This window comes from Kitasatospora sp. NPDC053308 (genome assembly GCF_055585785.1).
The window spans coordinates 1-83,938 of the sequence record NZ_JBVJJY010000011.1 but is presented as its reverse complement, the minus strand read 5'-3'; the positions used below and the strand labels follow the sequence as shown (position 1 = coordinate 83,938).

Here is an 83,938-nt window from a genome sequence, read left to right as displayed (position 1 = left end):
CCCCTTCTCTCCATGCGCCAAACCCCACCCCCCTCCCCACCCCCCCCCAGCGCAACACCCCCCCCCCCCCGCCCCCCCCCTTCCCCCCCCCCCCCCCGCGCCGCGTACCCGGCACCGGTCGACCGTGGGCGCGGCTCGACCGGGAATCCGCCGGGCCCGGCCGGTCACACCGGCAGGAGGCGGGTGATGAGTTCGCCGAGGCGGCGGGCGTTGCGGCAGGGATGCATCTCGACGACGGCCGCGTAGGCGTGGGCGGCGGAGTCGCCGGTGGGCCAGAGGGCGGGCTGCTCGGGGTTGAGCCAGATGACCCGGCGGGCGCGGGCGGCGATCCGGCGCAGGGCGTCGAGGTTGGGGTCGCGGTGGTTGGTGCGGGCGTCGCCGAGGATCAGCACGCAGGCGCGCGGGCCGACGGCGTCCAGGTGGTGCTCGGCGAAGTCGCCGAGCGCGGAGCCGTAGTCGCTGTTGCCGTGGTAGCCCGTCACCTCGGCCTGGCTGAGGATCCGGGCGGCCAGCCGGGCCGGGTCGTCGCCGTTGCGGAGCAGGCCGGTGACCTCGGCGGTGCGGTTGACGAAGGCGAACACCCGGACCTTGCCGAACTGTTCGCTCATCGCCTGGACCAGCAGCATGGTGAAGTCGGCGAAGCCCGCGACCGAGCCGGAGACGTCGCAGAGCAGCACCAGTTCCGGCCGGGCCGGGCGGCGCAGCCGGTGGGCGGGGCGCAGCGGCACGCCGCCGGTGGTGAGCGAGCGGCGCAGGGTGCGGCGCAGGTCGATGTGGCCGCGGGCGGCGCGGCGGCGTCGGGCGGCCAGGCGGGTGGCCAGCTTGCGGGCCAAGGGGTGGACGGTGCGGCGCAGTTCGGCGAGCTCGTCGCGGCCGGCGTAGAGGAAGTCGATCCGGTCGGCGCTGGGGGCGACGGCGCGTTCGGCGATCCGCTCGGGGCCGCGCAGCTCGGCGACCCGGCGGCGGGCCTCGGTGGTGACCAGAGCGCGGAAGCCGCGGATCCGGCGGCGGACCTCGTCGGCGAGGACCAGGTCGGAGAGGTCGGCCTGGCCCGCGCCCGGTCGGTCGCGCAGCGCGGCCAGGATCCGGGCGAGCAGCGTCTCGGGGTTGAGCCGGCCGAGCGCCTGCCGGGCGGACCAGCCGTCCGAACCGGGGTTGCCGGGGGCGCCGGACGTGCCCGGCGCGCCGTACCGGCCGAAGGCCTCCACGACCTCACCGGCGAGCCGGGCCTGGGCGGCGCGGTCGTCGGCCGCGAGGGCGGCGGCGAGGCGTGCGCGCAGGTCGTCGCGGAGCGGGTCGGGGCGGCCGTAGCGCGGTGGCTCGGGGTCGTCGGGGACGGCCGGCGGATCGGCGCGGACGGCCTCGGGGGTGCCGACGCCGAGCGGGAAGAACAGGTCGAAGGTGGCGTCGAAGACCGCCCGTTGGCCCTCGGAGCGGAGCAGGGCCGCGGCCAGGCCGGCCCGCATCCGCTCGCGGTCGGTGAAGCCGAGCACGTCCAGGACGGCGGCCGCGTCGACGGTCTCGGCGGGGCCGATCCGCAGGCCGTGGCCGCGCAGTGCGCGGACCAGGCCGGTGAGGCGGGCGGCGGGGTCGGTGGTGCGGGGGTTGCCGGCGGCGGGCTCGTTCGGCTGCGGTTCGGCGGTCATGCGGGGGTGAGCTTCTGGGCGGCCCTCCGGATGTCGTCCTGGTGCTTGAGGATGACCCCGAGGGTGTCCCGGACGGCCGCCTCGTCGAGGGTGTCCGCGCCGAGGGCGAGCAGGGTGCGCGCCCAGTCGATGGTCTCCGCGACGGACGGCGCCTTGCGCAGCTCCATCGCGCGCAGGGCACCGACGATCCGGACCAGCGACTCGGCCAGGGTGTCGTCCAGCCCCGGCACCTTGAGGCGGACGATCCGGCGCTCCAGCGCGGCGTCCGGGTAGTCGAGGTGGAGGAACAGGCAGCGTCGGCGCAGCGCCTCCGAGAGCTCCCGGGTGGCGTTGGAGGTGAGCAGGACGAACGGGCGGCGGCTCGCGGTGATGGTGCCGAGCTCGGGGACGGTCACCTGGAAGTCGCTGAGCACCTCCAGCAGCAGGGCCTCCACCTCGACGTCGGCCTTGTCCATCTCGTCGATGAGCAGCACCGTGGGCTCCTCGCCGCGGATGGCGGTCAGCAGCGGGCGGGTGAGCAGGAACTCCTCGCCGAAGATGTCGCCGCGGGCCTCCTCCCAGCCCTCGTCGCGGCCGGCGGTGATCCGCAGCAACTGCTTGGCGTGGTTCCACTCGTACAGCGCGCGGGCCTCGTCGATGCCCTCGTAGCACTGCAGCCGCACCAGCCGGGCCCGCCCGACGGCGGCCACGGCCTTGGCGAGCTCGGTCTTGCCTACCCCGGCGGGGCCTTCGACCAGCAGCGGCTTGCCGAGGCGGTCGGCGAGGAAGACGGTGGTGGCGACGGCGGTGGAGGCGAGGTAGCCGGTGGCGGCGAGCTGTTCGGCGGCGTCCGTCACGGAGGTGAAGAAGCCCGTGCCCTTCGTCCCGTTGTCACTGTCGTTGCCGTTCATGCGCCCAGCTCCGTTCCGGCTCGCCGTCTCCGTGCGGCGCCACCCTACCGGCCGGTCACTTCGGTGTCTCCGGCGTGCTCGCGCCGGGGCGCGGGGGCGCCGGGGGTGTGGGGTGCCGGGGTGTGGGGCACGGGTGCCGGGGCGGGGGCGTCGAGGTGCCGGCGCACCGGGCACGGAGGAGCGGCGTACGGCCCGGGGCCGTACGCCGCGGTGGTGCGTCGGTGCGCGGGGTCAGTTGACGAACAGGACCGGGCTGCCGGCCACGGAGGTGTCGGTGACCGGGCCGTAGGTGGCGCTGAAGTAGCCGGTGGTGAAGCACAGGCCCGGGCCGGACACCAGGCTGAACGGCTGCGCCGAGAAGCCGATGGTGTTGCCGGTGTTCGAGGTGGTGCCGTTGATCCCGGTGGCGTTCTGGTAGTTGCAGCTGACGCTGCCCAGGATGGTGCTGAGCACGACGGTGGTGCCCATCGGGCCGGCCGCGCCGGGGGTGAGCTTGACCGGGTTGCCGGGGGCGTCGCTGACCGTGTTGGTGTACGGCAGGTTGGTGACGGTGATGCTCTTGACGCCCGTGACGCCGAGGACGTTGGAGGTGCAGGAGCCGAAGGTCTGGGTGTTGAGCTGCTCGACGGCGCTGCCCGGGGCGGCCGGGTTGGCGGTCACGGTCGCCGAGAAGGAGGAGGCGGCGCACTTGATGCCGCTCGTCCCGGTGGCGCTGTTGTAGAAGGTCGCAAAGCTGCCGGAGGCCAGGTTGGCGGTCAGCACGTCGCCGACGGCGACGGCCGGGCCGGACGGGCTGCCGGTGGTGAGGACGGCGCTGGCGGCCTCGGCGGGTGCCACGGCCGCGCCGGTGAGCGCGAGTGCGCTGAGGGCGGCGGTGGCGAGGGTGCGGCGAATGCGCATGAGGGTACCTCTCTCCGTCCCGGGGACGGGTGGGGGGATCCCGGCGTGCGGGTGTGGTGGTGTGCACGACGGGGGAGGTGCATGGCGTACCGGGGGCTCCGGCGGGGCCTTGGTGCGGACGGGCCCGGCGCCACGGGCCCGCTCGTGCGTGCGGCGGTTCGGCGGTACGGCGGACTCCGCAGGTCCTTCGAGGGGGCTTTCGACGGACTTTCGAGGGACCTTCGAAGCGACACAGCGACACAGCGGCATGGCCCGGCGGCACGGCGCCGGCCCGGCGCGGACGTTCGGTGCTGTGGGGGTGGACGTCGGCGGCTGCCACCGCCGCGGGCCTGCGCCCGCCGTGGTCCCGTGGCCCCGTGGTCCGGGAGGTTCGTCCGGACCGTGGGAGCCCCTGGAGGTCGACCGGTGGGGGCCTGCTCGCCCACCGGTTGGAAACCTGTCAGTGTTGTAAACCCGGTGTTACGTCAATGTCAATACAGGACACAGGAGTTGGTGATGGATCGGAACTACCTCCGGAGTGCCGACGTGGTCCTGCTGCCGGGAGCGCGGGCCGGCCGCGACCCCGCCAGGTCGATCAAGCCCGGCCCGCGCCGGCAGCCCGCCGGGGTGGTCGCCGCGACCCAGCGCGAGCGGCTGCTGGACGGGCTGGTCCGGACCGTCGCCGAACGCGGCTACCAGCACGCCACGGTGAGCGACATCTGCCGCGCGGCGGGTGTGACCAGGCCGGTCTTCTACGAGCTGTTCAGCGGCAAGGAGGACGCCTTCCTGGCCGCCCACCGGTACGGCACCGGTGTGGTGCTCCGGCGGATGGCGGCAGCCTTCGCGGCCGAGTCCGACTGGTGCCACGGAATCCGGCGCTCGCTCGGTGCGATGCTCCAACTGCTGGCCGGTACACCGGCGTTCGCCACCATGGCGGTGATCGAGATCGAGGCGGTCGGCCCGGAAGGACGGCGTGAGCGGGAGCAACTCCTCACCAGGTTCCGGGCGTTCTTCGCCGACGTTCCCCAACTGCCTTGCGGGGTAGGGGTGGAGGAGATGGTGGACGCCGTGGTGGGCGGCGTCTACAGCGCGCTCTACCGCCGGATAGCCTCCGGTCGGACGGATCGACTGCCGGATCTGCTCCCGGTGTTGAGCATGTTCTGCCTGGCGCCCTTCCTCGGCCCGGTGGAGGCCGCGGAGCGGCTCGGGTTCGGGACCGGTGAAGATCCTTCGTGCACCCGTATTGACCCGGCCAATACCGGGCAGTAGCTTCCCAGTTACCCACCGCGTACCGATCGGATCCGCCCCGCTGCCGAGGGGCGGACGGCCCGGTCGGGCCGCGGAACGCTGTCCGCGCCAGGGCAACGTGCCAGTGCCTGCACACCCCATCCACCCACAGGGAGCACACATGGCCATGTCCGAGGACGCCGCCGCCGCGGCCGAGACCCCGCAGCCGGTCGGGCCGAGAAGAGGCCGGGTACGGCTGAAGCGCACCGCCCTGATGGCCGTGCCCGCCATCGCGGCCGGGGGCGTCCTGATGGCGCTCACCGCGCAGGGCGTGCTCGCCGCCCAGTTCTCCATCTCCGGAATGCCGTTCACCATCACCGCCGACAAGCTCGACGGCCAGGGCTTCGCGCAGTTCGGCGCGCTGGACTCGATGATCCCGGACAGCCCCAACGCGGGCTCCACCGGCGGCCAGGTACTGGTCGCGGTGTCGGCGATCAAGACCGCGCAGATCACCAACCTGTGCCAGAGCGTCGACCTCGGCGGCATCAACCTGGTGATCCACGCGGGCGACGGCGGCACCCCCGTCTCCGCCAGCAACCTCACCACCGACTCCGATCTGCTCTCCGGCGACGCGGAGTTCACCAACATCGAGATCGGCGGCGACGCCAGCACCTTCACCAAGGCCGGCCCGGTCGGCAAGGGCAACCCGGGCGTCTTCGGCCAGCAGGCCGACACCGTCCAGATCAACCAGCTGAAGCAGCACAACTACGCGAGCACCGCCGTCGGGTTCAAACTGCCCAACCTGCGGCTGAGCTTCAGCTCCCAGGGCTGCTGACCGTGACGGAGTCCGTACCGGAGCCGACCGGGACCGGCCAGGGCGCCGAGCTTGGAGTCGGGGCACGGGCCGAGGCTGGGGTCGGGCCACGGGCCGAGGGGGTGGCGGCCGAGGGGACGGCCGCCGCGCCCGGCACCGCGGCCCCGGCCGCCGCCGAACCGGCCGCCGCCGCCTCAGCCGCCACCACGGCCGGAGCCGCCGCCGTACCCACCACGGGCCCGGCGAGGCGCGACTGGCGGGGCGGGCGACCGTTCTGGGGCGGGCTGCTGGTGCTGCTCGGCGGCGCCGAGATCCTGTTCACCCTGCGGGCCCCGCTGCCCGTCGTCCTGCACATCGGGATGCAGGGGCTGGCCGGATACCTGGTCCCGGCGGTGATGGTCCTGTGCGGCCTGCTGATCCTGTTCAACCCGGCGCAGCGGCTGTTCTACTCCCTCCTCGCCGTGCTGGCCTCGCTGGCCACCTGGGTCACCTCCAACCTGGGCGGCTTCCTGATCGGGATGCTGCTCGGCGTGGTGGGCTCCTGCCTCACCTTCGGCTGGCTGCCCGACCAGCCGCTGCGCCGCGGCAGGCAGCGCCGGCTGGACCGCCGAGAGGAACGCCGGGCGGCCAAGACCGCCTCGGCCTGAACGCGGGTGCCCCGCGCCCAGGTGATGGGAGAGCACCGGGACGCGGGGCACCTTCCCGCGGGTCGCCTTCCCGCGGGTCGCCTTCCTGTGGGTCGCCGCGGTGGCGGCCGTGGCCCTGGCCGCCGCGGTGACGACCGTGGCAGCGGGGGCAGCGGTGGCCGCCCTGGCAGCGGAGGCCACGGGTCGAGCGGCCGCGGGATCAGATCGTCGAGGCGTCGATCACGAAGCGGAAGCGGACGTCGCCCTCCAGGACGCGCCGGTAGGCCTCGTTGATCCGGTCGGCCCGGATGAGCTCGATCTCGGCGGTGATCCCGTGCTCGCCGCAGAAGTCCAGCATCTCCTGGGTGGCCGGCAGTCCGCCGATCATCGAGCCGGCCAGCGAGCGGCGTCCGAGGAGCAGGGCGTGGGCGTTGACCGAGACCGGCTTCTCCGGCGCGCCGACCTGCACCAGCGTGCCGTCGGTGCGCAGCAGGCCCAGGTAGGCGCTCAGGTCCAGACCGGCGGAGACGGTGTTGACGATCAGGTCGAAGCTGCCCGCCAGCTCGGTGAACGTCGCCGGGTCGGCAGTGGCCCGGAAGTGGTCGGCGCCGAGCTTCAGCCCGTCCTCGCGCTTGCGCAGCGACTGGCTCAGCACCGTGACCTCCGCGCCCATCGCGTGGGCGAACTTCACGCCCATGTGGCCGAGCCCGCCGAGGCCCACGATCGCCACCTTCTTGCCCGGGCCGGCGCCCCAGTGCGCGAGCGGCGAGTACAGCGTGATGCCCGCGCACAGCAGCGGCGCGGCGGCGTCCAGCGGCAGGTTGTCGGGGATGCGCAGCGCGTACGCCTCGTCCACCACCAGCTCCGCCGAGTAGCCGCCGTACGTCGGCAGGCCGTCCTTGCCCGTGCTGTTGTAGGTGAAGACGACGCCGCCCTCGCCGGTGCAGTACTGCTGGAGGCCGGCGCGGCAGTTGTCGCACGTGCGGCAGGAGTCGACGAAGCAGCCGACGCCGACCCGGTCGCCGACCTTCCAGCGGGTCACGCCGGGGCCGACCTCACTGACCACGCCGGCGATCTCATGGCCCGGGACCATCGGGAAGATCCCGGTGCCCCAGTCCTCGCCGACCTGGTGGAGGTCGGAGTGGCAGATGCCGGAGTAGCGGATGTCGATCAGGATGTCGTGCTCGCCCACGGCCCGGCGGACGACGGTGGTCTTCGCCAGCGGGGCGTCGGGCCGCTGCGCCGCGTAGGCGGCGACGGTGCGGGTGGTGCTTGCGGGGGTGGTCGCGGTGGTGGTCGTCGTCGCCGTGCTGTCGTGCGTGTCGTTCGTCATGTCCTCAAGGCTGCGGCGGCCCGACCGGGCCAGCCAGGCCAAAGGTCTTCGTACGAACCCCCTGCGTAGGCGTGGGGGACGTACGCGCGCCGGGCGTACCACCACCGTGCGTACCACCGGGGAAGGTACGCACGGCAGTGTCACCCTCGGCCGCGGCAGAGCTCTCGGTCGCCCGCATACTGCAGACATGGACCAGCGCACCGAACTCAGCGAGTTCCTCCGATCCCGCCGCGCCCGGCTGCGGCCCGAGGACGTGGGCCTGCGGGACACCACCACCCGGCGTCGGGTGCCCGGGCTGCGCCGCGAGGAGCTGGCCCAGCTCGCCGGAGTGAGCACCGCCTACTACACCCGGCTCGAACAGGGCCACGGCGAGAACGTCTCCGCCGCCGTGCTCGACGCCATCGCCCGGGTGCTGCGGCTCAGCGCCGCCGAGCGCGAGCACCTCGGCCGGCTCACCAAGCCCGCCCGCCGCCGCTCCGGCCGGGCCGCCGCCCGCGTGCAGCGGGTGCGGCCCGAACTGCAGCAGCTGCTGGACGCCATGGAGGGCGTGCCCGCGTACGTGCTCGGGCGGCGCCTCGACATCATCGCCTGGAACCGGCTCGGCACCACCCTGCTCGGCGACTTCGACGCGATGCAGCCCGAGCAGCGCAACATGGCCTGGCAGGTCTTCCTGGACCCGGCCGCGCGCGAGCTCTACCAGGACTGGGAGGGCAAGGCCAACGACCTGGTCGGCATGCTGCGGCTGGACGCCGGACGCGACCCGGACGACCCCCGGCTGGCCTCGCTGATCGGCGAACTCTCCGTCAAGAGCGAGGACTTCCGCCGACTGTGGGCCACCCACAACATCCAGGACAAGGGCCACGGCACCAAGCACCTGCACCACGCGGTGGTCGGCGACCTCAGTCTGCAGTACGAGACCCTGCGCCCGGCCGGGGACGCCGACCAGGTGCTGGTCACCTACCACGCCGAGCCGGGCTCGCCCTCGGCCGAGTCGCTGCGTCTGCTGGCGAGTTGGGCGGCCACCGAGCGCCAGGAGGGCACGGTCGGGCGGAGCGCCGAGCGGACGTCCGGCGCCGAGGAGGCCGAGCAGGCCCGGTAGCGGCCCATCCGCCGGCACGGCACGGCACTCGGCACGGCACGGCACTCGGCACGGGGTCGATGGTCCCGGGTCCGCCCGGGGCGATCGGCCCTTCTCGCCCTCGGTGGCGGGCAGTTGACTGGACGGGACATGGACCACAGCAGCAGCCACCCCGCCGAGGGCACCGCCGCCCCCGCTACCGCCACCACCACCGCCGAGTACGACCGGCTGATCGCCCGCCACCACGCGATGCGCCTGCGCCGCACCCTCCTCGCCCCGCCCTCCTCGGCCGGCGACCCCGGGTGCCGCGACCACGGCGACCACGGCGGCCACGGCCGCTCCGGTGGCTACGACGGTGCCGCCGACCAGCGGCTGATCCGGCGCGACCTCGACCTGGACGCCCCGCTCGCCGAGCTGATCGACCACCTCTACGCCGTCATGTTCCGGCGACGCCCGTACCTGCGCCCGCTGTTCCCCGCCTCGATGGAGTTCCAGCGGGCCCACCTGGAACGGATCGTCCGCCACCTCGTCGACCACCTCCACCACCCCGCCGAGCTGGAGCAGACTTTCCGTCAACTCGGGCGTGACCACCGGAAACTGGGCGTACGGCCGGTCCACTATGAGGCCTTCGAGGAAGCCCTGTGCGCGGTCCTGCGGCAGCGGGCCGGCCGGGACTGGACCGGTGAACTGGAAGCCGCCTGGGTGCGGATGCTGCGCTTCGCCGTCGGCGCCATGGTCGCCGGCGCCGACTCCGCGCTCACCGAACCGCCGTACTGGCACGCCGTGGTGACCGGCCACGAACGCCGCCGCCCCGACCTCGCGGTGCTGCGGGTGCGCACCGGCGAACCGTACCCCTACCGCGCCGGACAGTACGGCACCGTCGAGCACCCCGCGCTGCCGCACACCTGGCGGCAGTACTCGATGGGCTGCGCCCCGCGCGCCGACAACGCCGTGGAGTTCCACGTCCGGCGCACCGGCCCCGGCGGTGTCAGCGCCGCGCTGGTCGACCACACCGGCGTCGGCGACCGGCTGCGCCTCGGCCCGCCGCGCGGCAGCCTGCTGCCCGAGGGCGACGCCCGCGACCTGCTGCTGGTCGCGGGCGGCACCGGCCTCGCCCCGATGAAGGCGATCGTCGAACAGCAGGCCGCCCACCGGCCGCCCGGCCGCCGGGTCCACCTGTTCGTCGGCGCCCGGGACCGCGCAGACCTCTACGACTGGCAGGCGCTCGCCGAACTCGGCCTGCGCAAGTCCTGGTTGAGCATCACCCCGGTGACCTCCGGCCGCCTCGCCGACGCCGTCGCGTCGGCGGGCGACTGGCGCGAGCACCTGGCCTGCGTCAGCGGGCCGGTGGGCATGGTCGCCTCCGTCCGGCGCCGACTCGTGGCGGCCGGGCTGCCCCCGGCCCGGCTGCGCCACGACCAGGCGCTGCCACGCTAGCCGTCAGCCGTCAGCCGTCAGCTGTCGGTCGTCAGCCGTCGCCCGCTCGTCCGCTGGCGCGCTGCGGGCGCCGAGGCGGACCCGAGTCCGAGTCCGAGCCCGGGTCAGGGTCAGGGCGAGGGCGGTAGTCACGGCCAGGGCCCCGGCACGGCGTCCCGGGGGAGTGACCGGCCACCGAGCGGCCCGACCCTACCGGCCGGTATCGTCGTGGGCCGGAACGGGTGGTCACCTGCCACACCGGCAGGCGGAGCGAAGGATCGGTGCGGCGGCGATGGAGTTTCGGGAAGACATCCTGGGTGCCCCCTACGAGGCGACGGAGCTGGAGCTCCGGCCGGACGCCGAGGGGCCGGTGTGCGCGACCCTGGTGCGGCGGCCGGTGCCCGGGGCGCAGCGGGCGGTCCTGTACATCCACGGGTACAACGACTACTTCTTCCAGACCAACCTCGCCGACCACTACACCGCGCTGGGGTTCTCCTTCTACGCGCTCGACCTGCGCAAGTACGGCCGTTCGCTGCGCCCGCACCAGTCGCCGAACTTCGTCCGGAGCCTCGCCGAGTACGACGAGGAGATCGACGAGGCCGTGCGCGTTATCCGGGAGGTGGACGGGCACCGGCAGCTGCTGCTGAACGGGCACTCCACCGGGGGTCTGGTGGCCGCGCTGTGGGCCGGGCGCCGGGCGGGGCGCGGGCTGGTGGACGGGCTGTTCCTCAACTCGCCGTTCCTGTCGATGCCGACCTCGCCGGCCGTGCGGGCCGTCGGCGGGCCGGCCGTGACGGCGATCGGGCGGCTGGCCCCGACACGCGTGCTGCCCTCCTCGCTGAACCCGCACTACACGCACAGCCTGCACAAGGACCACAAGGGCGAGTGGGACTTCGACCTCACGCTCAAGCCCGCCGAGGGCTTCCCGCTGTTCGCGGGCTGGCTGTCGGCGATCCACCAGGGGCACCGGCGGCTGCGGCACGGCCTGGGCATCGACGTGCCGGTGCTGCTGATGGCCTCCACCCGGTCCATCGCCACCACCACGTGGCAGGCCGCGCTGCACCACGCCGACGCCGTGCTGCGCGCCGACGACATCGCCGCGCAGGGGCCGAAGCTGGGCAGGCACGTCACGATCGTGCGGATCGAGGGCGGCATGCACGACCTGGTGCTGTCCGGTGAGGCGGCCCGGGCCCAGGTGTTCACCGAGCTGGACCGCTGGCTGACCGCCCACCTGGGCGTGGAGCCCGCCGGAGAGCGCGCGTGACCTCCGCGCAGGACGGCCGGGACGCGTACGACGAGCAGGACGGCCGGGACGCGTGCCACGAGCACGGCGGCCCGGACGCGTACGACGAGCACGACGACCCCGTCCCGGTCGGGCGGCGGACCGACCTCGGCTTCGCCAAGCTGATGCCCGACATCGACCGGGACGGCGGCTGGCTGCTCACCCTGGACGGCACCCCGCAGTCGTACGTCGACCTCGCCGATCCGACCCATCTGGAGTTCGAGTACACCCGGCGGCTCGGCCACCTCGCCGACGCGCTCGCCCCCGCCGGGCAGCCGCTGGACGTGCTGCACCTGGGCGGCGGCGCGCTGACCCTGCCGCGCTACCTGGCCGCCACCCGGCCCGGTTCGCGGCAGCGGGTGGTGGAGGTGGACGGGCCGCTGCTGGCGCTGGTCGAGGAGCACCTGCCCTGGCGCTGCCCCGGCGCGGACGTGTCCGCGACGGTCGGCGACGCCCGGGCGGCGCTGGCGGAGGTCCCGGCGGGCTCGCAGGACCTGGTGATCGCGGACGTGTTCCGCGGGTCCCGTACCCCGGCGCACCTCACGTCGGTGGAGTTCCTGCGGCTGGCCGCCGCCGCGCTGCGCGAGGGCGGCTGCTACGCGGCGAACCTGGCGGACGGCCCGCCGCTTGCCTTCGCCAGGGCCCAGGCGGCGACGGTGCGGGCGGTGTTCCCGTACGTCTGCCTGGTGGCGGAGGCCTCGGTGCTGCGCGGCCGCAGGTACGGCAACGTGCTGCTGGCCGGCTCGACGGCGCCGCTGCCGGAGGCGGAGTTGGCCCGGCTGTTCGCGGGCGACATCTTCCCGGCCCGGCTGGTGGCGGGGGAGTACCTGGCCGCCCTGGTGGGCCGGACCGCTCCGGTGGCGGACGCCGATGCCACCGACTCCCCGCCCCCGCCGGACGGCGCCTTCAGCGTCGGCTGAGCGGCCGACGGCCGGCGCGTCCGCCGCACCGGACGTCGGTCCGGCCGACCTCCGGTGCGGCCCTCCCGACGGTGCGGCCGTCCCGACGGTGCGGCCGTCCCGACGGTGCGGCCGTCCCGACGGTGCGTCGGTAGGCCCGAACGGCGCGTCGGCGGATCGGGCGGTACGGCCCGGGTGTGAGAATCGGCGGGTCCCTGACCGAGCGCCGTACCGGTGCGCGGCATGTCGAAGGAGCGAGCGATGACTGGCGGCGCGGAGCGGCCCGAGCTGGAGGCGGTGCCGGAGACGGCGCTGTGGACGCTGTGGCACCGGGCCCTGGAGGCCCGGCGGCCGGACACCGTGCTCCACGACCCCGAGGCCGTCGAACTGGTGGAGCGGATCGACTTCCCGTTCGCCCGGCGCTTCGGCAGCAGCGCCCTCCAGGCCCAGCTCCAGGCCCTGCGCGTGGCCTGCTTCGACCGCGAGGTCGCGGACTTCCTCGCCCGGGAGCCGCGCGGCACCGTGGTCTGCCTGGGCGACGGCCTGGAGACCCAGTACTGGCGGGTCGACAACGGGCGGGCCCAGTGGCTGAGCGTGGACCTGCCGGAGATGGTGGCGCTGCGCGAGAAGCTGCTGCCGCCGGGCCCGCGCCAGCGCTACCTCGCCGCCGACGCCACCGGACTCGGATGGGCAGAAGAGGTGGACCGCGACCGCCCGGTGCTGGTCACTGCCCAGGGGCTGTTGATGTACCTGCCGCCGGCGCGGGTGAAGTCCCTGATCGCGGGCTGCGCGGAGCGCTTCCCGGGAGGCTCGCTGGTGCTGGACGCCGTGCCGCGCTGGTTCAGCCGTCTCACGGTGAGCGGGAGGATGCGTGCCCACGACTACCGGGTGCCCCCGATGCCGTGGGCGATGGACGCGGACGAGCGGGACAAGCTCCGCACCGCGAGCCCGGTGGTGACGGCGGTCCGGGAGGTCACCCCGACCGGTGGACGCGGCCTCCTCGGCTCCCTGCTGCCCTTCGCACTGGCCGTGCCGCCCCTGGCCGCCCGCCACCCCTCCGTCACCGTCCTGGACTTCGCCGACCGGCCGTAGCCGGCGTAGCCGCCGGGCGCGGCCACGGCCGCGACGGCCCTTCAGCAGGGGCCGTCATGACGGACGGTGCGGCGTGTCGGCCCGGCGGCGTCAGGCGGGTGGGCCGGGGAGGGCCTACCCGGCGGCGACCCGGACGACGCCGGTCACCGTGCCCTGGAACACCACCCCGCCCGGAGCGATGGTGCCGGCCATCTGCAGGGTGTCGTAGAGGGCGCCGATGCCCAGCCGGTGGGTACGGACGATCGCGCCGGTCCCGGGGTCGATCTCGGCGTAGTCGTACGGGTCGAGCAGGGTGGTGGCGCCGGTGCCGGGGAGGAGCGGCTCGCGCAGCACGGTGTGGATCAGCCCGTCGGCGGTGGAGAGGAAGGGCACCGCGGAGGAGCGTGCCCGGATGTCCCACGCGAGGTCGCAGCCCGAGCCGTCGGGGCGGACGTCCACCCGGGAGAGCCCGCCTCGGAAGCCGCCGGCATTCGCCGGGACGCTCGGTCCGGCGTCCGCGGGCAGCTTCGGGTACGGGTAGCCGTACGTTCCGGCGATGAACACGGCGTTGCCCGCGCCGATCGGCGCGTTCTCGCTGCCGCTGCCGCCGGCCTTGAGCACGGGGACGGAGCAGACGCGCTCGCCGCTGTCGGCCCGGTAGACCAGCAGGTCCGCGGTGGGCGCGGCGTTGTCGACGATGGCGAGGTAGTCGGTGCCGGTGCGCGGGCCGAAGAACACCGGGGTCGAGCCGGTGCCCCAGCTGAGCTGGCCGGGCTTGCGGCCCGGGCCCCGGTCGTAGGCCTGGCGCCACACGGTGCGCGGGGTGCCGTCGGGGTCGGCGGTGAGGAGGTAGAGGGCATGGGTGGTGGCCACCGCGGTGCCGCCGGGCGCGGTGGAGATCGAGTTGGCGATCTTCTCGCCCGGCGGGAGGGCGAGGCTGCGGACCGTCCCGGTCCGGTCGTCGGCCGTGCCCACCACGCCGCCGGCGGTGGCGAACCACACCCGGCCCTGCCAGTCCGGGGAGATGCCGACCGAGCCGTCGCCGTCGGGTATGGCCGCGGCGAGCGGGAGCGAGCTGTCGACGGACAGCTGCCAGTCGCCCGCGGCCGTACGCCGGTGGGCGATCCGCAGCAGGGTGCGGGTGCCGTCGATGACGACCAGCCGGTCGTGGTGGTCCAGGTAGGCGTAGACGCCGCCGAGCAAGGTTCCCTTGGTGAGCGGGAGTTCGGCGAGGGAGTCGCCGGTCGCGGGATCGAGCAGGTGGACCGTCGGGACCTGGCCGAAGATCGTGGTGCAGAGCGTGACGAGGTAGCCGTCCGAGCCGGCCAGGATGGTGGGGCAGGCGGAGGCCAGCGCGGTGCGGTGCGAGGTGAGTTCGCCGGGGCCGGGGCCGGGCAGCGCCGTGGCGTCGGAGGAGCCGGTGTCGCCATGCATGGTGGCCGTGCCGTCCGGGCCCGCGTACGGATTGTGCGGCGGCAGCGGACCGTACGCGGGCGCGGCTCCGGCCCCGGGCGCGGTCGAGGCCTGGGCGGGGGCGGCGAGGGCCAGCAGGGCGGCTGCTGAGAGGGCGGCGGCGCGCAGGAGCGGTGTGAGGCGCATGGAGGTGTCCCGTGGTCGGAGGGAGGGCGGACAGCGGTGCGCACCGCCCGCCCCCGCGACCGGGGAGGGAGTCGGGAACCCGGCAACGGCCGGGCGGGCCACCGCACTTACCGGATGCGGTGACAGATCGCGGAGCACGCACGGGCCAGGTCGACGTCGAGTCGACGGCTCAGGTGGGCGTGGCGATCCATGGGCGCCATGGTGCGGTGTTGACGCTCCGTCTCGCAACGGCGTCTCACATCACGGGCGGGAGCGGGCGGGCCGGCGTGGACGGGGCCGACGGTTTCGGTGCGGTGCGGTGCGGTGCGGTGCGGTGCGGTGCGGCCGACGCCGAGCTCGCCGAGGACGTGGCCCACGGCCGTCGCACCCGGTGGGACGTCGCGGCGTCCGCCGGACGGTGCCCGTCACACGCGGTGGGCGGTGATCAGCCAGGCGGCGGACGGGTACCGCACGCCGAACGCCGTGGCCCCGGGTCGGGATCCGGCGGGGACGGCGGCCGGGAGACCGGCGACGGCGCCGCGCCGTTCGACGCCGTCGCCGGTCTCCCGGCCTCCGACCCGCCGACCGGGCCGGAAGGCCGGTTCCGTCCGAGGTCAGGGGCACTTTGCCGAATCTTGAAGAAATGCCGCCCGGCCTGGAACCATGGTGTCCGGTCGCACGTCGTACCCACCGGTGATGGCCGGGGGGACAGGCCGCCCGGCACGTTACGCTGCCTCGGAGGGGGCGCGGCGTCGTGCCGCCATCGGACAACCGCCGGGACGGGCGTGCGCCTCCACGGGAGCGCGGCCGGTCCCGACCTGCCACGGAGGTACTGGCCTTGCACATCGACGCCTGGATCGAGGGCATTCCACCGACCGCGGTGTACGCCGTGGTCGGTCTGATCATCGGGATCGAGTCGCTGGGCATCCCGCTGCCCGGCGAGATCGCCCTGGTCACGGCGGCCCTGATGTCGGTCAAGGGCGTGGTGAGCCCCTGGGGCGTGGCGGGCGTCGCGATCGCCGGTGCGATCATCGGCGACTCGATCGGCTACTCGATCGGCCGCAAGGGGGGCAAGCCGCTCTTCGAGAAGCTGGGACGCAAGTTCCCCAAGCACTTCGGCCCCTCGCACCTGGCCACCGCGGAGCGCTCGTTCCAGAAGTGGGGCATGTGGGCGGTCTTCTTCGGCCGCTTCATCGCGCTGCTGCGCATCTTCGCCGGTCCGCTGGCGGGCGCGCTGAAGATGCCGTACTGGAAGTTCCTGATCGCCAACGTGCTGGGCGGTGTGGTCTGGGCCGGCGGCACGACGCTGCTGGTCTACAAGGTGGGCAAGAGCATCGAACCGTGGCTGGCGCGGTTCTCCTGGGCCGGCCTGGCCGCGGCGCTCGTGATCGGCGGCCTGTCGGCCTGGATCATGAAGCGCCGGGCCGCGAAGACGCACGCCAGGATCGAGGCGGAGGAGGCGGCCGCGGCGGCCGCGGCCAGGGCGGGCGTCGCGGAGTGACGGAACGCGGGTGACGGCCGGGTGGTCGGCGGTCGTCCCGGAGCCATCGGGCCCTCGGAGTAGCATCGGCGGAGTACCTGCCGATCTTGCACTCTGGAGGGCCCGATGACGTTGCAGCCGACCTGGGACGCCGTGGACGCGTACTTCTCCGAGCAGCTCGTCGGACACGATCCGGTGCTGGAGGGCGCGGAGGCCGCCGCCGACGCGGCCGGGCTGCCCAAGATCGCGGTGGCCCCCAACCAGGGCAAGCTGCTGCACCTGCTGGCGCTGACCCAGGGCGCGAAGCGGATCCTGGAGGTCGGCACGCTCGGCGGCTACAGCGCGATCTGGCTGGCCCGGGCGCTGCCCCCGGACGGCACCCTGATCACCCTGGAGATCGACCCCCGGCACGCCGAGGTCGCCCGGGCCAACCTGGCCGCCGCAGGCCTGGAGAAGGTCGCCGAGGTGCGGGTGGGCCGGGGCGCGGACATCCTGTCCGAGCTGGTGGAGCAGGGCGTGGAGCCCTTCGACCTGGTGTTCATCGACGCGGACAAGCCGAGCAACCCCGAGTACTTCCGCCGCGCGCTCCAGCTGACCCGGCCGGGCTCGCTGATCATCGTCGACAACGTGGTGCGCGGCGGCGCCGTCGCGGACGCGGACAGCACCGACCCGGCGGTGGTGGGAACCCGGGCCCTGCACGAGCTGATCTCGGCCGAGCCGAAGGTCACCGCGACCTCGGTGCAGACGGTCGGCAGCAAGGGCTACGACGGCTTCACGCTGGCCCGCGTCCAGGGCTGAGCCTCCGTTGCGCGTCGCGTGCGGCGCGCACGGACGAACGCGTGCGGCGAGTACGGAAAGAAGGAGCGGAGAGAACGTGCGGATCGGACTGCTGGGCACCGGACCCTGGGCGGAGCGGGTGCACGCGCCCGTCCTGGCGGAGCACCCCGGGCTGGAGTTCACCGGCGTCTGGGGCCGCCGCCCGGAGGCCGCCGAGGCGCTGGGCGCGGCGCACGGCGTGCCCGGGTACGCGGACCTCGACCGGCTGCTGGCCGACGTGGACGCGGTCTCCATCGCGCTGCCGCCGTCCGTGCAGCCCGGCCTCGCCGTACGGGCCGCCGAGGCCGGCTGCCACCTGCTGCTGGACAAGCCGGTCGCGCTGACCGTGCCGGACGCCCGGGCGGTGGCGGAGGCGGTGCGCGCGCACAAGCTCGCCTCGGTGGTGTTCTTCACGGTGCGGTTCGGCGGCCCGCAGATCCCGTGGATCGAGGAGCAGGCGGCGAAGGGCGGCTGGTTCACCGGCCGTTCCGACTGGCTCGGCTCGGTGTTCGCGCCGGGCAGCGCCAGCCCGTACGCGGCCTCGCCGTGGCGCGAGGAGAAGGGCTCGCTCTGGGACGTCGGCCCGCACGCGGTGTCCCTGCTGCTGCCGGTGCTGGGCGACGTGACGCAGGTGACGGCGGTGTCCGGCCCGCTGGACACCGTGCACCTGGTGCTGCGGCACGCCGGCGGCGCGTCCAGCACGCTCGCGCTCAGCCTGACCGCGCCGGTCGCGGCCGGCGGGACGGGCATGGAGCTGCGCGGCGAGCACGGGGTGGCCCGGCTGCCGGAGCGCGGCGAGGGACCGCTCGCCGCGCTGCACCGGGCACTGGACGCGCTGCGGTCCGCAGCCGAGACCGGCGAGCCGCACCCGTGCGGGGCGGACTTCGGGCTCCGGGTGGTCGAGATCCTGGCCGGGGCCGAGCGCTCGCTCGCCGTCGGCGGGCCGGTGGACGTCTGAGGCCTCCGGGGGTCGGTCTCTGGGGTTCTGAGGTCTCCGACGTCTCCGAGGATTCGAGGGGCTGACGGGCCGGGCTCGGGACGGCGGGCGGGGCATCTCGGGTGCCCCGCCCGTCGTCAGCCGTTTCAGATGCCGAACGGCGCCGCGTAGCGGACCGTGCCGGCCGGCAACGGGTGCCCGGCGTCCAGGGCGAGGGCCATCAGCGCCTCGTCCGGGACCTCGACGGAGAGGCCGATGCCGTACGCGGAGGCCCGGGTGAAGCCGAACCGGGGGTAGTACTCCGGGTGTCCCAGGACGACGACGTGGCGCTCGCCGAGTTCCGTCGCCGCGGCCAGGGCGGCGCGGACGGCCGCGGAGCCGGCGCCGGTGCGCTGGTACTCGGGGAGCACGGCGCACGGGGCGAGGCACAGAGCGGGGACGTCGCCGATGTGGCAGCGGGTCAGCAGGGCGTGGCCGACGGGCCGGTCGTGCGCGTCGGTAGCGACGAGGGACAGTCCGTCGATCCAGGCGGGGTCGACGCGCAGCGCGTCGACCAGGTCGGCCTCGGCCGGTGACCCGAAGGCGGCGGTGTTGACGGTGCGGACGGTCGGGACGTCGGCGCCGGTCTCGGCGCGGGTGGTCCAGGTGCGCATGGTGGATGAGGATCCGTTCCACGAGAAGTACGGGCCCCGCGAGCTCACGCTCCCGGCGGGGCGGGACAGGAGGAGGTCAGGCCGCGGCCCGGGACGTGAGGGAGACCCGGACGCTGCGCTCGGCGGCCGTGCGCGCGGTCATCAACCTCACCTCCCTCTGCTTCTCTGCTCCTGAACGGCACGTACTCCGATGGAGTGTACCGGAGCCGAACGGGCAGGGGTGGGTTTGTACCGTCGCCCGCGCCCCGCCCCCGGCTCAGCCGGGCGGCAGGGGCGGCCGGGAGGTACTCGGGCGGCGGTCGGTGGGGCGGGCCGGCGGGATGACGGGGGCGCGGAAGTCGCGCGGACCGGTCCACAGCGCGGGGACGGCGTCGCTGCGGCGGGCCAGTTCGTACGCCACGGCCTCGTAGTTGACCCGCCAGCCGTGGAAGTGCGCCCAGGCGTCCTCGACCGGGCGTTCGCGCGGGAAACCGGCCGCCGTGACCATCGCGACGGCGCCCAGGTACTCGGCGTAGGTCAGCCGGATCGGGACGTCCGGGTCCGGGTCCGGGTCGAAGGGGATGCGCAGCGAGCGGGCGATGTCGCGCATCGCGGTGAACCCGGCGCGCAGGACCAGCCGGGCCTCGGCCGGGGCCGTGCGCGGGCACAGGGCCAGGTGCAGCGCCGCGGCGTCCATCACGGCGATCAGTCCGACCACCCAGCTGCGGTTGGGCTGCGGGGAGCGGAACGACAGCAGCACGGGGTAGTTGGAGTGGCTCTCCCCGATGTCGGCGGCCAGGCGCTCCCAGTCCCGGTAGAGCTGCGGGAGGGCGGTCTCGGTGTCGACCAGGGACTGCCGGGCCAGTAGCTCGGGCCCCCAGGCGGGCTCGCCGGCCCGGGACTGCAGCAGCGTCACCTCGGTCTCGCGGCGCTGGTAGGCGGCGTAGAGGGTCGGCAGGTAGGAGATCTGCAGGGCGATCACCAGCGGGCCGCTGGCGGCCGCCATGAAGTCGATCGCGGACAGCTGCAGCCGCTCGCCGCTCGCGAAACCCAGGGTGAACAGGCTGGAGCCGGCCTCGCGGATCGCGGTCGTCCAGCTGAACTCCGACGTACCGTGCAACAGCAGCGTGTACGCGAGGAGCATCCCGCTGAGCCACACCGTGAGCATGCCCAGCAGCACCAGCGGTGCCAGCCAGGTGAGCGCCCGGTCCTGCGCGCGGTAGGTGCCGACCGGCGCGGCGGAGAGCCGCAGCACCGTCCGCAGTACCACCCAGAGCCGGTTCACCAGGGACGAGTAGAGCCCGCGCGGGACGACCAGCGTGCGCAGGATGCTGCCGACGACCAGCAGGAGCAGCAGCGCACCGAGCACGGTGTGGATCAACCTCATGGCGCCATTCTGACGGTCGGTCGGGGCTGCGGCGGCCAGACGACGGCGAGGGAGCAGCCGGGGGATGGCGAGGGGGCGGCCCGGGGGCGGGCCGGGGAGGGTCCCGTCGAGGGTGGCGGCCCCGGGTATGACCATGATCACACCCGGCCCGGGGCGGTCATCCGGCCGTCAGCAGGGCGGCGACCGCCTCCGGCGCCTCGTGCATGGCGTCGTGGCCGGTCGGGAGTACGTGGACCTGCCACGCCGGGTCGGCCTCCAGCCGGGTGCGCAGTCCGGAGAAGGGCGTTCGGTCCTCCCAGCCCGAGCAGTAGACGAACTCCCGCCGGGGGACGCGGTCCACCGCGCCGGTGAGCCTGACGGTCTGCAGGAACGAGGCGAGCGGATGCGGCCGGCGTCGCGGATCGCGGTCGCCCGGGGGCCGGACGGCGTACCCCGTGGCCGCGGCGCCGTCGGCGAACACGCTCCGGAAGTGGTCGTTCGTCGCCGACCAGCAGGACTCGCCGTCGCGCGGGACGTACGCGTCCAGGTGCACCAGTCGTGCGATGCGGCCACCCGCGCGGTCGGCCGCCGCGGCGATCACCATGCCCGCGTAACTGTGTCCGACGAGCGTCGCGCCCGTCAGGCGGTGGCGGTCGAGGAGCCGGAGCACGTCCTCGGCGTGCGTGTCCAGGTTGGCGGCCGCGACCGTCGCCTCGTCGTCCTCGGGCCGCAGGCCGGTCAGGGTCAGGGCGTGAACGGTGTGGCCGGCCCGCTCCAGCAGCGGAACCACCGCCTCGAACGCCCACGCGCCCTTCCAGGCCCCGGGGACGAGGATGAACGTCGTCATGGTCTCCTCCTTCTGACTCCCGCCATGCGGCTCGGCACGAAGGAAGTCTCACCGGGTCACGGAGCGGCGTGCCACCGATAGGCTGCCAACCGATGCCCGTACACCGCCAACCCCGTCGGTCCGCCGACGCCGCGTCCTACGTGTGGCCGTCCGGCGGGCGCCACCTCCGGCTCTCGGGCGAGGAGAGCGCCGCGCAGTCGCACCCCCGCGGACACCTGGTCTACGCGGCCGCCGGTGTCCTGACGGTCCGGACCGAGCGCGGCACGTCGATCGTGCCCGCCAACCGCGTCGCCTGGACCCCGGCCGAGTCCACGCACCGCCACCGCGCCCACGGCGACACCGACATGCGGATCGTCTTCCTGCCGCCCTCACTCGCCGGGCTGCTCCCCGGCCGTCCGGCCGTGTTCCAGGCCTCCGGGCTCGCCCGCGAGGCCCTGCTCGCGCTGACCGGCCCGCGCCACTACGAGGACCCCGCGTCCGGCTACAGCCGCTCCCAGCGCTCCCGTCTCCTGCGCGTCCTCGTCGACGAACTCCACGAAGCACCCGAACAGCCCCTGCACCTGCCGGAGCCGCGCGACGACCGCCTTCGGGCCGTCGGGCGGATCCTGCACGAGGCACCGGCGGAGAACGCCACCCTGGCCGAACTCGGCCGCACCGTCGGAGCCGGCGCCCGCACCCTCAGCCGACTGTTCCGCGACGAACTCGGCATGACCTTCTACGAGTGGCGCACGCAGCTGCGCATCCACCACGCTCTCGTCCTGCTGGCCGGCGGCCACGACACCACCCGGACCGCCCACGCCTGCGGCTGGGCCAATCCCAGCGGCTTCATCGCGGCGTTCACCAGCGTCATCGGAACGACCCCGGGGCGCTACCGGACAGGCCATCAGGCCACCACCCGCCCGTAGCCGGGAGGCGCGCGGAGCCGTGGCCGGTGAACAGCGGGGCCCGGCGCCGGGCGAAGGCCCGACCGACGGACGGGGTGCACCGAGTGCAGAGCGGGCCGTCACCGGCTCACGGCACGGCATCCTCGGCGGCCTGAAATCGGCCGCCGGAGGGTGTCCTCGGCGCCCTGGGATCGGCCGCCGGAGGATGTCCGGCTCCCCTCTCCGCCGACGCCCGGCGGTCCTCCGTCGCGGCGGGAGCACCGCCGCCGGCGAGTCCGGCGTGCTCTGACCTGCCGTCCTACCGGGCCGCGTGATCGACATCACGCGGCCGGAGTGAAACCCTGTCCCGCCTCCGGTCGGTCTCTCGACGGAGACGACCAGCACGACGAGCACACGGGGGAAGCGCCATGGGGGATGACGGGGCGAAAGCCGGCGGGCCGGAGTTCAAGATCCGGCCGGGCGACCTGAAGGCGGCCGCGCCGACGTTCGAGAACCAGAGCAAGGCGCTGAAGGAAGCGCTGGAGACGCTGAAGAAGAGTCTCGGCGAGGCCGGGAGCCCGTGGGGCGGCGACAAGCAGGGCAACGAGTTCGCCCAGGCCTACAACGGCCCGCACGACAAGGTGCTCTCCGCACTCGACGTCCTGGTGAAGGGGCTCGCCAGCATCGGCGAGGGGCTGAACGCCCACGCCGACAACCACACCGGCGCCGACGGCCACGTGCAGAAGGACATGACGACGTGACCGGCGGCCCTGTTGTGACGGGAGCGACGGGGGCGACGCGTGGGTGAGTCCACGGCGGCGAAGGCCGTCCAGAAACTCACCGGGATGTGGTGGCCGGACGCCGACGCGGACAAGCTCCGCAAGGCCGCGGACGCGTGGGACGCGATGGCCACCGCCGTCGACAACGTCACCGCGCCCACCAGCAAGGCCGCGGCCGCGATCGTCGCGAACAACCACGGCCCGGCGATCGAGGCCTTCGGCAGGTTCTGGGGGCAGTACTACGGCGGCCCGGGCAAGGGGTGGCTGCCGGACATCGCCGCGGCCTGCCGCAACCTCGCCAAGGCGCTGCGGGACTTCGCGGCCGAGGTGGACAAGGCGGTCAAGAAGCTGGAGGAGGAGGCGGCGATCGTCGGCGCGACCCTGGTCGCCGGCACCGCCCTCGCCATCTTCACCGCGGGGATCTCCGAGGGCGTCGCCGTCACGGCCGCCGCCGGCATCGTGGCGACCGCCGCCGGTCTCGGTGTCGCGGTCTCGGAGACCATCGCGCTGATCGCCGCCACCGTCCTCACCGGCGTCGTCTTCGGCGCGGTGGAGGCGATCGTCGTCGACGTCGCCGTCGCCCAGCCCATCCGGGTCGAGTTCTTCGACGACGGCGGTTACAGCCTCAAGGAGGCCGTCGACGCCGAGAAGGCCGGCGGCCTCATGGGAGGTGCCGCCGGCGGCTTCGGCGCGGGCGCCCGGGTCGTCGCGACGGCGGCCAGGAGTTCGGAGAGCGCCTCCGTCGCCCTCGCCGGGCTGGCGAAGATCGCGGGCGCCGCCGACAGCCTCCCCGGTCGCATGGTCACCGGCGCGGGCCTCACCTACGGCTACGACGCCGCCTTCCAGACCGGCCCGGTCATGCCGCTGGATCTCATCGTCGGCGCCGTCGGCGGCGCGGCCGCACCGGGAAGCAAGACACCGAAGCGTCGCCCGGGCTTCACCGGCGCTGAAGCGAATGGCTGGGAGGGGCCGAAGGGTTCCCCTCCTGAGCCATGGATTTCAGACTCTGGCTCCCGCTACGCATCCCCGCCGGAGAACGCGCCGGACAGGCGAGCCGTAGAACGCTACGAGGACTACCGCACCAGGACAGACGACGTGATCGAGGTCGCCAAGGAAACCGGTGTCGATCCCCGAATCGTTCAGGTAGCCAAGGAAAATCTCATGATCAACCGCCATGACGTACAGGTGGGGCCGGGCGAGGGCAATGTTCTGAAGGACGTCCACTTCTCGCCGGTTGCAGAGATTTCCACTCCGTGGAACGCCGCTGTGAACGGATTCATCAAGCCCGGAAGCATTCCCGCCCTCCGGGGAACGATTGCCCATGAATACGTCGAGGCAAAACTCTTCGAAGCCGGTCTCCCTTATCTCTCCAGTCATCCAGCCGCTTGGGACGGCGATAAACCGGTTCCCCACCCTGAGCACTTCGGTGCGCACAGCCTCGCACCGAAAAGTTTTCACCCGGGGGATATATCCGCAGACGGATCGCTCGCCCACTGGGAGATCTTCGGCCTTGAGGTGCCCACGACCCCAGTTGCCGCCGACCTCTCGAACCTTGATATTGTGGTCGATGCCATCAAATCCCAACTTCGCGCGAGAGGATATGACCTGAAGTGAGCGAGAGTGCGGTGCAATCGATGGTCGAGCGCCTTAAGGGTATCGACTGGGCGGATTACAAGTCAGCCCACGACAACTCCTTCTCCCGTGCGGCACTCATGGAGGAGTACCTCCGTCGGGCCGCACTATGGCTCGACGCGTACGGGGACACCGACGAGTGGCCGTTCTTCGATCTCGCGGCGATCGTGGCACCGGGCATCCGGGCCGATCAGGCGCTGGTCGCAGCCATCGAAGAGTTCGTGGAGGACGCTTCCAACTCGTGGTACGCCGTCGAAGCCTCGACGGCGGCCGTCCAGTGGGCTTCGCTGCGCGACGCTCCCGGTCTGAGCCTCAGCCCGTTGCCGGACCCCTTCGAGCCCCTGCTTCGCCTCTTCGAACGCGGCGGCGCGGCCTTTTCCTTCGCCAACGGCTTCATCGACTTTGGCGTCCTGATGGTCAAGCGCGGCAACTGGCGCTCGCACCTTTCCCCGGATCCAGTTGTCGAGCTCGACGACAATGCCCTCGATGCCCTCGACGGGCGGAGGTGGGCCGAATTCCGGGCCCTGGCCGCCCGCGTCAACTCCTCGACCGACAAGAGCTGACCGACACGCGTGATCGAAGCGAGCTTCGACGCCGCGCAGTCGATGGTCGATCGCCTCAAAGCCGCCAACCGGAAGTCGCCCGGCGAGTCCTACGAGAAGGCTTACTGCCGCGCCGCACTGATGGAGGAGTACCTCCGCCGGGCCGCACTCTGGCTCGACGTCTACGGAGACACCCAGATGGTGGTCGACGGATGAGTACCCCGCCCGGGGCTGCGATGGCGGAACGCCTCGCCGGCATCACGTGGACCACCATGGAAGGCCGCAACGCGCATGCGGTCTCCATGTCCTGGTTGATGAGGGAGTACCTTCGCCGGGCCGCGCTCTGGGCCGAGGTGCTGGGCGGCCCGACGGGATGGCCCGTCTTCGACATCGCCGGGGCGCTCGCTCCGGAGGTTCGGGTGGCTCCGGAGGTGGCCGAGCGGCTTGAGGGGTTCCTCGCGGCGGACGTCGGTGGGATCTCGACCGAAGGCGCCTGTCGTGCGGCCGTGGGGTAGGCCGCCGTGCGGGACACTCCGGGTGTGCGACTTCCGGACCTGCCGGATCCGTTCGAGCCGCTGATCCTGCTGTACGAGCGGGGTGGGGAGGTCATCGCCGACGAGAGCCGGGCCTTCACCTTCGCCGGTCGGCGCGTACGGATCAAGCCGTGGCGCGAGCACCTGTCCGCCGAACCCGTCGTCACCCTCGATGCCGGGACGCTGGACGCCGTGGACGCCTTGGACGCTGCGGAGGTCCGGCGGTAGTCCGAGCCGCGCCGATGCCCTGCGAACGAGAACCCCCGAGCCGTTCGGCTCGGGGGTTCGTGGCGTTCGGGCGGCCATTGACAGCCGGCGCCCGGCGCCCGATGCTAAGCAAGCGCTTAGTCATGGTTCACGCCGTCCCTCAGGAGCCGCCCGATGCCCGAGACTCCCGTTGACCCGCCCGGCCTGGACCTGGCCCGGCTCCGCTCCCATCTGGAGCGCGAGCTGCCCGGGGCCGTCCGGGGCCCCTTGCGCGCGGACCTCATCGAGGGGGGCCGGTCGAACCTGACCTACCTGCTCTCGGACGGGGTCTCCCGCTGGGTGCTGCGACGGCCGCCGCTCGGGCACGTGCTGGCGACCGCGCACGACATGGGTCGGGAGTACCGGGTGATGTCGGCCCTGCGCGGCACCGGGGTACCCGTGCCCCGGATGCTGCTGATCGACCCCGGCGAAGACGTCCTCGGTGCGCCCTGGTACCTCATGGAGTATGTCGCGGGCACCGCGCACCGGGACGCCGACGCCCTGGCCGTCATCGGCGAGGAGCGGGTGGCCGCGCTCGGGCGGCAACTGGTGGACACGCTCGCCGCCCTGCACCGGATCGACCCGGCCCAGGTGGGGCTCGCGGACTTCGGCCGCCCCGAGGGCTACCTGGAGCGCCAGCTGCGCCGCTGGTCCCAGCAGCTCGCCGCCTCGCGCAGCCGTGAGCTGCCGGAGCTGGAGCGGCTGCACGCCGTGCTCGCCGAGCGGCTGCCCCTCTCGCCCGCGCCCGCGCTCGTGCACGGCGACTACCGGCTGGACAACGTGCTGGTCGACGAGAAGGACCGCATCACCGCCGTCCTCGACTGGGAGATGTCCACCCTCGGTGATCCGCTCACCGATGTCGGCCTGCTGGTGATGTACACCGAGCTCGCCGGCGTCGGCGGCGGCATCATCCCGTCCGCCATGACCGCCCCCGGCTTCCCCCGGCCCGACGAGATCGTCTCCCGGTACGCCGAGGAGACCGGGCGGGAGGCCGCCGACCTGGAGTGGTACGTGGCGTTCGCGTCCTTCAAGCTCGCCGCCGTCGCGGAGGGCATCTACTTCCGCTTCCAGCAGGGCCGCACCCTCGGCGCGGGCTTCGAGCGCGCGGGCGAGATGGCCCCGATCCTCGCCCGGCACGGCCTGAGCACCCTCAAGGCCTGAGCACCCTCAAGACCTGCGCCTCAGGGCCTGAGCACCCTCAAGGAGAACTGACCGATGGACTTCGCGTACGACGCCCGGACCAACGCGCTCCGCGAGCAGCTGCTCGCCTTCATGGACGAGCACGTCCACCCCGCCGAGGCCGTCCTCGCGGCCCAGCTCGCCGATCCGGCCCGCGCGCACTGGGCGATCCCTCCGGTCGTCGCCGAGTTGCAGGCCGAGGCCCGCAAGCAGGGCCTGTGGAACCTCTTCATTCCCGGTGAGCACGGCGCGGGTCTGACCAACCTGCAGTACGCGCCGCTCGCCGAGATCACCGGCCGCAGCCCGCACCTGGCCCCGGCCGCGCTCAACTGCGCGGCGCCCGACACCGGCAACATGGAGCTGCTCGCCCAGTTCGGCAGCGCCGAGCAGCGGGAGCGGTGGCTGCGTCCGCTGCTGGAGGCCGAGATCCGCTCCGCCTTCGCGATGACCGAGCCCGAGGTGGCCTCCTCGGACGCCACCAACGTGGCCACCCGGATCGAGCGGGACGGCGACGAGTACGTGATCAACGGCCGCAAGTGGTACATCACCGGCGCGATGAACCCGGACTGCAAGATCCTCATCGTGATGGGCAAGACCGACCCGACCGCCGAGCCGCATCGCCAGCAGAGCATGGTGCTCGTCCCGCGCGAGACCCCCGGGGTCACCGTCCAGCGCGGCATGACCGTCTTCGGCTACGACGACGCCGACCACGGCGGCCACGCCGAGGTGCTGTTCGAGGACGTCCGCGTCCCGGCCGCCAACCTGATCGGCGAGGAGGGCGCCGGCTTCGCCATCGCCCAGGCCCGGCTCGGCCCGGGCCGGATCCACCACTGCATGCGGGCGATCGGCATCGCCGAGCGGGCGCTGGAGCTGATGTGCCGTCGGGCGAGCGAGCGGGTCGCCTTCGGGAAGCCGCTCGCCGAGCAGGGCGTGGTCCAGGACTGGATCGCCGAATCGCGGGTCCGGATCGAGCAGTTGCGGCTGCTGGTGCTGAAGACCGCCTGGCTGATGGACACCGTCGGCAACCGGGGCGCGCACACCGAGATCCAGGCGATCAAGATCGCCACCCCGCGCACCGTCGAATGGATCCTGGACAAGGCCGTCCAGGCCCACGGCGCCGCCGGCGTCAGCCAGGACACCCCGCTCGCCCAGCTCTGGGCGGGCAACCGCACCCTGCGGCTCGCCGACGGCCCGGACGAGGTGCACAAGCGCTCGCTGGCCCGCCGGGAGCTGAAGAAGTACCGGTAACGGCAGTACCGGTAGCGGCGAATGGCGGGGCGCGGCCGACGGACGGCCGCGCCCCGCTGTGCCCCTGCCGTGCCCGGCGCGGGCGGTCGGGCCTTCCTGGGCCGGACCTTCCCGGGTCAGGCCTTCCTGATGGTGTACGCGACGCCGCTGCCGACGCAGCCGGCGCTGCTGTAGGAGCTGGTGACGACCCAGCCCGCCGGGATCGGCGAGAACGAGCAGACGGTGGCGTAGTTCTGGTTCGCGGTGTTGGCGATGGTGTAGGCGACACCGGTGCCGCGGCAGCCGGCGCTGCTGTAGGAGCTGGTGACGACCCAGCCCGTGGGGATCGGGGACATCGAGCAGACGGTGGCGTAGTTCTGGTTCGCGGTGTTGGCGATGGTGTAGGCGACGCCGGTGCCGGCGCAGCCGGCGCTGCTGTAGGAGCTGGTGATCACCCAGCCGGTGGGGATCGGGGACATCGAGCAGACCGTGGCGTTGGTCTGCCCGGTCGTGTTGGCGATGGTGTAGGCGACGCCGGTGCCGGCGCAGCCGGCGCTGCTGTAGGAGCTGGTGATCACCCAGCCCGTGGGGATCGGGGACATCGAGCAGACGGTGGCGTAGTTCTGGTTCGCGGTGTTGGCGATGGTGTAGGCGACGCCGGTGCCGCGGCAGCCGGCGCTGCTGTAGGAGCTGGTGATCACCCAGCCCGTCGGGATCGGGGACATCGAGCAGACGGTGGCGCCGGTCTGCCCGGTCACGTCGGCGATGGTGTACGCGATGCCCGTGCCGGGACAACCGCTGCTGCTGTACGAGCTGGTGATGACCCATCCGGTCGGGATGGGGGAGTTGGAGCAGACGGTCGCGCTCCCGGTGAGCCGCTGCGGGGCTGCCTGCGCGGTCGCGGTCGCGGCCGTCATCATGCCGAGGAGCATGAGGACGACCGTCACCAGGTGGGGTATGCGGGTCCGTGTGGTCTTCATATCCGGCCTCGAATCTTCTCGGTAGCTCTCAGGGCCCATGTCGGCGGAGGTGCGGTGAAAGGGCGGCACACCCTTCCTTCACCCGGCCTGAGATGGTGTCAGAGTTGATCCACGGCCACCAGTGCCGCCCCGCTGGGGCGAGGAGCCCCTAGGGGCGTCATACCCGGGTAGTCAGGGGCCGGTTGGCTCCCTGGTATGACGGCTGCGGCCCCCGTCGCCCGTAGTGTCCTGCGTGTTCGATCGACGAGAGCGCGGAGGAACGATCATGGGCAGTGGGGGACGGGCCGTGGCGGCGGTGCTGATGGCGGCGACGGCGGTGCTGGGCGCGGTCGGCGCGCCGGCGGGGGCGGTGGCGGCGCCCGAGGGCGGGAAGGCCGGGCAGCAGGCGCGGGCGTGGCTGCCGGAGCCGACCGGGCCGTACCCGATCGGGACCACCGCGCTGCACCTGACGGACGCCGCCCGGGAGGACCCCTGGCAGCCCGGGCGCCGACGCGAGCTGATGATCAGCCTCTGGTACCCGACCTCCCGGCCGGCCGGGCCCGCCGACCGCGCGCCGTACATGACGCCGGCCGCGGGGGAGCACTTCGGCGGGGCCACCGGCGTCGGCCTGATCAACTACGGTGCCGAGCCCGGAAGTACGGACTGGTCCGGCATCCGCACCCACGCCCGGACGGACGCGCCCGCGCTGCCCGGAGGCCGGCGACCGGTGGTGCTGTACTCGCCCGGGCTCGGCGATCCACGGGCCTGGGGGACGGCCCTGGTCGAGGACCTCGCCTCGCGCGGGTATGTCGTGGTCACCGTCGACCACACCTACGAGGCCTCCGAAGTCGCCTTCCCGGACGGGGAACTGGCCGCCTCGGTGCTCCCCGGCATGCTCGGCCGGCCCGATCTGGACATCGGCGCCGTCCTGCGCAAGGCGATGGCCGCCCGGGTCGACGACACCCGCTTCGTCCTGGACCGACTCGCCGGGTTGGGCGGCCGCTCCGGCCTGCCGACCGGCCTGGCCGGGGCGCTCGACCTCGACCGGATCGGCATGGTCGGCCACTCGGCGGGCGGCTTCACCGCGCTGCAGACCATGCACGACGACCCGCGGATCGCCGCCGGGGTCAACCTGGACGGCCAGCTGCACTTCCCCGGCCCGGACGGCCGGAACGGCGTCTTCCTGCCCACCGTCGCCGAGGACGGCCTGGACCGGCCCTTCCTGCTGATGGGCACCGGCAGCGACGACTCCGGGGACTACCGCCGGCAGCCCGGCTGGAACGCCCTCTGGCAGCACAGCACCGGCTGGCACGCCGACCTCACCCTCACCGGCTCGCGCCACGGCTCGTACACCGACGGGCAGTCCCTGCTGCCGCAGCTCGCCCGGCAGGGCGCGCTCACGGCGGACCGGCTGCGCGCGGACGTCGGCGACATCAGGCCCGGCCGGGCCGAGCTCGCCACCCGCTCGTACGTCGCCTCCTTCTTCGACCGCTGGCTGCGCGGCCACGACGACCACCTGCTGGACGGGCCGTCGCCGCGCTTCCCGGAGATGGCGTACGAGCGCTGAAACCTTCGGGGCACCGGTTTCTCTGACGGTTTCTCACTCACCGGTGATCCGTACGGAAAATGACGGTTCACTGAATGCGGAACAGTATGCCGATCCGCATTCAGTGAATGCCGCTACCCGCGTTGATTTTGCCTTTCCGGGGCGCGCTTGACCTGCCTGAACCCGCTTCTTAATCATTCCTTACCCTTCTCCGTTGACCGGTGTTCAACAGCTCTGCTTTCCTTCATGCCCAGTAGGCGGCAAGCGGCCGACGGGTAGTCAATTCCGGGTGTGCGAAAAGCCCGAACGGAGTCGACTCCCACCGGAGTTCGCCGTCGATCCCCTTCCCCACAAGGGATCGTTCGCGGCCACCCCAAGCGGCGGACGATCGGCAGAAGAGAGGGCACCCTCACCCATGGGTCAATCCCCCAGGATCGGACGCGCGAAGTACGCGGCGCTCACCGGCATCGCCTCGCTCGCGCTCGCCGCCGCCGGTCTGGCCGGCGCGGCCGCCCCGGCCTCCGCGCAGGACATCTCCAGCTCGCAGGGCAGCACCGGCAACGAGTTCAACCCCTGGAGCCCGCAGAACGGACACCCGTACCGGCACGGCGCCGTGCCGGGCATGTCCCAGCACGAGAACTACAAGAAGTGGCTCGCCGCCCACAACCAGGCCGCGGCCACCGGGCAGCAGACGCTGTCCTACGGCGGCGGCGTCGACGGCATCGGCGTGCAGAGCGGCCACTCCAAGGTCTACCTGGTGTTCTACGGCAACCAGTGGGGCACCCAGACCACCGACGCCAACGGCAACGCCAAGTTCTCGGGCGACTCGGCGGGCGCCGCCGGTGCCACCCAGCAGATGTTCAAGGGCATCGGCACCAACGGCGAGACCTGGTCCGCGGACCTGACCCAGTGGTGCGACGGACCCAACGTCGCCACCGGTGCGGTGAGCTGCCCCGCCAACGCCAACTTCATCCCGTACCAGAGCGGCGGCGTGCTCTCCGGCGTCTGGTACGACAACGCGGCCGCCTCGCCGAGCCAGGCCACCGGCAACCAGCTGGCCCAGGAGGCCGTCAAGGCCGCCGGCCACTTCGGCAACACCACCGCCGCCGCCAACCGGGACGCGTACTACATCATCCTGTCGCCGCACGGCACCAACCCGGACGACTACCAGAACCCCACCACCGGGTACTGCGCCTGGCACGACTGGAACGGCGACACCACCCTCACCGGCGGCGCCGCGGCCTCGCCCTACGGCGACATCGCGTTCTCCAACCAGCCGTACAACATCGACGCGGGCGCCAACTGCGGCGTCGGCTTCGTCAACTCGCCCGGCACGCTGGACGGGTGGACGATGACCCTCGGCCACGAGTGGCACGAGATGATGTCCGACCAGAACCCGGCGGGCGGCTGGACCAACCACGTCTCGGGCAGCAGCTACAACGGCCAGGAGAACTCCGACGAGTGCGCCTGGATCCGCCCCGGCAGCACCGGCGGCGCCGCCAACGTCTCCTTCGGCACCTTCGGCAGCTACGCCGAGCAGGCCAGCTGGTCCAACGACACCAACTCCTGCGCGATCTCGCACGCCATCCTGACCCACGGCAACACCGTCACCGTCACCAACCCGGGCAACCAGTCCGGCACCGTCGGCACCGCGGCCAGCCTGCAGATCAACGCCACCGACTCGGCCTCCGGCCAGACCCTGAGCTACTCGGCCACCGGCCTGCCTGCCGGCCTGTCGATCAACTCCTCGACCGGCCTGATCTCCGGCACCCCGACCACCAGCGGCACCTCCAGCGTCACGGTCACCGTGACCGACACCACCGGCGCCAGCGGCAGCACCAGCTTCTCCTGGACCGAGTCCACCACCGGGGGCGGCGGCAACGCCGTCACCAACGGCACCTTCGAGACCGGCAACCTGACCGGCTGGACGGCGGCCGGCTCCACCTCCGCGCCCGCCTCCGCCGCCCACAGCGGCAGCTACGGCGCCATGGTCGGCTCCACCAACCCGACCGGGGACTCCTCGATCACCCAGACCTTCACGGCGCCGACCGGTTCCAGCAAGCTGTCCTTCTGGTACAGCAACACCTGCCCGGACACCGTCACCTACGACTGGGCGACCGCCACCCTGAAGGACAACACCACCGGCACCACCACCACGGTCCTCGTCAAGACCTGCGCCGCCAGCGCGACCTGGGTCAACAAGACGGCCGCCGTCACCCCGGGCCACTCCTACACCCTCACCCTGAGCAACCACGACGACAACTACGCGGGTGACGCGACCTACACCTACTACGACGACGTGACCGTCTCCTGACGATCACCGCGCCGAACGCACCGGGGTGGGCCCAGCGGGCCCACCCCGGTGTCGTGCTCCGTTCTCGTCCGGGGGGATCCGAATCGGGTGCCGGTGCGTCGAACCGGTACTCCTTTCCCCACGCCGGCACCGCCGGCACCCGCGTACCCGAGGAACCGCCGTGAACCCGAGAAGACCCGCCCCCCAGGCCCTGGCCGCCGCCCTGATCGTCCTGCTCGCCCCGCTCGCCCTGACCGGCTGTGCCTCCGCCGGGACGGGCTCCGCCGCCCCGAGTTCCACCGTCCCGAGCTCTACCACTCCGAGTTCCGCCGCCCCGAGCTCCGCCGCCCCGAGTTCCACCGTCCCGAGCTCTACCACTCCGAGTTCCGCCGCCCCGAGCTCCGCCGCCCCGAGTTCCACCGCTCCGAGTTCCACCGCTCCGAGTTCCACCGTCCCGAGCCCCGCGGCGGTCACGGTGGACGAGCACGCCGACCACACCACCGTGCGGGTCGCCGTCGGCACGACGCTGACGCTCGCGCTCCACAGCACCTACTGGTCCGCCGCCACCAGCTCCGCCCCCGAGGTCCTCACCCCGGCCGGCGCCCCCAGCACCGCGCCCTCCCCCTCCTGCCGCCCCGGCGGCGGCTGCGGCACCGTCAGCGTCGCCTTCACCGCCCGCACCGCCGGCACCGCCCACCTCACCGCCACCCGCACCTCCTGCGGAGAGGCCCTCAACTGCCCGCCCGAGCAGCGCGGTTACGACGTCACCGTGGAGGTCACCGGCTGAGGGCGGGCCGCTACCTGAGCTCCGAGCCCGGGTTCGCGTCGTCCCACGCGCGCCGCGCGTCGACGATCGCGTCGTGGTGGTCGTAGGACCAGTCCGCCATCGCCCGCACCAGGTGGGTCAGGCTGTGGCCGAGCGGCGTCAGCTCGTACTCCACCTGGGGCGGGACGGTCGGGTGGACGGTCCGCGACACCAGGCCGTCGCGCTCCAGCCGGCGCACGGTCAGCGTGAGCATCCGCTGCGAGATGCCCGGCAGTGCGCGCTGCAGCTCACGGAAGCGCCGCACGCCCTGGGCGAGTTCGACCACGGTGAGGACCGACCACTTGTCGCCGAGCCGGTCCAGCAGGTCGCGGATCCCGCAGTCCACGCCGTCCTCGCACCAGACCACCGGACGGGGGGTGGTTACCGCGGTGTGCCCTGCTGACATCGATGTGCCTCCTTACGCCGAACGCCCAGGCTATCGAGGATGGTCACGTCCCCAACGCCCGACCAACCTCGGAGGAACCCCATGCTGCTCGTCACCGGTGTCAACGGAGGCCTGGGCGCGCTCGTGCTGGAGCGCCTCGCCGGACGGGAGGACGTCGTGGCCGGCTCCCGCACCCCGGAGCGGGTGCCCGCCGGCGTGCCCGCCCGGCTGGTGGACTTCGACCGCCCGGACACCCTGGACACGGCGTTCCGGGGCGTGCGGACACTGCTGCTGATCTCGGCCGGAGCCGCCGAGGACGACGTGGTGATCGCCCGGCACGGCGCCGCCATCGCCGCGGCCGAGCGGGCCGGTGTCGAGCACGTCGTCTACACCAGCCTCTCCGGCGACGGTGACCACCTGCCGTACGCCCTCGCCCACCGCTGGACGGAACGGCGGCTGCGCGCGTCGGCCTCACTGCGCTGGACGGTGCTGCGCAACGGCCTGTACGCCGAGTTCCTGGGCGCGATCGCCGCGCCCGGCCCGGACGGGGTGATCAGCGCGCCGCTCGGCGAGGGCGGGCTGGCCGCGGTGGCCCGGGCGGACCTCGCCGAGGTCGCGGCGACCGTGGCCCTGGCCCCCGCCGGGCACGCGGGCCGGACGTACGAGCTGGTGGGGGAGCGGGCCTTGGGCGGTGCGGAGGTGGCCGCGGCCCTCGGCGTCGAGTACCGCCCGGGCCGGCTGGAGGAGGCACGGGCAGCCGTGGCGGCCTCGGACGCGCTGGACTTCCAGGTGCCGATGGTGGTGGGCACCTACTCGGCGATCGCCCACGGCTTCCTGGCCGGGCCGGGCGGGCCGGGCGACCTCGCCGCACTGCTCGACCGCGAGCCCCGCCCGGCCCTGGAGGTCATCGCCGCCGGGCGCTGACCTCCGCCCGCACGCCCGGTCCGGAGACCGTCCCACGGTCCACGGCCGGGCTGTTGCGAAGACTACGGCGTTTCCGTGGCCTCCGCCTCGGCGCGGGCGACCCAGTCCGGGAGCGGTTCGCGGCAGGCGAGCCACACCTCGGGCACGTCGGCGAGGCCGGTGCGGGCCGCGACGACGCTGCCGGTGATGGCGCAGGTGGTGTCCACGTCGCCCAGGCCCTCGGCGGTGGTCCACAGGGCGTCGGTGAGGCTGTCCAGGTGGTGGGCGGCGGACCACAGGGCGAACGGGACGGTGTCGGCCGCCCGGATCCGCTGCCCGTTGCCCAACAGGTCGGCGGCGCGCCACGGCTCGGTGGCCGGGGGCAGTTCGGCGGCCCGGCGCAGCCCGTCGCGGACCTCGCCCGCCGGGGTGCGGTCGGCCACCTCGGTCAGCAGCTCGGCTCCCGCGGCAGCACGGACGGGAGCCCGGCCGCGGGCGGCGAGGGCCGCCGCCAGGGCCACGGCCACCGCCCCCGCCACGCCCTCCGGGTGGGCGTGGGTGACTTCGGCGGACAGCGCCGCCTGCTCGGCCGCCTCGGCCAGGTCCGCGGCGAACCAGGCGCCGAGCGGGGCCACCCGCATCGCCGCGCCGTTGCCGAGACTGCCCTGCCCGTCGAACAGCTCGCGCGCCCTGGTGCGCCAACTCGCCGGATCGTCGGCGAGTTCGGGCAGCAGCAGGTGCATGCCGTGCCCGTAGCCGCGGCCCGGGTCGGCCCGGTAGGTGGCGCCGAAGGCCTGGGCGAGCCGCTCCTGGTGCACCGCGTCGAAGGCGGTCAGGACGCCGAACACCGACAGCGCCATCGCGGTGTCGTCGGTCCAGTGCCAGGGTCCTTCCTCGGGCGTCCGCCGGTCCCGGATCTGCCGGAACGCCTCCTGGGGCGACCGGAACAGGGGGAACCAGCGCTCCCCGAAGCCGTCCCCGAGGGCCAGGGTCCGTCTTCAAACCCCCGTCGTCCGCCCGGAGGGCGGGCGTGGCGGCGTTGGGGTGCGTGCATCGCAAGGCGGAGGAGGGAGCCACTGCGGAGCATTGGCGACCGACGACAACGCGGCGAGGTGCGTTCCCCGGCGTCGCCACGCAGGCGGGGGTTTGAAGACGGACCCTAGCCCCTCCAGCGCGTCACGAGCTGCGGAAATGGATGTCATCCCGGCATCGTGGCAGGGCGACGGTCCTGCCGCACCCGGTTTCGCCGGGCGTGGCAGGACCGGTGACGCTCAGTCGCCGAGGACGGCGATCCGTCCGGTGCTCAGCCCGTCGGCGACCCGTTGGACGGCGTCCGCCGCCCCGGCCAGCGGCACCCGGGCGCTCACCAGGGGCCGGACGGTGCCCTGGTCGGCGAGCTTGGTCAGCTCGTCGTGCGCGGCCCGGACGGCGCGCGGGTCGTGGGCGTTGTAGAGGCCCCAGTGCAGGCCCAGGATCGAGTAGTTCTTCACCAGGGCGTGGTTGAGCGCCGGCGAGGGGATCTGCCCGGCGGCGAAGCCGACCACCACGATCCGGCCCTCGAAGGCGATGCACCGGGTGGAGCCGGTGTAGGCGTCGCCGCCGACCGGGTCGAAGACCACGTCCGCGCCGCGCCCGTCGGTGGCCTCCTTGACGGCGGCGACGAAGTCCCGTTCCGTCCGGTCCACCACCAGGTCGGCGCCGAGTGCCCGGGCGGCCTCCGCCTTGGCCGCGCCACCGACCACGGCGATCACCCGGGCGCCGGCGGCCCGGCCGAGCTGGACCGCCGCGCTGCCGACCCCGCCGGCCGCCGCGTGCACCAGCAGGGTCTCGCCCGCGCGCAGGCGGGCCCGGCGGTGCAGGGCGAACCAGGCGGTCTGGTAGCCGATGTGCAGGGCCGCCGCCTCGGCGTCGTCCAGTGCCTCGGGCGCGGGGAACGCGGCCTCGGCGTCCAGCAGCGCGTACTCGGCGAAGGCGCCGTGCGGCAGCACCGGGTTGCCGATCAGCCGCTCGCCCCGCCGGGGCCCGTCCGCCACCTCGCCGCACAGCTCCACCCCGGGGGTGAACGGCAGCGGCGGGCGGACCTGGTAGTGGCCGCGGACCATCAGCGCGTCCGGGAAGTTGACGGCGGCGGCCCGCACCCGGACCAGCAGCTGCCCCGGGCCGGGCGCCGGCCGCGGCACCTCCTCGGCGAGCCGCATGACCGCACTCGGCTCGCCGAGTTCGCCGACCTGCCAGGCCCTCACAGCGCGCCGCCCTTCTCCAGCTCCCGCTGCAGCCGGTTCATCCCGCCGAGCCAGCGCTCCGGCTCGGTGGCGCGCACGCGGTAGTACTCGGCCACCTCGGGGTGCGGCAGGATCAGGAAGCGCTCCTCGCCCAGCGCGGCGAGCGTCGCCTCGGCGACGTCCTCGGGCTCCAGGGCGGTCGGGGCGAGCATGAGTTCGCCGAGGGCGCCGGTCGAGGCGAGCATGTCGGTGCGCACGCCCTGCGGGCAGAGCGCGTGGACCTTGAGCCCGCGGTGGCGGTAGGTCGCGGCGAGCCACTCGGCGAAGGCGAGCGCGCCGTGCTTGCTGACCGCGTACGGGGCGGAGCCGAGGCTGGTGAGCAGCCCGGCGGCGGAGACGGTGGCGAGGAAGCGGCCCTCGCCGCGTTCCAGCCAGCGGGGGAGCAGCAGTTCGGCGGCCCGCACGTGCGCCAGGACGTTGACCTCCCAGGCGGTCGCCCAGGCGGCGGCCGGCGCGTCGGCCCCGCCGGAGGGGGCGACGCCCGCGTTGGCGCACCAGAGGTCGATCTCGCCGAGCGCCTCCCGGGCGCCGCCGACCAGCTCGGCCAGGCCCTCGGCGGAGGCGGCGTCCCCGGGCAGCGCCGTGCCGCCGAACTCCCGGGCCACGGCGTCGGCCGCCCCGCCGTCCAGGTCGTTGACCACCACCCGGGCCCCGGCGGTGGCGAATGCCCGGGCCAGCGCGGCCCCGATCCCGCGCCCGGCACCGGTGACCACGACGCCCTGGCCGGCGAACTGCCCGGAGAACTGCCCGGCGCCCCGGTCGGCGGGCTGCCCGGCGGAGTCGGCGGCCGTCACATGCCACCGCCGAGGGTGACGCCGCCGTCGACGACGAGCGTCTGCCCGGTGATCCAGCCGGCGTCCGGGGAGAGCAGGAAGGCGACCGCGCCCGCGACGTCCTCGGGGACGCCGAGGCGGCCGAGCGGGTAGGCGGCGGCGACCTGCTCCTCGCGGCCCTCGTACAGGGCCTCGGCGAACTTGGTCTTGACCACGGCGGGCGCGACGGCGTTGACCCGGATGCCCTGCGGGCCGAGTTCGGCGCCGAGCTCGGTGGTGAGCCGGATCAGCGCGGCCTTGCTCACGCCGTACATGCCGATCCCGGCGGAGGCGCGGATGCCGGCGATCGAGGCGACGTTCACGATCGAGCCGCCGTGCTCGCCCATCCACGCGGCGTGGGCGCGACGGGTCCAGGCCAGCGGGCCGAGCACGTTGACGGCGATGATCTTGGCGGCGGCGGCCTCGTCGGTCTCCAGGACCGGCCCGTAGACCGGGTTGATGCCGGTGTTGTTGACCAGGTGGTCGAGTCGGCCGAAGGCCTCCAGGGTGCGGGCGATCGCCTCCTCCTGGTGCGCCGGGTCGTCGGCCTTGCCCGCGACGGCGATGGCGTTCTCGGGGCCGCCCAGGTCCTGGACGGCCTCGGCCAGCGGCTCGGGGTTGCGGGCGGTGAGGCAGACCTTGGCGCCGCGGTCGACCAGTTCGCGCGCGATGCCGAGACCGATGCCCCGGCTCGATCCGGTGACGACGGCCACCCGTCCCTTGAAGGAGTGCACCACGGAGCGTCCTGCCTTTCGTGCGAGGATCCGACTACCATCGCTGACTAAGCGCTTGCTCAGCATGGTGTCGGTGCGGGAGCCTGTCAACAGCCCGCCCCCCGGCCGCCGGACGGCGGGGCGGAGGCCCTGCGGAGGGGTTGGCCGGGCGACCGGGCGGGCGACCGGGCGGGCCGGCGGACGGCCCGACAGGAAAACCTGTACGAATTCCGGTTCGCGATCTCTGGGAGGATGGCGCCATGACCAGCACCCCGATGGCCGACCTCTGGCCCACCCTGCCCGGCGCCGACACCCGCCCCGAGGCGGCGTACCGGCTGCTCCAGGCGGCCGTCGAGTCGTTCGCGGAGCGCGGCTTCCACGCCACCACCACCCGGGACATCGCCACCGCCGCCGGGATGAGCCCGGCCGCGCTGTACATCCACTACCCGTCCAAGGCCGCACTGCTCGCCGAGATCAGCCAGGCCGGGCACGCCGCGACGCTGGCCCTGGTCCGGCGGGCCGTGGCCGGGGGCGGCGGCCCGGCGGAGCGGATGCGGCGGTTGGTCGAGGAGTTCACCGCCTGGCACGCCCGGGCCCGGACGGTCGGCCGGGTGGTCAACTACGAGCTGCACGCGCTGCCGGAGGACGCCTACGCGGTGGTCGCGGCGCTGCGGCTGGACATCGAGCGCGAGGTCAGCGCACTGATCGAGGCGGGCGCGGCGAACGGCGAGTTCCAGGTGTCCGAGGTGCGCACGGCGGCCCGAGCGGTGACCTCGCTGGGCATCGACGTCTCCCGCTGGTACACCGACCGCTCGACCGAGGCCCCCGAGGAACTCGGCCGCCGCTACGGCGAGTTGGTGCTGCGGATGCTCGGCGCCCGGATCTGACCGGGGCCGGGCGCCGGGGCCGCCCTTGACCAGCCCCTCGGAGCGCGCGCAGACTCGTATACGAAGTACGTGTGCCTCGTAGGCGTACAGCGCCGGGGTCGGCATGCCGGGTGACACGGCGAGCCCTCCCCGGCGCACTCCTGCCGCAGCCCGACACGCGATCGACCACCGCGGATCGAAGCAGTCCGGTCCTGCTCGACCCCGTTTTCACCCCCGTTTTCGCCCCCGTGCTCACGCCGTGCACACCCAGGGCGCCCGCCACGAGGGCTCGCGGCGGGCGCCCTGCTGTCGGGCACTGCGGTTCTGGGGGCGGCGGTTCGGGGGTGGGTCGGTCAGGCGGTGGACAGGCAGAACTGGACCAGCCCGGCGTCCACGTCGAGGACGATCTTCTCCATCTCCGCCCACGGCGGGTGGAACGGGTTGGGCGACTGGGCCGCGTCGTTGCCCCACTCGACGGTGAAGCCGAGCACCTTGCCCCGGTCGGGGTTGACGCAGTGGCGGGCGTAGACGTAGTCGTCGCCGGTGCCGCTGGTCGGGTACAGGTGGAACCCGGTCATCGGTTTGTACGGCACGCCGCGCACGCCCTCGACGGCCCGGCAGAACGCCTCGGCGAGCAGCCGGGCGGTGTCCTCGTCGCCCTTGGGGATGTACTCGGCGTACGCGAGGTCGCCCGGCAGCCCGCGCCTGCCGTCGTACTGGTGGTTGCGGAAGTTCATGCTCGGGTCGACCGACTGGTTGTCGTCGTCGCCCCAGTTGTAGAGCATGTCCTGCGCGTAGCTGTGGACGTCCACGAACCACCTGGTCCTCGGGTGCTGGTCCAGCAGCCAGCGGACGTTGCGCGTCTCCGCTTCGGAGAACGGGCTCGGTCCGCAGTAGACCATCGGGTCGCACGGGTCGGCCGACACCTGGGGGTTGGCGTTCGGGTCGAAGGCGGTGGCGAAGTCGAAGAGGAAGTCGTAGTTGCGGTTGAGGTCGACCCCGATGCAGGCGGGGTGCGGATCGCCGCCGGCGTGGGCCGGGTTGCGGTTCTTGCGCCACATCGGCGCGACGGTCTGGCTGTGGTTCCGGCCGTCGGGGTTGACCAGCGGGTAGACGACCACGTCCAGGCGGCGGAGCAGCGATTCGACCTGGTCGGCGGTGAAGGTGGTGCCGCCGTAGCCGAGGCCGGTGCCGCCCTGGAAGGCCTCCAGGAGGTCGGCGGCGAAGTGGATGAGCACCTCGCAGCTGCCCCACTCGCGGGCGTGCACGCCGCCGATCATCATCACGCAGTCCTTGGGGGCCACCGCGGGCGTGCTGATCCTCAGCGCGTGGGAGGTGCGGCCCTCGTACGTGGTGTCGGGCAGGGTGATGAGCTGGGTGAGGCCGGGGTGGGCGGTGGCCAGGCTGGTCACGGCGGACTCGACCGAGGTGATGTTCAGGTACGGCATGGCGGGCCTCCCTGGTCAGCGGGCGAGCTTGGCGGCCAGGCCGTGCGGGACGGCGTCGGCGGCGGCGAACACGTCGCCGCTGCCGACCTCGGCCTGCGCGGCGCGCCCGGCCTTGCTGGCGTTGCCGATCCGGGTGACCGTGACGCCCTCGCGTTCGAGGGCGGGCACCTGGGCGACCGTGGCGTAGACGTCGACGCCGATGCTGCCGTCCGCCTCGACGTGCGGGCGTCCGCCGGTGTCGGAGCGGGTTTCGCGCAGCAGGGCGCGCAGGGTCTGCGGATCCTTGGCGGTGACGCGCAGGCGCAGGACGTCGTCGGGGGATGGTTCGTTCGGAACGGCGGACATGGGGACTTCTTCCCGGGCGCCGACGGCGCGGGACCGGAGCGGTTCCGGCGGCGTGTGGACCGGAGCGGTCTCCGACGGCTCGCTCGCGGCGCCGTTGTCAGAGGATATGTCCGACGTGTACCTCGTATCCTCAGGATGCGTCGCCGCCGTAGAAGGCGTCAAGGGGAGGCTGCGGCATCCCGTCCAGCAGGCTGTCGAGGCCGCGCAGCATCTCGTCGTCGTCGTCGAAGTCGGCGAAGCGGGGCACCAGGGCGCGCAGCCGCGGGTACTCGGCGGCGGGCAGTCGGTGCAGGCCCAGCCGCAGGGCCGGGTCCGGCTCCTCCGGGTTGTCGACCACCTGGCGCTTGTCGACCAGCAGGCAGCCGAGGTTCCAGGCGACGAAGGCGCGGTAGACGGTCAGCGCGGTCGGGTCGTCGAACCCGGCCCGGCCGAGCACCGCGAGGATGTGCTCGGTGAGTTCGAGCACCGGCGCCGGTCGCCGCGTCACCGGGACGGTCAGCGGCCGGGTCGCGACCAGCGAGAGGATCTCGGGGTGGGCGTGCGCGACTTCGGCGAACGCCCGGGCGATCCGGCGCAGTTCCTGCCGCCACTCGGGCTGGCGCGGCTCGGGCCGGCGCCGTTCGGGATGGTGCGGCTCGGGCGGGCGCGGGCCGTTCGCGGCGCTGCTCCGCAGTCGGTCGTTGACCTCGGTGAAGTAGGCCTCGGTCAGGCCGTCGAGCAGGGCCTCCTTGCCCGGCGTGTAGCGGTAGAGGGCCATCGACTCGACGCCGAGTTCGGCGGCCAGCCTGCGCATGGTCAGGGCGCCCAGGCCCTCGCGGTCGACCAGCGCCACGGCGGCCGCCAGCACCTGCGGCCGGCTCAGCCGGCCCCGCTTCTCGGTGCCGTCCCGCTCGACCATGTCCGCACTCCTCCGGATCGCCGCCTGGCAGGGGGTGTTCCCGACGGGTGTTCCCGACGGATGTCACTCAGCGGATACACGACCAGGATACAAGGTAGGAATCGGGCATAAACGGGCGAGCCACCACCGATCGGTCACGGCAACGCTTGCGCTGGTCAGGAGACCGGCAACGGTCAGGCGACCAACTGCCGGACCGCGAGCCAGGCGACCAGGGCCGAGGAGCCGAGTGCGGTGAGTAGTCGCCCGGGCGGGCCGGTCAGGGCCCGGCCCAGCAGGGCCCCGCCCGAGGCGAGCAGCAGCTGCCAGCCGGCGGAGGCGGCGAACGCGGCGGCGGCGAACACCGCCCGGGCGAGGGTGCCGGAGGTCGCGGCGTCCCGGCCGCCGCCGCCGAGCACGAGGGCGGCGAAGTAGAGCACGGTGAGCGGGTTCAGCAGGGTGATCCCGAACAGGGTGAGGAAGGCCCGGCCGGGGGTGGGAGGGGCCTCCTCGGCCGCCGCGGCGGCTCCGGCCCGGCGGCGCAGCGCGGTGTGCGCGGTGCGGGCTGCCAGGGCGAGCAGGACCAGGGCGGAGCCGATCCGCAGCGGTCCGGCGACCGGTTCGAGCAGGGGCGCGAGCCCGCCGCCGCCGATCGCCGCGACCAGCGCGTACAGTCCGTCCGCGGCGGCCACGCCGAGGGCGGCGCAGACGCCGGTGCGCAGCGAGGTCCGCGCGGTGAGCGCGACGACGTAGGCCCCGACGGCCCCCACCGGGACGGCGACGCCGTACCCGGCGAGCAGCCCCGCGACCAGCGCGGCCCTCACGCGCGTGCGGCGTCGGGCCTCCGGGGGCGGCCGGGCTGCTGCTGGACCGCGGCCGGTCGGGCGGCGACGGTCACGGGCAGCGGGCGGGCGGGGGCGTCGGTCATGGGGCGATCCTGGCGGTCCGCGGGCGGTGGCGGCAAGGGGTTTTCGGCTCCGGCGCCGGGTAGCGTGGGCCCGACCCGCCGGTGACCGTCCCGCCGGTGACCGTCCCGAGGAGGACCGATGCGCAGTCAGGACGACCGGGTGCGAGTCCTGTTGGCCGAGGCCTGGGGCTCCTGGGCGGAGCGCGGCGCGGCGCTGGAGGCCGCGGACTGGCGGCGGCCGACGCGGCTGCCCGGGTGGACCGTCCGGGACCTGTACGCGCACGTGGCGCCGGTGCCGGAGATGTTCGCGGGGCTGCGCGCGGCCGTCCTGGACGGGCCGGCCGAACTGGCCACGGGCGCCGCGGTCCTGCGCGCCTACAACCGGCCCGGGGGCCTGGCGCACACGGCCGCCGGGGAGATCGCCGAGACGGCGAGGCGGACCGCCGAGGAGGCCGGCCCGGCGGTGCTGATCGCCCGGTTCGGGGTCGAGGGCCCCGCGGGCCTGGCGGCGATGGACGACCTGCCGCCGGGGACGGTGGTGGCGCACCCGTTGCTCGGCAGCGTGACGGTCGGCGCGCTGGGCGAGGTGGCGCTGATGGAGGCGACGGTCCACCTGCTGGACCTGGTCGCGGCGGTGGGCGGCCCGCCGCCCGCCGACGGGGCGCTGCGGGCGACCAGCGCCCTGTTGGCGGAGGTCGCCGACCCGGTGGCCTTCATCGAGGCGGCGACCGGGCGCGGCACGGCGGCGGTGCTCCCGGTCATCCGCTGAGCCGGCCGCCGGCCGCCGCGGCCTGACCCGGCGGGGTCGGTACGTGCTGGTCAGCAGTATGATCAGCGGTCGGTGTGGGGACCGGTGTCGGTCCGATCGGGGGAGTTCGTTCAGTGGATCATCTGCTCAGCATGTGGTGGGTTCTGCCGGCCGTCCTGTACGGCAGCGGATGGATCGTCAAGGACGCCCGGCAGGCGCTGAAGGTGCGGCACGAGCGGAAGATGGAGCTGCTCGCCGCCACCGAGCGGCAGCACGCGGCGCTGGAGGCGGCGAACCGCCCGCCCGAGCCGATCTGCGGCTGCACACACCACCTGGCCAAGCACGACAAGCAGGGCCGGTGCCACGAGGAGGTCGAGGCCCCGACGGCCTGGGACGCCGACCGCCGCCCGCTGCAGTACGAGGCGCGGCCGTGCAACTGCCAGCAGTACATCGGTCCGGAGCCGCTCGGCACGGTCTTCGCCCCGGAGCTGGTCGACCCGCGCTGAGGCCCGGACGGGTGTCGGCTCGGGCCCGTCGGGGTGCCGCTTTGGTGTCATGACCTTTTCAAGGGTGCGGGTTTGCTGTCACGCTGCTGCTTCCGGCCCGCTCCCCACGAGAGGTTCCGATGAGAAGACTCCTGCACGCCCTGACCGGTGCCGCCCTGTTCGCGGCGGCCGGCCTCGCGGCGCTCGCCACCCCCAATGTGGCGAGCGCCGCGGACTGCACACCCACCCAGGTCGTCTCCAACGGCGGCTTCGAGTCCGGCAGTTCGCCCTGGACGGCGCCGAGCGGTGCGATCACCGCCGACAGCGGCCAGAGCGCGCACTCCGGCAGCTCCTACGCCTGGCTCGACGGCTACGGCTCGACGCACACCGACGCGCTCTCCCAGTCCCTCACCCTCCCCGCCGGGTGCGGCACCGCGACGCTCGGGTTCTGGCTGCACGTCGACACCGCGGAGACGACCACCAGTACTCAGTACGACAAGCTGACCGTCAGGTTGGGCTCCACCACCCTGGCCACCTACTCCAACCTGGACGCCCAGGCGGGGTACGTGCACAAGACGCTCGACGTCTCCGCCCTCGCCGGCCAGAGCGGGACGCTCTCCTTCACCGGCGTGGAGGACTCCAGCCTGCAGACCAGCTTCGTGCTGGACGACATCACCCTGGACGTCTCCGGCGGCACCACCCCGCCCCAGCCCGGCGACCCGACCCGCACCCCGGCCGCGCCCGGGTACACCGTCGACCTCACCAGCGACGCCTCCGGCGGCAGTTGGACCGGGCACGAGAGCGTGACCTTCAGCAACGCCTCGCCGAGCCCGCTGAACGAGGTCTACCTCCGGCTCTGGGACAACTGGCACGGCAGCTGCCCCAGCACCCCGATCACGGTGACCAACGTGACCGGCGGCACGCCCTCCCCGCTCACGGTGAACTGCACCGCGCTCAAGGTCACCCTGCCGGCGCCGCTCGCCCAGGGGCAGAGCGGCACGGTCGGCTTCGACCTCGCCATCACCGTCCCCAGCGGCGCCGACCGCTTCGGCCACGACGGCGCGTACAACTTCCTCGGCAACGCCCTGCCCGTCCTGGCGGTCCGCGACGGGGCCGGCTGGCACCTCGACCCGTACACCAACAACGGCGAGTCCTTCTACTCGGTGGCCGCGGACTTCACCGTCACCCTGGACCACCCGAGCGGACTGCTGGTGCCCGCGACCGGCACCTCGGTGGACACCCCCGGCGCGGCCGGCCGGACCGTCACCAGGGCGACCGCCAGCAAGGTGCGCGACTTCGCCTGGGGCGCCGGGCCGTTCACCAGGATCTCCGGCACCTCCGCGGCCGGGGTGAAGGTCAACGTCTACGCGGTGGCGGGGATCAGCAGCACGGACGCGAAGTCGATGCTCTCCACCGCGACGTCGGCCGTCGACGCGCACGCCCAGCGCTTCGGCGCCTACCCGTACGGCGAACTGGACGCGGTGATCGACAACAACTTCTGGTTCGGCGGCATGGAGTACCCGGGCTTCGTGCTCGACCTGGTCAGCACCACCGCGCTCACCCACGAGATCGGCCACCAGTGGTGGTACGGCATCGTCGGCGACGACGAGTACAACGCCCCCTGGCTGGACGAGGCCTTCACCGACTACGCCACCGACCTCGCCCTCGGCAAGACCGGCAACGGCTGCTGGAACAGCGTCTCCTGGGCCTCCTCGGCGGAGAAGATCACCGACTCCATGGCCTACTGGGACGCCAACTCCTCCCGCTACTCCACGGTCGTCTACGGCTACGGCAAGTGCGCCCTGCACGACCTGCGCCGGACCATCGGCGACAGCGCGATGACCACCCTGCTGCGCGGCTACGCGCAGGCGCACTGGTACGGCGTCTCCACCACCGCGGAGTTCAAGGCGGCGGCCCAGGCCGCCACGACGGTGGACCTGACCTCCTTCTGGGCCCAGCACCGGATCGAGGGCTGAGAGGGGAGCGGACCTCGTTCACCCGCCGCCCCCGGTCTCCGGCCGGGGGCGGCGCCGCTCGACGCCCGGCCGGCGGGACGCCGTCCGGGTATGAGAGGACGGTGCGGCCCGCCGCGGCCCCCGCGGCGCCCGGCCTGACCTCGGGATCCGCGGTGCGCGCCACCTGCGCGCTGCTTGCGCGCGCGTGGGCGCGGACGTTAAAGATGGGGTGTGCTCAGACGCAGGCGGCCGTCCTCGTCGCCCCTCGATCCCGGAGCGCCGGGGCCACCGGAGGCCGGTCGGCTGCGCTCGCTGCTGACCACGCGCAGCCTGGCCGGCCGGGTGCTGGCGGTGGAGCTGGTGATCGTGCTGCTCCTGGTGGCGACCGCCGTCATCGCGATGGTGCTCCAGGCCCGCTCCAGCACCGTCGGCAACGCCCGGCAGGTGACCCGCGGGGTCGCCGAGTCCTTCGCCCACGCACCCGGCCTGGTCCAGGCGATCGACGGCCCCGACCCCTCGGCCGTCCTGCAGCCGCAGGCCGAGGCGGTGCGCCGGGCGACCGGTGTGGACTCGATCGTCGTCTTCAACACCTCCTTCGTCCAACTGACCTCTCCGTACCCGGACTACGTCGGCAAGCCCTACTCGCCGCCGCCCTCGGTCGCGCGGGACGTCCTGCCCAAGCTGCTCGCCGGGCAGACCGTCACCTTCGACCTCGACCAGCCCGACTACCGCTCGATCGCCACCGCCGTGCCGGTCTTCGGCCCGGACGGCAGGCCGAAGGCCGTGGTCGCGGTCAACTTCACCGTCGGCAGGGTCAACTCGGTGGTCGGTGCCAACCTGCCGGTGCTGCTCGGCGGTGCCGCGGCCGCCGTCGCGCTGTCCGCGGTCGCCACCGTGCTCGCCTCGCGCCGGCTGCTGCGCCAGACCCGCGGGCTGGGCCCCACCGAGCTGGCCCGGATGTACGAGCACCACGACGCCGTGCTGCACGCCGTGCGCGAAGGGGTCCTGATCATCAGCGCGGACGGCCGCCTGCTGCTGGCCAACGACGAGGCGCGCCGACTGCTCGACCTCCCGCCCGACGCCGAGCACAAGCCCGTCGCCGAGCTGGGGCTCGACCCGGAGACCGTCGCGCTGCTCGCCTCGGCCGACGAGGTCACGGACGGCGTCCACCAGGCCGGCGACCGGTCGCTGGCGGTCAACAAGCGCCCGACGGCCCCGTACGGCGGACAGCCCGGCAGCGTGGTGACGCTGCGGGACTCCACCGAACTGCACCAGCTCACCGACCGGGTGGCCGCCGCCGGGCAGCGGCAGCGGCTGCTGTACGAGGCGGGCATGCGGATCGGCCGGACCCTGGACATGACCCGCACCTCGGAGGAACTCGCCGACGTGGCCGTCGGACGCTTCGCCGACACCGTCGCCGTCGACCTCCTGGAGGCCGTCACCCGCGGCGAGGAACCGGACGGCGCCGAACCGGAGCTGCGGCGCGCCGCCCTGCGCGGCGGGCCCGACGGCGAACCGGCGGGCGGCAGCGTCACCCTGGCGGAGGGCAGCGCACAGGCGCGCTGCCTGGAGGGCGGCCGCGCCGTCCTGGACTCCGCCGGCGAGCCCTCGGTGATCGCCGCGCCGCTGCTGGTGCGCGCCGTCGCCCTGGGTCTGGTGGAGTTCCGCCGCACCGCCGACAGTCCGCCCTTCGGACCCGACGACCTGCTGCTCGCCGAAGAGCTGGCGGCCCGGGCCGCCGTCTCCATCGACAACGCCCGCCGCTACACCCGCGAGCACGGCACGGCGGTGGCCCTGCAGCACAGCCTGCTGCCGCGCCACCTGCCCCCGCGCACCGCCCTCGACCTGGCCTACCGCTACCTGCCGGCCCACGCCGGCGTCGGCGGCGACTGGTTCGACGTGATCGCCCTGCCCGGTCTGCGGACCGCCCTGGTGGTCGGCGACGTGGTCGGCCACGGCATCGCCGCGGCGGTGGCCATGGGCCGGCTGCGCACCGCGATCCGCAACTTCTCGGCCCTCGACCTCCCGCCGGACGAGGTGCTGGGCCGGCTCGACGAGCTGGTCTCCCAGCTGGACGAGGAGGCCGGCGCCACCGCGATCACCGGCTCGACCTGCCTCTACGCGGTCTACGATCCGACCTCCGGGATCTGCACCCTCGCCCGGGCCGGACACCTCGGGCCCGCCCTGGTCGGCCCCGACGGCACGGTGGAGTACCCGGAGGTCCCGGCCTCCCCGCCGCTCGGCGTGGGCGGCCACCCCTTCGAGACCGCCGAACTGCCCATCGCGGAGGGCTCCCGGCTGGTGCTCTTCACGGACGGCCTGCTCGAGGACCGCGACCACGACCTCGACCACGGCCTGGAGCGGCTGCGATCCGCCCTGACCGGCGGCGCCGACCGCTCCCCGGACGAGCTCTGCGAAGCCGTCACCCGGGCGGTGCTGGCGCCCCACCCGGCGGACGACGTCGCCCTGCTGGTCGCCGGCACCGCCCGGCTCGCACCGGACCAGGTGGCCGAGTGGGACGTCCCGATCGACCCGGCGGCGGTCTCACGGGTCCGCTCGGCCTGCGTCGAGCAGCTCGACGACTGGGGGCTGGAGGAGGTCGCCTTCGGCGCCGAGCTGATCCTCAGCGAGCTGATCACCAACGCCATCCGCTACGGGGCGCCGCCCGTCCGGGTCCGGCTGCTGCGCGACGGCGCCGAGTTGGTCTGCGAGGTCTCCGACGGCAGCAGCACCGCCCCCCACCTGCGCTGGGCCGCCACCACCGACGAGGGCGGCCGGGGCATCTTCCTGGTCGCCCAGCTGGCCCACCGCTGGGGCACCCGCTACGAGGCGGGCGGCAAGGTCATCTGGTCCGAGCAGACCCTCCCGTGACGGACGCTCGGTGGATCCGGGTGGCGTCGGTGCGGTTCGGCGGGATCCGGCGGGATTCGGCGGGATTCGGCGGGGTTCGGCAGGTGGTGCCGCAGGGGACCGCCGGAGGCCGGTGCGGTAGGCGTCCACGGTGTCGGCGACGCTCCTGCCGCCACCTGCCCGCCCGCCCCGTCGGCGGCACCCTCGGGAGCCGACGCGGCCGGTGCGGTGGCGGTCCCGGTGCCGCCGCCCCCGTCGTCCCGCGCGCCGCCGCCCCGTCCTCCCCTGCGCCGCCGCCCGTGCCGCACCCCGGCCGAGCAGCGGATATGCTCCGGCGGTCACGTACCTCGTCCGTTCCACCGAACGGCCGACGGTCCCGGTTCGGAACGGAGTCTCAGGATCTTCATGGTGATCGGTCGTCAACGGGAGCGGGCGGTCATCGCCGAAGCGCTCTCCCCCCGATCGGTGTCGCCCGCAGCTCTCCTGCTCGGGGAGGCGGGGGTGGGCAAGACCCTGCTGCTGGACACCGCGGTCGAGGAGGCGGAACGCGAAGGCTCCCTCGTCCTGCGGGTGCGGGGCAGCGTCGCCGAGAGCGAGCTCGCGTTCGCCGGCCTCCACCAGCTCCTGCTGCCGGTCCTCGACGGCGCGGCCGACGGTCTGCCCGCCCGCCAGAGGGCGGCCCTGCTGGGCGCCTTCGGCCTCGGCGACGACCCCGCCCCGCCGGACCCGATGATGCTGAGCCTGGCCGTGCTGACCCTGGTCTCGCAGCTCGCCTCCGCGCGCCGGGTGCTGCTCGCCGTCGACGACGCCCAGTGGCTCGACCGCGGCACCTGCCAGGTCCTGGGCTTCCTCGCCCGGCGGCTCACGGGCGAGTCGATCGGGCTGGTCGTCGCGGTGCGCGGCACCCGTCGGCCCGACTGGCTCGACCCCACGGTGACCCAGCTGGTGGTGGCTCCGCTGTCCCCGGCCGAAGCGGAGGAACTGCTCGGCGCCCAGCCCGAGCCGCCCGTCGGCCTGACCCGGCGCCAGGTCCTGGCGGCCGCGGCCGGCAACCCGCTCGCCCTCATCGAACTCGCCCGGCAGGCCGCCCGGGACGGCCGGCTCCCGCCCGTGGGGCCCGTGCCGCTCACCGACCTGCTGGAGGAGACCTTCGCCGCCCAGGCGGGGGGACTGCCGCAGGCCACCCGTGAGGCACTGCTGATCGCGGCCGCGGCGGAGGGCGCGGCCCTGTCGGTCGTCCTGGCGGCACTGCCGACGGGCTCGGACCCGGAGGTGTGGCTGCCGGCCGAGCAGGCGGGCCTGGTGCACGTACGGGCCGACCGGGTCGAGTTCCGCCACCCCTTGGTCCGTTCCGCCGTCTACGGCGGCGCGCCCTTCGCCGAGCGGCGGCGGGCGCACCTGGCCCTGGCGTCCGCGCTCGGCGGCGACCCCGACCGTCAGGCCTGGCAGCTGTCGGCGGCGACGGTGGCCCCCGACAGCGCGGTCGCCGCGGCCCTGGAAGCCACCGCCATGCGCACCTTCGGCCGCGGCGCCGTCGCCGAGGCCCTGGCCGGGCTGGAACGGGCCGCCCAGCTCCACCCCGACGCGGACGAACGGGCCAGGCTGCTGTCGACCGCGGCCTACGCCGCCGTCCTGGTCGGGGACCTGGACCGGGCCGAGACCCTGGGCGCCGAGGCGTCCCACCTCGCCTCCGACCCGGCCGCCACCAGCTGGATCAGCGCCCTGAACGGCCTGATCGCCATGCTGGTGCTGCGCCTGGAGCGGGCGTTCGCGCTCGTCGTCGGCGAGGAGCCGCTGCCCGTGCCGCAGCTCACCGAGGACGTGTCCACGATCGCGACCGGGATCGTGTACCACTCCGGCATGCCCGCGCAGCGGGAGCGCATCCGGCCGGTGCTCGCGGCCCGCGCGGCGCAGGACGACGATGCCGTCGCCCGGCCTTTCCACCTGTGGGACATCGGCGTCACCGACCCCTTCGTCCACGGGAACACCGTGCGGGCCCAGCTGCCCTCGCTCACCGCCAAGCCCGGCCTCCTCCCGACCGAGACCCACACCCTCGGAGTCCTCGGCATGCTGATGGACGAGACCGAAACGGCGGTCAGCCTGCTCGGGGAGGTGGTCAACCCGCAGTGGGAGGACGCGGCCGACTTCCACGCGGGGATGACCGCCGTGGAGCTGGCCTGGGCCAACATCGACTGCGGCCGCTGGGCCGACGCACGCCTCGGCGTCGAGCGGCTCGCCGCACGCTTCCTGGCCGGACACCGCAACCTCGGCTCGGTACGGGCGCTCACCGCGCTCGCCACCGTGTGCGCCGTGACCGGCGAGCCGGAGACGGCGCTGCGCCACGCCTCGGCGGCGCTGGCCGTCACCGAGCCGGCCCGAGCACTCGCCACGGTGGTCCGGGCCGGCCGCGCCGCCGCCCTCGCCGCCACCGCCCTCGGCGACCACCACGCCGCCCACCGGCACACGAGCTCCCTCTTCAGCGGCTCGGGGGCACCGGTGCACTACCACCTGTCCTGCTACGCGGTCGCCGACCACGCGGCGGCCGCCGTCCTCACCGGTCACGCCGACCAGGCGAGGGCCGCCCTGGAGGAGGTGACCGCCGCCGTCGGCGCGGGAGCGTCGGCGCGGCTGCGACAGATCCTGCTCCGGGCCACCGCGCTGCTGGCCGAACCGGACGCGGCCGGTACGCACTTCCGCGAAGCGCTGGAGGACCCGGCCGGACAGCGCTGGCCGTTCGAACGCGGCCAGGTCTGGCTGGAGTACGGCGAGTGGCTGCGGCGGCAGCGGCAGATCGCGGACGCCCGCGCGGCCCTGACGAAGGCCCGCGAGATCTTCGGCGGTCTGGGCGCCGTCCACTGGACGCAGCGCGCCGAGGCCGAACTGCGGGCGGCCGGCATCAGCGTCGACGCCGCCCGGGACAGCGCACTGCGCTCGCTGACCCCGCAGCGGCAGCGCATCGTCCGACTCGCCGCGCAGGGCCTGACGAACCGGCAGATCGGCCAGCGCCTGTTCCTGTCGCCCAGGACCGTCGGGACCCACCTCTACCAGGCTTTCCCGGTCCTCGGCGTGACGTCGCGTGGGCAGCTGCGCGACGTGGTGGAGCGGGAGGACGGCGCCGGTCCGGGCGGGTGACGACGCAAGTCATGTGACGGATGGCCCAGGCGCCGACGCGTCCGAGAGTGGAGGGGAAGAACCGCCCGCACAGCTCCCGGAGCCTCCATGTCCGTCACCCTGCCCGAACCCGCCCCCGCCACGGCGTCGCCCCGCGACCGTGCCGGCCACTGGCGCGCACTGGTGTCCGGCACGTTCGTCCCGCTCGACCTGATCGCGCACCAGGACGTCTCCCCGGTCGGGACGATCACCAGCCGCCAGCTCGGCCGGCTCCGGATCGCCGAGGTCGAGGCCGGCCCGCAGACCGTGTCCCGCAGCCGGCGCCGCATCTCCCAGGGCGGCGCCGAGTTCCTGACGGTCACCCTCCAGCACCACGGCACCGCCCGGCTCACCCAGGACGGCCGACAGGCACTGGTGGGCCCGGGCGGCTTCACCCTCGCCGACGCGGGCCGCCCCTACCTGCGGGAACACCGTGAACACTTCCGCTTCACCGCGTTCCGGCTGCCCAAGGCGGCGCTCGGGGTGACGGACGACGAGCTGCGCACCGTCACGGGCACGGCCTTCGACGGCGGGTCGGGAACCGCCGGGCTCGTCGCCGGCTACCTGAAGCAGCTCGCGGCACAGCCGGCGGACCTCGACCCGGGCACCGCACACCGGCTCGCCCTGACCGCCGCCGACCTCCTGGCGGCACTGGTCCACGAGCGCCGGGGACTGCCGGCCCGCCGGCCGGCCGAGGGCACGCGGAGCATGCTCGCCCGGATCGAGGACTACGTGCTGCGCCACCTGGGCGACCCCGACCTCTCGCCCGCCCGGATCGCCCAGGCGCACCACATCTCGGTGCGCTACCTGCACAAGCTGTTCAACACCCAGGGGACGACGGTCAACCGCTGGGTCCAGCGCCAGCGACTGGAACGCTGCCGGCGCGAACTGTCCCGCCCGGCCAGGACGGCACCGACCATCTCGGGCGTGGCCCACCGCTGGGGCTTCGCGAGCCCCTCCCACTTCAGCCGCTCCTTCCGCACCACGTACGGCATGTCGCCCCGCGAATGGCAGGCCATGACCTCACGCCGCCCCGCCCCGGCGTCGCCGGCGTCCGCAGGGGGCGAGCGCCGTACCCCGGCGGCATGACGGTGGCCGGACGGCGGGGCACGGCGGGGGACGGGGGTGGCGCGGAGGGGTCTGCCCGGACCGGCTCGCCCCGCCGTGACCGGGTTCCCGTCGCGACGGGCCGCGGGCGCCGGACCCGGCGTCCGGACCCCGGGGGCCCGCGTGCCGCCCGCAGGCGGCCGCGCGCCCCGCCGGGACGGTCGCGGGCGAGCCGCCCGCCGTGCTGCGGGCTCCGTCAACCGGGCTCCGTCCTGGGAGCTTGCGCCGCGTCCTCACCGGGTGCCGGGTGCCGGGTGCCGGGTGCCGGGTGCCGGGGGCCGGGGGCCGGACGCCGAAGCGCGGGGCGCCCGGTCCCACGCGGGCGCCCCGGTGGCCGGCGGCCCGGCCGGGGCCACTAGGCTGCGGGTTCCTCCGAATGATCACCGTCGCCTCACCGAAGTGGACCCGGATGCCCGCCGCCGGCCTGCCCCCCGTCACCGACCGCCTGGACCCGCAGGAGATGGTCGTCCTGCACCGCGTCTTCCGCCGGGAGATACCCCTCCTGGCCGACCTGGTCGAAGCCGCCGACCCGGGCGACCGGCGGCGCACCGCCACGCTCGCCGACCACCTCGACCTGGTCCTCGGCGCTCTCGGTGAGCACCACGAGGGCGAGGACGACCTGCTGTGGCCGAAACTGCGCGAGCGCGCCGGCCCCGGCGACGGCGTCGTCGCCCGCATGACCGAGCAGCACGAGGCCGTCGCCGGTGCGCTCGGTGCGGCCACCGGCCTGTCCCGCCGGTGGCGCAGCCGGGCCGACCGCGACACCGCCCGGCAACTCGCCGAGGCCCTGCGTGAACTCGACCGGCACGCCGTCGCCCACATGGACGACGAGGAGGAGCACCTCCTGCCCCTGATGGCGGAGCACATCACCGCGGCGGAGTGGTCCGAGGTCGGTGAGCGCGGACGTCGCAGCGTCCCCAAGTCCAAGCTCCTGATCTTCCTGGGCGCGATCCTCGAGGACGCGACCGCCCAGGAACGGCAGCTGTTCCTGGGGCACATGCCCGCCCCCGCGCGCCTGCTGTGGCGGACCGTCGGCACCCGGCTCTACGAGCGCACCACCACCCGCGTCCGCCGAAGCGGCGCCACGGCCTCCCGGCCGTAGCCGTGGAACGGCCGGACGCGGGGCGCACCGCGGTCTCCGGCCAGGACGGCGATCGGCCGTGCCCCCGTCGCGCCGACAGCGCGGGGGCCGGGGCGATCCGGAGGGCGACGACCGCTCCCGGGTGGAAGCCCGGGCGGCCCCCTCGGCGGCCGGGGCGACGGCGGCCGGCGCGACGGCGCCCGGGACGGGTCGACGCCGGCGGTCCCGGGCCCGGGGGTGGCCGGTGCGCTGTGACACGATGCCCGCGGGCCGGCCGGCACGGGCGGCCCCGGCACGGAGGAAAGGACCAGCCATGATCGAGACCGCACCCGACACCGCCCGGCCTGGTGGGGAGCCCGTCTTCCGCCCCGCCACGCCCGCCGACGTCCCGGCCCTGGTCGAGCTGGTCGAGTCCGCCTACCGCGGCGACTCCAGCCGGGCCGGGTGGACCACCGAGGCCGACCTGCTGGGCGGGCAGCGGACCGACGCCACGGCGGTGGCCGAGGCCGTCGGCCACCCCGAGGGGCTGGTGCTGCTGGCCGAGCGGGACGGTGAGCTGCTGGCCTGCTGCCAGCTGGAGCGGCGTGGCGAGCGGGCGTACTTCGGCATGTTCTCGGTGCGCCCCGGTCTGCAGGGCGGCGGGGTCGGCCGCGCGGTGCTGGCCGAGGCCGAGCGGCTGGCCGGCGAGGAGTGGGGCGTCGGCGCGATGGAGATGGCGGTGATCGAGCAGCGCGCCGAGCTGATCGCCTGGTACGAGCGGCGCGGCTTCCGGCGCACCGGCGAGTTCAGTCCCTTCCCGTACGGCGACGAGCGCTACGGCATCCCGCTGCGGCCGGACCTGCGGTTCGCGCACCTGGTCAAGGAGCTCGGGACCGCCTGACACCGCCCCGCCCCGCCCGATCTCGAGCGCCGGGCGCGACCCGCTCGAACGGGCCGCGCCCGGCGTTCGGTTCAGTGGCGCTCGACCCGCTCCGGCAGGTGAGGCGGCGTCAAGTCACTGAGCTGGGGCGACGCGGAGATGTCATACCTCGTTCACGATTGGTCTAGGCCAATGTGAGAGGCTGGGGGCGAACGGCCACGTACCGTCCGATGCCCAGGGGGGCCACTTCCGCATGCCCGTACTCCATGGCACCGCCATGCCCGCACCCGACGCCGGTCCGCGCCGGACACCCGCGGACCCCGACCTGCGCCTGCCCAGCCCGCCCGACGACGAGGAGCTCTACTGGTACTTCGGCCCGCAGCGCCGCTGGGTGCTGCTCTGCGCCACCCTCTCCTACGCGGGAGCCACCGCCACGCTCGGCCTGTTCGCCCTCAGCAAGCCGCTGCTCTGGCCGTTCCTGGTGCTCACCGTGCTCAACGCGGCCACCTGGCTGCTCTCGCTCACCGACGGCCAGCGCGCCCGCCGCTTCACCCGCGACTCGCACGACCTGCTGCTGCGCGCCTGGCAGCCCGCCCGCCACCCGAGCGTGGACCTGCTGCTGCCCACCGCCGGCGAACCGCTCGCCGTCCTCGACAACGCCTACCGCCACACCGCGGCCGTCCACTGGCCCGGCGAGCTGACCGTCCTGGTCCTCGACGACGCCGACCGCCCCGAGGTGCGCGACCTCGCCGAGTCCTACGGCTTCCGGTACCGCGCCCGCCCCGACCGGGGCCGCTTCAAGAAGGCCGGCAACCTCAACCACGGCCTGGCCGAGGGCACCGGCGAGATCATCGCCGTCCTGGACGCCGACTTCTGCCCCCGCCCCGACTTCCTGCACCACCTGGTGCCCTACCTCGACCACCCCGGGGTCGGCATCGTGCAGAGCCCGCAGTGCTTCGACACGGACGCGGACATGTCCTGGCTCGAACGCGCCGCGGGAGCCACCCAGGAGATCTTCTACCGCTGGATCCAGCCCTCCCGCGACGCGCAGGACGGCACCGTCTGCTGCGGCACCAACGCCCTCTACCGCCGCGCCGCGCTGCAGCGGATCGGCGGCTTCGCCGAGATCGACCACAGCGAGGACCTCTACACCGGCCTCGCCCTCGCCCGCGCCGGCTGGGCCACCCGCTACGTGCCCGCGCTGGTCGCCAAGGGCATGTCGCCCACCGGCCTGCCCGCCTTCATCAGCCAGCAGTACCGCTGGTGCCTCGGCTCCCTGGCCCTCGTCCGCGACCCGGACTTCCGCCAGGGACCGCTGCCGCGCTCCGCCCGGCTCTGCTTCTGGAACGGCATCCTCGGCTACCTCACCAGTGCGGTGAACGTCTTCGCCGTGCCGCTGCCCGCCCTGATCATGCTGTTCTTCCGGCCCGAGGAGATCCAGCCCTGGCAGGTGCTGCCCTTCCTGCCGCCGATCTGGGTCGCCCTGGTGCTGCTGCCCGCGATGTCCCGCACCCGCTGGCGCTTCGAGGTCACCCGAGTCCAACTCCTCGGCGGGCTCTGCCACGTGGTCGCCATCGCGCACGCGCTGCGCCGCCGCTCCGCCGACTGGGTGCCCACCGGCGCCGTGTCGGGCGGCGGTTCGCTCGCCCGCGCGGTCGCCCGGATCGGCGTCGGCTGGCTCGGGTTCGTCGTCCTGGCCGGCGCCGCCGGGCTGGTCCGGGCCGCCCTGCTGCACGGCTGGCGGCCGTACTGGGCGCTCGCCGCGCTGCTCGGCCTCACCGCGTACACGATGATCCCGCTGATCAGGGCCCTGTGGCCGCTGCTGAACGGCGCCGACGGTGGCAAGGGCGCCACCCTCGGCGAGGTCGCCGCGCCCGTACGGAACCGCTCCGACCTCGGGTTCGGGCGTGCCGAGGCCGTCGCCGTCACCGCGGTGCTGCTGCTCTGCGGATTGCTGGCCTCCGGTTGGGCCGACCCGCTGTTCTTCTGATCCACCGTCGATTTCTCTCGGGAACAACGGGGTTCCTTCGCGCGTCGCCCCACCGGCGCGGACCCCGCCCGGCCGCCCCATCGGCCCGGCGGGCCCGACCACCGCTGCCAGCCCTGTCAAGGAGCGCCGCCGTGTCCACGGCCGTACCACCGTCGTCCGCTCTGTCCTCGCCGTCCTCGCCGTCCGCCCCGTCCGCCTCGTCCGGGCCGTCCGCGCCGTCCGCCTCCTCCGCGCCGTCCGCGCCGTCCGCGCCGTCCTCGACCGCCTCCGGGCGCGCCGACCTGCTGCCCGAACCCGTCCGGGTCGGGCGGGAGCCCGCTGCGCGGGGCGGCGCCCCCGCCGAGCGCGGGCGAGCCCCCGGACGTGCCGCCTTCCGCCCCGACATCGAGGGGTTGCGCGGCGTCGCGGTGCTGTCCGTACTCGCCTTCCACGCGGCCGTCCCCGGCCTGACCGGCGGTTACGTCGGCGTCGACGTCTTCTTCGTGATCTCCGGCTTCCTGATCACCGGCCTGCTGACCGGCCGCCCGCTCGGCCTGTGGGACTTCGCCGCCCGTCGCGCCCGACGGATCCTGCCCGCCGCCGCCACCGTGCTGGTCGCCACCGCCGCGGCCGGCGGCGCGCTGCTCGACCCGCTGCGCGGCACCGACCTCGCCCGTGACCTGATCGCCGCCGCCGGCCAGTTCGCCAACTGGCGCTTCGTCGGGCAACAGACGGACTACCTGGCGGCCGAACGCGACCCCAGCCCGCTGCAGCACTTCTGGTCGCTGGGCGTGGAGAACCAGTTCTACCTGCTCTGGGGCGTCCTGCTGCTCGGCCTCGCGCGTCATCTGCACGGCCGGCGCCGCACCCTCGCCATCGCCCTCGCCACGATCGGCCTCGGCGGCGCCTCGCTGGTGCTGTGCCTGCGCTGGACGCAGACCTCGGCGCCGCTCGCCTACTTCTCCACCGGCAGCCGGCTCTGGGAGTTCGCGGCGGGCGCGTGCGCGGCCCTGCTCGGGAGCGCGCTCGCCGCACGGACCGCACGGCGCCCGGTGCGGTGGTCGCTGCGGCTGCTCGGCTGGCTCGGCCTCGCGGGCGTCGCCGCACCGCTCGCGCTGTACGACCGCACGACGCCCTTCCCCGGCTCCGCCGCCCTGCTGCCCGTCCTCGGCACGGCCGCCCTCCTGCTCGCCGGACACAGCCCCGGCCCGCTGCGCGCCGTCGACGCCGGACGCCTGCTCGCCACCCGCCCGCTGCGTGCCGCCGGGCGCCTCTCCTACGCCTGGTACCTCTGGCACTGGCCGGTACTGACGATCGCCCAGGCCCGCTACGGCGCGCTGCCCTGGCCCACCCTGGCCGCGCTCACCCTGGCCGCCGCGCTGCCCGCCTGGCTCACCCTGCGCCTGGTCGAGCAGCCGCTGCGCTACGGCAGCAGCCCGGCCCCCCGGCGCGGGCTCGCCGTCGGCGCCAGCGCCCTGGTCATCCCGCTGATCGCCGCGCTCACGCTCGGCGGGGGCACCGTACGGGCCCTCGGCGGCACCTCCGCCGGCCCCACCGCCGCCCCCGCCGGGGCCGTCGACGGACCGGGCCTGCTCGCCCCCGGCGCCCGGGTGCTCACCCTGACCCCCTCGCCGGCCCGCGCCCGGGAGGACTTCCCGCCCGGCAAGGGCTGCGAGATCCCGCTCAACGCCGACAGCAGCCCGCGCTGCCTCTTCGGCGACCAGAACAGCCCCGACCGGATCGTGCTGCTCGGCGACTCGCACGCCGGACAGTGGATCTCCGCCGCCCTCGCCATGGCCGAGCAGCGGCACTGGGCGCTGGAGGTGCTGGTCAAGCCCGGCTGCCCGCTGGCCACCCTGACCGTGCGCAACAACGTGCTCGGCCGCACCTTCGAGGAGTGCGACCGCTGGCGCGAGAACACCCTCGACCGCCTCACCTCCGGCCCCAGGCCGCGCCTCGTCCTGATGGCCGGCCTCAACCGCTACGGCACCCAGGAGGAGCGCGCCGGGGGATGGGCCCGCACCCTCGACCGCCTCACCGCGCTCGGCGCCCCGCTCGCCTACCTCGGCGACACCCCGATGCCCGGCAAGGACATCCCGACCTGCCTGGCCGCCTCCGACGGACGCTCGGACGCCTGCTTCTTCCCGCGCGACACCGCCTTCGAGCCCGACCCGCTGCTGGACGGCGGGCTCGCCGCCCGGTACGGCGTCCGGACCCTCGACCTCGGCGCGCTGCTCTGCCCGGGCAGCGGGCCCTCCTGCCCGGCGGTGCTGGAGGGTGTGGTGCTGTACCGGGACACCGGGCACATCACGGACACGCTGGCCCGGGTGCTGGCTCCGCGGCTGGACAAGGGACTACTGGGGGTTCCGGCTGTCCCGGCTGTCCCTGCAGGCCCGGCAGGCCCCGCTGGTCCGGCTGAACCGCCGGCCCCGGCCGTCCCGAGCGTTCAGCCGTAGACGCTGCGGCAGAGGCGGGCCTGCTCCGAGCCGGCCGGCCAGCGGCCGACGCGTTCGGCCTGGTCGCAGATGGTGCCGGCGCCGGCGTCCGGCACCGGCGCGCCCGCTTCCGGACCGGCCGGGGCGGGCGCGCCCGCGCCACCGCGGGCCGGGGCCGTGGCGCGGGGGCTGTGGCCGGGCTTCGGGTGCGGGCTCGCCGACGCGTGCTGGGCGGCCGCGGTGCCGGGGGCGGCCGCCGCCGTGCTCGCCTGGTCCGGGGCGGGGGCCGGGACGGGTGCCGGGAGCGGCGAGGGCGCCGGCGTCGCGGGCGGCGGTGACACCGGCAACAGCCGAGCCTCCCGGTCCGAGGCGGACGGCGAGGCCCCCGGCAGGGCCGTCACCCGCAGGTCGTCGCCCGACCCGGGCCCGCACGTCACCAGGACGGAGGCGAGCAGGGCGCCCGTCCCGACCGCCGCGGCCACCCACACCCCGCGCGAGCGGCGCCGCGGCGGCACGGGAGCGGGCGCCGGAGGCGGCGGCGCCACGGGGACCGGAGGGGGCTGCCACGCGTCCTGCGGCCACTGCCACTGCCCTCCGGTGGGCTGCCCAGTCATCTGCTCGTCCTTCCAGCGGCCCCCCTTCGTACCGTCCCGTGCTCAACGAGCGCGCCGACGCGGGGACATGACCCGGAAGAGGGGTCTGGACGGGCGTTGATTGCCGCCGCGCCACATGCTGGGGGTCATGGAGACCAACAGCACGTCCACGCCCCTGGTCGAGGTGGCCGAGTTCCGGACCGACAGCCGCTACCGCCTCGTCCACTTCGAGGGCCACGGCTGGGAGCCGCTCGCGCCGGAGGAGTTCGAGCCGCGCGTCCACCAGCTCTTCCCCGACCTCGACCCGCGCGACCCGCAGCGGGTCCACTGGGCCGACCGCCCCTGGGAATGGCCCGCCTGGCACCCCGGCGAGGCCTGATCCGCCGCTCCGCGCCGGCCGAGAGGTCGTTAGGCTGAGCGGGTGAGTGTGGATCACTTCTGGCGCCGGCTACCGGGTCAGGCCGTGGACACCTGCTCGCCGGAGGAACTCGGCGAACTCGTACCCCGCGACCGCGACGTCCGCTACGAACGGCTGGCCGCCGCCGGGCTCGCGCTCGGAGTCCGGCGCACCGCCGCGCTGATGGAACTCGCCCTCACCGAGAACGGACTGCACCCCGACCCCGCCGCCCGGCTCCCCGTCTACGGCGGCGGTCGGCGCGAAGCGGGCGCCGGGCTGCCGGTGCTGCGCCCCGAACAGGTCGCGGCGGCCTCCGCCTTCCTGCGCGGCTCGGCACTCGGCGAACTCGTCCGCCAGCAGGGCGGCGTCCTCGCCCGTACCGTGGCGCACCTCGACCACCCCGCGCCCTGGTCCGAAGCGGTGGCCGCCCTGGTCGTCAACGACCTGCGCGACCTGCGGGACTTCTTCGCCGGCGCGGCCGCCGCCGGCGACGCCGTGATCGTCCGCGAGGCGGAGTGACCGACGGCCGCCCCGCCGGCACGTCGCGCTCGCGGGAGGCGGCCGGGCCCCTCGCCGTCCAGTACGAGAGCGTGACCTTCGCCGAGGGCCCGCGAGCGCTGCCGCACCTCTACCCTGCGCCGCCCGCCACCGTCCTCGACGGCGGCGCCGGCACCGGCCGCGACGCCGCCGCGCTCGCGGCCCTCGGCCACCGAGTGACCGCCGCCGAGCCGACCCCCCGGACTCCGGGCGGCCGGCGAGCGCCTGCACGCCGGCTCGGGCGTCCGCTGGGTCCCGGACGCGCTGCCCGGGCTGCCGCGGTCGGCCGCCGAGGGCGAGCGCGACGACCTCGTCCTGCTCACCGCCGTCGGGATGCACCCCGCCCCCGCCGAACGCCCGCCCGCGATGGACGCCCTCGCCGCGCTCCTGGCCCCCGGAGGCCGCCTCGCCCTCACCGGGCGCCACGGTCCCGTGCCGCCCGGCCGCCGGATGTTCGACCCTTCGCCCGAGCACACCGTCCACCTCGCCGCCATCCGAGGGCTGCGCCTCCTCCACCGGAGCACCTGCCGCGACCTGCACGGCCGCCAGGACGTGCACCGGACGGAACCGGCCTGCGGGCGGGAGGGGTGGCGGCCGTCCGCGAACCTCCCTGCTGCGCCCGGAGCGCGGGCGGGAGCGGGATGGGGGGACTCGGTGCTCCGCTTCGAGGGGGTGGGCGCTACGGTGCGCGCATGAAGATCATCCTTTCCGGTCTGCGCGTGTTCCTGACCGCACTGGTCGAGGGCGATCCGCTGTGGCCGGCGGGGACGCTGTTCCTGGCGTCGATCGTGATCGCGCTCGTCATCGCCGCCGTCCGTGCCTCCCGGGCGGGGGCGTCGGGCCGCTGAGCGGCGGTGCCGCGCACGGGACGTCGGCGGGAAGCCGACATCCCGTGGCGGCATCACCGGGTGCCGAAGTCCTCGTCGACCAGGCGGGTGGCCCAGCGGGTGAGGGCGGGGGTGAGGGGCGGGTGGGTGAGGCCGGCCGCGGCGGCGAGGTGGTCGGCGGAGGCGGTGTCGTAGCGGTCCTCGGAGAGGAAGGTGAGGGTCTCCGGGTCGGCGCCGGTGAGGGTGCGGGGGAGCCGGCGGACCAGGCGGACGGGGATCAGGCCGAGGGGCGGGCGGACGCCGAGGTGGCCGGCGAGCAGCGCGATCAGGTCCGGGAGGCGGGGCGTCGCCGGGTCCAGGACGGTGTGGGCCCGGAGCGGGCCATGGTCGTGCGCGGGGACGGCGGCGAGGAAGCGGGCCAGGTGGTCCACGGTGACCACGGGCAGGAAGGTGCGCCGGCTGCCGGGCAGCAGCGGCAGCCGGCCGCGGTGCAGCAGGCGGACCAGTTCGGCCAGGCCGACGTACTGGCCGGCCTCACCGGTCCGGGAGTGGCCGATGACGCTGCTCGGGTTGACCGTGGTGAGCGGCACGCCCAGCCGTGGAGCGGTGACGCGGACGGCGGCGTCGCCGAGCTGCTTGGAGGCCTCATACGCACCGAGACGGGTGTAGAGCGCGGCGGTGGCGGCTTCGTCGAGCGGGTACCGCGGGTCGGGGTCGCGGCCGACCCGGTAGCCGGAGAGGTGCACCAGGCGGCGCAGCTGGGGCCGGGTGGCGGACCAGTGCAGCGCGTGCAGGGCGCCGTGCACGTTGGGCGGTTCGGCCTGGGCCCGGGTCAGGCCGAAGCCGTAGCGGGCGGCGAGGTTGTGGACGTCGCGCACCTCGGCGAGCCGGGCGTCGTCCTCGGGGGAGAGGCCGAGGCCGGGCCGGGTGAGGTCGCCGGTGACGGTGGTGAGGGCGGTGTCGTCGGCTTCGTGCTCGCGCAGCCAGCGGCGGAGGGCGTCGGCGCGGCCCGTGTCGCGGACGGTGGCGGCCACCGGCTCGCCGCGGGTGAGGAGTTCGAGGACCAGCCAGCGGCCGAGGAAGCCGGTGGCACCGAGGACGAGTGTGCGGGGCGGCGGGGCGGTCGTCATGCTGCGCTCCAAGGGGGGAAGGTTCAGGTAATCAGTAGACCGGTCTGCATATTTTTCGGACAAGGGAGAGCGCGCGCCGCGCGAGGGGCGGCGCGCGCGTGCTCGGCTACTTGCCGGCCTCGCCGCGCTTGCCGGGCTTGCTCGGCTTGCCGAGCAGGTGCCGGACGGCGTGCCGGGCGTGGTCCAGAGGTTCGCGGCTGCGGCGGACGGAGGCGAGCAGGACCGCGCCCTCCAGCAGGGCGAGGGCCTGGCCGGCGGCGGTGTCGGCCTCGGCCGGGCCGAAGCCCTCCGCCTCCAGCCGCGTGCTCAGGACCCGCTGCCAGCTCGCGTACACCTCGGCGCAGACGGTCCGCAGGGCCTCGTTGGTGCCCGCGGTCTCCAGGGCGACGGTCGCGATCGGGCAGCCGCTGGTGTAGTCGGACCGCTCCAGGCGTTCGGCGAAGGCCTCGACGAGCCGCTCGGCGAGGGCGGCGGTGTCGCCGCCGGTGTCCTCGCCCTCGCCGGGCGGTGCGGTGAGCAGCGCCTCGACCTCCTGGCCGGCCTCGGTGAGCGCGGCCGTCACCAACTGGTCCTTGCCGCCGGGGAAGTGGAAGTAGAGCGAGCCGCGCGGGGCGCCGGTGGCGGCCACGATCCGGTTGAGGCCGGTCCCGAAGTAGCCCTGTGCCTCGATCAGTTCCCTGGTGCCGGCGATCAGCCGGGCCCGGGTCTCCTCGCCCTTGACTCCCATGCGGGCGATAGTAGACCGGTCTGCATATTTTTGTCGATCGTGGGCCGGCGGACGGTCGGCCAGGGCGGTCGCGGGGTCAGCAGTGCCGGTCGGGCGGGTAGCCGGTCCAGCGCAGCTCCGCGGGCAGGTGGCCCTGGTCGTTGACCAGCAGGACGGCCGGAGGCCGGCCCGGCGCGTACCGCAGCACCGTCAGGCCCGCGTTGGCGGCGTTGAGGGCGAGCCAGCGCCAGGCCGGGGCGTCCAGCGCGTGCCTAAGCAGCCAGCCGATCAGGAAGGCGTGGGTGACGACCAGCTCGTGCCGGTCCTCGCCGCCCGGTACCGGCCCGGTGAAGCGCTCGACCGCCCGCGGCGCCAGGGCCGCACCGGCCGCGCGCTCCTCCGGGGTCGTCCGCGCGAGGAAGTCCAGCAGGAACTCCGCGCTGTCCGGCGGGAGTTCGTCCCGCGCCGGGACGTACGGGACGAAGTCCCCGGCTTCCTCGCAGGCCACCGGTGCCACGCCGGCCAGCTGATCCGCGACCAGCCGCGCGGTCTGCGCGGCCCGGGGGAGCGGGCCGTGGTGCAGCGCCGCGATCGGCCGGTCGGCCAGCCGCCGGCCCAGCAGGACGGCCTGTCGGCGGCCGGCCCCGCTGAGTCCGGTGCCGTCGGGTGCGGCATCCCCGTGCCGGGCCAGGTAGAGGTAGCGGGTGGCGAGGTCGGTCATGCTCCGGGGGCTCCTCGGCGGTCGGCGGCACGGCCGGCCGGCCGTGCCGGCGGTCGGTCACATCGGGGGCAGGCCGCGTCGACGGCCGGTCACATCGCTGGTCGGCCACGCCGGTGGTCGGCCACGTGTCGTCCCGGAGTGACGCGCATCCGCCTCCTCGCGGTTCCGGCTCAGCCGGCCCGGGCCGCCAGGTGGGCCTCGTCGAGCAGGGCCGACTCCTCGGCCGACAGCCGCAGCGCCCCGGCGGCGATGTTGTCCTCCAGGTGCGCGACGTCGCCGGTGCCCGGGATGGCCAGGACGTGCGGGCCGCGGTGCAGCGTCCAGGCCAGGCGCACCTGCGCGGTGCTCACTCCGCGGGCCTCGGCCACCGCCCGGACCTGGGTCGGCTCGATGCCGTCCGTCCCGCCGGTGCCGCGTTCCCGCCCGGCGCCGGCGATCGCGTAGAAGGGGACGAAGGCGATGCCCTGCTCGCCGCAGAGCCGCAGCAGCTCGTCCTGGGCGGCCGAGGCGCCGATGCCGTACGGGTTCTGCACGCAGGCCACGGGGGCGATCGTCTGCGCCTCGGCGAGCTGCTCCGGGCGGACGTTGGACAGGCCCAGGTGGCGGATCAGACCGGCCTGGCGCAGCTCGGCCAGCGCGCCGAAGCGTTCGGCGACGGAGTCGGTGCCGACGACGCGCAGGTTGACCAGGTCGAGGTGGTCGCGGCCGAGCTGGCGCAGGTTCTGCTCGACCTGGGCGCGCAGCCGCTCGGGAGTGCGGGCGTGCTCCGCCCAGTGTCCGTCGATGCCGCGGGCCGGGCCGACCTTGGTGGCGATCACCAGGTCGTCGCCGTAGGGGGCGAGCGCCCGGTTGACCAGCTCGTTGGCGGAGCGCAGCGCGGAGAAGTAGAAGGCGGCGGTGTCGATGTGGTTGACGCCGAGTTCGACCGCCCGGCGCAGCACCCGCAGGGCCTGCTCGCGGTCCCGCGGCACGGCGTGCGGGACGAGCGCCGGGCCGGTCTGGGGCAGTCGCATGGTGCCGAAGCCGATGCGGTGGACGGCGCGGTCGCCGAGGGTCCAGCTGCCGGCGGCCGCGGCGGTCACGGTGCCGGGGGCGGCGGAAGCGGTGCTCGCGTCGATGTTCGAAGTCATGCCGGTCATGATCGCCACTGCGCTAGCCTGACCGCCAACGATTCGACCATGTGTGAATCCACGGGGGTGGGGGTCTTGCCGACCGAGCTGTCCTTCACGGCGGGCGACCTGGCGCGGATGCGCTTCGCGGTCTCCCCGATGTGGGACGTCGGGCCGAGCCTGCGGCTGCTGCGCTCGGGGCTCGCCCATCCCGTCCACCGGCCGTGGGCGGAGCAGGTGCGGCCCCGGCTGGCCTCGCTCGGGCCGGCGTACGCGCTGCTCGCCGAGCTGGTCCGGCCCGCCGGGTACGTGCCGGACTTCCTCAACCCGACCCCCGCCGGACCCGCCCCGAGCCTGGCGCAGGAGCTGGCCGCGATCCGGGCCACCCCGGCCGAGAGGGTCCGCCGGGACCTCGACCGGCTCGGCCGCGAGGGCGCCGGGCTCGGCCCCCGGCTGCGCGCCCTGCACGCCGATCCGGGGGCCGGGCTGGGGCGGCTCACCGAGGCGGTCGAGGCGTACTGGGAGCTCGCGCTCGCCCCGTACTGGGCGCGGATCCGCGCCGTCCTGGACGCGGACGTGCTGCACCGCGCCCGGCAGGCCGCCGAGCACGGCGCGGCGCGGGTGCTCAACGACCTGCACGCCGAACTCCGCTGGACGGAGGACACCCTGCGGCTGCGCCACCGGACCCGCCCGCTGCCGGGCCGGGCGCTTGGGGCGGGCCTGCTGCTGGTGCCGTCCGCCTTCACCGGACCGGCGCTCTACACCCGCCTCGCGCCGCCGGACCCGCTGCAGCTGGCCTACCCGGCGCGCGGCGTCGGCACCCTGTGGGCGAGCGCCCCGACCGCCGGCACCGAGGCCCTGGCCGCCGTCCTCGGCCGCTCCCGCGCCCGGCTGCTGACGGAGCTGGCGTCCCCCGCGTCGACGACCGACCTCGCCCGGCGCACCGGCCTGTCGCCGTCGGCGGTGTCGCAGTACCTGACGGCCCTGCGGGACGCCCGGCTGGTCAGCGCCCACCGGGCGGGGCGGTCGGTGCTGTACGCGCGGACGGCCTCGGCGGAGGCCCTGCTCGCACCGCTGGGCGAAGGGTGATCGTGTGGTCCTCCGATCATCGCAATGTCACCCCGGATGTCGGTGTCGTCCGGCCGAGCGGCCCGGACGCCCGTAGCGTGCTGGACATGACACCCCCTCGGCACCCCCAGGACCCGGGACGCCCCGGGCAGCCCCGACGCCCCCGGACCGCCCTCGTCGCCGCCCTGCTCGGGGCCGCCGTCGGCACCGTCGCGCTCACCGGGGGCCCCGTACGGCCGGTCGCCCCGGCCGCCGACGCCCCCGCCCCCGACGCCCCGGCCACCGGCGTCACCGCCGGCGCCGCCCGGCTGCGCGCCGCCGGTGCGCCGCCGACCGTCTACGCCCACCGCGGCGCCTCCTCCGCCGCCCCCGAGAACACCCTGGTCTCCGACGAGGTGGCCCGCCGGGCCGGTGCCGAGTGGATCGAGGACGACGTCCAGCCCAGCCGTGACGGCGTCCCGTACGTCCTGCACGACGACACCGTCGACCGCACCACCAACGGGACCGGCCGGATCCGCGAGCTGACCGCCGCCCAGCTGGACGCGCTGGACGCCGGCTCCTGGTTCGCCCCGGCGTACGCGGGCACCCGGCTGCCGACCCTCGCTGCCCAGCTGGAGGACCTGCGCACCCGCGGCGGCCGGCTGCTGCTGGAGATCAAGGGGCCGCACACCCGCGAGCAGGTCGCCCGGATCGTCCGGGAGGTGCGCGAACACGGCATGACCGACCGGGTGTTCGTCCAGAGCTTCGAGGTGGACGCCCTGCGCCTGACCCGCGAACTCGCCCCCGAACTCCCGCTCGGACTGCTCCGCGCGACCCTGGACCCCGACCCGGTCGCCACCGCCCGCGAACTCGGCCTGGCCGCCTACAACCCCTCGGACGACGCGCTCGCCACCCGCCCCGGGGTGCTCCAGGACCTGCACGCCGCCGGGGTGGCCGTCAACGTCTGGACCGTGGACCAGCCCGCCCGCTGGCAGGCCCTCGCGGCGGCGGGCGTGGACGGGATCATCACCAACCGCCCGGCGGAGCTGGCCGGTTGGAACGCGGCCCGGGCGTCCCAGGGCACCGCCGGTTAGGCTGCCCGGTGTGGAGCACGAGAACGCGACGCACCCCCAGCCGCCCGCCGACCGCGACGCGAAGGAGCGGCTCCCGCGGCACGTCGGCCGGCCGCCGGAGCCGAAGGGCACGCTGACCGCCTTCGACGGACGCCTCGTCATCGACCAGGACACCCGAGCCGTCACCCTGGACGGTCGCGAGGTCCGGCTCACCCGCTCCGACATCAGGCTGCTGCGCGCCCTGGTCGAGCTGGGCGACGGCGTGCACGAGCCGCACTCGGTCATCTGGCGGGCCTACGGGGCGTCGCTCCACCCCCACGAGCTGAGGCACCCGATGACCGTCCTGAGGTGGAGACTCGGCGAGCCCTCCTGGATCGTGCGGACCGAGCGGGGCTACGGCCTGCGGCCCCCCGAGCCGCCGCCCCCCGCGGACCCGGCGTAGGACGACGGCCGACAGGCGTGCGGCCGGACCCGGCGCGCCGGGCGGGCGGGCGCTTCTGGGAGAGTGCGGGTATGACGATCCCGCTCCTTCGCTGCGCCGTCCTGGACGACTACCAGGGCGTCGCCACCAGCCTCGCCGACTGGTCCCCGGTGACCGACCGGGTCGCCGTGACGGCTTTCCGCGAGCACTTCGGCTCGGAGGAGGAACTCGCCGCCGCGCTGGCCGACTTCGACATCGTGGTCACCCTGCGCGAGCGGGTGCCCTTCCCCGCCTCGCTGTTCGCCCGGCTCCCGAAGCTCCGGCTGCTGGTCGCCTCCGGCATGCGCAACTCGGTGATCGACCACGCCGCTGCCGAGGCGCACGGGGTGACGGTCTGCGGCACGGCCAGTTCCTTCACCCCGCCGGTCGAACTGACCTGGGCGCTGCTGCTCGGACTCGCCCGCGGCCTCGTCCAGGAGAACACCGCGCTGCGCGAGGGCGGCCCCTGGCAGAGCACCGTCGGCGCCGACCTGCACGGCCGGGTGCTCGGGCTGCTCGGGCTCGGCAGGATCGGCGGTCCGGTCGCCCGGGTCGGGACGGCCTTCGGCATGGACGTGGTCGCCTGGAGCCGGAACCTGACCGACGAACGGGCCGCCGCGGCGGGCGTGCGCCGGGCCGCGACCAAGGAGGAACTGCTCGGCGAGAGCGACTACGTCTCGATCCACCTCGCGTCCAACGCGGGCACCCGGGGGCTCATCGGCGCCGCCGAACTCGCCCTGATGAAGCCCGAGGCCTACCTGGTCAACACCTCCCGGGCGGCGATCGTCGACCAGGACGCGCTGCTCGCCGCGCTCACCGGCGGCCGGATCGCGGGCGCCGCCGTGGACGTCTTCGACCTCGAGCCGCTGCCCGCCGACCACCCGATGCGCACCGCGCCCCGGTTGCTCGCCACCCCGCACCTCGGCTACGTCACCCAGGACAACTACCGGCGCTACTACAACGAGGCGGTGGAGGACATCGCGGCCTTCCTGGCCGGCGAACCGATCCGCCGACTGGGCTGACGCCGGTGCCACCGGCTCCGCCCCGGCCGCATACTGACCGCATGGCCGACCGCACGACCGACCGCAGGAGTGACCGCCGCCCGAGCGAAGACGGGCGGCCGGGGCCTGACCGGCGCGGGGTGCTGCGGGCGGGAGCGGCGGCGCTGCTGCTCGGCGCGGCCGGGTGCGGCGGCGGGGGCGGACCGCGGGCGGCGGAGTCCGGCTCGGCCGCCGCGCCGACCGCCGCGCCGACCGCCGCGCCGACCGGAGCACCGACGCCGTCGGCCGCGCCGACCGCGATGCCCAGCGTGACACCCAGCGTGACACCCGGCGTGACGCCCTCCCCGCTGCCCCGGCCGCCGCTGTGGCAGCCCGGTCCGTCCGAGGTCCAGCCCGACGTCAAACGCCGTGCCGTCGAGCTGGTCGCGGCCCTGGGCGCCTGGCCGCCCGGCGGGCAGGGCGTGGAGGCGGCCCGGGCCAGGGTGGCGGCGCTCGGGCTGCCGCCCGCGCTGGCCGACCAGGCCGGCCCGCTGGCCCCGGCCGCGCCGGAGGCGAGCCTGGAGGTGATCGTCGCCCAGTACGGCGGGATCCTGGACGACTCGGCGAGCGTCCTGGTGGTCTGCCGGCAGTGGACCAGGGGCGCGGACGGCTCCGTGGCCGAGGGCGGTACCACCGTGGACGTCCGGCTGAGCCGGGCCGAGCCGCGCTGGACCGTCACCGAGCTGCACCCCGGGGTCGCCGGGCCGGCCGCCGCCGCCCCGCCCCCGGCGGTGGCCCGGGTGCTCGCCGAGCCGAGGATCGAGCTGCCGCCCGAGGCGGCGGCCGACCTGCGCAGCGGCACCGTGCACGACAGCGCGCTGGACGCGATGCTGCGGCTGGCCGGCCCGTACACGCTGTCGGTGAGCGTGGTGCGGACCGGCCACCCGCTGGACGTCTTCGGGACGACCCGGCCCAGCGACCATCCGCTGGGCCGGGCCTTCGACGTGTGGCGGATCGACGGCATGGCCGTGGTGGATCCGGCGACGCCCCGGCAGCTGATCGAGTCCTTCATGCGGGACGCGGCCGCCGCCGGCTCGTACAACGTGGGCGGCCCGGTGGCGATCCCGGGCGCCGGCAACCGGTTCTTCACCGACGACACCCACCACGACCACTGCCACGTGGGGTTCGACCACTAAGGCGTGTCCGACTAGCTGACGTTGACGCCGCTCCAGGCCGCCGCGACGGCCTTGTACTCGGTGCTGTTCAGGCCGTAGAGGTCCTTGGCGGCGTTCAGAGAGGCGGTGCGGGCGCCCTTGTAGGTGGTGGTGGAGGTCATGTAGACGGTCAGCGCGCGGTACCAGATCCTGGCGACCTTCTGGTTGCCGATGCCGGTCACCGTGGAGCCGTTGCAGGTCGGGCTGTTGTAGGTGAAGCCGTTGATGGTCTTGCTGCCGCTGCCCTCGCTGGCGAGGTAGAACCAGTGGTTGCCGACGCCCGAGGAGTTGTGCACGTCCAGCTTGCCGACCGAGCTGCTCCAGCAGTCGGCCGAGGAGCCGTCCAGCGAGGGCTTGTCGAAGCGGCGCAGCCACGGCGGGGTGGACTGGTCGCTGAACAGGTAGTCGGGGGTGTCCACCTTGTTGTCGGCGTACCACTCGACCATCGTGCCGAAGATGTCGCTGGTGGACTCGTTGAGGCCGCCGGACTCGCCGCTGTAGCGCAGGTTGGCGGTGGCGCTGGTGACGCCGTGGGTCATCTCGTGGCCCATGGTGTCGAGGTCGACCTGCTCCGGGTCGTGCGAGCCGTCGCCGTCGCCGGTCATCATGCAGAAGCAGCTGTCGGACCACTGGGCGTTGTCCCAGTTCGTGCCGACGTGGACGAAGACGGTGGCGCCCTTGCCGTCGTTCTTGATGCCGTTCCGGCCGAAGGTGTTCTTGTAGTAGTCGTACGTCCAGGCGGTGTTGGCGTGGGCGTCGACGGCCGCGGTGGAGCGGTCGGTGGAGAACTTCCTGCCGTCGCCCCAGACGTTGGTGGTGCTGGTGAAGGCGGTGCCCGAGGTGGCCTTGACCGAGCCGGACGAGAGGTTGTGGGCGTCCTTGGTGACGTGGCCGCGGACCGGGTCGGTCAGGGTGTAGCCGCCGCTGACCGGGGTGGTGTCGATGGTGATCGTGCCGGTGTACTCGGAATTGCCGGTGCCGGAGGCCTGGTGCTCGGCGTCGTAGGACTCGATCTGCTCCCCGGTGGTGGCGTCGGTGACGACGACCTTGCCGGCCGGCTCGCCGTGCGGGCCGGAGCCCTCGACGGTGGTGCGCCAGGCGAGGCGGGGGGTGCCGTCGGCGGCCCAGACGACCAGCTCGGGGGTGCTGACGGCGTCCCGGACGCCCGGGGCGGCGGACAGCGCGTCGGCGGCGCCGGACTGCGCGGGCACCTTGGGGACGGTCGACTTCACGGCGGCGTCGTGGGCGGCCGCGCGGGAGGTGTCCTTCAGCCGGCCCTTGGCGTCCTGGTGGACGACCAGGTCACCGCCGACCACCGGCAGGCCCTGGAAGGTGCGGTCGAAGCGGACGTGCGAGGCGCCGTCGGCGTCGAGTACGACGTCCTTGAGCATCAGGTCCTGGCCGGAGCCGAAGCCGAACACCGCGGCGTTGTGAACCACGTTGGCGCGGGCCTGGGATATCGCGGCCGCGCGGGGGTCGGCCGCGGCGGAGGCGGTGGCGGCGGGGACGGTCGCGCCCGCGAGGGCGGCGACGACCGCGATGGCTCCGGCCACGCGGGCACGGCGGAAGGAGGACGTGGGGGTCACTCGGAACTCCAGTGGGGGTGAGCTGCAGGGAAAGGAGCTGCGTCAGAGATTGACGGCGGTCAGTCAGGTGCAGCTAGAGGGAAGGTCATAACTTTGCCAAGTTGTGTCCTTTGTCGATCAAAAATGATCCAAAGTTAACAAGCGCTCCACAGTGCGGTCGTGACGATCCCCTAGGCGTACGGACGGTTGGCACCGGGACGGGCGCCCCCTAGGCTTCCGCCCCATGGACGGATGGGTGGGGGCCTGGACCGGTGGGCGGGCGGCGGTCCACGTGGGCGACGTCGCTGACTTCAACGCGCAGTTCCTCGCCGCCTCCACGGACGACGCCCAGCGGCTGCGGCGCCTGCGGCACGCGCACCACTACGCCTGCCTGGCCGTCGGCTACAGCCCCGAACCGGCGGTGCTGGTGCTGCCCGCCGAGGTCGCCCCGGAGTGGACCGACTGGCTGACCCGGGAGCTGGCCTGGGGAGCGGTCGAGGTGCACAGCGGCGTCGCGCCGGACCGGACGGTGGCCGAGGCGCTCGCCGCCCGCCCCGCCCTCGCCGCCCGGATCGCCGACTCCGGCCGCCCGGTGATCCGTTGGGGCCGGACGGCCGCCCACGGCGAGGGGCCCGAGCTGGCCGCCGTCCGCCACTACGAGTCCAAAGCCGCCGCGCACGACCTGTTCACCGCCCTCGCCCCCGCGCACCCCGGCATCCGCCCGCCGCGCCAGGAGCGCCCGGAGAGCCGGCGCCGGGCCGCCCGGCGGCTGACCGCCCGCGCCGCCCGGGGCCTGACTACCGTGCTGAAGAGCCCGTACGGCGTCGGCGGCTACGGCACCGTCGTGGTCGAGCCCGCCGAGCTGTTCGCCGCGGGCGGCGGCCGGGCCCTGCTGCGAAGCCTGGTGGCGGCCGAAGTCCTGCCGGCCGACGGTGCGTTGCTGCTGGAGGAGCACGTCGACCCGGGACCGGGCGCCCGACTGCGCGACCTCACCTACGACGCGGTGATCGGCCCGGACGGCACCGTCCACCCGGTCGGCGCGGGCGCCATGGAGGTGGCCGGCACCCGCTACCAGGGCGCCACCGTCGGCCCCGGGGCGGTGCCGGACGGCGCCGCCGCCACCGCCCGCCGGTTCGCCCTGGCGGTGGGGGAGCGGCTCGCCGCCGACGGCTACCGGGGTTGGTACGACGTCGACTTCGTCACCGACCGGGAGCGCCGGCTCGCCCCGACCGAGATCAACCTGCGGCTCACCGGCCCGGCCGTCGCCTTCGCGCTGGCCGCCCGGCTCGACGAGGTGCGCGGCCCGGGCCACCTGGTGCGCACCCTGGACGGCATGCCGCTCGGCGCCCGGCTCGCCCAGGCGGCCCTGCACGACCACCTGGAACGGCTGCGGCCGCGCTGCGCCCGGCTCGGCGTCACCCTGCTGCCGCTCATCCCGACGGCGAGCCACGAGCCGGAGCCCACCGTCGGCCTCGCCCTGGCCGGTCCGGACGCCGAGGCGCTGGACGCGGCCGAGGCGCTGGTCACCGCCGCCAACCACGGGCTGGCCGGGATGTTCGAGGCGCTCAGGTGAGCCCGGTCAGCCCGTGCTCCGCGTCTTCGGCTTCCGCAGCAGGAACGTGACCACCACGACGGCGGCGAGCATCAGCGGAACGTTGAAGACGAGCACCAGCGCGGTCTCCCGCGGCCAGTCGGTGGCGGCTGTGAGCCGGTACAGGTTGTCCTGCGGCCACCAGGAGGCGAGCAGCCAGAACACCGACAGGTAGGTGAGCAGCGAGAGCCGGAACGAACGGCCCTGGCGCAGCACCACCGGAAGCCCGAAGAACAGGAAGGCCAGCCCGGCACCGAAGGCCAGGTTCTCGCAGAGGTAGAGGAACTCGAAGACGGTGGCGTAGCCGCCCGGCACGGCGGAGACGTCCGTGGAGCGCGGGAAGAAGCCGTCGGTGGTCACCCAGGCGAGGAAGGCCCCGATCACGACGGACAGCACGGCGAAGCAGCCCGTGGGGCTCGCCTCCCCGGCTCCGCCCCCGGCCTTGCCGCCGCCCTTGCCCCGGGCGCGGCCGCCCGCCTTGGCGGAGCGCGGGGCGGTGTGCTCCGGCGGGGCGGGCAGCGGCAGGGCCGCGCGGTCCAGCTTGCCCGCCCGGGTGCGCGGCAGCTCCGGCACCGGGACGACGGCCGCGGGCACCTCCCCGGCCGGCAGCTCCGCCGCCAGGTACTGCGAGAGCGACCAGCCGTCCGCGCCCTCGTCCGTCGGCATCGTCACCGCGTAGCCGACCAGCCGGCGCTGCCCCGGCCGCAGGTCCACCTCCACCACGGCGGCCTCCCGCACCGCCGGGTGCGCGCGCAGCACGCCCTCGGCGCGGGCCGCCGCCGCCACCCGGGAGACCACCGATCCCTTGCGGGCCCGCGGGACCGGCCCGAGCGCGTTCGCGGCCCGGCCGATGAACTCCAGCACGCCGTCCGGCCGCAGTCGCCCGATGTCCCCGGTCAGCAGCACCCGCCCGTCCGGGTCGAAGTCCGCCCGGACGAAGCGGCGTTCGGTGTCCGCGGGCCGGTTGAGGTAGCCGCTGACCAGTCCGGTGCCGGCGATCGCGATCTCCCCGGCCGATCCGGGCCCGGCCGGGGTGCCGTCCGGGCCGAGCACGTACACCCGGGTGCCGGGGAAGGGGCGGCCGACCAGCGAGACCCGCTCGGCGCCGTCGGCGGTGGCCGCGCCCCGCACGTCGAAGTAGGTGCTGTCCACGGTGGCCTCGGCCAGGCCGTACACGTTCAGCACCCGGGTGTGCTCGCCGAGCAGCCGCTGCAGGCCCACCTGCTCGTCCAGGTACCACTTCTCGGAGCCCACGGTGAGCAGCCGCACCCCGGGCAGGCCGCCGCCGCCCCGCTCCAGGAGGGCGGTCAGCCGGCGCGCGGTGCGCACGTTCAGCTCCAGCACGGTGATCCGCTCGGCGGCCACCAGGGCGGGCAGCGCGCCCAGGTCGGCGGTGCGGTCCAGGGTGAGGTTGAACGGGGTGACCACCAGCGTGGCGCCGGAGCACAGCGCGCGGACCCAGTCGGCGGTGAACACGTCGAACTCCAGGCTCGCCGTCTGCAGGATCCGGTCCTCCGCGGTCAGCCCGTACACCTCCCGCCAGCCCTCGTACGCGGCCAGCAGGTTGCGGTGCTCGACCAGCGCGCCGGTGGGCAGGCCGGTGGAGCCGGAGGTGTAGAAGACGCAGGCGAGGTCCTCGGGCGCGACCTCGGGCGGCTCGAACGGATCGGCTGCGCCGTCCGGTTCGACGCCGTCGACGCAGACCAGCGGCGCCCCGCTCGCGTCCACCAGCCGCAGCCGGTGCACCTCCTCGGTCACCACCACGTCCGGCGCGGCGTCGGCCAGCACGTGCCGCAGCAGCGCGTCCGGCGCGCTCGGCTCCAGCGGCACGTAGGCCGCGCCCGCCTTCAGCACCGCCAGCAGCGCCACGTACACCTCGGTGCCGCGGCCCAGCGCCACCGCGGCCCGGCCGCCCGGTGCCAGGCCGCGCTCCGCCAGCACCGCGGCCAGCCTCCGCGCGCGCCCGTCCAGCTCCCCGTACGTCAGCTCCCGGCCGCCGCAGCGCACGGCCACCGCCGCCGGCGCCCGGCGCGCCTGCCGCTCGACGAGCCCGTGCAGGGTCCGGGCCCGCTCGGTGTCCACGCTCATCCCGCCTCCCCCTCGTCCCCTCTTCCCCTCGAAGGCACGATCCTCCTCCCAACTCCCCCCGGGCAACAGGGTTGTGGCGGGTCCATCCTTCGGACGGTCCGGCCCCGCCCCGGCGAACGGTTGTAGTCTGCACGCGGACGGACGGCGCCGGGCCCGTCCGGCGCCGCGATCGGAGACCCACCCCATGAGCAAGCCCTTCGACGGCCCGCTGCTGCGCACCCAGGACGTGGACGTGGTGCGCGACGGCCGGTACCTGCTGCGCGGGATCAGCCTGGAGATCCAGCCCGGCGAGCACTGGGCGCTGATCGGGCCCAACGGGGCGGGCAAGTCCACCCTGCTCGCCCTGCTCGGTGCGGTCTCCCACCCCACCCGGGGGGAGGTGGACGTGCTCGGCCGCCGGCTCGGCCGGGTCGACATCCGCGAGCTGCGCGCCCACCTCGGGCACGTCAACCCGCGCCACCCGCTGCGCTCGCCGCTGACCGTGCGCGAGGTGGTCCTCACCGGCTACGCCAACACCATCGAGCCCGAGCTGCACCGCAAGCCCGCCCCGGAGGTGCTGGAGCGGGCCGAGCTGCTGATCGAGACGCTCGGCATGGGCGCGATGGCCGAGGCCCCGTGGACCACCCTCTCCCAGGGCGAGCGCGGCCGGGCCCTGATCGCCCGCGCCCTGATGCCCAGCCCCCGGCTGCTGCTGCTCGACGAGCCCGCCACCGGGCTGGACCTGACCGCCCGCGAACTACTCCTGGACAGCCTGGACCTGCTGCGCCACCAGCACCCGGACCTGGCCAGCGTGCTGGTCACCCACCACCTGGAGGAGCTGCCGGAGAGCACCACCCACGCCCTGCTGCTGCGCGGGGGCGCGTGCGTGGCGGCCGGCCCGGTGGCGGAGGTGATGACCACCGAGCTGGTCAGCGAGACCTTCGGCCACCCGATCCGGATCAGCCGCCACGAGGGCCGCTGGACGGCCCGGGCCGCCGCCCGCCGGGCACCGGGAAGGTAACGGTTCAGGGGGTGGGTGTGGACGCTGGGACATCCTTACGTAAGGTATGCCTTAGCTAACGACGGGGTCCGCCCCCGCCGACCCGCAGAACCCTGGCACCCTCATGCCCTTTTCCGTTGGAGCCCGCATGTCCGCCCGCCGCCGTTCCACCGCAGCCGCGCTGCTCACCCTCGCCGTGGCGACCGCAACCCTGGCCGGCTGCTCCTCCAAGAAGGACGACAAGGCGTCGTCCGACGCCGTCAAGGTGAACGCGACCGACACCGCGTGCGAGGTCTCCACCACCACCTTCCCGGCCGGTCACGTCGTCCTGGACATCAGCAACAAGGGCTCCAAGACCACCGAGGTCTACGTGTACGGCGCCGGCGACAAGATCGTCACCGAGCGCGAGAACATCGGCCCCGGCACCAAGGCCAGCATCAACGCCGAGATCAAGGCCGGTTCGTACGAGATCGCCTGCAAGCCCGGCATGGTCGGCGACGGCATCCGGCAGAAGGTCACCGTGACCGGCGAGGGCGGCAGCGCCGCGCCCGCCGACCCGCGCCTGGCCGCCGCCGTCGACGCCTACCGCGCGTACGCGCAGCAGCAGGCCGACGCCACCGTCCCGGCCGTCCAGGCCTTCGCCGACGCGATCAAGGCCGGTGACCTGGAGAAGGCCAAGTCGCTGTACGCCCCCTCGCGCACCGGCTGGGAGCGCACCGAGCCGGTCGCCGAGAGCTTCGGCGACATCGACCCGAAGACCGACACCCGCGAGGACAAGGTCGAGGCCGGCCAGCAGTGGACCGGCTGGCACAAGCTGGAGAAGTCGCTCTGGGCCGACGCCCGGATCGGCGACGACGAGAAGAAGCTCGCCGACCAGCTGGTGGCCGACCTCAAGGACTGGCAGGCGAAGATCCCGTCCGCCGAGATCACCGCGACCAGCATGGCCAACGGCGCCAAGGAGCTGCTGGACGAGGTCGCGACCAACAAGATCACCGGTGAGGAGGACCGCTACAGCCACACCGACCTGGCCGACTTCCAGGCCAACGTCGAGGGTGCGCAGAAGGCCTACGAGCTGCTGAAGCCGGTCGCCTCCGAGAAGGACGCGGACCTGGCCAAGACGCTGGACTCCGAGTTCGCCTCCATCAACGCCCTGCTCGCCAAGTACAAGCAGGCCGACGGCACCTTCACCTCCTACGACAAGGTCACCGAGGCCGAGCGCAAGACCTTCTCCGACGCGGTCAACTCGCTGGGCGAGCCGCTGTCGAAGCTGGCCGCCGCCGTGGTCGCCAAGTAACCGGCCGCGCCACCGGCACCACCCGCTCCACGACGCCGTGGCGGCCCGACCGGCCGCCACGGCACCGGTGAGTCGGCGCACAGCCGCTCAGCACCACCCCAGTCGAACACCCGAGCAGTTCAGCCAGCACAGCAGTTCAGCCAGCAGAGCATGTCAGTACCGAGAAGGGCCCGCCCGCCGATGGACGCCGAGAACGAGCAGCAGAACGGGACGCCGGCCGCCGCCACCGCCGCCGACGCCACCGCCACCGACGCCGCCGCGAGCACCAAGGGGGCGGTCAGCCGCCGCGCCGTCATCGGCTGGGCCGGTGCGGGCGTCGCGCTCGGCGCCGCCGCCGTCGGCTCGGTGGCCGCCGCCACCCGGCAGGACGACCCGGCCCCCGCGGCCGCCTCCGTCCCGACCGGCGCCGAGGTGCCGTTCTACGGCGACCACCAGGCCGGCATCGCCACCCCGGTCCAGGACCGGCTGCACTTCGCCGCCTTCGACGTCTCCGAGAAGGCCACCCGCGAGTCCCTGGTGAAGCTGCTCAAGGAGTGGACCAAGGCCGCCGCCGCGATGACCGGCGGCCGCGAGGTCGGCAGCGGCGCCGCCACCGGCCTGCCCGAGGCCCCGCCGGACGACACCGGCGAGGCCCTCGGCCTGCCCGCCTCCCGGCTCACCCTGACCATCGGCTTCGGCCCCAGCCTGTTCGAGAAGGACGGCGTGGACCGCTTCGGCCTCAAGGCCAAGCGCCCCGACGCCCTGATCGACCTGCCCGCCTTCAAGGGCGACAAGCTCGACCCGACCCGCAGCGGCGGCGACATCTGCGTCCAGGCTTGCGCCGACGACCCGCAGGTCGCCGTGCACGCGATCCGCAACCTGGCCCGGATCGGCATGGGCACCGTCAACATCCGCTGGTCCCAGCTCGGCTTCGGGAAGACCTCCTCCACCACCCCGGACGCGCAGACCCCGCGCAACCTGATGGGCTTCAAGGACGGCACCCACAACATCGCGGGCACCGACACCGCCAAGCTCGCCGACCACGTCTGGGCGGCCCCCGGCGACGGCCCCGAGTGGATGACCGGCGGCTCCTACCTGGTCGCCCGGCGGATCCGGATGCACATCGAGACCTGGGACCGCACCTCGCTCAAGGAGCAGGAGGACGTCTTCGGCCGGACCAAGGGCGAGGGCGCCCCGTACGGCAAGGCCAAGGAGCACGACGCGCCCGACCTCAAGGCGATGCCCGCGGACTCGCACGTCGCGCTCGCCCACCCGGACGCCAACAACGGCCTGATGATCCTGCGCCGCGGCTTCTCCTTCACCGACGGCACCGACGGCCTCGGCCGCCTGGACGCCGGCCTGTTCTTCCTCGCCTACCAGCGCGACACCCGCAAGGCCTTCGTGCCGCTGCAGACCCGCCTGGCGGCGAGCGACAAGCTCAACGAGTACATCCAGCACGTCGGTTCCGCGCACTTCGCCTGCCCGGCGGGCGTGCGCAAGCCGGGGGAGTGGTGGGGCCAGGCCCTGTTCGGCTGAGGCCCCCGCCCCGCCCCCGTCCGTACCACCCTCTTCACCCCCAGGAGGCCGCGTGTTCGGCAACTACCTGATCGGCCTGCGCGAAGGACTCGAAGCCAGCCTGGTCGTCTGCATCCTGATCGCCTACCTGGTCAAGACCGACCGCAAGGACAAGCTGCCGTCGGTCTGGCTCGGCGTCGGCGCGGCCGTGGTGCTGTCGATGGCCTTCGGCGCGATCCTGCAGTTCGGCTCCTCGCAGCTCACCTTCGAGGCCCAGGAGGCGCTCGGCGGCTCGCTGTCGATCATCTCGGTTGGCCTGGTGACCTGGATGGTGTTCTGGATGCGGCGCACCGCGCGGCACCTGAAGACCGAGCTGCACGGCAAGCTGGACGCGGCGCTCGCGATGGGCACCACCGCCCTGGTGGTCACCTCCTTCCTGGCCGTCGGCCGCGAGGGCCTGGAGACGGCGCTGTTCATCTGGTCGGCCGTGCAGGCCACCGGCGACGGCTGGAACCCGCTGATCGGCGCGGCGCTCGGCCTGCTCACCTCGGTGGTGCTCGGCTGGCTCTTCTACCGCGGCGCGCTGAAGATCAACCTGGCCAGGTTCTTCACCTGGACCGGCGCGATGCTGGTCGTGGTCGCGGCCGGCGTGCTCGCCTACGGCGTGCACGACCTGCAGGAGGCCGGCTGGCTGCCGGGCCTGCACAGCACGGCCTTCGACATCTCCAGCACCATCCCCAAGGACAGCTGGTACGGCACCCTGCTGAAGGGCGTCTTCAACTTCCAGCCCGACCCGACGGTGCTGCAGCTGGTGGTCTGGCTGCTCTACCTCGTCCCCACGCTGGCGTTCTTCTTCAACGTCCTCGGGGGCGGCGGCAACACCAAGCCCGCCCAGCGCGCCACCGCCAAGTCGGCCGCCTGACCGGTACCCCGCCCTCGAACCGCCCCGCCCGGCACCAGCCGCGCGGGGCGGTTTCGTCATGAGTGCGTCACGGTCGGAACCGGTCCGGTGGTGGGCGTCGTGGTGGCGGGTGGACATGCCGATCGACCACCCGTGGGGGGAACATGACCGTTCGCAGGCCTGCCGGGCCGGCCACCGCAAGCGTGGCGGTGCTTGCCGCCGTCGTGCTGCTGACCGCGTGCGACGACGCCGCGGGGGCGGGCGCGCGGCCGGCGCCGACGGCGGCCGTCACCGGGGCGGGGCCGGCGCAGCCGACGAGCAGCGGGAAGCCCGCCGCGCCCGGCGCGACGCCGACCGGGCCGATGGTGACGCAGTCGGCCGGCGCACGCTGCAGGGCCGACGAGCTCACGGCCACCGTGCAGCTCCAGGGGGCCGGTTCGGCCATGGTGACGCTCACCGACAAGGGCAGCCGGAACTGCACCCTGTTCGGCTACCCGGGCTACGGCGGACTGCGGCCCGACAACGCCGCGGACCCCTTGGCCGTCAAGCGGGAGGCGCACCCCGGGCCGCCCACGGCGGTCACCCTGAAGCCGGGGACGACCGCCTTCGCCGGCCTCACGTGGAGCTCCTGCGACAAGGCCGACCCGAGCTGCCACGTGCTCGGCGGCCTGCGGCTCACCCCGCCGGACGAGACCACGCAGCTGACCGCCCAGGTGATCGGCCTCGACGGCAAGCCCGTCGCGCAACTGCTCGTCTCCGCCCAGGGCCTGACCACCGGCAGCCTGCAGCCCTCCAGCCAGGGCGTGGTGTTCGCCGGGCCGTGACCACGCGGAGGAGCCCCCGGGCGGTGACGCCAGGAGCCCCCGGGACGGGTCCGTTCGGACCGCCCCCGGGGCTCCTGGCGTCGCGCTCCGGGCTACTCGCTCTTGATGGCGCCCAGGATGTCCAGCCTCGCCGCCTTGAAGGCCGGCCACAGGGCGGCCAGCAGGCCGATCACCGCGGCCGCGAGCAGGAAGGTGCCCACCTGGACCGGCGGCACCACGGTGGTGATGCCCTTGAGGTCGTCCGCCAGCGTACGGACTCCGGCCCACGCGACCAGGATGCCGAGGCCGATCCCGACCAGCCCGCCGAACAGCGCGATCAGCAGGGACTCCAGGCGGACCATCCGCCGGATGCCGAGCCGGTCCAGGCCGATCGCCCGCAGCATGCCGATCTCCCGGCGGCGCTCGAACACCGACATCGCCATGGTGTTGACGACGCCGAGCACCGCGATGACCACGGACATGCCGAGCAGCCCGTACATCATGTTCAGGATCCCGGTGAGCAGCTGGCGGTTCTCCGCCTTGATGTCCTTCTCGCCCTTGACGGCGATCAGCGGGTTGCCGCCGGTCGCGTCGCGCACCGCCTGCTTCAGCTCCCCGGTCGGGCCGTTCGCGCCCTTGACCAGGACCTTGTCCAGACCGGAGCCGGGCAGGGCGTGCGCGCCGACGACGGCGTCGGGGGCGATGATCCCGGCCAGCACCGAGTTGGGCTCGATGACGGCGCCCACGGTCAGCGTGCCCTTGCTGCCGTCCGGGTAGGTGACGGCGAGGGTCTCGCCGAGCCGGTAGCGGCTCTGTCCGGAGGTGCCCGCGTTCACCATCAGCTTGCCCTGCTTGAGGGCGTCCGCGCTGCCCTCCTTGACCTTGACGGTGACCAGCCGGTCGATGGTGGTGGCGTCGACGGACGTCAGCCACTCGGTGTCCGATCCGTCCGCGCCCGTCTCCACCGGGAGGCTGCGCACCACGCTCGTCGCGGCGACGCCGGGCGCCTTGGCGATCTGGGTGGAGACCTCGGGGGAGAGCATCGAGAAGTTCTCCATGGTGACCGCGTAGTCGGCCTTGAGGTCGTTCGCGGCCGCGTCGTCCACGGCCTTGTTCACCGAGGCGCCGATCACGGTCAGCGAGGTGATCAGGGTGACGCCGATGGTGAGCGCGGAGGCCGTGGCGGCGGTGCGGCGCGGGTTGCGGATCGCGTTCTCCTTGGCCAGCTTGCCCGGGGTGCCGTACAGGGCGCGCAGCAGCGGGGCGAACAGCGCGATCAGCGGCCGGGACAGCAGCGGGGTGAGGACGAACACGCCGATCAGCAGCGCGCCCGCGCCGAGGCCGACCAGCTTGACCGACTTGCCGGCCACACCGGCGGCCAGGGCGGCCGCACCGGCGAGGGAGAACAGCAGGCCGATGGTGTTGCGGATCACCAGGCTCTTCTGGGTGGCGGGCTGCTCGGCCGAGCTCATCGCCGCCACCGGGGCGATCCGGGAGGCGCGGCGGGCGGGCAGCCAGGCCGCCAGGACCGTCACCAGCACGCCGACCAAGATCGCGGCGACCACCGTGCCCGGGGCGACGATCAGCGGGCCGTCCGGCAGGTTGGCGTCCATCGGGCCGTTGAGGAAGGACCTGAGCCCGACGGCGATCCCGATGCCGGCCAGCAGACCGGCCACCGACGCGGTGAGGCCGACCAGGAACGCCTCGATCAGCACCGAGCGGGTGATCTGGCGGCGGGTCGCGCCGACGGCGCGCAGCAGGGCGAGCTCCCTGGTGCGCTGGGCCACCAGCATGGTGAAGGTGTTGGCGATGATGAAGATGCCGACGAACAGGGCGATGCCGGCGAAGGCCATCAGGAAGGTGCTCAGGAACTTGGTGCCCTGCTTGATCATCCGGTCCTGCTCGGCGGCGAGTTCGCGGCCCGTCCTGGCCTCGATGTTGTCGCCCTGCGGGACGGCCTGCTTGACGGCGCCGAGCAGCGCGGTGTCGTCGGTGCCCGGCTGGGCCTTGACGTCGAGTTCGGCGAAGCGGCCCGGGCTCAGGTAGAGCTGCTGGGCGGTGGCGGTGTCGAAGGCGGCGAGCGAGCCGCCGGCCGTCACCCGCGGGTCGTTGGTGCGCAGGGTGCCGGTGAGCTTGAGCTCCATGACCGGGCCGTTGACGGCGACCCGGACGGTGTCGCCGACCTTGTAGCCGCCCTTGTCGGCGGTCTTGGCGTCGAGGGCGATCTCGGTGGCGTTCTTCGGGCCGCGGCCGGCGACCAGCGGGTAGCGCGGGTCGGTGCCGTCGGCGCCCGGCACGTAGTTGGTGCCGGTGGTGGAGAAGCCGTTGCCGATCAGCGCGCCCTTCTTGTCGGCGATGCCGGCGAAGCCGCTCACCACGCCGCGGGCGTCGGCGACGCCGGGCAGCGCGGCGACCTTGGCGCGGGAGTCCTCGGTGAGGGTCGGGCCGGTGGTGACCCGGCCGCCGTGGTCGTACCCGCGGCCGCCGGCCTCGCGGTCGCTGACGGTGACGGCGATGTCGGTGTAGCTCTTGGAGTTCTGGGTCCTGAGCGCGTTGCCGAGGGTGTCGGAGAAGACCAGGGTGCCGGCGACGAAGGCGGTGCCGAGCATGACGGCGAGCGTCGTCATCAGCAGTCGGCCCTTGTGGGCCAGCACGTTGCGCAAAGCGGTGCGGAACATGGTGGGTTGTCAGTCCTGGGGTGCTCGGGGACGGGTGGCGTCGGGCTGCGGGCCGGTGGGCCCGGGCTGGCGTGGTGTCAGCTGGTGCGGCCCTTGGCGTCGAAGCGGCGCATGCGGTCCAGGACGGTGTCGGCGGTGGGGTGGTGGAGTTCGTCG

General features: G+C 74.4%; 76 protein-coding genes and 1 pseudogene. 50 read left to right on the top strand and 27 right to left on the bottom strand.

Annotation, left to right across the window (positions count from 1 at the left end; all coding sequences use genetic code 11):
- Nucleotides 1–164: 164 nt before the first annotated feature.
- From ACZ6Y7_RS23955 to ACZ6Y7_RS23945, 3 genes are all read right to left on the bottom strand, one after another.
- The gene (locus ACZ6Y7_RS23955; RefSeq protein WP_465759971.1) at nt 165–1,646 is read right to left on the bottom strand and encodes a VWA domain-containing protein; all 1,482 of its coding nucleotides are present in this window, start codon (nt 1,644–1,646) and stop codon (nt 165–167) included.
- Nucleotides 1,643–2,536, bottom strand: a complete 894-nt coding sequence (locus ACZ6Y7_RS23950; protein WP_465759970.1) for an AAA family ATPase — start codon at nt 2,534–2,536, stop codon at nt 1,643–1,645. The genes ACZ6Y7_RS23955 and ACZ6Y7_RS23950 overlap by 4 nt, the downstream gene beginning before the upstream one ends.
- A gap of 231 nt (nt 2,537–2,767) precedes the next feature.
- A complete protein-coding gene (locus tag ACZ6Y7_RS23945) occupies nt 2,768–3,436 on the bottom strand; it encodes a Tat pathway signal sequence domain protein (RefSeq protein ID WP_465759969.1) in 669 nt (222 codons plus the stop codon).
- A 495-nt stretch (nt 3,437–3,931) separates the two neighbouring features.
- Here ACZ6Y7_RS23945 and ACZ6Y7_RS23940 point away from each other — a divergent pair, with 495 nt between their 5' ends.
- The 3 genes from ACZ6Y7_RS23940 (at nt 3,932) to ACZ6Y7_RS23930 (ending at nt 6,103) form a co-directional block, all read left to right on the top strand.
- Nucleotides 3,932–4,684, top strand: coding sequence for a TetR/AcrR family transcriptional regulator (locus ACZ6Y7_RS23940; RefSeq protein WP_465759968.1), 753 nt, complete (start codon nt 3,932–3,934; stop codon nt 4,682–4,684).
- A 139-nt stretch (nt 4,685–4,823) separates the two neighbouring features.
- Nucleotides 4,824–5,477 (top strand): DUF6230 family protein, encoded by a 654-nt coding sequence (locus ACZ6Y7_RS23935; protein WP_465759967.1) that lies wholly within the window; start codon nt 4,824–4,826, stop codon nt 5,475–5,477.
- A gap of 263 nt (nt 5,478–5,740) precedes the next feature.
- Entirely contained in the window at nt 5,741–6,103 is a 363-nt protein-coding gene (locus ACZ6Y7_RS23930) for a DUF6114 domain-containing protein (protein WP_465760110.1), read from the top strand.
- Nucleotides 6,104–6,302: 199 nt separating this feature from the next.
- Here the strand turns inward: ACZ6Y7_RS23930 and ACZ6Y7_RS23925 are convergent, their stop codons facing one another.
- A complete protein-coding gene (locus ACZ6Y7_RS23925) occupies nt 6,303–7,415 on the bottom strand; it encodes an NAD(P)-dependent alcohol dehydrogenase (protein ID WP_465759966.1) in 1,113 nt (370 codons plus the stop codon).
- Nucleotides 7,416–7,602: 187 nt separating this feature from the next.
- Between ACZ6Y7_RS23925 and ACZ6Y7_RS23920 the strand changes: the two genes are divergently transcribed.
- The 5 genes from ACZ6Y7_RS23920 (at nt 7,603) to ACZ6Y7_RS23900 (ending at nt 13,182) form a co-directional block, all read left to right on the top strand.
- On the top strand, nt 7,603–8,514 hold the full coding sequence (locus ACZ6Y7_RS23920; RefSeq protein ID WP_465759965.1) for a helix-turn-helix domain-containing protein: 912 nt from the start codon (nt 7,603–7,605) through the stop codon (nt 8,512–8,514).
- Nucleotides 8,515–8,643: 129 nt separating this feature from the next.
- Nucleotides 8,644–9,930 (top strand): globin domain-containing protein, encoded by a 1,287-nt coding sequence (locus ACZ6Y7_RS23915; RefSeq protein ID WP_465759964.1) that lies wholly within the window; start codon nt 8,644–8,646, stop codon nt 9,928–9,930.
- Between the two features lie 271 nt (nt 9,931–10,201).
- Nucleotides 10,202–11,173, top strand: a complete 972-nt coding sequence (locus ACZ6Y7_RS23910; protein WP_465759963.1) for an alpha/beta hydrolase — start codon at nt 10,202–10,204, stop codon at nt 11,171–11,173.
- 143 nt (nt 11,174–11,316) lie between these two features.
- Entirely contained in the window at nt 11,317–12,111 is a 795-nt protein-coding gene (locus tag ACZ6Y7_RS23905) for a spermidine synthase (protein WP_465760109.1), read from the top strand.
- A 240-nt stretch (nt 12,112–12,351) separates the two neighbouring features.
- On the top strand, nt 12,352–13,182 hold the full coding sequence (locus ACZ6Y7_RS23900) for a class I SAM-dependent methyltransferase (protein ID WP_465759962.1): 831 nt from the start codon (nt 12,352–12,354) through the stop codon (nt 13,180–13,182).
- Between the two features lie 114 nt (nt 13,183–13,296).
- Here the strand turns inward: ACZ6Y7_RS23900 and ACZ6Y7_RS23895 are convergent, their stop codons facing one another.
- Nucleotides 13,297–14,760, bottom strand: coding sequence for a hypothetical protein (locus ACZ6Y7_RS23895; RefSeq protein ID WP_465759961.1), 1,464 nt, complete (start codon nt 14,758–14,760; stop codon nt 13,297–13,299).
- A gap of 817 nt (nt 14,761–15,577) precedes the next feature.
- Here ACZ6Y7_RS23895 and ACZ6Y7_RS23890 point away from each other — a divergent pair.
- The 3 genes from ACZ6Y7_RS23890 to ACZ6Y7_RS23880 all read left to right on the top strand — a co-directional run bounded on the left by ACZ6Y7_RS23890 (nt 15,578) and on the right by ACZ6Y7_RS23880 (nt 17,993).
- The gene (locus tag ACZ6Y7_RS23890) at nt 15,578–16,240 is read left to right on the top strand and encodes a DedA family protein (RefSeq protein ID WP_465759960.1); all 663 of its coding nucleotides are present in this window, start codon (nt 15,578–15,580) and stop codon (nt 16,238–16,240) included.
- A 105-nt stretch (nt 16,241–16,345) separates the two neighbouring features.
- Nucleotides 16,346–17,017 carry an O-methyltransferase gene (locus tag ACZ6Y7_RS23885; RefSeq protein WP_465759959.1) on the top strand — a complete coding sequence of 224 codons (672 nt, stop codon included), beginning with the start codon at nt 16,346–16,348 and terminating at the stop codon, nt 17,015–17,017.
- Nucleotides 17,018–17,093: 76 nt separating this feature from the next.
- Complete coding sequence (locus ACZ6Y7_RS23880; protein WP_465759958.1) at nt 17,094–17,993, top strand: Gfo/Idh/MocA family protein; 900 nt, start codon at nt 17,094–17,096, stop codon at nt 17,991–17,993.
- Between the two features lie 125 nt (nt 17,994–18,118).
- On the opposite strand, the gene ACZ6Y7_RS23875 is transcribed toward ACZ6Y7_RS23880, so the two are convergent.
- From ACZ6Y7_RS23875 to ACZ6Y7_RS23865, 3 genes are all read right to left on the bottom strand, one after another.
- Nucleotides 18,119–18,625: a GNAT family N-acetyltransferase gene (locus ACZ6Y7_RS23875; RefSeq protein WP_402213539.1), complete on the bottom strand. Its 507-nt coding sequence runs from the start codon at nt 18,623–18,625 to the stop codon at nt 18,119–18,121.
- A 256-nt stretch (nt 18,626–18,881) separates the two neighbouring features.
- The gene (locus ACZ6Y7_RS23870; protein ID WP_465759957.1) at nt 18,882–19,991 is read right to left on the bottom strand and encodes a hypothetical protein; all 1,110 of its coding nucleotides are present in this window, start codon (nt 19,989–19,991) and stop codon (nt 18,882–18,884) included.
- Nucleotides 19,992–20,148: 157 nt separating this feature from the next.
- Entirely contained in the window at nt 20,149–20,817 is a 669-nt protein-coding gene (locus ACZ6Y7_RS23865; protein WP_465759956.1) for an alpha/beta fold hydrolase, read from the bottom strand.
- 92 nt (nt 20,818–20,909) lie between these two features.
- Here ACZ6Y7_RS23865 and ACZ6Y7_RS23860 point away from each other — a divergent pair, with 92 nt between their 5' ends.
- From ACZ6Y7_RS23860 to ACZ6Y7_RS23820, 9 genes are all read left to right on the top strand, one after another.
- Nucleotides 20,910–21,722 (top strand): AraC family transcriptional regulator, encoded by an 813-nt coding sequence (locus ACZ6Y7_RS23860; RefSeq protein WP_465759955.1) that lies wholly within the window; start codon nt 20,910–20,912, stop codon nt 21,720–21,722.
- Nucleotides 21,723–22,108: 386 nt separating this feature from the next.
- Complete coding sequence (locus tag ACZ6Y7_RS23855; RefSeq protein ID WP_465759954.1) at nt 22,109–22,441, top strand: WXG100 family type VII secretion target; 333 nt, start codon at nt 22,109–22,111, stop codon at nt 22,439–22,441.
- Between the two features lie 39 nt (nt 22,442–22,480).
- Nucleotides 22,481–24,073 (top strand): WXG100-like domain-containing protein, encoded by a 1,593-nt coding sequence (locus ACZ6Y7_RS23850; RefSeq protein ID WP_465759953.1) that lies wholly within the window; start codon nt 22,481–22,483, stop codon nt 24,071–24,073.
- Nucleotides 24,070–24,654 (top strand): hypothetical protein, encoded by a 585-nt coding sequence (locus ACZ6Y7_RS23845; RefSeq protein ID WP_465759952.1) that lies wholly within the window; start codon nt 24,070–24,072, stop codon nt 24,652–24,654. Before ACZ6Y7_RS23850 ends, ACZ6Y7_RS23845 begins: the two co-directional genes overlap by 4 nt.
- Before the next feature lie 9 nt (nt 24,655–24,663).
- Nucleotides 24,664–24,849: a hypothetical protein gene (locus ACZ6Y7_RS23840; protein ID WP_465759951.1), complete on the top strand. Its 186-nt coding sequence runs from the start codon at nt 24,664–24,666 to the stop codon at nt 24,847–24,849.
- Entirely contained in the window at nt 24,846–25,148 is a 303-nt protein-coding gene (locus ACZ6Y7_RS23835; RefSeq protein ID WP_465759950.1) for a hypothetical protein, read from the top strand. The genes ACZ6Y7_RS23840 and ACZ6Y7_RS23835 overlap by 4 nt, the downstream gene beginning before the upstream one ends.
- 24 nt (nt 25,149–25,172) lie before the next feature.
- Nucleotides 25,173–25,394 (top strand): hypothetical protein, encoded by a 222-nt coding sequence (locus ACZ6Y7_RS23830; protein WP_465759949.1) that lies wholly within the window; start codon nt 25,173–25,175, stop codon nt 25,392–25,394.
- A 153-nt stretch (nt 25,395–25,547) separates the two neighbouring features.
- The gene (locus tag ACZ6Y7_RS23825) at nt 25,548–26,573 is read left to right on the top strand and encodes a phosphotransferase family protein (RefSeq protein ID WP_465759948.1); all 1,026 of its coding nucleotides are present in this window, start codon (nt 25,548–25,550) and stop codon (nt 26,571–26,573) included.
- Nucleotides 26,574–26,627: 54 nt separating this feature from the next.
- Nucleotides 26,628–27,839 carry an acyl-CoA dehydrogenase family protein gene (locus ACZ6Y7_RS23820; RefSeq protein WP_465759947.1) on the top strand — a complete coding sequence of 404 codons (1,212 nt, stop codon included), beginning with the start codon at nt 26,628–26,630 and terminating at the stop codon, nt 27,837–27,839.
- Nucleotides 27,840–27,955: 116 nt separating this feature from the next.
- Here ACZ6Y7_RS23820 and ACZ6Y7_RS23815 read toward each other — a convergent pair whose 3' ends face one another.
- Nucleotides 27,956–28,798, bottom strand: a complete 843-nt coding sequence (locus tag ACZ6Y7_RS23815) for a hypothetical protein (RefSeq protein ID WP_465759946.1) — start codon at nt 28,796–28,798, stop codon at nt 27,956–27,958.
- Between the two features lie 265 nt (nt 28,799–29,063).
- Here ACZ6Y7_RS23815 and ACZ6Y7_RS23810 point away from each other — a divergent pair, with 265 nt between their 5' ends.
- From ACZ6Y7_RS23810 to ACZ6Y7_RS23800, 3 genes are all read left to right on the top strand, one after another.
- A complete protein-coding gene (locus ACZ6Y7_RS23810) occupies nt 29,064–30,344 on the top strand; it encodes an alpha/beta hydrolase family protein (RefSeq protein ID WP_465759945.1) in 1,281 nt (426 codons plus the stop codon).
- Between the two features lie 394 nt (nt 30,345–30,738).
- Nucleotides 30,739–32,637 carry a putative Ig domain-containing protein gene (locus ACZ6Y7_RS23805; protein ID WP_465759944.1) on the top strand — a complete coding sequence of 633 codons (1,899 nt, stop codon included), beginning with the start codon at nt 30,739–30,741 and terminating at the stop codon, nt 32,635–32,637.
- 160 nt (nt 32,638–32,797) lie between these two features.
- Nucleotides 32,798–33,403, top strand: a complete 606-nt coding sequence (locus ACZ6Y7_RS23800) for a hypothetical protein (protein ID WP_465759943.1) — start codon at nt 32,798–32,800, stop codon at nt 33,401–33,403.
- Between the two features lie 10 nt (nt 33,404–33,413).
- Here ACZ6Y7_RS23800 and ACZ6Y7_RS23795 read toward each other — a convergent pair whose 3' ends face one another.
- Nucleotides 33,414–33,827: a winged helix-turn-helix transcriptional regulator gene (locus ACZ6Y7_RS23795; protein ID WP_465759942.1), complete on the bottom strand. Its 414-nt coding sequence runs from the start codon at nt 33,825–33,827 to the stop codon at nt 33,414–33,416.
- Nucleotides 33,828–33,908: 81 nt separating this feature from the next.
- Here ACZ6Y7_RS23795 and ACZ6Y7_RS23790 point away from each other — a divergent pair, with 81 nt between their 5' ends.
- Nucleotides 33,909–34,730, top strand: a complete 822-nt coding sequence (locus tag ACZ6Y7_RS23790; RefSeq protein WP_465759941.1) for an NAD(P)H-binding protein — start codon at nt 33,909–33,911, stop codon at nt 34,728–34,730.
- A gap of 62 nt (nt 34,731–34,792) precedes the next feature.
- On the opposite strand, the gene ACZ6Y7_RS23785 is transcribed toward ACZ6Y7_RS23790, so the two are convergent.
- From ACZ6Y7_RS23785 to ACZ6Y7_RS23770, 4 genes are all read right to left on the bottom strand, one after another.
- A complete protein-coding gene (locus tag ACZ6Y7_RS23785) occupies nt 34,793–35,698 on the bottom strand; it encodes an ADP-ribosylglycohydrolase family protein (RefSeq protein WP_465760108.1) in 906 nt (301 codons plus the stop codon).
- A gap of 282 nt (nt 35,699–35,980) precedes the next feature.
- Entirely contained in the window at nt 35,981–36,952 is a 972-nt protein-coding gene (locus tag ACZ6Y7_RS23780) for an NADPH:quinone oxidoreductase family protein (protein ID WP_465759940.1), read from the bottom strand.
- Nucleotides 36,949–37,785, bottom strand: a complete 837-nt coding sequence (locus ACZ6Y7_RS23775) for an SDR family oxidoreductase (protein WP_465759939.1) — start codon at nt 37,783–37,785, stop codon at nt 36,949–36,951. Before ACZ6Y7_RS23775 ends, ACZ6Y7_RS23780 begins: the two co-directional genes overlap by 4 nt.
- Nucleotides 37,782–38,540 (bottom strand): SDR family oxidoreductase, encoded by a 759-nt coding sequence (locus ACZ6Y7_RS23770; RefSeq protein WP_402213513.1) that lies wholly within the window; start codon nt 38,538–38,540, stop codon nt 37,782–37,784. Before ACZ6Y7_RS23770 ends, ACZ6Y7_RS23775 begins: the two co-directional genes overlap by 4 nt.
- 236 nt (nt 38,541–38,776) lie before the next feature.
- Between ACZ6Y7_RS23770 and ACZ6Y7_RS23765 the strand changes: the two genes are divergently transcribed.
- The gene (locus ACZ6Y7_RS23765) at nt 38,777–39,403 is read left to right on the top strand and encodes a TetR/AcrR family transcriptional regulator (RefSeq protein WP_465759938.1); all 627 of its coding nucleotides are present in this window, start codon (nt 38,777–38,779) and stop codon (nt 39,401–39,403) included.
- Between the two features lie 332 nt (nt 39,404–39,735).
- Here the strand turns inward: ACZ6Y7_RS23765 and ACZ6Y7_RS23760 are convergent, their stop codons facing one another.
- The 4 genes from ACZ6Y7_RS23760 to ACZ6Y7_RS23745 all read right to left on the bottom strand — a co-directional run bounded on the left by ACZ6Y7_RS23760 (nt 39,736) and on the right by ACZ6Y7_RS23745 (nt 42,873).
- Nucleotides 39,736–40,830, bottom strand: a complete 1,095-nt coding sequence (locus ACZ6Y7_RS23760) for a M14 family metallopeptidase (protein WP_465759937.1) — start codon at nt 40,828–40,830, stop codon at nt 39,736–39,738.
- A gap of 15 nt (nt 40,831–40,845) precedes the next feature.
- A complete protein-coding gene (locus ACZ6Y7_RS23755; RefSeq protein WP_465759936.1) occupies nt 40,846–41,175 on the bottom strand; it encodes a hypothetical protein in 330 nt (109 codons plus the stop codon).
- A gap of 130 nt (nt 41,176–41,305) precedes the next feature.
- Nucleotides 41,306–42,073 (bottom strand): TetR/AcrR family transcriptional regulator, encoded by a 768-nt coding sequence (locus ACZ6Y7_RS23750; RefSeq protein WP_465759935.1) that lies wholly within the window; start codon nt 42,071–42,073, stop codon nt 41,306–41,308.
- A gap of 173 nt (nt 42,074–42,246) precedes the next feature.
- Nucleotides 42,247–42,873 carry a LysE family transporter gene (locus ACZ6Y7_RS23745; RefSeq protein WP_465759934.1) on the bottom strand — a complete coding sequence of 209 codons (627 nt, stop codon included), beginning with the start codon at nt 42,871–42,873 and terminating at the stop codon, nt 42,247–42,249.
- Nucleotides 42,874–43,095: 222 nt separating this feature from the next.
- On the opposite strand from ACZ6Y7_RS23745, the gene ACZ6Y7_RS23740 reads away from it, so the two are divergent.
- The 10 genes from ACZ6Y7_RS23740 (at nt 43,096) to ACZ6Y7_RS23695 (ending at nt 59,616) form a co-directional block, all read left to right on the top strand.
- On the top strand, nt 43,096–43,725 hold the full coding sequence (locus ACZ6Y7_RS23740) for a maleylpyruvate isomerase N-terminal domain-containing protein (protein WP_465759933.1): 630 nt from the start codon (nt 43,096–43,098) through the stop codon (nt 43,723–43,725).
- 131 nt (nt 43,726–43,856) lie between these two features.
- Nucleotides 43,857–44,210: a hypothetical protein gene (locus tag ACZ6Y7_RS23735; RefSeq protein WP_465759932.1), complete on the top strand. Its 354-nt coding sequence runs from the start codon at nt 43,857–43,859 to the stop codon at nt 44,208–44,210.
- A 119-nt stretch (nt 44,211–44,329) separates the two neighbouring features.
- Nucleotides 44,330–46,165 (top strand): M1 family metallopeptidase, encoded by a 1,836-nt coding sequence (locus ACZ6Y7_RS23730; protein ID WP_465759931.1) that lies wholly within the window; start codon nt 44,330–44,332, stop codon nt 46,163–46,165.
- A 210-nt stretch (nt 46,166–46,375) separates the two neighbouring features.
- The gene (locus ACZ6Y7_RS23725) at nt 46,376–49,015 is read left to right on the top strand and encodes a SpoIIE family protein phosphatase (RefSeq protein ID WP_465759930.1); all 2,640 of its coding nucleotides are present in this window, start codon (nt 46,376–46,378) and stop codon (nt 49,013–49,015) included.
- Between the two features lie 384 nt (nt 49,016–49,399).
- Complete coding sequence (locus tag ACZ6Y7_RS23720; protein WP_465759929.1) at nt 49,400–52,126, top strand: helix-turn-helix transcriptional regulator; 2,727 nt, start codon at nt 49,400–49,402, stop codon at nt 52,124–52,126.
- Nucleotides 52,127–52,213: 87 nt separating this feature from the next.
- Nucleotides 52,214–53,233 carry an AraC-like ligand-binding domain-containing protein gene (locus tag ACZ6Y7_RS23715; RefSeq protein ID WP_465759928.1) on the top strand — a complete coding sequence of 340 codons (1,020 nt, stop codon included), beginning with the start codon at nt 52,214–52,216 and terminating at the stop codon, nt 53,231–53,233.
- A gap of 394 nt (nt 53,234–53,627) precedes the next feature.
- Entirely contained in the window at nt 53,628–54,353 is a 726-nt protein-coding gene (locus ACZ6Y7_RS23710) for a hemerythrin domain-containing protein (protein WP_465759927.1), read from the top strand.
- Between the two features lie 292 nt (nt 54,354–54,645).
- Nucleotides 54,646–55,212 (top strand): GNAT family N-acetyltransferase, encoded by a 567-nt coding sequence (locus ACZ6Y7_RS23705; RefSeq protein WP_465759926.1) that lies wholly within the window; start codon nt 54,646–54,648, stop codon nt 55,210–55,212.
- Nucleotides 55,213–55,444: 232 nt separating this feature from the next.
- On the top strand, nt 55,445–57,181 hold the full coding sequence (locus ACZ6Y7_RS23700; protein WP_465759925.1) for a glycosyltransferase family 2 protein: 1,737 nt from the start codon (nt 55,445–55,447) through the stop codon (nt 57,179–57,181).
- 131 nt (nt 57,182–57,312) lie between these two features.
- The gene (locus ACZ6Y7_RS23695) at nt 57,313–59,616 is read left to right on the top strand and encodes an acyltransferase family protein (RefSeq protein ID WP_465759924.1); all 2,304 of its coding nucleotides are present in this window, start codon (nt 57,313–57,315) and stop codon (nt 59,614–59,616) included.
- Here the strand turns inward: ACZ6Y7_RS23695 and ACZ6Y7_RS23690 are convergent.
- A complete protein-coding gene (locus tag ACZ6Y7_RS23690; protein ID WP_465759923.1) occupies nt 59,607–60,209 on the bottom strand; it encodes a hypothetical protein in 603 nt (200 codons plus the stop codon). The two genes, ACZ6Y7_RS23695 and ACZ6Y7_RS23690, sit on opposite strands and share 10 nt — an antisense overlap.
- Before the next feature lie 127 nt (nt 60,210–60,336).
- Between ACZ6Y7_RS23690 and ACZ6Y7_RS23685 the strand changes: the two genes are divergently transcribed.
- The 4 genes from ACZ6Y7_RS23685 (at nt 60,337) to ACZ6Y7_RS23670 (ending at nt 61,970) form a co-directional block, all read left to right on the top strand.
- Nucleotides 60,337–60,567 carry a hypothetical protein gene (locus ACZ6Y7_RS23685; RefSeq protein WP_465759922.1) on the top strand — a complete coding sequence of 77 codons (231 nt, stop codon included), beginning with the start codon at nt 60,337–60,339 and terminating at the stop codon, nt 60,565–60,567.
- A 42-nt stretch (nt 60,568–60,609) separates the two neighbouring features.
- Nucleotides 60,610–61,104, top strand: coding sequence for a hypothetical protein (locus ACZ6Y7_RS23680; protein WP_465759921.1), 495 nt, complete (start codon nt 60,610–60,612; stop codon nt 61,102–61,104).
- 351 nt (nt 61,105–61,455) lie between these two features.
- Nucleotides 61,456–61,818 carry a hypothetical protein gene (locus ACZ6Y7_RS23675; protein ID WP_465759920.1) on the top strand — a complete coding sequence of 121 codons (363 nt, stop codon included), beginning with the start codon at nt 61,456–61,458 and terminating at the stop codon, nt 61,816–61,818.
- Nucleotides 61,815–61,970, top strand: coding sequence for a hypothetical protein (locus tag ACZ6Y7_RS23670; protein WP_465759919.1), 156 nt, complete (start codon nt 61,815–61,817; stop codon nt 61,968–61,970). Before ACZ6Y7_RS23675 ends, ACZ6Y7_RS23670 begins: the two co-directional genes overlap by 4 nt.
- Nucleotides 61,971–62,023: 53 nt before the next feature.
- Here the strand turns inward: ACZ6Y7_RS23670 and ACZ6Y7_RS23665 are convergent, their stop codons facing one another.
- The 4 genes from ACZ6Y7_RS23665 to ACZ6Y7_RS23650 form a co-directional block, all read right to left on the bottom strand.
- Nucleotides 62,024–63,079: an SDR family oxidoreductase gene (locus ACZ6Y7_RS23665; protein ID WP_465759918.1), complete on the bottom strand. Its 1,056-nt coding sequence runs from the start codon at nt 63,077–63,079 to the stop codon at nt 62,024–62,026.
- A 106-nt stretch (nt 63,080–63,185) separates the two neighbouring features.
- Nucleotides 63,186–63,806: a TetR/AcrR family transcriptional regulator gene (locus ACZ6Y7_RS23660; protein ID WP_465759917.1), complete on the bottom strand. Its 621-nt coding sequence runs from the start codon at nt 63,804–63,806 to the stop codon at nt 63,186–63,188.
- A gap of 76 nt (nt 63,807–63,882) precedes the next feature.
- The gene (locus tag ACZ6Y7_RS23655; RefSeq protein WP_465759916.1) at nt 63,883–64,506 is read right to left on the bottom strand and encodes a histidine phosphatase family protein; all 624 of its coding nucleotides are present in this window, start codon (nt 64,504–64,506) and stop codon (nt 63,883–63,885) included.
- 170 nt (nt 64,507–64,676) lie between these two features.
- Nucleotides 64,677–65,636 carry an aldo/keto reductase gene (locus ACZ6Y7_RS23650; RefSeq protein ID WP_465759915.1) on the bottom strand — a complete coding sequence of 320 codons (960 nt, stop codon included), beginning with the start codon at nt 65,634–65,636 and terminating at the stop codon, nt 64,677–64,679.
- 75 nt (nt 65,637–65,711) lie between these two features.
- Here ACZ6Y7_RS23650 and ACZ6Y7_RS23645 point away from each other — a divergent pair, with 75 nt between their 5' ends.
- The 5 genes from ACZ6Y7_RS23645 to ACZ6Y7_RS23625 all read left to right on the top strand — a co-directional run bounded on the left by ACZ6Y7_RS23645 (nt 65,712) and on the right by ACZ6Y7_RS23625 (nt 70,371).
- A complete protein-coding gene (locus tag ACZ6Y7_RS23645; protein ID WP_465759914.1) occupies nt 65,712–66,704 on the top strand; it encodes an ArsR/SmtB family transcription factor in 993 nt (330 codons plus the stop codon).
- 86 nt (nt 66,705–66,790) lie between these two features.
- Nucleotides 66,791–67,756 (top strand): glycerophosphodiester phosphodiesterase, encoded by a 966-nt coding sequence (locus ACZ6Y7_RS23640; RefSeq protein ID WP_465759913.1) that lies wholly within the window; start codon nt 66,791–66,793, stop codon nt 67,754–67,756.
- A gap of 10 nt (nt 67,757–67,766) precedes the next feature.
- Nucleotides 67,767–68,177, top strand: coding sequence for a hypothetical protein (locus tag ACZ6Y7_RS23635; protein ID WP_465759912.1), 411 nt, complete (start codon nt 67,767–67,769; stop codon nt 68,175–68,177).
- 71 nt (nt 68,178–68,248) lie between these two features.
- A complete protein-coding gene (locus tag ACZ6Y7_RS23630) occupies nt 68,249–69,217 on the top strand; it encodes a D-2-hydroxyacid dehydrogenase family protein (protein ID WP_465759911.1) in 969 nt (322 codons plus the stop codon).
- 41 nt (nt 69,218–69,258) lie between these two features.
- A complete protein-coding gene (locus ACZ6Y7_RS23625) occupies nt 69,259–70,371 on the top strand; it encodes a hypothetical protein (protein ID WP_465759910.1) in 1,113 nt (370 codons plus the stop codon).
- Nucleotides 70,372–70,382: 11 nt separating this feature from the next.
- Here ACZ6Y7_RS23625 and ACZ6Y7_RS23620 read toward each other — a convergent pair whose 3' ends face one another.
- Complete coding sequence (locus ACZ6Y7_RS23620) at nt 70,383–71,975, bottom strand: M4 family metallopeptidase (RefSeq protein ID WP_465759909.1); 1,593 nt, start codon at nt 71,973–71,975, stop codon at nt 70,383–70,385.
- A 223-nt stretch (nt 71,976–72,198) separates the two neighbouring features.
- On the opposite strand from ACZ6Y7_RS23620, the gene ACZ6Y7_RS23615 reads away from it, so the two are divergent.
- Nucleotides 72,199–73,527 carry a hypothetical protein gene (locus tag ACZ6Y7_RS23615; RefSeq protein ID WP_465759908.1) on the top strand — a complete coding sequence of 443 codons (1,329 nt, stop codon included), beginning with the start codon at nt 72,199–72,201 and terminating at the stop codon, nt 73,525–73,527.
- 6 nt (nt 73,528–73,533) lie between these two features.
- Here ACZ6Y7_RS23615 and ACZ6Y7_RS23610 read toward each other — a convergent pair whose 3' ends face one another.
- Complete coding sequence (locus ACZ6Y7_RS23610; RefSeq protein WP_465759907.1) at nt 73,534–75,633, bottom strand: amino acid adenylation domain-containing protein; 2,100 nt, start codon at nt 75,631–75,633, stop codon at nt 73,534–73,536.
- Between the two features lie 184 nt (nt 75,634–75,817).
- Between ACZ6Y7_RS23610 and ACZ6Y7_RS23605 the strand changes: the two genes are divergently transcribed.
- The 5 genes from ACZ6Y7_RS23605 (at nt 75,818) to ACZ6Y7_RS23585 (ending at nt 81,125) form a co-directional block, all read left to right on the top strand.
- The gene (locus ACZ6Y7_RS23605; RefSeq protein WP_465759906.1) at nt 75,818–76,633 is read left to right on the top strand and encodes an ABC transporter ATP-binding protein; all 816 of its coding nucleotides are present in this window, start codon (nt 75,818–75,820) and stop codon (nt 76,631–76,633) included.
- A 127-nt stretch (nt 76,634–76,760) separates the two neighbouring features.
- A complete protein-coding gene (gene efeO, locus ACZ6Y7_RS23600; RefSeq protein WP_465759905.1) occupies nt 76,761–77,906 on the top strand; it encodes an iron uptake system protein EfeO in 1,146 nt (381 codons plus the stop codon).
- Between the two features lie 150 nt (nt 77,907–78,056).
- Complete coding sequence (gene efeB, locus ACZ6Y7_RS23595) at nt 78,057–79,421, top strand: iron uptake transporter deferrochelatase/peroxidase subunit (protein WP_465759904.1); 1,365 nt, start codon at nt 78,057–78,059, stop codon at nt 79,419–79,421.
- A gap of 52 nt (nt 79,422–79,473) precedes the next feature.
- Nucleotides 79,474–80,322, top strand: a complete 849-nt coding sequence (efeU, locus tag ACZ6Y7_RS23590) for an iron uptake transporter permease EfeU (RefSeq protein WP_465759903.1) — start codon at nt 79,474–79,476, stop codon at nt 80,320–80,322.
- Nucleotides 80,323–80,465: 143 nt separating this feature from the next.
- Nucleotides 80,466–81,125 (top strand): DUF4232 domain-containing protein, encoded by a 660-nt coding sequence (locus tag ACZ6Y7_RS23585; RefSeq protein WP_465759902.1) that lies wholly within the window; start codon nt 80,466–80,468, stop codon nt 81,123–81,125.
- A 92-nt stretch (nt 81,126–81,217) separates the two neighbouring features.
- Here ACZ6Y7_RS23585 and ACZ6Y7_RS23580 read toward each other — a convergent pair whose 3' ends face one another.
- On the bottom strand, nt 81,218–83,782 hold the full coding sequence (locus ACZ6Y7_RS23580; RefSeq protein ID WP_465759901.1) for an ABC transporter permease: 2,565 nt from the start codon (nt 83,780–83,782) through the stop codon (nt 81,218–81,220).
- Nucleotides 83,783–83,859: 77 nt separating this feature from the next.
- Nucleotides 83,860–83,938 (bottom strand): annotated as a pseudogene (locus ACZ6Y7_RS23575) (ABC transporter ATP-binding protein); the annotation flags it as partial.

What these genes read in the sequence shown, in the direction of transcription:
- ACZ6Y7_RS23795 (WP_465759942.1), bottom strand. Translation starts at nt 33,827, where the DNA reads ATGTCAGCAGGGCACACCGCGGTAACCACCCCCCGTCCGGTGGTCTGG.
- ACZ6Y7_RS23630 (WP_465759911.1), top strand. Translation starts at nt 68,249, where the DNA reads ATGACGATCCCGCTCCTTCGCTGCGCCGTCCTGGACGACTACCAGGGC.
- ACZ6Y7_RS23945 (WP_465759969.1), bottom strand. Translation starts at nt 3,436, where the DNA reads ATGCGCATTCGCCGCACCCTCGCCACCGCCGCCCTCAGCGCACTCGCG.
- ACZ6Y7_RS23755 (WP_465759936.1), bottom strand. Translation starts at nt 41,175, where the DNA reads ATGTCCGCCGTTCCGAACGAACCATCCCCCGACGACGTCCTGCGCCTG.
- ACZ6Y7_RS23605 (WP_465759906.1), top strand. Translation starts at nt 75,818, where the DNA reads ATGAGCAAGCCCTTCGACGGCCCGCTGCTGCGCACCCAGGACGTGGAC.
- ACZ6Y7_RS23920 (WP_465759965.1), top strand. Translation starts at nt 7,603, where the DNA reads ATGGACCAGCGCACCGAACTCAGCGAGTTCCTCCGATCCCGCCGCGCC.
- ACZ6Y7_RS23675 (WP_465759920.1), top strand. Translation starts at nt 61,456, where the DNA reads ATGCACCCCGCCCCCGCCGAACGCCCGCCCGCGATGGACGCCCTCGCC.
- ACZ6Y7_RS23810 (WP_465759945.1), top strand. Translation starts at nt 29,064, where the DNA reads ATGGGCAGTGGGGGACGGGCCGTGGCGGCGGTGCTGATGGCGGCGACG.
- ACZ6Y7_RS23870 (WP_465759957.1), bottom strand. Translation starts at nt 19,991, where the DNA reads ATGAGGTTGATCCACACCGTGCTCGGTGCGCTGCTGCTCCTGCTGGTC.
- ACZ6Y7_RS23790 (WP_465759941.1), top strand. Translation starts at nt 33,909, where the DNA reads ATGCTGCTCGTCACCGGTGTCAACGGAGGCCTGGGCGCGCTCGTGCTG.
- ACZ6Y7_RS23670 (WP_465759919.1), top strand. Translation starts at nt 61,815, where the DNA reads ATGAAGATCATCCTTTCCGGTCTGCGCGTGTTCCTGACCGCACTGGTC.
- ACZ6Y7_RS23855 (WP_465759954.1), top strand. Translation starts at nt 22,109, where the DNA reads ATGGGGGATGACGGGGCGAAAGCCGGCGGGCCGGAGTTCAAGATCCGG.
- ACZ6Y7_RS23935 (WP_465759967.1), top strand. Translation starts at nt 4,824, where the DNA reads ATGGCCATGTCCGAGGACGCCGCCGCCGCGGCCGAGACCCCGCAGCCG.
- ACZ6Y7_RS23730 (WP_465759931.1), top strand. Translation starts at nt 44,330, where the DNA reads ATGAGAAGACTCCTGCACGCCCTGACCGGTGCCGCCCTGTTCGCGGCG.
- ACZ6Y7_RS23910 (WP_465759963.1), top strand. Translation starts at nt 10,202, where the DNA reads ATGGAGTTTCGGGAAGACATCCTGGGTGCCCCCTACGAGGCGACGGAG.
- ACZ6Y7_RS23580 (WP_465759901.1), bottom strand. Translation starts at nt 83,782, where the DNA reads ATGTTCCGCACCGCTTTGCGCAACGTGCTGGCCCACAAGGGCCGACTG.
- ACZ6Y7_RS23690 (WP_465759923.1), bottom strand. Translation starts at nt 60,209, where the DNA reads ATGACTGGGCAGCCCACCGGAGGGCAGTGGCAGTGGCCGCAGGACGCG.
- ACZ6Y7_RS23760 (WP_465759937.1), bottom strand. Translation starts at nt 40,830, where the DNA reads ATGCCGTACCTGAACATCACCTCGGTCGAGTCCGCCGTGACCAGCCTG.
- ACZ6Y7_RS23765 (WP_465759938.1), top strand. Translation starts at nt 38,777, where the DNA reads ATGACCAGCACCCCGATGGCCGACCTCTGGCCCACCCTGCCCGGCGCC.
- ACZ6Y7_RS23895 (WP_465759961.1), bottom strand. Translation starts at nt 14,760, where the DNA reads ATGCGCCTCACACCGCTCCTGCGCGCCGCCGCCCTCTCAGCAGCCGCC.
- efeO (WP_465759905.1), top strand. Translation starts at nt 76,761, where the DNA reads ATGTCCGCCCGCCGCCGTTCCACCGCAGCCGCGCTGCTCACCCTCGCC.
- ACZ6Y7_RS23885 (WP_465759959.1), top strand. Translation starts at nt 16,346, where the DNA reads ATGACGTTGCAGCCGACCTGGGACGCCGTGGACGCGTACTTCTCCGAG.
- ACZ6Y7_RS23615 (WP_465759908.1), top strand. Translation starts at nt 72,199, where the DNA reads ATGGACGGATGGGTGGGGGCCTGGACCGGTGGGCGGGCGGCGGTCCAC.
- ACZ6Y7_RS23625 (WP_465759910.1), top strand. Translation starts at nt 69,259, where the DNA reads ATGGCCGACCGCACGACCGACCGCAGGAGTGACCGCCGCCCGAGCGAA.
- ACZ6Y7_RS23655 (WP_465759916.1), bottom strand. Translation starts at nt 64,506, where the DNA reads ATGACCGACCTCGCCACCCGCTACCTCTACCTGGCCCGGCACGGGGAT.
- ACZ6Y7_RS23735 (WP_465759932.1), top strand. Translation starts at nt 43,857, where the DNA reads ATGTGGTGGGTTCTGCCGGCCGTCCTGTACGGCAGCGGATGGATCGTC.
- ACZ6Y7_RS23640 (WP_465759913.1), top strand. Translation starts at nt 66,791, where the DNA reads ATGACACCCCCTCGGCACCCCCAGGACCCGGGACGCCCCGGGCAGCCC.
- ACZ6Y7_RS23585 (WP_465759902.1), top strand. Translation starts at nt 80,466, where the DNA reads ATGACCGTTCGCAGGCCTGCCGGGCCGGCCACCGCAAGCGTGGCGGTG.
- ACZ6Y7_RS23650 (WP_465759915.1), bottom strand. Translation starts at nt 65,636, where the DNA reads ATGACTTCGAACATCGACGCGAGCACCGCTTCCGCCGCCCCCGGCACC.
- ACZ6Y7_RS23835 (WP_465759950.1), top strand. Translation starts at nt 24,846, where the DNA reads ATGAGTACCCCGCCCGGGGCTGCGATGGCGGAACGCCTCGCCGGCATC.
- ACZ6Y7_RS23740 (WP_465759933.1), top strand. Translation starts at nt 43,096, where the DNA reads ATGCGCAGTCAGGACGACCGGGTGCGAGTCCTGTTGGCCGAGGCCTGG.
- ACZ6Y7_RS23925 (WP_465759966.1), bottom strand. Translation starts at nt 7,415, where the DNA reads ATGACGAACGACACGCACGACAGCACGGCGACGACGACCACCACCGCG.
- ACZ6Y7_RS23710 (WP_465759927.1), top strand. Translation starts at nt 53,628, where the DNA reads ATGATCACCGTCGCCTCACCGAAGTGGACCCGGATGCCCGCCGCCGGC.
- ACZ6Y7_RS23950 (WP_465759970.1), bottom strand. Translation starts at nt 2,536, where the DNA reads ATGAACGGCAACGACAGTGACAACGGGACGAAGGGCACGGGCTTCTTC.
- ACZ6Y7_RS23665 (WP_465759918.1), bottom strand. Translation starts at nt 63,079, where the DNA reads ATGACGACCGCCCCGCCGCCCCGCACACTCGTCCTCGGTGCCACCGGC.
- ACZ6Y7_RS23705 (WP_465759926.1), top strand. Translation starts at nt 54,646, where the DNA reads ATGATCGAGACCGCACCCGACACCGCCCGGCCTGGTGGGGAGCCCGTC.
- ACZ6Y7_RS23875 (WP_402213539.1), bottom strand. Translation starts at nt 18,625, where the DNA reads ATGCGCACCTGGACCACCCGCGCCGAGACCGGCGCCGACGTCCCGACC.
- ACZ6Y7_RS23750 (WP_465759935.1), bottom strand. Translation starts at nt 42,073, where the DNA reads ATGGTCGAGCGGGACGGCACCGAGAAGCGGGGCCGGCTGAGCCGGCCG.
- ACZ6Y7_RS23685 (WP_465759922.1), top strand. Translation starts at nt 60,337, where the DNA reads ATGGAGACCAACAGCACGTCCACGCCCCTGGTCGAGGTGGCCGAGTTC.
- ACZ6Y7_RS23820 (WP_465759947.1), top strand. Translation starts at nt 26,628, where the DNA reads ATGGACTTCGCGTACGACGCCCGGACCAACGCGCTCCGCGAGCAGCTG.
- ACZ6Y7_RS23900 (WP_465759962.1), top strand. Translation starts at nt 12,352, where the DNA reads ATGACTGGCGGCGCGGAGCGGCCCGAGCTGGAGGCGGTGCCGGAGACG.
- ACZ6Y7_RS23610 (WP_465759907.1), bottom strand. Translation starts at nt 75,633, where the DNA reads ATGAGCGTGGACACCGAGCGGGCCCGGACCCTGCACGGGCTCGTCGAG.
- ACZ6Y7_RS23915 (WP_465759964.1), top strand. Translation starts at nt 8,644, where the DNA reads ATGGACCACAGCAGCAGCCACCCCGCCGAGGGCACCGCCGCCCCCGCT.
- ACZ6Y7_RS23720 (WP_465759929.1), top strand. Translation starts at nt 49,400, where the DNA reads ATGGTGATCGGTCGTCAACGGGAGCGGGCGGTCATCGCCGAAGCGCTC.
- ACZ6Y7_RS23815 (WP_465759946.1), bottom strand. Translation starts at nt 28,798, where the DNA reads ATGAAGACCACACGGACCCGCATACCCCACCTGGTGACGGTCGTCCTC.
- ACZ6Y7_RS23940 (WP_465759968.1), top strand. Translation starts at nt 3,932, where the DNA reads ATGGATCGGAACTACCTCCGGAGTGCCGACGTGGTCCTGCTGCCGGGA.
- efeB (WP_465759904.1), top strand. Translation starts at nt 78,057, where the DNA reads ATGTCAGTACCGAGAAGGGCCCGCCCGCCGATGGACGCCGAGAACGAG.
- ACZ6Y7_RS23905 (WP_465760109.1), top strand. Translation starts at nt 11,317, where the DNA reads ATGCCCGACATCGACCGGGACGGCGGCTGGCTGCTCACCCTGGACGGC.
- ACZ6Y7_RS23805 (WP_465759944.1), top strand. Translation starts at nt 30,739, where the DNA reads ATGGGTCAATCCCCCAGGATCGGACGCGCGAAGTACGCGGCGCTCACC.
- ACZ6Y7_RS23700 (WP_465759925.1), top strand. Translation starts at nt 55,445, where the DNA reads ATGCCCGTACTCCATGGCACCGCCATGCCCGCACCCGACGCCGGTCCG.
- ACZ6Y7_RS23860 (WP_465759955.1), top strand. Translation starts at nt 20,910, where the DNA reads ATGCCCGTACACCGCCAACCCCGTCGGTCCGCCGACGCCGCGTCCTAC.
- ACZ6Y7_RS23660 (WP_465759917.1), bottom strand. Translation starts at nt 63,806, where the DNA reads ATGGGAGTCAAGGGCGAGGAGACCCGGGCCCGGCTGATCGCCGGCACC.
- ACZ6Y7_RS23825 (WP_465759948.1), top strand. Translation starts at nt 25,548, where the DNA reads ATGCCCGAGACTCCCGTTGACCCGCCCGGCCTGGACCTGGCCCGGCTC.
- ACZ6Y7_RS23715 (WP_465759928.1), top strand. Translation starts at nt 52,214, where the DNA reads ATGTCCGTCACCCTGCCCGAACCCGCCCCCGCCACGGCGTCGCCCCGC.
- ACZ6Y7_RS23955 (WP_465759971.1), bottom strand. Translation starts at nt 1,646, where the DNA reads ATGACCGCCGAACCGCAGCCGAACGAGCCCGCCGCCGGCAACCCCCGC.
- ACZ6Y7_RS23865 (WP_465759956.1), bottom strand. Translation starts at nt 20,817, where the DNA reads ATGACGACGTTCATCCTCGTCCCCGGGGCCTGGAAGGGCGCGTGGGCG.